This window comes from Nitrospirillum iridis (assembly GCF_014205765.1).
GTDB lineage: Bacteria > Pseudomonadota > Alphaproteobacteria > Azospirillales > Azospirillaceae > Nitrospirillum > Nitrospirillum iridis.
Genome location: NZ_JACIIZ010000002.1, coordinates 458,598 through 564,691, shown reverse-complemented (window position 1 = coordinate 564,691; position 106,094 = coordinate 458,598). Strand labels below are relative to the sequence as shown.

Here is a 106,094-nt window from a genome sequence, read left to right as displayed (position 1 = left end):
GACCAATGACCACCTCCCGCCCGCCGCCGCCCGGGGTGGGGCATGCCCCACCCCGGGCGATCACCGATTTTCCACCACGCTCTCGGACGCTAACCGCAGGCCCGCCCGGTGCCCCGGCGTCCGTTGGCGGCGAATATCCTTTTCAAATTCTTGCCAGACGCGTTGTTGCTGCCGACACCGGTGTCGGATATCTCAGTCATGGGCAGTCAAGGGATCGGCCTCAGCGCGAAGCCGACGGAGTATTTGGGGGTGGCGAATGAATTGGTTCGGCAATAGAACAATTAACCAGAGATTATGGTTTCTCGTGGCAGTCGCCATCCTGGCAGCACTTGTCTGCATAGGTATTGGGGTTGCGCGGCAGAGGGCGCAGTTGTTTGAAAACCGTCGTGGGATGGCGCGCGATGCCGTGGGGGCCGCCCAGAGCATTGCCGAAACTTATATCCAGCGGGAAAAGCAGGGCGCCTTGTCCAGGGCGGAGGCGCAGGCGGCGGTGTTGGCCGCCCTTAAGGGCGTGCGCTTCGCCGGCGAGTATGTCTTCGTCACCGACGTCCACGGGGTCCTGGTCATGCACCCCGCCCAACCCGAATTGGATGGCAAGGACATGCGGGATTTCAAGGATCCCGCCGGGACGTACATGTTCCGCGACTTCGTCGCCATGGCGGCGGGGCCGCAGGGGCATGGCTTCGTGCCGTACAAATGGCCCCGGCCGCAGCAGACGGAGCCGGTGGACAAGCTGTCGTATGTTGCGCTGGTTCCGGCCTGGGGATGGGTATTGGGGTCCGGTGTGTACCTTGACGATGTGCAGGCGCAGGGGCGCGCCCTGATCGTGGGCGGCGTGATTGAGGCGTTGGTGGCCCTGGCCCTGGTGGGGTCGCTGTCCGTCCTCATCGCCCGCAGCTTGTCACGGGCGCTGGGTGGGTTGACCGGGATCATGGGGCGCATGGCCCACGGCGACCTGGCGGTGACCATCGATGGCACGGAGGCGCCCAATGAGGTGGGGGACATGGCCCGCGCGCTGGCGGTCTTCCGGGAGAACGCCCTGACCGCCCGCCGCCTGGAAGAGGAGCGGGCGGCCGCGCAGGAGATGCGCCAGCGCCGGCAGGAGGCGATGGAGGTGCTGGTGCGGGACTTCAAGGCCATGGTGGCTGGCAAGCTGCGCGCCGTGGCCGCCGCCGCGACGGAGCTGGAGGCGACCTCGGGCGGACTGCGGGAGAAGGCCGAACTCACCAGCGGCCTCGCGGTCACCGTGGCCAGCGGCGCCACCGCCGCCAACCAGAATGCCCAGACCGTGGCCGCCGCCACGGAGGAGTTGACGGTTTCCAGCGCCGAGATCGGCAGACAGGTGGAACTCACGACCGTCACCACCGCCCGGGCGGTGGACGAGGCGCGCAAGGCCAGCGCCGTCATGGCGGAGTTGTCCGATGTGGCCGCCGGCGTGCAGACGGTGGTGCAGTTGATCAACGACATCGCCGGGCAGACCAACCTGCTGGCGCTGAACGCCACCATCGAGGCGGCGCGGGCGGGTGAGGCTGGCAAGGGCTTCGCCGTCGTGGCGACGGAGGTCAAATCCCTGGCCGGGCAGACCGCCAAGGCCACCGAGGACATCGCCAACCGGGCCATGGCGGTGCAGACGGCCGCCGCCGACGCCGTTTCCATCATCGCCTACATCACCGAGGTGATCGAGCAGATGGGGGGCAATTCCGCCACAATCGCGTCCGCCGTCACCCAGCAGGGGGCGGCCACCGATGAGATCAGCCGTAATGTGCAGGAAGCGGCAGCCCGTACCGCGGAAGTGGCGGGCAACATGATCTCGGTGGAGGAAAGCGCCGTTTTCACGCTCAGCGCGTCCAGCCAGTTGCATGCCGCCGCCGGCGATTTGTCGGTGCAGGCGGAGCAGCTGCAGCAGGAGGTGGCGGACTTCCTGGTCGCCATGGAGCAGGCCGGCAGCCGCCCGCAGGGCGTGGGTAGTCCGGCCGCCCATCCGGCGGCGGAGTGACGCCGCATCGGGCATGACGTTTTGATGGTGGGGCGGCGGACAATAACGCATGGCTGAGGGGACGAGGTGTCCTTGGCCATGCGCGGTCGCCGGTTGCACTATCGGGCGTTTTTGACTATGTGCCCGGCCAACCCGTCTAGCCTTGCGAAGGAGTATCCATCCCATGTCCACCGCCTTGCGCGTCGCCATCCTCGGTGCCTCCGGCTACACCGGCGCCGAACTGGTCCGCCTGCTGGTCCGTCATCCCGACGTCCGCCTGGTGGCCCTGACGGCGGAGCGACAGGCTGGCAAGCCCCTGGGCGAGGTCTTCCCCCACCTCGGCGGCTATGACCTGCCGGACTTGGTGAAGATCGATCAGGTGGACTGGGACGGCGTGGATTTCGTTTTCTGCGCCCTGCCGCATGGCACCACGCAGGAGGTCATCGCCAGCCTGCCCGCACGGCTGAAGGTGGTGGACCTGTCCGCCGACTTCCGCCTGCATGACATCGAGACCTACGCCACGTGGTACGGCCATGCCCACAAGGCGCCGGAGCTGCAGACCGAGGCGGTGTACGGCCTGGTGGAAGCCAACCGTGAGGCCGTCAAGGGCGCCCGCCTCGTGGCCAACCCGGGCTGCTATCCCACCGCCTCGCAGCTGCCGCTGCTGCCCCTGCTGCGGCAGGGCCTGATCCTGGCCGACGATATCATCATCGACGCCAAGTCGGGCGTGTCCGGCGCCGGCCGCGATGCCAAGCAGGGTAATCTGTACGGGGAGGTGGCGGAGGGCATCCACGCCTATGGTGTCGCCAGCCACCGTCATGCCCCCGAGATCGAGCAAGGGGTGAGCGAGGCCGCCGGCAAGCCGGTGGTGCTGAACTTCACGCCGCATCTCATGCCCATGAGCCGCGGCATCCTGTCCAGCATCTATGTGAAGCTGGCGCCGGGGATCTCCGCCGACGACCTGCGCGCAGCCCTGGTCGCCGCTTATAAGGGGGAGACCTTCGTGCGCGTTCTGCCCGCCGGGCAGGCGCCGCAAACCCGCCATGTGAAGGGCAGCAACCATTGCCTGATCGGCGTCTTCGCCGATCGCGTGCCGGGCCGCGCGATCCTGCTGTCGGTTATCGACAATCTGGTCAAGGGCGCCTCCGGTCAGGCCATCCAGAACATGAACCTGATGATGGGCTTCCCCGAACAGCGCGGGCTGGAACAGGCGCCGATGTTCCCGTAATCAATACGGGACCCCGATGTTGAAAAGCCCGGGCCTCACCGCCCGGGCTTTTTTGCGAGTGATGAGGTTCAAGATGACCAACGTGACCCAGGCCCTGACCACCGTTCGGCCCACGGTGCTGCCCTACAAGGGCGTGCTGCCCCGCATCCACGCCAGCGCCTTCCTGGCCAACGCCGTGGTCATCGGCGATGTGGAGATCGGCGACGAGGCCAGCTTGTGGTACAACGTCGTCGTCCGTGGCGACGTGAACCAGATTCGCATCGGCAAGCGCACCAACATCCAGGACGGCACCACCGTTCACTGCACCCACCAGCGTTTCGCCACCGTCATCGGCGATGATGTGACCGTGGGGCACATGGCGTTGCTGCACGGTTGCGTCATCGAGGACGGCGCCTTCATTGGCATGAAGGCCTGCGTCATGGACGGCGCCGTCGTGGAGGGCGGGGCCATGGTGGCCGCCGGCGCCCTGGTGACGCCGGGCAAGCGGGTCAAGGCGGGGGAGCTGTGGGGCGGGAGCCCGGCCCGCCTGCTGCGCCCGCTGACGGACCAGGACAAGGCCACGCTGCCCCTGACGGTGCCGCACTATGTCCGTCTCTCCCGGCAGTACCTCGACGAGATAGGGTGAGCTGCGGCGGGTTGTCCGGACGCTTGAGGTGAACCCGCGCTCGGTTGTTCGCACCCAGCGGGACTGTCAAAACAAGGGAAGCATCTCCACTTGCCGCCAACCCATTTGGCTGCACCGCGATGCCCCTCCTCGCCAAGAGGAAAGTGTAAGATGACAGGCGATCATTGGGTGTATTGAGAAATCATATCGAATTTTGAGTAGCCAATTGTCGCACGTTATCTCGTTTTCTATTTATTTGGCGCCCGAATTCAATGCACGGCTTCTCCACATAGCGAAGCAGTACGTCAGAAATAAAAAGTCCAGTGACTAGAATCAGAAAAACATTCCAAAAGCCTTCTTTCTGCCAAGGGGCAAAGCCGGATACGGCATGCTGAGCCAGTGGTTGAATTAAGTAGAGTGAGTAAGATCTGCGGCCTACAAAAACAAACGGGGCGCTTGAAAGAATCCGGCCAGGCAGTCCCGGTCCGAGTATTGCTGGGATTAGTAAGATTACGACGATGGAGTACATGTTATCTAGTCGCGCATTGTAGGCATATCCCCAAATTCGCCCGGTCTGCGTTTGAAAAACTGCAAAAAAAACGAATACGGCGATAGAAACCCGCGGCCGCATTAAAAAAGAAATAATCTTAAACCCGGTTCTGTCGTGCATTATTATTGCCAACAGAGAGCCGTAAACGAGAACAGAATATTCTCGAATAGGAACTGGCGATCCCCAAGCGGCGAACGAAAGTAAAATCAGAAAAGCCGCCGCAATCAGGCGAGACCTAGTGCTGCGGGCTATGAAAAATGCCGCCAATGGCCAGCATAGATAGTATTTCCATTCGATGCCAAGCGACCAGGTCACTTTCCAGAGGGCGTTCCCTGTAAAGAATTCGTTACAAAATAGAAAATAATATGGAAGCGCATCTTTCAAGGATGTCCATCTGTCATCTGCAAGATTAAATGTTTGCCATATAACAAATATGAGGACGGTGTAATAGATCGGCATTATCCGAAAGGCACGGCTTATGTAGAATTTCCTGAGGTTTACGCTACCAGTTTCATCTTTTTCTCTAAGTAATAATGTCGTTATTAGAAATCCGCTGAGCACAAAGAAAATTTCCACGCCAAGTCGGCCGGTTATGCTGAGGCCGATATCGCCACCAAAATGAATAAAGAGAACGAGTGTCACTGCAATCGCTCTCAATCCGTCTAGTGCCGGAAAAAATGAAGTCTCTCTATAGTCTTCGTACGTCAATGGTGCTTTTTCGGACATTATTTCTCTCTTCCTGTTTTTGCTGCTTAGCGGTATTTATACAAATATACGAGGTCGCTAATTGGGGTTAGTTAGCCAATTTGAAGGACGTGGATTGGCCTCCTTACTGACACTACGCTGGCCAATGAAGGGTCAGAACCATATTAAGCCCACCTATACCAAGTTCCTCTGACTGTTACCAAGTATCTCTATATTTGATTGGAGTTCTTGCTATGTTCTGGGTTGGGCCGGGAAGCGGGAGGCAACGCTGCCCCTGACGGTGCCGCACTATGTCCGTCTCTCCCGGCAGTACCTCGACGAGATAGGGTGAGCTGCGGCGGGTTGTCCGGACGCTTGATTTGCGTCATGGTCACAGGGGCCGTGTGCTGGATAATGAAAAGCGCGCCGCCCTTTCGGTGTCGCGAAGCGGCTGTTCCGGCCTTTGGGCGGCCGCCCCGCGCGATTTTGTGACCTGGTGGAGGATAATACTCCATGGCCAAGCCGTCACCGCGACCCAACCGCCGCTATCATGCCACCGCCGCCCGTCTCGGCCGCCTGTCGCCCAAGCTGCGGCGGGATCTTACCGCGATGGAGGTTAGCGAACAGGCCTTCCGCAAGGCGGGCGCGCTGGCCCTCGCCGAGGCCGTGTTCGGCGACCGGGCCAAGGCTTTGGCCTGGCTGCGCGCCGCCGACGCCTGAGGGGACCGATCAGCCCAGATTGAAGTGGGTGATGGCCGAGGCGATGTCGTCGCCGAAACTGGGGCCCAGGCGCACCATGGCCACCCCCGGCGGCACGCCCTTCAGACTGGACGCGTCAAGGCTGGTCAGCAGCGCCATGGGCACCGTCTCGGTCAGGGAGATGGCCCGTAGAGCCCGGATAAGGTCGACGCCGCCCAGGCCGTCCATGACGGCGGACGCGATGATCATGTCCGGCGGGAGGCGTACGGCGACGGACAGGGCTTCGATGGGGTCCACCAGGGTGTTGACCTTGAAGCCGCAGGCCGCCAGTTCGGTCGCAACCCGGCGGGCGACGATCTTGTTGGGGCTGACCAGCATGATGTCGACATCGTGGATTTCCACGTCCGCGATGTCGAACTCGTAGCGGGAGGGCAGGGCGCGGATGAAGGCGTTGGTGGTCGCCAGGTCCGGCGTGTCCTCGCGATCGGCCGCCTCGGCGATGCGGTCGGCGAAGGTATGGAGATCGACGATTTGGCTTTCCGTCAGGTCCTTCAGACCATTGAGATAAGCCTCGAGCCGTTGGCCGATCAGGCTCACCAGGGGAAAACCGAACGAGGTGCCGGAACCGCGCAGGCTGTGCGCGTCGCGCCGGATGGCGAGCAGGCCGTCTGTCGTCGCCATGCGGCCCAGGGACACCGCCTTCAGCGTCTCATACAGAGCGCCCAGCCGATCATGAACATCGTCGCGGAATTCGACCTTGAGCTGTTCCACAAGATCGTCGAAATCAGTCTGCTCAACCATGGCGTCCCTCAAGCTCCACGGGGAGATCTAGCCCGGGGGCAGGCCGGAACGCAAGACGGGGACCGTTTTGACGCCCGGTGCATTGGTATCGGTTGAATGGAAAAGGCCGCCCAGATGGGCGGCCTTTTGTCCGGATTGGCCTCATGCGGCCTTGCGTAGCTCCAGCCGGCTCCACACGTCCAGCAGCGCGTCCACCAAGCGGGCCATATGGTCGTCGCCGTGGAAGGGCGTGGGCGTGATGCGCAGCCGCTCCGTGCCACGCGGCACGGTGGGATAGTTGATGGGCTGAACGTAGATGTCGTGCTTGGTCAACAGGTCGTCGCTGGCCTGCTTGCACAGGCGGGGATCGCCCACCAACACCGGGACGATGTGGCTGACCGACGGCATGACCGGCAGGCCCGCCTGCGACAGCAGGCGCTTCAGCGTGGCGGCCCGTTCCTGGTGCAGCGTCCGTAGCTCGTCATGTTCTTTCAGATAACGGACGGAGGCGGCGGCGCCGGCGGCGATAACCGGGGCGATGGAGGTGGTGAAGATGAAGCTGGAGGCGAAGCTGCGCACGCAGTCGACCAGGGCCGCCGAGCCGGTGATGTAGCCGCCCATCAGGCCGAAGGCCTTGCCCAGAGTGCCCTCGATCACGGTCAGCCGGTCCAGCACGCCGTCACGCTCGGCCACCCCGGCGCCGCGCGGCCCGTACATGCCCACCGCGTGGACCTCATCCAGATAGGTCATGGCGCCGTGCTTGTCGGCGACGTCACAAATCTCCGCGATCGGGGCGATGTCGCCGTCCATGGAATAGACGCTTTCGAACGCCACCAGCTTGGGACGGTCGGCCGGGTAGCGGCTCAGCATCTGGTCCAGATGCTCGGGATCATTGTGGCGGAAGATGTGCTTTTCCGCCCCGCTATGCCGAATGCCCTCGATCATCGAGGCATGGTTCAGCGCGTCGGAGAAGACGACGCAGTTGGGCAGCAGCTTGGGCAGGGTGGAGAGCGACGCCTCGTTGGAGATGTAGCCCGACGTGAACAACAGCGCCGCTTCCTTGCGGTGCAGGTCCGCCAGCTCCCGCTCCAGCAGGACGTGATAGTGGTTGGTGCCGGAGATGTTCCGGGTGCCGCCGGCGCCAGCACCGGACTTGGCCAAGGCCTCGCGCATGGCCTCCAGCACCACCGGGTTCTGACCCTGGCCCAGATAATCGTTGCTGCACCACACGGTCACGTCGCGCGGCGGCTCATCCGGGGAAGGGTAATAGGACGCGGTCGGAAACTCGCCCACGCGGCGTTCCAGATCGGCGAAAATGCGGTAGCGGCCTTCGCGACGAAGGCCATCGATCTGGGAGCGGAAAAAGGCTTCGTAATCCATCTGTCCGATGGCTCCTTCGTGGAGCGGTCCTCTCGTCAAAGAAGACCAGCGGCAAGCTACCGGTCGACACACAACCACCACCGACCCTGGGCTCGACTGTCATAGTGGGCAGTCAAACCCCCTCTGGCAAGTGCCGGAAGGCCGCGACCGAGCAGATGTACCATGCCAGTGGACCGGGGCCATCAGCTTTGATGTTGATCAATTCGGCGGGCAAATGGACCTTAACCCCGAAATCCCCGGCTGGAAAGCCCGGATGCGCAGGACAAATTGCCCAAGCCGCCCTTCTTTGGTCGCAAGAAGGACGCGCGCGGGCGCAGTCTGGCGCAACAATATTTCGCGGATGCCGGGATGATGCGGTGATATCAATGGGCGCAGGCGGCGCCGCCGACATGCGCGTCCAGCGTCTCCGCCAGCCGCTGCGCCGCCTTCAGGATCAGGGGCGGGGCAAAGGCGGCGTAGCCCAGCACCAGGCCCTGGGTGCCGGCCCGGCTGCCTCCGGCGCTCGCATGGAAGCTGCTGAGCGGTGTCACGTCGATGGACCTGGCGCGGGCCACCTGGCGCAGGATCATGTCGGGCGACAGGCGCGGATCCGTCCCCGGGGCGGCCCTCCACGCCAGGCCGTCGGTCAGGCGGGCGGCCATCTGCAGGCCGGCGGCAGCCGGCGTCAACGTCAGCGCCCCGGCCCACAGGCGCCGGGCGGCGTCGATCAGCGTCTCGCGCCGCTCCTGATAAGTCAGGCGGGCCCGCCGCAGGTGGGAGGCGAGGTGTCCCTCATCGATGAATTCCGCCAGGGCGCTCTGCTCCACCACCGGGGCGTGCAGCTCGAACAGGGCCCGCATGTCCAGCGCCCGGTCCAGCAGGTGGTCCGGCACCACCAGATAGGCGATGCGCAGGCCGGGATAGAGGATGCGCTCGAATCCGCCGACATGCAGGACGCGGTTGCCGCGCCCCGGTCCCGCGCCGCGGTCCAGGCTCATCAACGTGGCCGGTGGCCGTGCCTCGAAGGTGAAGCCGCCGTCGCCGTCGTCCTCAATGACATGCGCGTCGGCGCGAACGGTCCAGTCCAGCAGGGCCTGACGGCGCTCCAGGCTCATGACCGTGCCCAGCGGCATCTGGCAGTTGGCGGTAACCACGGCCAGCCGGGCGTCGGGCGCCAGTGCCTCGCCCTTGGCCGGGTCCAGGCCATCGGCGTCGGCATGCACCGGTACCGGGATCATCCCCAGGCGCCGGACCAGGGCCTGTGTCAGGGGGCAGCCGGGGTCTTCGGTCCACACCCGGTCGCCCGGGGATGCCGCCAGGCCCACGGCCAGGTCCAGCGCCGCGGCGCGGCCGGGCAGGATCAGGATCTGGTCGGGGTGGCAGCGCAGGCCGCGGCTTGCCTCCAGGAAGCTGGCCAGCGCGACGCGCAAGGGGCGCCAGCCGGGGGCGCTGTCGCGCTCCAGGGCGCGTGCCGACAGGCTGCGCCATGAGCGGCTCAGCACCCGGCGCCAAGCCTCGATATCCAGCTGGTCGCCGGCAGCGATGCCGGGACGGAAGGGCAGGGTGGGTGATGGCAGGGTGTTTTCGGCGGTTCCCGTGCCCTGGGGTCGGGGCGCCGGGGCGCGGATTTCGGCCGGCGCGTAATCGGGGGGCAGGTTCTCCACCACGAAGGTGCCGGAGCCGACCCGGGATTCCAGATAGCCCTCCGCCGTCAGGCGCTCGATGGCGGCCACCGCGGTGTTGCGCGACAGCCCCATGTCGCGGGCCAGGGTGCGGGTGGAGGGCAGGCGCTCGCCCGGGGCCACCACGCCGGTGGCAATGGCATGGCGCAGGCGGTCGAACAAGCGCTGTTGCAGGGAGCCCCCTTCACCGCCGTCCGTCAGCGTGAGCAAGGGCCCGCGTCGGCTTTTCATGGGGTGACTCCGTGAAGTGAAAGGACAACGGCTGGGCGGCCGTGATGGCGCTTGGGGAGGAGGACCGGCGGACGGCGCTACGCGCGCGCCGTCCGCCGGGTGCGATCAGGGATGGCCACACGACCATCAGGCCATCCCGTTTCGAACCGGCGGCGGGGAAGGGGCGCCACCACCACCGGTCTCGCGGGTGGGCGGGGGGCCGTCAGGCGCCCCGCGATAGGGATGGCTTTAGCGGTCCAGGACCTTGCCGCTGGTGGCGTCCACCCGGAACGACTTCACCGGAATGCCTTCGGCGGTGACGACCGGGACGTTGTAGTACTCATCCTTGCGGGTGGCGCTGCCGACGCGCAGGTTGCCCTTGTCGTGTTCCTGCAGGTAGCTCTGGACGGCCTTGCGGGCGTCTGAGCTGCTGACCATGGCCTCATCGGCGAAGGCGGGGGCGGCGGCGGCGACCAGCAGGGCGGTGGCGGTCATCAAGGCTGCGAAACGGTTCATGGTGGTTCTCCTCTGGGATGGGGTGGCTTGGCCTGGGGCGGGGTGTCGGCCGGGTGGCGCTGACCTTTGGTCCCGGGTTCCAGGCCTTCCTGTTGTTCGTTGACGGTCCCATCCCACCATGGGCCTGTTTCGCCGTGATTTCCGGCGAACGGGTCGAATGAAACAGTGCGTAACCGCCCTTGCGGGCATTTACAGTGTCGTTACAACATCTCCGTCGGACGTGGCGGGGATTGCCGGTACAGTTGTCCCTGCCTGGACACAGTCTTTTGGGACATGCTTTTTGGGAAAGCGCCTTCCGGGACATTCCCTTCCGGCGCCGCTGTCAAGGACGGGTCCAGGGCCCGCATATGGGACGTGAGATGTCTGAGAACATTCATTTGCTGGTGGTCGACGACGACCGGGAAATCCGCGATCTGCTGACCCGCTACCTGACGCGCCATGGCTACCGCGTCACGGCCGCCCGTGACGGGCAGGAGATGCGCAAGTTCCTGGCTGATCGGAACATCGACCTGATCGTGCTGGACCTGATGCTGCCGGGCGAGGACGGCTTGGCCCTTTGCCGCGCCGTCCGTGCCGAATCCGGTCCGCCCGTGGTCATGCTCTCAGCCATGGGGGAGGATGCGGACCGCATCCTCGGGCTTGAAATCGGCGCCGACGACTATCTGCCCAAGCCTTTCAACCCCCGCGAACTGGTGGCGCGCATCAAGGCGGTGCTCCGCCGGTCCCAGGCGGCCACCCCGGGAGGCGGTCCGGCGGCCGGCGCCTTCTTCAGCTTCGCCGGTTACATGCTGGATCCGGCGCAGCGTCGCCTCAGCGCCGCCTCGGGGGAGGAGATCGCGTTGACCGCCGGTGAATACGAACTGCTGCTGGCCCTGGTGCAGCGGCCGCGCCGCGTGCTGTCGCGCGACGACTTGCTGGAAATCACCCGCGGCCGCGCCGCCGGCCCCTTCGACCGGTCCATCGACGTGCAGATCAGCCGCCTGCGCCGCAAGATCGAGAGCGATCCGGCCGATCCCGCCATCATCAAGACCGTCCGATCAGGCGGCTACATCTTTTCCGCCGAGGTGGGAACGCCATGAGGGCCGTCACCGACCGCATGTCCTATTCCATCTTCGCCGTGCTGGTCGGCGGTATCCTGCTGAGCCAGGCCATCGCCCTGGGGCTGTACCGAACGGACCGTGCGGAAGCCGTGGCTGCGGCGCAGAGCGGGCAGCTGGCCGGGTGTCTGGCCAGCATCGCCGGCGTGGTGGACCACCAGCCGGCCGACATCCGCGACAAGATGCTGGCCGGCCTGCGCGACGGCAACTTCAAGGTTGATGTCGCCGGCAGCACCCAGGAGGTGTCGCTGGACGTTTATGAGAAGCCCAATGTCAACCCACCGGGGCCGCATCATACCGACATGATCGCCCTGCCGCCCTTCGGCACCATCACCACCCCGCCGCCGGAGCCCAAATACGTGATGGCCAGCCACCAGTTGGCCGACGGCAGCTGGCTGAACGTGCACATCCCCATGGCCGGCACCGACGCCCTGTCCGAACCGGGCTTCCTGGCCTCGCTGGCCGGCAGCGCCGCCGTGGCCATCCTGCTGTCCGCCTGGGTACTGGGCTTCACCACCCGGCCGCTACGCCGCTTCGCTGCGGCCGCCGACCGGCTGGGCATAGACATGAACGCCCCGTCGCTGGACGAGTCGGGCCCGCGCGAGGTGCGGCTGGCCGCCGCCGCCTTCAACAAGATGCAGCGCCGCCTGCGCGCCTTCGTGGAGGACCGCACCCGCATGCTGGCCGCGGTGTCGCACGATTTGCGCACGCCGCTGACGCGCATGCGCCTGCGGGCCGAGTTCGTCGACGACGACGGCGTGCGGGAGAAGATGCTGGAAGATTTGGGCGAGATGGAATCGATGATCGGCGCCACCCTGGCGTTCGCCCGGGACGAGGCGGCGCAGGAAACGCTGGAACCGCTGGATCTGAACCTGCTGCTGTCCCGGGCGGCGGAGGATTATCGCGATGCCGGCAAGCCGGTGGGCTTCAGTCCGGCGCCGGGCCCGGTGCGCATCGTCGGGCGCCGGACGGCGTTGAAGCGCGCTTTCACCAATGTGGTGGAGAACGCCCTGAAATACGGTCTCAGCGCCGATGTGGCGGTGGATGTCCAGGGCGAAACCGTGGCGGTGTCCGTCACCGACCAAGGGCCCGGCATCCCGGAGGGGGAGTGGGAGAACGTCTTCCGTCCCTTCTATCGGCTGGAAGCTTCCCGGTCCCGGGACACGGGCGGGACCGGCCTGGGCTTGTCGGTCGCCAATGACGTCGTGCGAGCCCATGGCGGCGAAATCCACCTGGAGAACCGGGTGGAGGGCGGACTGAGGGTGGTCATGCATCTGCCGCTGGAAACCGCGCGATAGGATCAGGCCGCCCTTGCCGGCCATCGTCCAAGGCCATGCATGCCGCCCGTGGGGGTAATCCCTCAGGGGTAGAACCCGGGGCAGATCGGGGAAATCATATGGGGAATTGGGCGTGGGCGAACCGGTGAACGTGCTGGCGGTTCGCCCCCGGGCCTGGTTATGATGTGTTTATCCAATCCGTGTGGCAGGCGCCCCCCCGGTGGGGCGCGCTTTTTCCCCGTTCCCCGCGTTGTGTTTCGCGTTTCCCTGAGATTCCGGTATGGCCATTCAGAACCGCATCGCCGATTTCCACGCCGACATGACGGCCTGGCGGCATCACATTCACGAAACCCCCGAGGTGGCGTTCGAAGAGACGCAAACCGCCGACTTCGTGGCCGGGAAGCTGACCGAGTTTGGCATCGCGGTGCACCGTGGCTTGGCCGGCACCGGCGTTGTCGGCGTCCTGCAGGGGGAGGGTAAGGCCACCGGCAAGAGCATCGGTCTGCGGGCGGACATGGACGCCCTGCCCATGCAGGAGGAAAACACCTTCGCCCATGCCTCCAAGATCGCGGGCAAGATGCATGCTTGCGGCCATGACGGGCATACCACCATGCTGCTGGGGGCCGCCCGCTACCTGGCGGAAACCCGCAACTTTTCCGGCACCGTGAACTTCATCTTCCAGCCGGCGGAGGAAGGTGCCGGTGGCGGCAAGCGGATGGTGGAGGAGGGACTGTTCGATCAGTTCCCCTGCGACATGGTCTTCGGCATGCACAACTGGCCCGAATTGCCCCCGGGGCAGATGGGTGTGCGTCCCGGTCCGGTCATGGCCGGCGCCGACCGGTTCGAGATCACCATCCAGGGCCGGGGGGGCCACGCCGCCCTGCCGCACCTGTCGGTCGACCCGGTGGTGGTCGCCTCGCAGCTGGTGCTGGCGGTGCAGACCCTGGTCAGCCGCAACATCTCCCCCGTGGAATGCGGGGTGGTCAGCATCACCCGCATCCACGCCGGCACGGCCTACAACATCATCCCCAACGAGGTGAAGCTGGCTGGCACCGTCCGCGCGCTGACGGCGGAAATCCGCCAGCAGCTGGAAGACGGCTTGCGCCACTTGGTCAAGACCCTGCCACCGGCGTTCGGCGCCACGGGGGGACTGATCTACCATCTGGGCTATCCCCCCACCATCAATCATGACGCGCCCTCGGTGATCGCGGCGGAGGTGGCCGCCAAGGTGGTTGGGGCGGCCAACATTCGCGACAATCTCGGGCCCAGCATGGGGGCGGAGGACTTCTCCTACATGTTGAACGCCCGCCCCGGGTCCTATGTCTGGCTGGGCCAGGGGGGCAGCGCCCTTGGCTGCGCGCTGCACAACCCGCGTTACGACTTCAATGACGACGTTTTGCCGGTGGGCGCCAGTTACTGGGCGACACTGGTGGAAACCGTCCTGCCCCGGGTGGCATGATCCCGCCCCGCACCCCCCGCCGGGAGGGTTCCCGGATTAAGGCGTCCGCTCCGCATGCCCACTGGGCGGCGGTGGGCGGGTGGCGTCGGTGCGCGGCCCCGGCGCTTTTGCTGACCGTCACCGCGGGCTTGGCGGGATGTTCCGGTGGACTGGCCTGGCTGGGGGGCGAGCCGCCACCGGACGACAACGCCCTGCCTGCCGCCATTTCGCCCAGTCTGGTGGGGCGGGGTGAGTGGCACGGCGCCATCAGCCGTGCGCAAAGCACGACCTATCTGGTGGCGCGCAACGCCGCGGAATGGCAGTCCTTATGGGACCTGGTGGGGATGCGCGTGCCGGGCGCGCTGCCGGAACGCCTGATGGCACTGGGCGTCTTCCTGGGGTCGCGCAATTCGGTCGGTGCCGGCGTGGAGGTGGTGAACACCCGCGTCGAACACCGTGAAGGGGTGCGCGACCGCCTGGTGGTGGAGTACCACGAATTCGACCAGTCCCCCCGCAATGCCACGACGGGCAGCCTGACCAGCCCCTATGCCATCATCCTGGTGGATTGGTCGGACGCCCCTGTCCGTTTCGCCCGCGTGCCCTGACACGGCTCCGCCTTTTCGCGATCTGCGTCCAAGATAAAGGCCCGGGACCTGCGTGGTTCCGGGCCTTTATCTTGAAAATCGTAGCGCTTGCGATCCGGCTCACGCCTGGTTGGGGAGGGGGCCTTCCGCCGTGGGCGGAACCAGGGGAACGGGGTCAAGCTGACGGTAGTCGGGCACGATGTGATGCAGCAGGGCCTGCAGACGCTCGGCGTCGCCCGTGGCGCAGGCCGCGTCCAGTTCATCCAGGGAGCGGCGCAGGATGGCCAGATCCACCGCGCGGGGGGAGGCGACCAGCACGCCCTCGGCCGAGGTCTGTTCCGGCGGTTCGGCGGCGGCGAACATCTCCTCGTACAGCTTCTCGCCGGGGCGCAAGCCGGTGAAGGTCACCTTGATGTCCTTGTCCGGACGCAATCCCGCCAAGCGTATCATCTGGCGGGCCAGATCGACGATCTTCACCGGCTGGCCCATGTCCAGCACGAAGATGCGGCCACGGTCGTCCCGGCCGGCGTTCATGCCATAGGCGGATGCCTGCAGCACCAGTTCCACCGCCTCGCGCACCGTCATGAAATAGCGGCACACTTCCGGGTGGGTCACGGTCAACGGGCCGCCGGCGCGCAACTGGCGGCTGAACAGCGGGACCACGGAACCTGTGGACCCCAGGACGTTGCCGAAGCGCACGGTCATGAAGCGGGTTTGCCAGCCCTTGTTGCCGCTGGACGCGACGATGTCCAGCGCTTGGCAATAACACTCGGCGATGCGTTTGGTGGCGCCCATCACGTTGGTCGACCGCACCGCCTTGTCGGTGGAGATCAGCACCATGGCCGCGGCCCCGGCGGCGATGGCGGCATCGGCGACGTTGCGGGTGCCCAGAACGTTGGTCAGAACGCCTTCGACGGGGTTCAACTCCACCATGGGCACGTGCTTCAGCGCCGCAGCGTGGAACACCAGTTCCGGCTTCTCGTCGCGGAACACTTCCAGCATGCGGCTGCGGTCACGGACGTTGGCCAGCACGGCGCGGCAGTCCAGGTCCGGGCAGTTCTCCCGCATCTCCATCTCGATGGAGTAGAGATTGAACTCCCCATGATCCAGCAGGATCAGGCGGCGGGGCTTCAACTGGGCGATCTGACGGGTCAGTTCCGAGCCGATGGTGCCGCCGGCACCCGTCACCAGCACGGTGCGTCCGGCCACCAGGCCGTCGATGGCGCCCTTGTCCAGGGCGACCTGCGGGCGGCCGAGAAGGTCTTCGATGACGATGGGGCGCACCGTCATGGGGCCTTCGGCGACCGCGTCGCGGAAGTCGGTCAGGTCGGGCAGGCGGGCCAGCACCAGGTTCAAGGCCTCGCACTTTTCCACCAGGGCGCCCAATCGGCTGCCCGACAGGCGGGCGCGGGGACGGGTCAGGATCAGGCGGCGCGGGCATTGCCCGCCGGCGGCCAGATCACCAACGACGGATGACAGTTCGGCGAGACGGCCCAGGACTTTAACGCCATGAATCTCGCGACCGATGCGACCGCCCTTGTCGTCCAGGATGCCCACCACGCGATAGGCGGCATCCCGGTCGGTGGCCATGGCCCGGATGAAAATCTCCGCCTCGTCGCCGGCGCCGACCAGCAGCACGGGGATGCGGTCGCGGGCGTTGCTTTCCAGGATGCCGGCCAGCCGGCGATCCTTGGCCAGGCGGTACAACAGCCGTGGGCCGCCCAGCAACACCACCAGCACAAACCAGTTGATGAGCGGGACGGAGCGGGGCAAGGCCTCCAGCCGCGTCACGAGGAACATCAGCAGCAGGAACACCAGGATGGTCGAGGTGACGGCCCGGGCGATGGCCATCAGATCGCGCAACGATGCGTAGCGCCAGACGCCGGAGTTCATGCCGAATAGGCGATAGGCGGCGGCGGCGATGATGGTGAAGAGGGCGACGCCCGGAACCAGGGCTTGGGTATAATGAGTGATCCCATCCCCAACCCGCAGGTAAAGCGAGACAATAAACGAAACCCCGGCAACCAAAATGTCATGAAAATACGCCAGGAAGCGCCGATCAAAAATAAGCGGCAACCGGAGAGTTTCTTTTAATTTGCGCATGGCTCCAGCCTGCGTTGATTGTTTATCAGCGATTAACAGCAAAGCGAAGCGGCACTGAAATCGCGTGCCAGGACAAGGTATTTCTAAACACCTGACGCGATCCTGACACCAACCGATACTCTGCTGCAAGTGCGAAAAAGGATTGGCAGGGCATACTCCTACTCTCGTAGGCCGCCGCCATTTCAAGGGGTGGAAATGGCATGGTCCCGCGAAGTCGATGCCAAGGACCCGGTCTTTCTAGCGCTACTCTCTCAAGACGCGGGGAGGAAGTAGCCAAAAGCATGAATCCATTGGCAATCTAGATACAGGCAGCCCGGCAAAATAGGTCTTTCCGGCTATAAGGGAAGCGATAAGCCGCCGGTGGCGAGGCGTGTCGGTCATGATCTCAGCCAGGCGAAAAAGCCCTTGCTCTTGGGTTTCGCCGCCAGAGCCGCTTTCCCGACGGGACGCTTCGCCGCAGCAGGCGCCCCAAGCGTTTTGAGTCCGGCAAAGTCGCGCTTGAACCGTTCCAAATCTTCCTTCAGGCCGAAGCGGAACGAGACGTGCAAGACCTGGCTACGTCGGTTCAGGCCGGGATCCAACTTCTCTTCCATGCCGAGGAACTCGACCGCCCAACGTCCCCGAATATTGGCCCGGATCCAATCTTCGGCTTTGTCCATGTCGCCAGCGGAATTCAATTGCAATGTTGTTGTGAAGTCTTGCTGCGCTGCCACGATGGCCTCTCAGGTCATTCTCCGGTTGCACCGATCAGGCGCGGGCTTTTTGCCGTTTCACTCAAACACCGCGAACCGTCGCCCGATCGCCGCCCCGCAACCATGTCATCCCGAGTCGCGTAGCCAGTTCGGGTTACGGGGCAGACCTTAGTCGACGCCTTTGGCGGAGGACTACGCATCTCCCGGACAGCCCGGGGGCGAGGGCGGTATAACCAATAGAGATAGAAGCGTACGGATGTATCCGTGGCGTGGATTTCAGGGCGGCGGTGTCGGGTTGCCCGCAGCCGCAGGGGTGGGCGGCATTCGATCCCGTTTCGCGGGAGGCCCTCGATCGGGTAGGGTCCTGGCCTTCGGCCGCACCGGTCCCGGTGCCGGCCCGGGACTATTGCCAGCGGATCTTCGCCCCCATGTTTCCGACACTGCTTGAGCGCGGCTTCCAGGTCGAGTTCCATTCACACGCCCGCGCCATCCTGGGCGTCGATTTCCCCAACGCCATGGCCGAGCTGGACGCCGTCATCGGCGCGCTGTCGATTCCGATCACCGAAATCGTCGGTTCCGGTGGCGGCGAGGCCAAGATAACCCAGAGGCTGCGCCGGTCGCTGGCGGATCATGGGTGGGGCAAGGCGCATTTCACCATCGAGAAGCGGGTGAACGGCAAGCGGCGCGAGTCCATCAGCCATGAGGTCGACCATGTGCGCGACGTGCCCGGCGTGGGCGTCATCGCGCTGGAGATCGAGTGGAACAATAAGGATCCCTTCTTCGACCGGGATCTGGAGAACTTCAAGCGCCTGCATGCGGAGGGTGTCATCTCCGTCGGCGTGATCGTCACCCGCGGCCGCAGCCTGCAGGATGACATGGTGCCCATGGTGCGCCGCTTCGCCCGCAGTCGCGCCCTGGCGTCGGACGCCGACGTGCTGGCGCTGGGCCTGCGCCCCACCACCCGCCAGCAGGAGGATGTGGCCCGCCGCATGGCGGGCGGCGCCCCGTCCTTCGCCGAGGCCTGGGCCGCCTCCTTCTGCCAGGACAAGTATGGGGCGGCCACCACCCATTGGCGCAAGCTGGAGGACCGGGTGCACCGGGGTGTGGGCAACCCGTGCCCGCTGCTGCTGATCGGCATTCCGGCGGAGGTCGTCACCTTCGACATCCCCTTGTCGGACATGCCCAAGGCCCCGGTTCAGGAACCGGCCGAGGCGGAACTGCCGTTTTTCTAGAGTGTGACCGGCCCAGGTGGCACCCCCAGAGCCGTGGACCACGCGCCGCGCCGGAAGCGTAGCGTGTTTCCGACGTTTCCGATCAAGTCGGAAACCCATTAATTCCCTCGGGTGCCAGGCGCCACCATCCGGCGGCCTCGACATACTCGCGTTTCAGTCCGCTTCGACCTCCACTTCTTGTCAGAGCAGGTCGCGCAGCCGGTACCACAGGCTGCCCAGTGCCAGCAGGGGCACCCGCCAGGGCGGGCCGATGAAGGACTGGTGCGGCAGGCGGGCGAAGACGTCGAAGCGTTCCGCCTGGCCGGATAGGGCCTCCGCCAGCAATTGGCCGCAGATGCCGCTGAGCGCCACCCCGTGGCCGCTGTAGCCGTGGGCGAAGTAGGTCGTGGGTGACAGACGGCCCAGCTGGGGCAGACGGTTCACCGTCATGCCCACGCTGCCGTGCCAGAAATGACTGACGGCCACGCCGGCCAGCTGGGGGAAGCAATGGCGCAGCGCCCGTGTCAGCCGGGCCTGGGCCCCCGCCGCCGCGCGGTTGGCGAAATTGACGCCGCCGCCGAACAGCAGGCGGTGGTCGGCGGTGCGGCGGAAATAGTGCAGGCCGACATTGGTGTCGGATACGGCATGGTCGCCGGGCAGGAGGGCCACGGCCCGCTCCGCCCCCAGGGGCTCCGTCGCCAGCATATAGGTGGCGATGGGCACCAGGGTGCGGGTGAGCGGCCGCGCCAGGTCGCCGAGATAGGCGTTGCCGGCCAGCACGAGGAAGCGGGCCCGCACCCGGCCAAGCGGTGTCGTCACCTTGGGGGCGGCCCCGGCATCGATCGCCACCGCTGGCGTTTTCTCATGAAGGCGGACGCCCGCCGCCCGCGCTGCGCGCGCCAGCCCCTGGGCGTAGGCCAGGGGGTGCAGATGGCCGCTGCCGCTGTCTTCCAGGCCGCTGTGATAGCGCGGGCTCGCCACCAGGGCGCGAAGGCGTTCCCCTTCCACCAGGCGCAGCTGGTCATAGCCCAGGGCCTGGGCGTCCACCAGCTGGGTCAGCAAGCCGGTGCGGTGACGGGGCTTGGCGGCGGCGTTAATGTAGCCCCAGCGCAGGGCGCAGTCGATGGCGTGCCGTTCCACCCGCCCTACCAGCAGGGCTTTGGCCTCCTCCGCCAGCGCCCACAGGCGGCGGGCGTCGTCGGGACCGCTCAGCCGGGCGATGGCGCTGACCGATTTGTTGTAGCCGCTGATCAACTGCCCGCCGTTGCGGCCGGATGCCCCCCAACCGACCCGCTCCGCCTCCACCACGACGACGTCGTAGCCGCGCTCCGCCAGGGTCAATGCGGCCGACAGCCCGGTATAACCGGCGCCGACGACACAGACGTCGCCGGCGGTGTCGCCCACCAGTGACGGCGCGGCCGGGCCGGGCGGGGCGGAATGGACGTACCAACTGTCCGGCCAACTGTCCGGCCCGCGGGTGGCGGAAGGAGGGGCTGCCATGGCGTGGCTCAGCCCGGCAGCCAGCGGCACCACAGCGCCAAGGTGGCCTTGCGTCCGTAGAAGGCGGCGTGCAGCAGGGCGCTGGTCAGCACGGCCAGCAGGCCGGCGTACATCACGTCGCTGAAGAAATGCCCGCCCATGCCGATGCGCAATAGGCCGACGCCGGCACCGACGCCCAAGCCACCCCAGAGCCACAGGCGCTGCCGGCGGCGGGCGGTGTAGGCGAAGCTGTGCAGGAAGAAGGCCAGGACGGCGTCCCCCGACACGAAGGAGCAGTTGCGGCCGCAATTGGCCTTGGGCGCCGGCAGGACGGGCGGGGTGTAGGGTGCGGCGCCGCCGAACTCCATCACCTGCACCGGCCGGGCGCGATGCCAATGGTCCTTCAGCACGGCATTGCCGATGAGGCCGGGCCCGATGGCCAGCGACAGCAGCAGGAAGGCCCAGGCCCGCAGATCCGCCCCCCACAGCGGCCGGCGGCGCCAGGCGGTCCAGGCCGTGCCCAGCACAAGCACCCCGGCCAGCACCCGCGCACCCACCTGCACCGCCTCATGCAGCGCGTTGGCCACCGGGTCCGCCCGCCAGTCGAATCCGCCCACCGGGTTCCAGAACCAGCCGGCGATGGCGAGGTCCAGGCGGGGGGAGACCGTCGCGTACACCAGCACCGCCAGGAGGCTGGTGAGCGCCAGATAGGTCAGCGCCCGGAAGGCTGTGGGCTTGGTCATGGCGGCGGCGGTCCGGCGGGGGCGGGGAGGGGTGCGGATCCGCACATAGCACCCGGCGGTGGCGCTGTCACCCGGCGGCACGCCGGCCGCCCGTCGCCTTTCGCTGGCCGCCATCGTGCCGCAATACCGCCCCGATATGATGGGACGGTCCCTGCCGATTTCGTCCGGTTCGCGGGCGTCGCCCAGTGGCGACGCCCGCGCCCGCGTCAATGTTCGCCGGCACCGATGTTCCCGGCGCCAATGCCCAAGGTGCAAGACCCATGGCTGTCCTGGAAGAGTTCATCCGCAGCAACCGCATCACCGAGGTTGAGTGCCTGGTCCCCGACCTGTCGGGCATCGCCAGGGGCAAGATCGTCCCGGCGGAAAAATTCCTGCGCATCCTGCGGGACCGGGGGCTGCGCCTGCCCGAAAGCGTTTTCATCCAAACGGTGACGGGCGACACGCCGCCCAACAGCATCACCAATCCGGAGAACTCGGACGTCTACATGCTGCCCGATCCGGCCAGCGTCCGCTTCGTCCCCTGGTACGACGCGCCCACCGCCGCCGTCATCTGCGACTGCGTCTATGCCGATGGCTCGGCTGTGGACATCAGCCCGCGCTGGGTGCTGAGGCGGGTGCTTGAACTCTATGCCGAGCGCGGCTGGAAGCCCCTGGTGGCGCCGGAGCTGGAGTTCTTCCTGGTGGCCTTGAACAAGGACCCCGACTATCCCCTGACCCCGCCGGTGGGCCGGTCCGGCCGGCAGGAAAGCGGCCGCCAGGCCTTCGGCATCGATGCGGTGAACGAGTTCGACCCCATCTTCGAGGCGGTCTACGACTACTGCGAGAAGCAGGACATCGACGTCGACACCATGAGCCATGAGGCCGGCGCCGCCCAGATCGAGATCAACTTCAACCATGGCGACGCGCTGAGCCTGGCCGACCAGGTCTTCCTGTTCAAGCGCACGGTGCGCGAGGCCGCCATCCGCCACGGCATCTACGCCACCTTCATGGCCAAGCCCATGCAGAACGAGCCGGGCAGCGCCATGCACATCCATCAGTCGCTGGTGGACGCGACCACTGGGCGCAACCTGTTCGGCCAGGAGGGTGGCGGCGACACCTCCCTGTTCCTGAGCCACATCGCCGGCCTGCAGAAGTACCTGCCCAGCGCCATGCCGCTGCTGGCGCCCAACGTGAACAGCTATCGCCGGCTGGTGCAGGGGTCGGACGCGCCCATCAACGTCCACTGGGGTCGGGACAACCGCACCACGGGCCTGCGCGTTCCCTTGAGCCCGCCGGAGGCCCGACGGGTGGAAAACCGCGTGGCTGGTGCCGACGCCAATCCCTACCTGGCCATCGCCGCCAGCCTGGCCTGCGGTTATCTGGGCATGCGGCAGGAATTGGAACCGACCGAGCCGGTGAAAGGCACGGCCCACCGCCTGGCCTTCACCCTGCCACGCCACCAGGGCGACGCCCTGGCCAAGCTGAACGCCTGCCGTCCCCTGAAGGAACTGCTGGGCGAGCGCTTCGTGGCCAGCGTCACGGCGGTCAAGCAGGCGGAGGACGCGGCCTATCAGCAGGTCATCTCCAGCTGGGAGCGGGAGAACCTGCTGCTGAATGTTTGAGTCCTGAGTTTCCCCCTACGGCGGCTCGCCTCGCTCCCGCGTTCCAGTCCGTCAACGCTTGCGGGAACGCCGCTTAACGGATGTTCGCCAGGAAGCCGTGGACCTGGCCGCGCAGCCGCTCCGCCTCCTGCGACAGCTCGCCCGCCGCCGCGCGTACGGTCGCGGCCACGGCGCCGGTCTCGGCCACGGCCTGGCGGGCGGCGGCGACGTTGCCGGACACCTGCTGTGTGCCGGTGGCGGCCTGCTGGACGTTGCCGGCGATCTCCGCCGTGGCGGCACCCTGCTGCTCCACCGCCGCGGCCACGGCGGACGTGATCTCGTTCATGCGGTTCACGGTCTGGCCGATGCCGGCGATGGCGGTGACGGCCGTGCCGGTCATGGCCTGGATCTCCGCCACCTTGGCCTGGATCTCCTCCGTCGCTTTGCCGGTCTGCGTCGCCAGGTTCTTCACCTCGGACGCCACGACGGCGAAGCCCTTGCCGGCCTCACCGGCGCGGGCGGCCTCGATGGTGGCGTTCAGGGCCAGCAGGTTGGTTTGACCGGCGATGCCGGTGATCAGCGCCACGATGTCGCCCACCCGGGCGGCGGAGGCTGCCAGTTCGCCCATGGCGGTGCTGGTGCGGCCAACCTCTTCCACCGCGCCGGCCGCGATTTGTGAGGACTGGGTGATTTGGCGGCCGATCTCGGTGATGGAGGCGGTCAGCTCATCGGTGGCGGCGGCCACGGTGGCGACGTTGGCGCTGGTCTGTTCCGCGGCGGCGGCGGCCGAGGTGGTCTGGTCCTCGGCTTGCGCGGCGGCGGTGGAGGCGGTGTCGGCCGAGGCCGCCATTTCCGTGGTGGCGGTGGCGATACCGTCGACCACCAGCTTCACGCTGCCCTCGAACTCGTCGGCCAGGCGGGCCAGGGCGGTCTGGCGTTCCCGCTCCGCCTCCGCCTTCAACCCTTCCTGCCGTTGACGCAGATGCACGGCTTCGGCCGAGCGGTCGCGCAGGACGTTCACGGCCTGGGCCAGGGTGCCGATCTCATCCGTGCGGTCGGTTCCCGGGACGGTGACCTCCAGGTCGCCGTCGGCCAGCCGGTTGGTGATTCCGGTCAAGCGCAGCAGGGGACTGGTGATGCCGCGGCCGAGCCACAGGGCCAGACCCAGGGTCAGCAGCGCCAGCACGGCGACGGTGCCGCTGGTACGCAAGGCGCTGGCGCGGGCCGCCGCGTCGACATCGTCCAGATAGATGCCGGACGACACGACCCATTGCCAGCCCTCGGTCATCTTGTTGTAGGTCGCCTTTGGCGCCGGCGGCGCACCGGTCTTGGGCGGCCAGACGTAATAGCTGAAGCCGCCGCCTTCCTTGGCGCGCTGCTGCTGCTCCTGGGCATAGTGGACACCGTTCGCGTCGGTGCTGTCCAGGTTGCGCTTGCCCTCCAGCGCGCGGTTCTGGCCGCTGGCCAGAGTCAGACCGGTGAGGTCGTGGATGATCAGATAGTGGTCGCCGTCGTACCGGAAGGCGCGGGACAGATCCAAGGCCAGTTCCTTGGCCTTGTCCTCCGGTATCTCGCCCGTCTTGGCCTTGGCTTCCAGCGTCTGGATCTGCGAGATCGCCGCCTCCACCGCCACGCGGGCGCGGGCGTGGCGCTCCTCCAGAATGGTGCGGTTGGACGTCACCACCGTAGAGGCGCCCAAGGCGGCCAGGGCGACGACCGCCAGCAGGGGGATGAGCAGGATGCGGCCGCTGATGCCGCGCAGTGATTTCAGGAAGGACATGAGGGGACCACCAGCCGGTACGGGTGCGACAGGATGTCGCTGTTCTCGCGGCTGGCTATACCCCGACTGCGGGCAAGGTGTGGCCTGCTATATCGGCATCGCCGACATTACCTTGGCAGGAACAGCTTACAGCGATTTTCCCATGTAGACGGCGTCGGCGCCATAACTCGACACGTCCAGGGATGCGATATGTATGGCAGTAAAACCTTTCCGTGACCAAAAGGCCATGGTGTTGTTCACCGATAGCAGCCGCATTTCGGTAAAGCCGGCGTCGCGCGCGTGTCCGGCGAGCATGGCGACCACGGCTTCCGCCTGGCCTTGGCCACGGGCGGCGGGGGCGATGGCGACATCGTGGATATAGTAGATGTCCGCATCGGCCGGCAGACCGCCCAGCAGGTGGTTCAGCTTGGGCACCCGGCCCTTCCCATACGGATGGCTGATGGCATAGCCGTTGACGCCGCCGTCCGTCCCGTCCAGCACGAGGCAGCCGGCCGGGTAGGCGGCCAGCTTGTCAGCCATCACCTCCAGCGCCTCGAAGTGGTCGACGTGGATGGCGCAGGCCAGGGTGAAGACGGCGGGCAGGTCGATCGCCGCCATGGGACGCCAGGGCATGGGGTCGCTTCGCTCAAGGGATGGGCGGCGCCATCTGCCGCCAGCGCCACCGCACCGTCAAGGGCCTTCCTGACGGTGCGCGGCATGCGGGTTCAAACCCGTGTCCCACACAATTATGCATGGACAGACCTGTTTCAGTTGTAATGGTGCGAGGGGGGCGAACGGCTCACCCTGCGTGGCGCGGGGATGCCCCGTCGAACACGGGCCATGACGAGTGCCGTTAGACTTGCGGGCGACCCCGGTTGCCAACCTTCGGGATCCAAATCCATGAAACGCAGTCACCACATCACGTTGGCGGTCTTGGCCGCCGCGACGACGCTGTCGCTGGGCGGGTGTGATTCCAAGCATGATCAGGATTGCAAGGCGAACCAGAACCAGCAGGCCGACTGCCGCTCCGGCGGTGGCACCCATGTCGGCGTCTATTCCTCCGGCTCCAAGTCGGGTGGCGTGGAGACGGGCGGCTTTGGCGAAAGTGCCGCCGCTCACGGCGGCGGCGGTGAGGGCGGCGGACACGGTGGCGGCGGCGGCGAGTAGCGGGGGGCGTGGCCATGGAACGCATTTCCTTCGCACCCCGGCCCGACTGGGTTGCCCGCATTGAGTCGCAAGGTCTGACCTATCACGCGCTGGGTCTGCCGCCCGGCGGCCAGGCGGAGGGCCTGTGGTGGGACGAGAGCGCCGCCTATGCCTTCAGCGCGGAAGAGATCGACACGCTGGAGGCGGCGGCCAACACCCTCCACCAGCTGTGCCTACAGGCGGTGGACGCGGTGGTGGGCAGCCCGACGCTGATGGACCGTTTCGGCCTCGATCCGGCCTACCGCGCGTATGTCATCCGGAGTTGGCGCCGCGGCGATCCCGCCCTGTACGGCCGGTTCGACCTGGCGTTCAATCCGGCGCGGGAGGGGCTGAATGAACCCAAGATGCTGGAGTACAACGCCGATACTCCTACGACATTGATTGAATCGGCGGTGGTGCAATGGTTTTGGCTGCGCGATGTGCTGCCTGACGCAGACCAGTTCAATTCCATTCATGAGCGGCTGATCGAACGCTGGCGGCGGATCGGCCGCCAGGTACCGGCGGGCGCCCCCGTCCACCTTTCCTCCTACGCCGAGTATGAGGAGGAATTGCGCACGGTCGAATATCTGGTTGATACGGCGCGGCAAGCGGGGCTGAACGCTGTCCACCTGCCCATTACCCAGGTCGGCTGGGATACGGCCAAGCGCCGTTTCGTCGATGAGCGGCGCCGGCCGCTGTCGGTGTGGTTCAAGCTCTATCCCTGGGAATGGCTGGCGGCGGAACCTTTCGGCGCGCACCTCCCGGACGCCGGCCTCACGGTGGTGGAACCACCCTGGAAGATGTTGCTGTCGCACAAGGCCATCCTGACCGTGCTGTGGGACCTGTTCCCCGGCCATCCCAACCTGCTGCCCGCCGCCTTCACGCCGGACGCGATGGGGGCGGACTGGGTCGCCAAGCCGGCGCAGGCGCGGGAGGGAGCCAACATCCGCCTGGTTCGCGATGGGCGGGAGGTGTTGCGCACCCCGGGCGGCTACGGCCAGGGGCCGATGGTCTACCAGCGGGCGGTGGATCTGGCCCGCGACGATGGCCGGCACGTGGTGCTGGGCGCCTGGGTGGTGGGGGACGAGGCCGCCGGCCTGTGCGTGCGCGAGGATGCGGGCCCCATCATCACCGGCACGTCGCGCTTCCTGCCCCATTACTTCCGCTGACCGACTTTTGTTGACGGATGCTGGGACCGCCTCCGGGACCGCCTGCGGGACATGGGGGCGGCCGCCCGGCTTGCCCCGGCCGTTGCATCCTTGTTAGGGTCCGGACGATCCGGGCCCCAAGCCATTCAGGCGGCGGTCCTTTCGCGGCAAGGTTTTGGGGGTATCCCGCGTGACCGAGACGTCCGGCGTCGACCTGATGCAGATCGTGGCCGTGCTGGGTGCTGGCGTGGTGGCGGCACCATTGTTCAAGCGCCTGGGCTTCGGCTCCATCCTTGGCTATCTGGCGGCGGGCCTGGCCATTGGCCCCTACGGTTTCCGCGTCCTGGCCGATCCGGCGGCCGTGCTGCACTTCGCCGAACTGGGCGTGGTCATGTTCCTGTTCCTCATCGGGCTGGAGATGCGGCCGGCCAAGCTGTGGACCCTGCGCCGTCAGATTTTCGGCTTGGGCGTGGCGCAGGCCGCCGTCTGCGGCGCCGTGATGACCATCGCCGGGGTGCTGGCGGGCTTCCCACCCGCCGTGGCCTTCGTCGCCGCCATGGGATTCGCCCAGTCCTCCACCGCCGCCATCATCCAGACCCTGGATGAGAAGGGCGAGATGTCGACCCCCTTCGGCCAGCGCGCGATGTCCATCCTGCTGCTGGAGGATCTGTCGGTCGTGCCGCTGCTGGCCGTCGTCGCCCTGCTGGCGCCGGAAGCCAGCCACGATTTGCGCGGCAGCTGGGTGGGGGTGGCGGTGGCCGCCGCCGCCGTGGCCCTGGTCGTCGTGGCCGGTCGCTGGGTGATGAACCCGCTGTTCGGGCTGCTGGCGGCGTCCCGGGTGCGGGAAGCGATGACGGCGGCGGCCCTGGCGGTGGTGCTGGGCACGGCGCTGCTGATGGAAAGCAGCGGTTTGTCCATGGCCATGGGCGCCTTCCTGGCCGGCGTGCTGCTGTCCGGTTCCGGCTTCCGCCACCAGTTGGAGGCGGATATCGAGCCCTTCCGTGGCCTGCTGCTGGGTCTGTTCTTCATGGCCGTGGGCATGTCGCTGGACCTGGCCGTGGTGGCGGCGGAGTGGCGGATGGTGCTGCTGGTGCTGGCGGGGTGCGTGGTCACCAAGGCGGCGGGCATCTATGCCGTTGCCCGCGTCTCCGGCGCCGATTGCCGGGAGGCCATCCAGCGCACCACCCTGTTCGCCCAGGGGGGAGAGTTCGCCTTCGTCCTCTATGGCGCCGGTGCCGCTGTCGGCGTGCTGGACGGGCAGGTGAACGCCATCATGACCGCCACCGTCATCCTGTCCATGGTGCTGACGCCCATGACCGTGCGCCTGGTGTGGTCGCTGCTGCCGGCGCCGGCCCCGGATACCGAGGGGCTGGCCCGGCCGGATGGGCTGGAGGGCGCGGTGCTGGTCATCGGTTTCGGCCGCTTCGGCCAGGTGGTCAGCCAGACCCTGCTGGCCCGGGGGCTGGACGTCACCATCATCGACACGGATGTGGAGATGATCCAGGCGGCGACCAATTTCGGCTTCCAGATCTATTATGGCGACGGCACCAACCTGGACGTGCTGCACGCCTCGGGTGCCGGGCGGGCCCGGGCGGTGGCGGTGTGCGTGGACGACAAGGACACCGCCAACAAGATCGTGGAACTGGTCAAGGCCAGCTTCCCCCACGCCGGCCTGCTGGTGCGCGCCTATGACCGCCGCCACACCCTGCACCTGATCGCCGCCGGCGTGGACCTGCAGGTGCGCGAGACCTGGGAATCGGCGCTGGCCTTTGGCCAGGGCGCGCTGGAGTTCCTGGGCCTGTCGGAGGAGGAGGCGCGGGAGACGGCGGAGGAGGTGCGCCGCCGCGACCAGGAGCGCCTGGCGCTGGAGCAGGCCAGCGGCCGCCTCATCGGCCTGAAGCAGTTCCTTCCCCTGGAGCCCAAGCCCACGCCGCTGTTCCAGGCGGCCAAGGAGGCCCGGCCCCTGACCCAGGAAACGCGCGAGATCGCGGAGCGTGTCACGCCGGTCTAGGCGGTGCCCAGGCAACCCAAGGTGCCTGGGTTTTCCATGGCTTGTCGCAAACAGCGCGGGCCTGCGCGCAGGATGTAGTCCAAATAGGCGACAGGGGCCCCCCACGGCTTGACAGGGCTGGCGCCATGGGGTGCAAATGCCCACCGACTGGCGGCCTCATCGAGGCCCCGCCGATTTCCAAGAACGGGGAAATGGATGAAAAAGAAGCTGGTGCCGCTGCTGGCGGGATTGGTGGCGGTGGTCGCCGGGGCCGCCTGGGCGCAGAGCAAGACGGTCCACGTCTACAACTGGACCGACTATATCGGCGAGACCACCCTGGCCGATTTCACCAAGTCCACCGGCATCCAGACCAAGTACGACGTCTACACCGACCTGGAGACGCTGGAAGCCAAGCTGCTGACGGGCAACTCCGGCTACGACGTCATCGTCCCCACGGCCCAGCCCACGCTCCGCAAGTTCATCCAGGCCCAGGCGGTGCAGAAGCTGGACAAGTCAAAGATCCCCAACCTGAAGAACCTGGACCCCGTCCTCATGGCCCGCCTGGCGGAGGTCGACCCCGGCAATGAATACGCCGCCATCTACCAGTGGGGCACCGTCGGCATCGGCTACAACCCGGACAAGGTGAAGGCGGCGCTGGGCACGGCCACCATCGACAGCTGGAAGCAGGTGTTCGATCCGGAAAGCGCCAAGAAGCTGGCCAGCTGCGGCATCGTCATCCTGGACAGCCCGGCCGACATCCTGCCCTCCGTCCTCAACTATCTGGGGCTGCCGCCCAGCAGCGAGAAGTCGGAGGACGTGAAGAAGGCGGGCGAGTTGATGGCCGCCATCCGCCCCTACATCAAGACCTTCGTCCCCTCCGTCATCGATCCGCTTGCCAGCGGTGACGCCTGCGTCGCCATCGGCTACTCCGGCGACGTGCTGCAGGCCCAGGCCCGTTCCGGCGGCAAGATCAAGATCGACTACGCCATCCCCAAGGAAGGCGCCCAGCTGTGGTTCGACACCCTGGCCATCCCGGCCGGGGCGCCGAACGTGGCCGAGGCCCACGCCTACATCAACTACATGCTGGATCCCAAGGTGATGGCCGGCATCAGCAACGCCGTGTCCTACGCCAACGCCGTGCCGGCCTCGCTGCCGCTGCTGAAGACGGAGATCAAGGACAACCCGCGCATCTACCCGCCCAAGGAGGTGGTCGAAAAGCTGTTCACCATCAAGCAGCTGGCCCAGCGGGCGGAGCAGGAGCGCAACCGCACCTGGACGCGCATCAAGACCGGCCGCTGAGGCCGCTGTCCAAGGCGGAACAAGAGGGGGCGCCGCCGCTTGGGGGCGCCCCTTTTCCTTGGGCGCCAACGGCTTTCCGCAGGCGGGTATTCGCGCAAATTCGCGCCTGCGGAAAAAACGCGCGGCCAGGGGCCGCAGACCCCATAGTTCCGGTGGACAGCGGGGGCGCACCCTGGCATTCAGCAGGTTCGGAACGCTTTTCCGGGCAAGCGATTCCCAATCCAGGAAGCGCCCATCGGACGTCCCCATCAGGCCCACTTCCAGCATTGTGATCAGCCGCCTCATGTCCGACGCCCCCGACCTCCGTCCCCGGCCGGCCCCGAAGAACCCGATTGGCAAGAGCCAAGCCGCCCCGCTTGAGCCCTGGCGTGATCCGAACGCCAAGCCTTATGTCCAGATCGAGAAGGTGGTTAAGCGGTTCGGCGACTTCACGGCCGTGGACAATGTCAGCCTGTCGATCTATCGCGGGGAGTTCTTCTCGCTGCTGGGCGGCTCCGGGTCGGGAAAGACGACGCTGCTGCGCATGCTGGCCGGGTTCGAGACGCCGACCGAGGGCCGCATCTTCATCGACGGTGTCGACATGGCCGGCATCCCGCCCTACGACCGCCCGGTCAACATGATGTTCCAGTCCTACGCCCTGTTCCCCCACATGACGGTGGAGAACAACGTGGCCTTCGGCCTGCGCCAGGATGGCGTGCCCAAGGATGAGATCCGCGCCCGTGTGGCGGAGATGCTGGAGATGGTGAAGCTGACCCCCTTCGCCAAGCGCAAGCCGCACCAGCTGTCGGGTGGCCAGCGCCAGCGCGTGGCCCTGGCCCGCTCCCTGGTGAAGAAGCCCAAGCTGCTGCTGCTGGACGAGCCGCTGGGGGCCTTGGACAAGCGCCTGCGCGAACAGACGCAGTTCGAGCTGGTGAACATCCAGGAGAAGCTGGGCGTCACCTTCGTGGTCGTGACCCACGACCAGGAAGAGGCCATGACCATGTCCAGCCGCATCGCGGTGATGGACCACGGCCATATCGCCCAGGTGGGCACGCCGACCGAGATTTACGAATACCCCAACAGCCGCTTCACGGCGGAGTTCATCGGGTCGGTGAACATGTTCGAGGGCCACGTCGTGGAGTCCGAGGCCGACCATTCCCTGATCCGTTCGGCCGAGGCCGGCTGCGACCTCTACGTCACCCATGCCGCCCATCTGCCGGAGGGCAGCCGCTGCTGGGTCGCCATACGGCCGGAGAAGGTCAGCATCACCAAGGACAAGCCGGCGGAGCTGGTCGAGGGCCGCAACGTCACCCGGGGCGTGGTGCGCGAGATCGCCTATCTGGGCGACGTCTCCATCTATCAGATCGACCTGCCCAGCGGTAAGCGCGTGCGGGCGACGGCGCCCAACGTGACCCGCCGCACCGAACTGCCCATCACCTGGGATGACGAGGTCTGGCTGTGCTGGCGCCCGTTCGCCGGCGTCGTGCTGACGGACTGAGGGGAGGGGACCCGCTTTGGCCGCACACCTTCCCGTCCGCCCGCCATCCCTGAAGCAGCGCGCGCTGGCCGTCACCCGCCGCCTGGGCCTCACCGGCCGTGGTGGCGTCATCCTGGGCCCCTATGCCTGGCTGGTGCTGTTCTTCCTCGTCCCCTTCCTGATCGTGCTGAAGATCAGCGTGGCGGAGCCGGCGGTGGGCATCCCGCCCTTCACCAAGCTGATCGAATGGGTGGATGGCGGCCTGGACCTGAAGATCCGCTTCAGCGGCTTCCAGGCGCTGTTCGAGGACGACCTGTACATCCTGGCCTATCTGAACTCGCTGAAGATCGCCTTCGTCTCGACCCTTTGCTGCCTGCTGATCGGCTATCCCATGGCCTACGCCATCGCCACGGCGCCGGAAAAGCGGCGCGGGCCGCTGCTGATGCTGATCATCCTGCCGTTCTGGACCAGCTTCCTCATCCGCGTCTACGCGTGGATGAGCATCCTGAAGGATGAGGGGCTGTTGAATAACCTGCTGCTCAGCCTCGGCATCATCCACGAGCCGCTGAAGATCCTGTACACCGATTGGGCGGTCTATATCGGCATCACCTATTCCTACCTGCCCTTCATGATCCTGCCGCTCTACGCCACGCTGGAGAAGCTGGACCATACGCTGCTGGAGGCGGCGGCGGATCTGGGTGCCAGGCCGTGGAAGGCGTTCCTGACCATCACCCTGCCGCTGTCGCTGCCGGGCATCATCGCCGGATCGCTGCTGGTGTTCATCCCGGCGGTGGGTGAGTTCGTCATCCCCTCGCTGCTGGGCGGGTCCGATACGCTGATGATCGGGCGCGAGCTGTGGAACCTGTTCTTCAACAGCCGCGACTGGCCGTCCGCCTCCGCCGTGGCCATCGCCCTGCTGGCCTTCCTGGTGGGCCCCATCATGATCTTCCAGCATTTCCAGGGCCGCGATCAGGACAAGGGGGCCGCCTGATGAGGAAATCCCGCCTGCCGATGATCCTGCTGGGCGCGGGCCTGGCCTTCCTCTACCTGCCCATCGTCCTGCTGGTGGTCTATTCCTTCAACGACAACCGCTCGCTGACGGTGTGGACCGGCTTTTCCCTGCGCTGGTACCACGAGCTGATCGAGGACGGGCAGATGCTGGAGGCGGCCTGGCTGTCGCTGCGCATCGCCTTCGCCACCGCCTGCGGCGCGGTGGTGCTGGGCACGCTGGCGGGCATGATGCTGGCCCGCTTCGGCGCCTTCCGCGGCCGGGCGCTGTTCGCCGGCATGATCTCCGCGCCCCTGGTGATGCCCGAAGTCATCATGGGCCTGGCCCTGTTGCTGCTGTTCGTTAGCCTGGAACAGCTGATCGGCTGGCCGGCGGGGCGCGGTGTGCTGACCATCGTGCTGGCCCACATCACCTTCACCATGTCCTTCGTCGCCGTGGTCATCCAGTCGCGCCTGGTCAGCATGGACGTGTCGTTGGAAGAGGCGGCGATGGACCTGGGGGCCCGGCCGGCCAAGGTGTTCTTCGTCATCACCCTGCCCATCATCGCACCCGCCATCGTGTCCGGCTGGCTGCTGGCCTTCACCCTGTCGCTGGACGATCTGGTCATCACCAGCTTCGTCTCCGGCCCCGGCTCCACCACCCTGCCGATGATCGTCTTCTCCTCCATCCGCTTGGGGCTGAAGCCGGAGATCAACGCGCTGGCCACCATCGTGGTGGCCGTCGTCGCCACCGGCATCGGCCTCGCCGGCTTCCTGGAAGCCCGCCGCGCCCGCATCCGTGAGCGTGAGGAAAGCCAGGCCGGCCGGGTCTGAGGACGACCTGGCCGAACTGCCGATTGCCAGCCTGCGGCCCGGGCTGGAATAGTACCTTTACAGCCGCCCCGCCCGGGGCGGTGGCGGAGAGCGGCGAAGCCCATGACCTTCACCCCCGGTTCCCCCGCTGCGGCGGGCTTTATCATGCCCGGCGAATGGCATCCGCACGACCGCTGCTGGATGGCCTGGCCCAACCGGGCGGAGACCTTCCCCAACGGGCTGGACGCCGCCCGCCGGGCCTATGCCGGCGTGGCCAAGGCCATCGCCCAGTTCGAGCCCGTGACCATCGTGGCCCCGCCGGGCGAGGTGGCGGAGGCCTCCGTTTTCTGTTCGGGATCGCCGGTCAGCGTCATCCCCGTGCCCCTGTCCGACAGCTGGATCCGTGACAACGGCCCCAGCTTCGTCATCGATGGCAAGGGCGGCATTGGTGGCGTGGATTGGGGCTTCAACGCCTGGGGCCGCAACTACGATGATTTCGACGCCGACACCCACGTGGCGGCCGAGGTGTTGAAGAGTTTGGGCCTTCCCCGTTTCCAGGCGCCGCTGATCATGGAGGGTGGGTCCTTCCATGTGGATGGCGAGGGCACGCTGATCACCACCGAGGAATGCCTGCTGAACCCCAACCGCAACCCCGGCCTGACCCGGGGGGAGATCGAGGGGCACTTGCGCGACTTCCTGGGCGTGCGCGGCGTCATCTGGCTGGGCCGGGGGTATGAGCAGGACGAGACCGACGGCCATATCGATGAGATCGCCTGCTTCATCCGCCCCGGCCTGGTGCTGGCCATGACCACGGACGACCCCGACGATCCCAACTTCGCCACCTTCCAGGACAATATCGAGCGGCTGTCCATGGCCACCGACGCCCAGGGCCGCGAACTGGAGATCGTCACCCTGCGCACGCCCGCGCGCCAGGAACAGGCCGGCGTGCGCCTGACCCTGTCCTACACCAACTTCTACCTCGCCAACGGCGGCGTGGTCCTGCCCGCCTTCGAGGACCCCATGGACGCGGAGGCGGCCAAGCTGTTCTCCCGCCTCTACCCCGATCGCCAGATCGTGCAGGTGCCGGCGCTGGACATCGTGCGCGGCGGCGGCGGCATCCACTGCATCACCCAACAGCAGCCCAAGCCCTGACGGGCTGGTCGCCGCCGGCCGTCGGTGGTCTTGCCCATGGAAGCCCCATCATGATCGTCCGGGACCGGCCTGGCCTGCTGCGGCTGTTCTTCATCCTGCGCGGTTCCATCGTCCTGCGCATCCTGCCGCAGGTGCTGGTGATCTTCGCCCTGTCGGCTGGCGTGGTGTGGGGGCGTGGCGCCCATCCCGGCTGGACGCCCGCCTTCAACGGCGCGCCCTTCGCCCTGCTGGGCATCGCCCTGTCGGTGTTCCTGGGCTTCCGCAACAACGCCTGTTACGACCGCTGGTGGGAGGCGCGCAAGGACTGGGGCCAACTGGTCCAGGCCGCGCGCGACCTGGCGCGGCAGACACTGATCATCGAGCGGGAGGGGGAGCCGAAGGCCGCCCGGCGGCAGCTGTTGCGCCTGACCATGGCCTTCGCCCATGCCTGCGTCTGCCATCTGCGTCCGGGGGTGGATGCCACCAAGGCGCGCAAGCCCCTGTCGTCCAGCCAGTTGGCGGGGTTCGAGGCCTCACGCAACCGGCCCGATTTCCTGCTGCGCCAGATGGGCCAGGTGCTGGCCGACCTGCTGGCCGGCCGCCACATCAGCGACATGCAGTATGCCGTGCTGGATGGCACGGTGGAGCGGATGTCGGCCGTGCTGGCGGCGTGTGAGCGCATCCGCAACACGCCGGTGCCCTTCGGCTACACCCTGCTGCTGCACCGCACGGCCTATCTGTTCTGTTTCCTGCTGCCCTTCGGCTTCGCCGACGTGCTGCACTGGGGCACGCCCTTCATCACGGCGCTGGTGGCCTACACCTTCTTCGGTCTGGACGCCTTGGGTGATGAGTTGGAGGAACCGTTCGGCACGCGGGCCAACGCCCTGCCCATCGAGGCGCTGGCCGACACCATCGAAATCAACCTGCGCGAGGCGCTGGGGGAGACGGACCTGCCGCCCTTGCCGCAGGCCAAGGGCCATCTTTTGATGTGAGCCGGCCGCCGCACCCCACGCCCGGGAGCGGGGAAGGGGCGCGGGGCCGAAGCGGGGTCAGTTGGGCGACAACTGGGCCTGCGCCAAGGCGCCGTCCAGGTTGGCGACGCAGCGGCTGTAGCCGGTGGTGCCGGGCATCAGGCCGACCTCGGCGCAGGCGGCGTTGTCGCTGGGCACGCCGCGGCGTTCGTGCGGCATGGCGGTGGCCAGCGCCTGGCTCAGCGTGCTGACGCAGGCGGCGTAGTCCGTGTCGTTGATCGTCAGGCCCAACGTCTGTTGGCAAGTGTGCTGGATGGTCATGGTGTCGCTGGCGGTGACCGGCATGGCGAAGGCGGCCGGGGTGGCAAAGGTCGCGGCGATCATCAGGGCGGCGGCAATGCTCTTGGTCGCGGCAGACAGAGTCCGGGTATTCATGGCCTAAGCTCCTTTACTTGGCATCGGGGGGGAGGGATTTGTGTTTCCCGCGCTGGGGATGCCAATAAGACGCCGGCCGCGTCGCTTTATTCCCGTCCTGCAAAGTTTTAGTTTTTTGCTTGGACAAGTCCGCTCAATGGCGGGATCGCATTTCGGCGCGGCGCTGCTGGCGTCAAATCTTGGCCTTCAGCTGCCGCCGCGCCTCATCCGCCAGGGGGTGCAGGGACTGGGGTGAGGCGTCGGCCACCAGGCTGTAGCCCAGGCCGCGATTGCACCAGGTGACGCCGCCCACCGTGTCCTTCTGGTGTTCGGTCATGGGGGCATCGCCATCCTGCTTCATGGGGCGCACCATCATGGCGATGCGGTTGCCGCTGTCGTCGTCATAGAAGAACAGGGCGCCGGGGCCATGGGCTGTTGCCACCAGCCGGCCGCCCATGAAGCGATAACCGGAGGCCGACAGGTCCGGAACCGCCACCGGGCGCTCCAGGCGCTTCGATATCCAGCGCAACAGCTGTTCCTGCTCGCCCGCCCGCATTTCCACCGGCCGAACGGTGTCGGCGGCGTAGACGCGATAGTTGTCCATGGCCTCCTGCGTCAGCATGTTGACCGGGGTCATGGCCCCTTTGGCGGCCATGCCGTGCATGGACCATCCCCCGGCCCCGCCGACCAGCAGCAGCGCCAGGGCGGCGGCGATGGTCCGCCAGGGGTCGATCCCGGAAGCGGCGCCGGCGCCAGAAAGCCAGGCGCGGGCGTGGCGATGCCGCCGCGCTTCGATCAATCGGGCCAGGTTCAGTCGGTCGGGCACCGGCTCCTCCACGACGGGGGCCAGGGTGGCGCGCAGGGCCGCGCGCTGGGCGGTATAGGCCGCCACGCGTTCCGCGGCGTCGGCATGGGTGGCCAGGTACTCCTCCACCTCCGCCTGACGCTTGGCGTCCAGGGCGCGGTCGACATAGGCCTGCAAGTCTTCCTCGGTGATGGGGCGACCCGCGCTCATTTCACTCTCCTGAAAAGCGACGCACCGAAAACCGGGCGGTGGACGGTGGCGCCGTCCTTGACACTCATCGGGGCGGAGGCACCCTCCATCTTCCGCGACAACTTCTCCCGCGCCCGGGCCAGGCGGGACATGACGGTGCCGATGGGAATGTCCAGCACCCGCGCCGCCTCGGCGTAACTCAGGTCTTCCACCGACACCAGCAGCAGGACGCTGCGCTGGTCTTCCGGCAGGGTGTGCAGCGCCTGCATCACATCGGTGTGGTGCAGCGCGTCCTCCTGTGTCGGCGGCCGGGCGATCATGGACTCGTCGACCACGTCGTCCAGGGCCACGTGGCCGCCGCGCCGCCGGTTCTGGCGCATGTGGCTGACGGCCAGGTTGTGCAGGATGGTGAACAGCCAAGTACGGGCATCGCCGTCCGCCCGCCGCTGGTGCCAGCGGGTGATGGCCCGCTCCAGGCAGTCCTGCACCAGATCGTCCGCCGTGGCGTGATCCTTGACCAGCGCCCGGGCATAGCGCCGGAGCGGGGGGATCAGCGGTTCCACCAGCCGCATCATATCCTGCATGGGCCACCTCCCAGGGCGCGCGTCCGCCGTCAGCGGCGGGTACGCCAGGCCGCCATGCTCTGGAACACGCCGTCCCTGAAAAGGAAGGCATGCATCAGCGCGGCGGACAAGTGGGCGATGACGGTGAGGAACAGGGCGTACGCAAGGTAGGTGTGCAGGTGGCGCAAGGTCGCGTACAGCCCGCGGTCTGGCGCCATCAGGGGCGGCAGATGTGCCGCACCCCAGACGGTGATGGGATAGCCCCCGGCCGACAGCATGGACCAACCCACCAGCGGCAAGGCGATCATCAGGGCGTACAGCACGATGTGCGACAGGTGGGCGATGGCCTTCTGGGGTGCCGGCATGTCCGCCGGCAGCGGCGGGGGGCGATGGGTGGCGCGCACCGCCAGCCGGATCAGCACCAGGACCAGCAGAGTGGCACCGACCGACTTGTGCAGCGGCACCAGCCAGGTGTGGCTGTTCCCCACGGTGGAGACCATGCCCACGCCGATGAACAGCATGCCGATGATCAGGACGGCCATCAGCCAGTGCAGCAGGCGGGCGGCGCCGCTGAAGGTATGGGGGCTCATTGCGCGGGCTCCATGGTGGCGGGCTGCCGGCCGGCGGTCGCCGGAAAGGCTGTGTCGTGGGCGAGCGCGCTGGGCGCGGCCGGCTCGCCGGTGCGGCGGGTATAGCCCACGGCGTAGACGGAGGAACGGGCGGCCAGCAGCGGGTCGTCCGATGGCGCCACGCCGGCCGGCAGGATGGTGGGGTCGAAGTTCACGTCGCGACAGGGGCCGTCATCCTCCGTCACCGCGCGGTCGATGGTCAGGGTGCCCACCTCCACGCGGCGGCGGTCCTCCGGCCAGGGCTTGGTGGCGTCGTCGGTGGGGTCGCCGACGTCGGGCAGGATGATGGACATGTGCCAGACCAGGGGGCCCTGGGCCAGGCGGCCGGCCACCTCGTCAAACAGGAAATCGCGCGGCTGGGCCGCCAGGGTGGCCTTGTCCAGTTCCTGGAACGGCGCCTCGGGCGTGAAGATCCAGCGCGCCAGCCGCGTCTGGCCCTGACCGTTGGTGAAGCGGAAGGCGTTGACGCTGTTGTAGCTGGCGTTGGCGAAGCTGCTGGGCAGGGGGGCTTTGGCCATGTAGTCGGCGAAGGCCTTGGTCTCCGGATGCCGGGCCATGTAGGCCTGGACTTTGGCCGGGTCGGGCTTGCCGGTGGCGGGATCGGGCGTGGTCGCCACCTGGAAATCCAGGAAGGCCTGCGGTGTGGCCACCGGGAAGACGGGCACGTGGTTCATGGCCATGCGCCACTGTTCCCCCGCCGGCAGCTGGAACTTCAGCGCCAGGCTGTGGAAGGTGACGCGGCCGTCGCCGGCATCGGGCACGCCGCCGGCCAGCGAGAAGCGGCCGATGACCGGTGTGGTCGCTTGGCGGAACAGGCTGGCCTTGCTCAGCGTCAGGCCTTGGCCGGTGCCGTCGAAATGGCCCACCACGCACAGGCCCTTGGCATGGGCGCGGCGGAAGCCTTCATGGCGGCCGTCGTGTCCCTCCAGGGCGTTGACGATGGGCGCGGGCTGCAGCCGGCTGGGCGCCAGCCATCCCCCGGCATAGGCGAACGCGGCGGTGGCCCCGCCGGCGACGGCGCCGATGGCCAGCAGCGACGTCAGGCCGCGGCGGTTGAGGATATCCTGTAATCGGTATGCACCGGGCATGGGCGGGGTCCCTTTCGGCCTCAACGGCCCCCCTTGCCGGGGGCCGCTACCAAGGTTGACGCCGCCGGTGCCGGATTATTCCGGACAATCCAAATTTATTTTCTGGCCAAATTTATTTTATGGCGCGTTCCCAGCGCCGCTGGCCCTCAATGGGCGAAGCTGGCGCAGTCGTCGTCTTCCAGGCCGTCCGCCTGGGGGCTGCCCTTGTCGGTGGCGGCGGCGATAGCGGTCAGGGTCAGGGCGCAGACGGCCAGGCCCGCGCCCAGCCAGGGCAGGTGACCGTAGGCGACGCCATGGTCGATGGCGATGCCGCCGAACCAGGCGCCCAGGGCGTTGCCCATGTTGAAGGCGCCCTGGTTCAGGGTGGAGGCGAGATTGGGCGCGCCGCGCGCCTGGTCCACCACCCGCATCTGCAGGGGGGAACCCACGCTGAAGGCGGCGATGCCCCACAGCACCAGGGTGGGGACGACGCCCATGGGGGTGGCGCTGGTCCACACCAGGGCCACCAGGATCAGGGTGATGATGCCGAAGGTGGTCATGACCACCGGCATCATCTTCCAGTCGGCCAGCCGCCCGCCCACCAGGTTGCCCACCGTCAGGCCCACGCCGAACAGCAGCAGGACGTAGGTCACCTGGTCGGGCGTGAAGCCCGTGACATGCTCCAGCAGCGGGGTGATGTAGGTCAGCACGCTGAACAGGCTGGCGGAGGAGATGATGCTGATCATCATGGCCATGGCGACCTGGGGGCGGCCCAGCACGCGGAACTCGCCCAGCAGGCTGCCGCCGCTGCTGCCGGGCAGGCCGCGGGGCAGCCACAGCGCCAGGGCGCCGGCGGCGATGAGGCCGATGACGACCACCGCCCAGAAGGTGGCGCGCCAGCCCAGCTCATGCCCCAGCGCGGTGCCCAAGGGCACGCCCAGGACGTTGGCCAGCGTCAGGCCGGAGAACATGAGGGCGATGGCCTGGCCCCGCTTGTGCCTGGGCACCAGGCCGGCGGCCACCACGGCGCCGACGCCGAAGAAGGTGCCGTGCGACAGCGCGGTGACGATGCGCGCCGCCATCAGCAGGCCATAGCTGGGGGCCAGGGCGCAGAACAGGTTGCCGACGATGAAGATGCCCATCAGGCCGATCAGCGCGCTCTTGCGCGGCAGGCGGGCGGTGGCGACCGCCAGGATGGGGGCGCCCACCACCACGCTCAACGCGTAGGCCGTGACCAGCATGCCGGCCTCGGGGATGCTGACGCGGAGATCCTGCGCCAGGTCCGGCAGCATGCCCATGATCACGAACTCGGTCGTGCCGATGCCGAAGGAGGCGATGGCGAGGGCAAGCAGGGGCAAGGGCACTGGAAACACTCCGGAATCGGCGGGCGCTGAACGATGTGCCCCCAGCATCGCTGAAAATGGGTAAGCGTTGTCATGCCGCGTTGCAGCATGAGCCATGCGGGTGGACGATGCCGGGAAGCCTGGGGACTGGCGGCGGGCGTCCGATGCCGGTGCCCGCCGCCCAGGGGTGGTCAATCAGAGGCGGTTAATAGGTGTACGTCGCGTTGATCATATAGCTGCGGCCCGGTTCCACGATTTCCGGGATGGCGTCGGCGTTGCGGCCGATGGTGCGATAGTAGCTGTAGTCGTCCAGCAGGTTCTGCACGGCGAGGCCCACTTGCAGGCCGCTGGCGAAGGTGTAACCGGCCGACAGGTCCAGCCGCTGGGTGGCGCGCAGCCATTCGTTCAGGGCATTGCCGCCGAAGGTGCCGAAGCGATAGCGCACCAGGCTGTCACCGCTGTAGCGGTACGACAGCGTGGTGTCGAAGCCATCCCGGTCATAGGAGAGGGAGGCGTTGAACAGCACGTTGGGCGTGCCCTGCATGGGCGAGGTATCCTCAATGCCGCTGCTGTTCAAATGGACTGCGGCACGCTGCAGCGTCAGGTTGCCGGCCAGGCTGAACCCGTCCAGCACGCCGGGCGCCAGGGGGCGCAGCTCCTGGTTCGCCGCCAGTTCCACGCCGTAGACGTGGCCGCTGCCGCCGTTCACCGGTTGCGAAATGCTGGACACCCCCGTCTGCGCCACGGCCGAGGCATGGTAGTCGGTGCCGCGATCATAGAGGTAATGCGACAGCGCCTTGTAGAAGGTGCCCGCCATGACATGGGTGCCGGTGTCCAGGGCCCATTCCCCGGACAGGTCGTAGTTAACGGACTCCGTGGGCTTCAGGTTGGGGTTGCCCTGGGTGATGCTGATGCTGCCATCGGAATTGAGCGTGGTTTGGGAGCCGCCGCCCAATTGATACAGGGCCGGCCGCATGTAGCTGGTCCAGACGGCAGCGCGATAGACGCCCCCGGCTTCCGGACGGAAGTTCACATGCAGGCTGGGCAGGGCCTCATTATAGAGGGTGCTGTTGGACTGCCACGATGACACCTGGCCGTCACCCGATGCCGTGTTCCAGTAGGTGTTGGCGATGCGGGTGTGCTCGAAGCGCAGGCCGGGAATGAACTCCCAATCGCCCCGCTTGATGCCGGCCATGACGTAGGCCGCGTATACCGCCTCGGACCCCCGCAGGGTGTTGCCGTTGTAGTCGTCGGCCGACAGCGTCCGCTGATAGGCCAGCTTCTTCAGCGCCGCCGCCAGCGCGTCGCCATCGCCCAAAGGCACGGTGTAGTCGTAGACGCCGGGGATGATGGAGGAAAGCTGGCCGTCCTGGATGTAGGGGTTGCTGGCCAGGCTGGAACCCGCGGGATAGGGTTGCAGGTCGCTGTAATCGCGGGAATAGGCGAAGCGGTGGCTCGTCACCATCTTCGCGCCCGCCTTGAGGTAATCCAGCAGCCCGTCGCCCATCTGGTAGGTCGCGTCGATATGGGCGCCCAGCTTGCGTTGCTCGCTGTAGGATTCGGTGAACTCGCCGCTGCCGTCGATGGCGGTGTAGTTGGCGGTGTTGTTGAAATACGCCCGCTGGGCGGCTGTCAGCACGGGAATGGGGTATCCCGCGCGGTTGTAGGTCAGCAGGAAGGGGCCGCCCAGGCCAGCCGTCTCATAGGCGATCTCGGCATGGTCGGGGGCCGAATTCTGGCCCCAGCTGTAGAACAGGTCGTAGTCCAGCGTCAGGCGGTCCAGGTGGGTGGTGCCGCCCAATTGGCTGGTCATCAACTCCGAGACCTCGGGGGACGTTTCAAACCAGTAGTGTTCGTCGGCGTCGTCCTCCGCGTTCAGGTAAGTGCCGTCGGCCTGCTGCACGGCCGCCGAATGGCCATCGGCCTGTAGGGCCTTCTGGTAGACTTCCTGGCGGATGTCGGACTTGGCGTAGGTGGTTCGCAGGTGCAGGCTGGTGGCGTCGCCCTGCCAGTCCAGCGACAGGTTGCCGCCATAGCGTTCCTGGGTGCCGCGCGTGAACTGGGCGTTCACGCTGGTCAGCAACAGATTGCCCGCCTTGTCCAGGCCGGGAACGCTGGCGCCCTGCTCCGAGGTGGTGCGCAGGAACTCCCACTGCCCCACCTGATAGTCCTGCATGCTGCTGACGAAATTGCGCTTGCCGTAATAGCCGGTGATATAGGCGCCGAAACGCTTGTCGGGCCCGAAGCGATCCGCCACTTCCACCTGGCCGATGCCGCCGCCGGCGTCGAGGCCGTAGTCCATCGCCCGGCCACTAAGGGTCCCTTGGGCGGAGATCCGCAGCAGCGGCTCGTCGAAATCGAAGGCGGAGTGGGTGCGGAAATCGAAGGTGCCGCCGACCGCGTCACCATCCATGTCGGGCGTGGATGTCTTGGAAACGACCACCTTGTCCATGCCGAACGGGGGCAGCAGGCTCAGTTCCACCTGCCGGCCATAGGGCATGCCCTCGGCGGCATTGGCCCCATTGATTAGGTTGACGTTGTATTCCGGATCCATGCCGCGCAGCGACACGAATTCGCCCTGACCGCGGCCTGCGGCGTCAACGCCGTTGTGGTTGCCCTGGCTGGGCGAGCCTGACGTGGCGTTGGGTGCGACCGCGACCCCGGGCAGGCGGGCCAGCGCCTCGGCCACGTTGTTGTCGGGGTTGCGCTTCATGGCTTCCGCCGTCAGGACGCTGGTGGTCCCGGTGGCGGCCAATTGATCCTCGATGGCGCGGTCGCGGGCGCGTTGGCCGGAAATCACCACCTCCCGCGCCGGACCGGTTGCCGGCAGCGTCACCGACAGATCGCCGCGGACGTCGCCCTGGGCCGGCACGTCGATGCTGCGGCGCGCCGGGCCGCCATCGCCCACCCGGGCCGTCAACTCATACCGGCCCGCCGGCAGGTCGGGGAAGGTGTAGCGGCCATCAGGCCCGCTGACCACCGTGTGTCCCCCGAGCGAGAGGATGGCGCCGCTAACGGTCTGGCCCGACGTGGCGTCGGTGACCGTGCCGTTCGCCACGCCCGCTTGCGCCCGCTCAGGGGAGGAAAGGGCCGCGACCAATAGGACGGGGAGGAGCAAGGAGGCGCCACTTAAGGTGGAGCCGGTCAGCAAGAGCCTTCTGGCCTTCTTGTACATGCGCGAGGATCCCAATTGCCATGGTGATTTGCCGCGCCCGGTTTCCAGGCCCCGGTTTCCAGGCGCGGAGCGCTTAAGGCGCTTTGTATTAATGAAAATTAAAATAACTTATCTGTATGACGAATTGGTTGCATGCAGGTGAAATAAAGGTAACTTCCTTCGGGAGTTATTGGCGATAAATGCGCGACAATTTCAATGAAGGGAGGTTCACATATATTTAAGAATCATTTTTCCTGAAGATCTTATCGGACAATTTTGGGGATATGATCCTGGTCCGCCCAGGGCTGCCTGATTGCAGCGAGACGGCATGCGTCATCGCGGCGGCCGGGCCCCCGTGGTCGATGGCCGTGATGCCATCGTCGACGTGGGCGCGAGCGTGCCGTTATCCGCCTTGGCGACGGTCCGCAATGGGCTTCAAAAAGGGGGGCGATCCGGCGGATAAAGCCAGTGGGCCGCGGCCGCGGCCGCTTTGGCGGCGTAGTCCGGCTCCCCCGGTCCCAGCAGGGGCAGGCCCCACTCCTCAACCACCCGGGCGATGCCGTCCGCATCCACGGGCAAGCCCAGTTCCTTGAGCCGCCAGGCCATGTTCATCTCTTGGCCCCAGAAGTAGACGGCTTTGGCGCCGGTATTGGCCACCATGCCGCGCACTTCCTTTTCGCGGCCCTGCTTGTGCAGGCCCAACCAGATGTCGGCCAACAGCGTGTCAACCGGCCGGCCGTCGTCGGGCCGCCAGTGGTAGGCGTCGCCTTGCCGGACGGTGATCTTGGCGGCCGCCTCGGCGGGCAGTTGCGCGAAGATGTCGGATTGCTCGATCACCGCCAGCACCTCGGGATCGAACTCCACCACCGTCACGGCGGTCACGGCGGGATTGAGGGCGGCGATGCAGGTGGCCCAACCCATGCCCATGCCCATCACCACGGTGTGACCCAGCGCCAGCAAGCAGCCGATCTCCTGGCTCTCCAGTTCCATGGGGGTCATGGACATCCAGCTTTTGAGGCCATCCCCCTCCTGGCGCATCAGCACCGCCATGTCCTGGATCATGCGGGCGGGGGACCAGTATCCGGCGCAGATCTGCAAGGGCACGAGGCGCAGGGTCCAGCGCTGGCCCTGGAAAGGACGGTAGACCGGCATGAACAGGTGAGTCGCCGGCTCGATGGGCAGGGGCGGCGGGTTGGAGGTCATGGGTAGGCTCCAGGACGCTAAGAAAAAAGCCGCCCGCGTCTGGTGCGCGAGCGGCTTTGATCGGTCAGTGGCTCAAGGCGCTGGACCTATTTCAGCTGGTCGGCCTTGCTGATGATGTGGGTGACGATGCCATAGTCCTTGGCCTCTTCCGCCGACATCCAGAAGTTACGGTCCGTATCCAGCTCGATCTTCTCCAGCGGCTGGCCCGTCTCCCGCGCCATGATGGTGTTGAGACGCTTGCGCATCTTCACGATCTCGCGGGCCTCGATGGCGATGTCGGTGGCCTGGCCACCGGTGCCGCCCATGGGCTGGTGGATCAGGAAGCGGGTGTTGGGCAGGCAGAAGCGGTTTTCCTTGGCGGCGCCCAGGAAGATATGGGCGCCGGCGCTGGCCACCCAGCCCGTGCCCAGGACCAGGACACGCGGGCGGATGAACTGCAGGATGTCGTGGATGCTGTCGCCGCTTTCCACATGGCCGCCTTGGGAGTTGATCACCAGGCGGATGGGGTCGTCGCCTTCAGCCGCCAGCGCCAGCAACTGGGCGATGGTGCTTTCCGCGATCTTCTGGTTGATCTCACCGAAGATCAGGACGGTGCGGCTCTTGAACAGGCTCTGGGCCACGGGGGAGAAGGGCGCGCCCTTCGACTTTTCCTCCTTGCCGCCCTCCGGAGCGGACTCGGGGGCGTCGTCGGGTTCTTCGTCATCGAAGCGGATCGGCAGGGTCACCAGGATCTCCATGGGAACGAACAAGACGGAGGGGCCGAACCGGCGGCCCATCCGGCCACCCCTATCAGGTAGCGGGATTCGCCGCCTCGTTCAACCCGCGCGTCGCACGTGGCTTTCACCATGATCGGCTACCCCGTCCTGTCTAGCAAGAGCGCCGTCGGGGGGCGCCGTCCGGGGCGCCGCCCGGGGCGCCGTTGAGGGGGGGTGGCGTCGGGGGCGGGCCCCGGGTAAAGGTAAACCCCGATAAGGGTCGAGACGGAGATGGCCGATGGGGCAGGGGGCGGCACCCTTCCTGGAATTGCAGGGCGTCACCAAGCGCTATCCCAACGGGACGCTGGCGTTGAGCGACATTTCGCTGGCGGTGGCGGAGGGGGAGTTCGTGGCCATCGTCGGCGCCAGCGGCTGTGGCAAGAGCACCATCCTGCGCCATGTCGCCGGTTTGATCGCGCCGTCGGCCGGCCGTATCCGTTGGTCGGCGCCGCCGGCTGCAGGCGGGATCGGCATGGTCTTCCAGGAGCCGACGCTGATGCCCTGGGCCCGCATCCAGGACAATGTCCGTCTGCCGCTGGACCTGGCCAAGGTGCCGCGGGCCGAGGCCGACGCCCGGGTGTCGGCGCTGCTGGCCCAGGTCGGGCTGGCCGATTTCGCCCAGGCTTATCCCCGCGAACTGTCGGGCGGCATGAAGATGCGCGCCTCGATCGCCCGCGCCCTGGTCACCCGGCCGCGCCTGCTGCTGATGGATGAGCCGTTCGCGGCATTGGACGAGATCACGCGGCAGAAGCTGAACGACGATTTGCTGGCCCTGTGGCGGGACCAGCGCTTCACCGCCATGTTCGTGACCCACAGCGTGTATGAGGGCGTTTATCTGGCGGGGCGGGCCATCGTCATGGCGCCCCGGCCGGGCCGCATCCATGCCGATCTGGCGCTGGACCTCCCCTATCCCCGGGATGAGGCTTTGCGCACCGACGCGCGCTATGCCACAGCCTGCCGCCAGGTGTCGCACGCGCTGGCGGAGGCCATGCGGGCGGAAGGGGCGGCGGCATGACCGCGCTGCGCCGCTTGGCCCCGCTGATCCTGGGTGTGATTTTCCTGCTGGGGTGGGAAGGGACGGTACGCCTGCTGGCCATCCCGGCCTTCGTTCTGCCGCCGCCCAGTGCCGTTGTGGTGGCGCTGCTGGCCGATCCCCAGACGCTGGGCCTGTCGCTGTGGTTCACGCTGACCGTGACCCTGCAGGCCTTCGCCCTGGCGGTAGCGGGGGGCGTGGCGCTGGCCATCCTGTTCACCCGATCCCCCCTGCTGGCCTCGGCGCTCTATCCCTACGCCGTCATCCTGCAGGTGACGCCGGTGATGGCCATCGCGCCCATCGTGCTGGTCTGGGTGGGGTATGAGCGGGTGGACTTGGCCCAGCTTATCCTGGCCTGGATCGTCGCCTTCTTCCCCATCCTGGGCAACACGACCTTGGGCCTGCGCTCGGCCGATGCGGGCTTGCGCGACTTGTTCCGCCTCTATGGCGCCAGCAAGTGGCAGGTGCTGTGGCGGCTGGAGTTGCCGTCGGCCTTACCCTACCTGCTGGCGGGCATGAAGATCTCGGGCGGCTTGGCGCTGATCGGCACGGTGGTGGCGGAGTTCGTGGCGGGATCCGGCACCGGCCAAGGCCTGGCCTGGCGCATCGTCGACGCCAGCAACCGCCTTAACACCCCGCGCATGTTCGCGGCCCTGTCCCTGCTGTCCCTGCTGGGCATCGCGATCTTCGCCCTGCTGTCGCTGATCCAGCGCCTGGCGTTGCGGCGCTGGCACGACAGCGAGGCGGGGCGCCCCTGACGCTGGATGCCGGCACCCAGCGCAGGAGGGGCTCCTGGACTACTTGTCGTAGTTCAGGAGAGAAAGAACAGGCACGTCCAGCTTCTTGCGGCCTTCCAGGAAGTCCAGCTCGATCAGGAAGCCGGCGGCGCGCACCTCGGCGCCCACGTCGCGCAGCAGCTTGATGGCGGCGTTCATGGTGCCGCCGGTGGCCAGCAGGTCGTCCACCACCACCACGCGCTGGCCCGGCTTCACCAGGTCCGCCTGAATCTCGACGGTGTCGGTGCCGTATTCCAGATCGTAGGAATGGCGGACCACGTCGCCGGGCAACTTGCCCTTCTTGCGCACCATGGCGAAGCCCAGGCCCAGCTTCAGGGCCAGGGGCGCGGCCATCAGGAAGCCGCGGGACTCGATGCCGACCAGGAAGTCGGCGCCCGTTTCCTGGATCAGGCGGGCCATGCGACCCATGGCGACGGCCCAGGCGTCGGCGTGCGCCAGCAGCGGCGAGATGTCGTAGAACAGGATGCCGGGCTTGGGATAGTCCGGGACGCCGCGGATGTGGCTTTTCAGATCCATGAGGAAGGGCCTCGGGGGAAACGGGAACGCCCCGGTCCGGGGCGCGAAATCATAGGGGACGCCCCCCGGGCTGACCAGCGCCAAGGGGGGTGCCGGTACCCGGATGGGCATGTCGCGGCCGCTGCTGTTGACCCGTGGCGGGCCTTTCTGTCAAGTGAAGGACGAGCAAGGCCGCCCGGCGCCCCCGTCGGGATGGGGGCGGGGACCGGCAGAGGGGCCGGCAGAGGGAAAGATGGCGGCGGGCATCGGCGTGATCAAAACGGCGTGGGAGGGCGACCACTGGCTGCTCGCGGCTATCGGCCGATGGGATCTGGCCGGGGCGGAGCAGTTGGACGAGCGCCTGATCCGCCTGAAGCCGGAAAAGAAGCCGGGCCAGGTCCTGCTGGATCTGTCGGGGCTGTCCGGTATGGATACGGCCGGCGCCCTGGTGCTGGACCGCCTGATCGAACGCCTGCGGGCGGAGGGCGAGACGGTGGCCGTCGTCGGCGCGACCCCGGCGCAGTGCACGCTGCTGCGCGACGTGCGGCGCGCCGTGGTCCGCCATCCGGAGGTCACCGCCCCCTACCACCCCTTCCACGACCTGCTGGAGCGGGTGGGCAAGGGCGCCTTCAGCCTGGCCCAGGACGCCTATCAGTTGTTGAGCTTCTTCGGGTTGGTGTTCATCACCATCGCCCGCGTCATCCGGGACCCCCGGCGCTTCCGCTGGACGGCGTTCTTTTTCCACCTGGAGCAGGTGGGCCTGAACGCCCTGCCCATCATCGGCCTGCTGACCTTCCTGATCGGCGTGGTGCTGGCCTACCAGAGCGCCGACCAGCTGCGCCGATTCGGTGCGGAAATCTTTGTCGTCAACCTGCTGGGCATCGGCATCATGCGCGAACTGGGGGTCTTGATCACCTCCATCATCGTCGCCGGCCGCTCCGGCTCCGCCTTCACGGCGCAGATCGGCACCATGAAGGTGAACCAGGAGGTGGACGCCATGCAGGTGCTGGGACTCGATCCCATCGAAATGCTGGTGTTGCCCCGCCTGGCCGCCCTGGTCGTGGCCTTGCCCCTGGTCAGCTTCTTCGCCGACGTGGTGGGATTGCTGGGCGGTGCTGTCATGTCCTATGCCACACTGGACATCACGCTGGGACAGTTCCTGCGGCAGTTGCAAGTGGCGGTCAGCCCGACCACCATGATCGTGGGCCTGATCAAGGCGCCGGTCTTCGCCATGGTCATTTCCCTGGTGGGCTGTTTCGAAGGCCTGAACGTGACCGGCAGTGCCGAGAGCGTGGGCAAGCTGACCACCCGGTCGGTGGTGGAATCCATTTTCCTGGTGATCGTGCTCGATGCCCTCTTCTCCATCCTCTTCTCCTACCTCAAAATCTGAGGCGCCGCCGCCCGCTGCGGCCGGCACCGCCGACCTGGTCATCCGGGTGCGGGGGCTGGTCACCCGCTTCGGCCGCCAGACGGTGCACGACGGGGTGGACCTGGACGTGCGCCGGGGGGAGGTGATGGGCATCGTCGGCGGCTCGGGCACCGGCAAGTCGGTGCTGCTCAAGGAGATCATCGGCCTGATGCGGGCCACCGCCGGACGGGTGGAGGTTCTGGGCGTCGACATGCTGGCCGCTGACAGCGCCACCCGCCGCGCCGTCCAGGGCCGCTGGGGCGTGCTGTTCCAGGATGGCGCGCTGTTCAGCTCCATGACCGTGGCCGAGAACGTCATGGTGGCGTTGAAGGAGCATACGCGCCTGGACCCCTGCCTGATCCAGGAACTGGCCCGCATCAAGATATCCATGGTGGGCCTGCCGCCGGACAGCTGCGCCAAATACCCGTCGCAATTGTCGGGCGGCATGCGCAAGCGGGCCGGCTTGGCCCGCGCCCTGGCCCTGGATCCGGAAATCCTGTTCCTGGATGAGCCGACGGCGGGCCTGGACCCCATCGGTGCGGCCGCCTTCGATGAGCTGATCGGCACGTTGCAGCGCAGCCTGGGGCTGACCGTCGTCATGGTAACCCATGATTTGGACAGCCTTTATGCCATTTGCGATCGCATTGCGGTGCTGGTCGACCGTAAGATCAAGGTGGGAACCATTGACATGTTGCTGGCGGACCCGCATCCCTGGATCCATGACTACTTCCATGGGCCCCGCGGACGCGCGGCGGCCGTGAAGCGATGAGCAGTTAGGGGCTGAATTCTCATGGAAACGCGCGCCAGCTATGCGCTCGTCGGCGGCTTCATCCTGGCACTGACGGCGGCCCTGTTCATCGCCATCGTCTGGTTGGCCAAGGTCCAGTTCGACAAGGCGTCGACGCCGTACCGCATCTATTTCTCGGGCTCGGTCACCGGTCTGGTGGCGGGCAGCCCGGTGCGCTATCGCGGCGTGGCGGTGGGGCGCGTCACCGATATCCGCATCGATCCCGGCAACGTGGAACGCATCGAGGTGAAGGTGGAGGTGCCGAAGGACACCCCCATCAAGTCCGACGCCGTCGCCTCGCTGGAGCCGGTGGGCGTCACCGGCGGCGTCTATGTGGAAATCGCCGGCGGCAGCCAGGAGGCGCCGCTGCTGCGTGAAACCCAGGCTGACGTGGATGTGCCGGTCATACCGTCGCGTCCCAGCAACATCGCCTCGCTGCTGCAGGAGGCGCCGCACCTGCTGGAAAACCTGATCAAGCTGTCGGACAGCCTGGCGGGCTTCATGACGCCGGACAACCAGAAGGCCTTTGCCTCCATGCTGGCCAATCTGGCCTCCACCGCCGGCGCCGCCAACGGCACGGTGCAGGACGCCGGCCATTTGGTGAATGAGCTGCGCGGCAATGTGCGGGAGATCAGCAAGCAGACCGAGGCGCTGCTGGTCGACACCCGCGCCACCGTCAACACGGTGGGCAGCGACGCCAAGCGTATCAGCGGCAACCTGAACCAGTCGGCCGAGGACGTGAAGGTCCTGACCCGCAACCTGAACCAGACGGTGGAGCAGTTGCGCGGCATGGTGGAGGAGAATCGCGGGCCCATCCGCGACTTCACCTCCAGCGGCCTTTACGATCTGAGCCAGCTGATCGGCGATCTGCGCACGCTCAGCAACAACCTGTCGCGGGTGACCAACCGTATTGAAAACGATCCGTCCGGCTTCCTCTTCGGTGGCCGGCAGCGTGGCGTGGAGGTGAAATGAGGGGGGCGCTGAACCGCCGCCGCCTGCTGGCGCGCGGAATGGGAGTGATGGGCGGCGGCTTGGCCCTGGGCGCGCTGCCGGCCTGCTCCATTTTCGAGAGCCCGCCGCATGTGGTGCGGCTGACCGCGGCGCGGGAATTCGCGCCGGCGCAGCCTGTGGGCTGGCAATTGCTGGTGGGCGTGCCCACCACGACCTCCGTGCTGAACACCACCCGCGTGCCGCTGCGTCGGTTGGAGGGGGACTTCGGTTATTTCGACGCGGAATGGCAGGACGCCCTGCCGGAAATGCTGCAGGGGCTGCTGATCGAGTCCTTCGAATATTCCGGCCGCATTTCCGGCGTTGGGCGTGAGGGCTCGGGTTTGCGCGCCGATTACGTCCTCCTGACCGACATCCGCGATTTTCAGGCGGAATACCCTCACGCGACGGTGGAGGACGTGCCCACCGTCCACGTCCGCGTCCAATGCAAGTTGGTGACGTTGCCCCGGCGCACGATCCTGGAAAGCCAGGGCTTCGAGATCCGGGTGGCGGCCAAGTCCACCGGTTTCCCCGCGGTGCTGGCGGCCTATGACGAGGCCTTCCACACGCTGGCCCGGCAGGTGGCCGAATGGACCCTGCAGCCCGGCCGGCGCGCCGGCGGCGGTGTTTGAAGGTAAGGCTGGCCCCCATGCCCCTTCTTCATGGCTCAGCGCGCGGCGCGACAGTGGTCGACAGCCTGTCGGACGAGACGCTGGTGAGGCAGCGCGAGGCGGCCCGGGAGGTTGCCCGCTGCACCCGCGCGCTGGCCAAGACCGGCGACACCGTGCTGGGAGAGGTTCTTCGCGATGCCGTCCAGCCTTTGGAGCCGTGGCGCCATCATCCGCCGGCCGATGTGTATGACAGTGAATACCACGCCCAATTCTACTTCCACGCCCATCCGGAGTCGGAACTGGTGGGGGAGGAGGTGGGCCACTTTCACACCTTCATGCGGCCCCTGGGCATGCCGGACGGTGTGGCGCCGGCCCCGTTGCCCGACCTCCAACCCGACCCGGACGGCAATTCGGCGCTGAGCCATCTGATCGGCATTTCCGTTGACCGCATGGGCTGTGTGACACGCTTGTTCACCACCAACCGGTGGGTGACGGGTGAAACCTGGTATCCTGCGGCCGATGTCGTCCGCATGCTGGAAGGCTTCCAGATCGACCACGCCCGCCCCTCCTGGCCGCTGAATCGTTGGATCACGGCGCTGGTTCGCCTCTATCACGATGAAATCCTTGAGCTTCTGCACGAGAGAGATGCGGTGGTCGCCCGCTGGCAGGCTGAACATCCTGGGTCTTACGTCTATGACGACCGCGCGCTCGAAGTGACGTCTGAACGCCTGGTGGATGTCGACGGCCGCATCCAGGAAATTGAGCGCGCCGTGCGGCGGCGCGCCCGTCAACAGTCCGCGGTGGTCCCTCCCGCTTAGCTGCCCGTGGGGGGAATGCGGGGCATATGACCCAAATGGCGTTGGCCAAGACGGGGAAGGCTGTATTATTAATGGGCAATGGTCATCCGGTGGAACGCCGGGGATCGCATGGTGGCGAGATCTGGCGCCCCCTGACCTTGATGTCATGACGACGGCGGGGAGGGGGAGAAAAGCCAGGCGGCCGGTCGGTAGCGAAGGGAGCGGGTTGCCCTGCCAATGTCCGAAACCTTGACGCATCAGGACGTGCAACGGCTATTGGCCGATCCGTCCGCCACGACCCGCGCCGAAATGGCCACCAAGATCGCGGCCCAGTTCGGCGCCGATCAACTGACCCCCTCCGAGCGGGCGCTGGCTGAGGATATCGTCCGCTTGATGGCCCGGGACGCCGCCGTCCGCGTCCGCTCCGCCCTGTCGGAAAGCCTGAGGAACTATCCCGCGATTCCCCGCGACGTCGCCCTGCAATTGGCGCGCGACGTGGAGGAGGTGTCGCTGCCCTTCATCGAGTTGTCGTCGGTGCTGACCGATGCCGACCTGATCGAGCTGATCAAGACCGGTTCGGAAGCGAAACAATCGGCCGTGGCCAAGCGGCCCGAGGTGTCCGAAGGTGTCGCTGACGTGCTGGTCGACGCGGGCGCGGAAGCCGCCGTCGCCACCCTGATGGCCAATGAGGCCGCCAAGGTGACCGAGGCGGCGCTGACGCGGGTGCTGAACCGCTTCCCCAAGAGTGACGCCGTCCACGCCCCCTTGATCGAGCGGGGCAGCCTGCCGGTCAATATCGCCGAACGGCTGGTCACCATGGTGTCGGAACAGCTGCGCGAGCGGCTGGTGGAGCGGCACGAGTTGCCGGCCGATGTGGCCAGCGACATCGTTCTGCAGGGCCGGGAAAAGGCGACCTATGAGTTGGTGGGTGTCGCCAGCGACGCCCAGCTGGAAACCCTGGTTGAACAGCTGTACCGCAACGGGCGCCTGTCGCCGTCGCTGCTGCTGCGGTCCCTGTGCATGGGCGACGTCGCCTTTTTCGAGGTGGCCTTGGCCCAGCTGGCCCGCATTCCCACGCCCAACGCCCGCATGCTGATCCACGACGCCGGCAAGCTGGGCATGAAGGCGCTGTTTGACCGCACCAGCATGCCGCAGTCGATCTACCCGGCCATCAAGGTGGCGCTGGATGTCGCCAACGAGACCGAGTTCGATGGTGGTGAGCATGATTTGGAACGCCATCGCCGCAAGATGCTGGAACGTATCCTCACCCAGTTCGAGGAGATGGCCAGCGACGACCTGGATTATCTGCTGAGCAAGCTGACGGACCTGACCGCCAAGGTCTGACGGCGGGGCCACGCTTCCACCACAATTGTCGCGCATCCCTGCCGCGGGCCAAAATGGCTGGCCTGAACGGATGGGGATCCTTCACCAATGTTGACCTCGACGCTGCGGGCGGCCTGTGCCGCCGCCATGAGCCTTGCTGTCGCCGCGCCTGCGGCCTTGGCGGGTACCCTGGACATGACGGCGCTGCAAACCCGTCTGGATCGCCTGGCGCGGGATTTTCCCGGCCGGGCCGGCGTGGCGGTCCGTGATGGCGCCAGCGGGGCCGTGGTGGGTGTGAAGGGGGACGAACGCTTTCCCGAGCAGAGTGTGTTCAAGCTGACGGTCGCCGTCGCGCTGCTGGACCTGGTGGACAAGGGGGCCATGGACCTCAAGCAAAAGGTCACGCTCTATCCCACGGACCGCTCCGTGTATTGGCAGCCCCTGGCCAAGAACATCACCCCGGCCGGTTGGACCACCACGCTGGACGACCTGATGGCCCGCATGGTGGCGGACAGCGACAACATCGCCGCTGACACCGTGCTGCGTCTGATCGGCGGCCCGGCGGTGGTGCAGGCCGCCCTGACGGCCAGGGGCCTGGAAGGCATCCGCGTGGATCGGGATGAGCGCCACCTGCAAAGCGACATCCTGGGCCTGACCTGGACGGACGCCTATGTCGAGCCGGCGGCGTTCGAGGCCGCCGCCGCGGCCGTGCCGGCCGCCACCCGTCTCGTCAAGCGCGAAGCCTATCTCAGCGACCCACGTGACACCGCCGAACCCTCCGCCATGGCCCTGCTGTTGGATCGGCTGGACAAGGGGGACCTGCTGAGCCCCGCCAGCACCCGCCGCCTGATGGATATTCTGAACCACACTACCACCCAGCCCCATCGCCTGAAGGCGGGCCTGGGCGCCGGCTGGACGGTGGCGCACAAGCCGGGGGCGGGCCCCTCGGTCGAGGGCGTGACCCTGGCCAACAACGATGTCGGCCTGATGACGGCGCCGGATGGCGGCCGCTATGCCGTGGCGGTCTATGTCGCCAGCCTGCAGGGTCCTCGTGAGAAGGCGGACGCGTTCATCGCCAGCGTGGCCCGCGCGGTCGTCGAAGCCTGGCGGCCTTAGAGTGCGATCGGTTCAGATTGAAGCATCTGAACCGTGAATCGCACGACGGAACAGAAGCTTAGAGTCTTTCCGGCGATTCAACGAAAGCCGGAAGGACTCTAAGTTCCACGCCGCTTCGCCCGCGCCGTCGGCTCCGCCTCCAGCGGGTTGTCCGGCCAGTAGTGGCGGGGGTAGCGTCCCGCCAGGTCCTTCTTCACGTCGCGATAGGTGTTGGCCCAGAACGATGCCAGGTCGCGTGTGACCTGGATGGGCCGGTGGGCGGGCGACAGCAGGTGCAGCAGCACAGGCACGCCGGCCACCGTGGGTGTCTGGGCCAGGCCGAACAGTTCCTGCAGGCGCACGGCCAGCGTCGGGATTTCCCCGGAATAGTCGATGGGCAGGCGGGAGCCGCTGGGCACGTCGATATGCGTGGGCGCCTGCCGTTCCAACGCCTGGCTGAGGGGCCAGTCCAACAGGCCGGTCAGCGCGCCGTGCAGGTCCAGGCGCTGAAGATGGCCGGCGCGGCTGATGCCCGGCAGGTAGGGTGCCAGCCAGTCTTCCAAGCTGGCCAGCAGGCCTTCGTCCGACAGGTCCGGCCAGGTTTCAGCGGTGCCGGAGCGGTGCAGGAAGCGCACGCGCTCGCGCCAGGCCTCCAGCGCCTTGGTCCAGGGCAGGGCCGTGACGCCCAGTTCCCGGATGCCCGTCATCATGGCGGCGGCCACGGCTTCGGCCGGTGGCTGGGTCAGGACCTCATCCTTCAGCACCAGGCCGAACAGGCGGCGGCGGCGGCGGGCCAGCACGGCCTGTTCCCGCACATCCCAAGTCACCACCTCTTCGGTCACGATGCGGTCGGCGTAGACCTCCTCGATCTCCTCCCGCGTGATCGGGGCGGCCAGATAGATGCGGGCCTCGCGGGTGTCCCCGTCCAAATCGCCCACGGCCAGCCAATCGTGGCGCGACAGGGCGTCGGCGGTGTCCAGCACGGCGCCCTTGCCGTTGGCCAGGCGATATTGGCCCTGGCTTCCCGGGCGCTTTTGCGCCAGGCGGTCGGGGTAGGCCAGCGCCAGCAGGCGGCCGGCATCCTCGCCTGTGAACGACCGGTCGGTGATGCGCAACTGGCGCATGGTCTGGCGGGCGCTTTCCCGTATTTGGCGCAGGGCGCTGCGGTCGGCGGCACCGCCGTCCTGGCCGGACAGCAGGTCCAGCCGGCGGCGCAGATCGGTATCGCGGGCGATGCCGCGCAGCGGGTCGCGCTCCTCCAGCAGGGCCGCGAGGTGGACCGCGGCCGCACCCAAGCCCATGTCCATGCCCACCAGCACCATGTGCGCCAGGCGGGGATGCATGCCCAGCGTGGCCATGCGCCGGCCGTGAGGGGTGATCTTCAGATCGTCCGTCAGCGCCCCCAACTGGGCCAGCAAGGTGCGGGCCTGGGCCAGGGGGGCGGCGGGTGGCAGGTCCAGCCAGGGCAGGTCGGCCACGTCGTCCACCCCCCAGGCCGCCAGCTCCAGCGCCAGGGGGGCCAGGTCGGCGCGCAGGATTTCCGGTGGGGCGTAGGGGGTGAGCGCGCGGTCCGCCTGCTCACTCCACAGGCGATAGCAGAGTCCGGGCTCCAGGCGGCCGGCGCGGCCGCGGCGCTGGTCGGCCGACGCCCGGGAGACCCGGGCCGTTTCCAGGCGGTTCATGCCGCTGCCGGGGTCGAAGCGGCCCAGACGGGCCTGGCCGGCGTCCACCACGATGCGGATGCCGTCGATGGTCAGGCTGGTCTCGGCGATGGCCGTGGCCAGGACCACCTTGCGCTGGCCGCCGGCTGCCGGGCGGATGGCCGCTTCCTGCTGGTCCAGCGCTAGATCGCCATAGAGGGGCGCCACGACGACGTCGCGCGGCAGGCCCAAATCCGCCAGCGCCTTTTCCGCGCGGCGGATCTCTCCTGTTCCAGGCAGGAAGACCAGGGCGCTTCCCGTCTCCTCCATCATCGCGCGCTTGACCACCCGGGCCACGGCCATTTCCAGCCGGTCGGTGGCGGCCGGCTCCACCCAACGCGTTTCCACGGGGAAGGCGCGGCCTTCGCTGCTGACGATGGGGGCATCGCCCAGGAGGGCGGCCACGCTGCCACCGTCCAGCGTCGCGGACATGACCAGCAGGCGCAGTTCCTCGCGCAGCAGGCCCTGGGCCTGTAGGCAGAAGGCCAGCGCCAGGTCGCCATCCAGGCTGCGTTCATGGAATTCGTCGAACAGGACGGCGCCGACGCGCTCCAAGGAGGGGTCGCCCTGCAACTGGCGCAGGAATAGGCCCTCCGTCACCACTTCGATGCGTGTCCGGGGGCCGACGCGGGTGTCCAGCCGGACACGGTAGCCCACCGTTTCCCCGACCGCCTCACCCAGGGTGTCCGCCATCCGTTTGGCGGCGGCGCGGGCGGCCAGGCGCCGGGGCTCCAGCATGATGACACGTTGGCCGTCCAGCCAGGGCTGGTCCAGCAGCGCCAACGGCACGCGGGTGGTCTTGCCGGCGCCGGGGGCGGCCTGCAGCACGGCGTTGGGACTGTCCGCCAGGACCCGCAGCAGTTCCGGCAGGACGGCGTCGATGGGCAGGGATGTCTGGTCGATGGGCGGCATGGCGCCGTCATACCGCGCGCCGCGCGTTGCCGCCAGCGCCCTTGTGCGGGGCGGGAAACCCGCCTCGCGGGCGGTATCTGGCCCCTGCGCCCGTCAGTCGGCCGCGAAAAGGTGATCAGGCCAGGCTGAGTCGCTCCAGGCTGCGCTGGAAGTCCTCCGGGCGGTAGGGCTTGGTGATGAAGCCGAGCGATACGCTGGGTGCGCGGCGCCGTAGCGTGCCGGCGTCGACGGCGCTGGTGAACAGGCTGCGGACCCCGAACCGCGTCCAGATGCGCTCCGCCGCGTCCACGCCATCATCGCCCCCGCGCAGCATGACGTCCATCAGCACCAGGTCCGGCCGGTGACGATCCACGGCCGCCACCGCCTCATCGACGCAGGCGGCCACGGCGCAGACCTCATGGCCCTGTTGCAGCAGGATCTGCTCAAGACCAAGGGCTATCAGCGCCTCATCCTCGACGATGACGATGCGGTAGCGGGGATGACGGGCGGTGGAGGTCCGCTGGGTCAGATCCCGATCGACTGTCTGTTCGGCACGCACGGCGCGATAACCTGTCAACGTCATTGGAACACCAGGGGCGCGCCGTTGCCAGGGGGCGACCCGGATTGACTGCATTTTTCCTTAAAGCGAGTTGAAAGGGTATCCGTCCTTGCGTGAGGGGGCGGTAGGCAACCTGTCGTAGTTCACAAGGGGGGACGGCCGCCCCCGGCGCCGGGCGGGGGTAGGGCGAAAAATCGCCTTGAACAGCGCGGACCGGGTGCCGTTAGCCCGAACGATATGGAATGGCACTTAAAATCCGCGGCGGCCCTGTCTACACTGCGCCATCTTCTCACCCCCCTTGGGCCCGCCCTCGGGCCTGCCTGTGGAAAATGCAAATGTCCGCTCTCAGCACCGTCATCGTGCCGATCAACCGCGCCGGTTGGCCCTTCATCCTGGCCTTCGCCGTGGTCACGCTCATCCTGTTCTGGCTCTCCACCTTCCTGGGCTGGATCGGGGTGATCCTGACGGCGTGGTGCGCCTATTTCTTTCGGGATCCCGATCGCGTGGTGCCCTCGCGTCCCGGCTTGATGGTCAGCCCGGCCGATGGCCTGGTGCAGATGATCACCAAGGCCGTGCCGCCGCCGGAGCTGGGCATGGGGCCGGAGCCGCTGACCCGCATCAGCATTTTCCTGAACGTGTTCAACGTGCACATCAACCGCACCCCCATCGAGGGCACGGTGACCCGCGCGGAATATCACCCGGGCAAGTTCCTGAACGCCTCCTTCGACAAGGCCAGCGACCTGAACGAGCGCATGAGCATCCGCTTGGCCATGCCCGATGGGCGCGAGATCGCCTTCGTGCAGATCGCGGGCTTGGTGGCCCGCCGCATCCTCTGCACCCTGAAGCCGGGACAGAGCGTGGCGACCGGTGAGCGCTACGGCCTGATCCGCTTCGGCAGCCGCACCGACATCTATCTGCCGGACGGCGTGCAGCCCCTCGTCATCGTCGGGCAGAAGGCCCTGGGCGGCGAAACCATCCTGGCTGACCTCACCAGCGCGGAGCCGCAACGCCAGGGCGTGGTGCGCTGATGGCGCAGCGTCCCCCTGGGGCGGGGGGGCCGTTGGGGCGGCGGCGCCGGGCCATCCGGCCGCCCCGCCTGGGTGGCCTCACCGTCAACAAGCTTCTGCCCAACATGCTGACGGTGCTGGCCCTGTCGGCCGGCATGACGGGCATCCGCTTCGCCACCGAACAGCGCTGGGAACACGCCGTCATCGCCATCGTGGTGGCCGCCGTGCTGGATGCGCTGGACGGGCGCATCGCCCGTCTTCTGAACGCGCAAAGCAAGTTTGGCGCGGAACTTGACAGCCTGTCCGACGTGGTCAGTTTCGGCGTGGCGCCCGCCATGATCCTGTACATGTGGGGCCTGAACGAGGCGCGCAGCTTTGGCTGGATCGCCTGCCTGCTGTTTGGCGCGTGCGCCGCCTTGCGCCTGGCACGCTTCAATACCGCGCTGGGGTCCGCCGCGCAAAAGCCGGTGTGGGCCTACAACTACTTCACCGGCGTGCCGGCGCCGGCCGGCGCCGGCCTGGCCCTGCTGCCCATCGTCGGCAGTTTCGAGATGGGGCGTGAGGTGGTGGGCCATCCCGCCTTCGTGGTGGTGTGGACCGTGGGCATGGCCGCGTTGATGATCAGCGCCATCCCCACCTTCTCGCTGAAGGGCCTGCGCATCCATCCGCGGTATGTCGTGTTCGTCTTCCTGGGCCTGGTGCTGCTGGCGGCCGGCGCGGTCAGCGCGCCCTGGACCACCCTGTTGATCCTGGGCGTGGGTTATCTCGTCACCCTGCCGTTCAGCGTGCGTCAGTACAAACGCCTGAGGACCCAGGCGGAAAACCTGGTGGCCGCCGAGCCCGGGTCCGAAGAGCCCGGGGATGCGTCCGTCACCTCGAACGATGGGTCGCCGCGGCCCTGATCAATCCTTACGCGCGACCACCAGCCGGGCGTGGAGATGGACGGGCACCCGCCCGTCCATCCCGGTCTCCGCCGCGACGGCGGCGGTGATGCGGTGCTCAAGCAACGCGCGCTCCTCCCTGGACAATCCGGCCAGCGCGGGGGCGAAGGCCATGTCCAGGGTCGGGCGCCAGAAGGGTTTGGCGCCCTCGGCCAGGGCCGACTGCCTCAGGGACGACTCGGTCACGGTGCCGAAGCCGGCGTCCCGGAGCAGCCCCGACAGGCTCCCCGTCTGGGCGAAGCGGAACAGCACGGCAAGGTCGGGCACGCCGCCGAGCACGGTATCGAGCAACCGGAACAGGGTATTGTCGGCTTGCGGGCCCCAGCACAACAGGGCGGCGATACCGCCCGGGCGCAGGACCCGGTACGCCTCCCTTGCCGCCGCCGCCGCGTCGGGCACGAACATCAGGCCGAACCGGCAGCTGATCCGGTCGACGCTGGCCGGGGCCAGGGGTAGGGCCGTCATGTCGGCGGCAATAAAGGACAGGGCGTCGATGCCGCCCCCGCGACGGCGCGCGCCGGCCAGCATGGCGGGCACCAGGTCGCTGGCCAGTACGCGGCCGGTTGACCCCATGCCCTGGGCGGCGGTCAGCGCCGGCTCTCCGGCGCCGCTGGCCAGATCAAGAAGGATGTGATGGGGGGCCAGGTCGAGGGCCGCCAGCAGGGGCTGGTTCAGTCGGGCCGCCGGGTCGGCCATGCTGTCGGCCCAGCGGTCCCAGGCCGCGCCGCTGTTCTGCCAGCGGCGCATCTCCCGGTCCCGGCTTGGGCCCGGGCCCGCGACGGAAGGGGCGGCCTTGGGGCCGCCGCCGCTCAATGCAGGACCCGCGGAGCGTTGTCCTGCGGTTCATAGCCGCCATCGGCGAGACGGTGGCGCAGGAGGTCCACCTCCTCCGCGAGGCGCTGGTTGAACTCGCCCAGGCGTTCCACCTGGCCGGCCAGGTCGGTCAGGTCGCGCTGCAGCCGGGTCAGGTGGTCGGAGGCGGTGCGGGCGAGGTTGGACTGGCGCGCGGCCAGGCGGCCCAGGCGGCGCCAAACATAGCCGACGGTCAGACCGGCCGCAGCCAGCACCGCGATGCAGGCGAAGGCCAGGAACAGGGTGGGGTGGGCGTTGTCCAGCTGCGAGAGCATGTTCGATCAACCATGGAGGCCGCGTTGCCGGGCGGCGGTCGAAGGGAAGCGGTGACCTGTTCTACAAATAAGCGGGACACCGTCGCGTGAAAAGGCCGCGATGGCGGCCCCAGATCACGAGAGGCTGCTTGTCGGCTCGGTCACCGTCTCCGGCGTCAGGGCGGCCAGCTTGTCGCCAAAGGCGCGCAACACCGGTAGAAAGCGGTCGATCTGGTCGCGGGTGACGTGCGCGTCGGTGCGCAGGATGATGTCGGGGGCGGCCTGCAGCAACTGAGTCATGCGGAAAGGGCCGATCTGGTCATCCAGGAACATGGACATGCCCATGAGCATGCCCAGCGTCACGTCCTCCGGCGCGCTGGGGGTGTTCAGGACATCGTGCAACTGTTCCATCAGCGTGTAGGTTAGGACGGAGGTCCGCTCGATCAGGTTGTTGTGCGGGATAGGCCGGGACATTGGACTGGCGCTCCTTTTAACACCTCCCCCGCCGGGGATGGCTAAACACCTCCCCTGCTGGGGATAGCCGAACCATACGGCGCCGCTTGTCACCAAACCGTTAACTGCGCGCGAACGCTGATGCCCGCCTGCGGGGGGAGCAGGTGCAAGGGTATAGTTCTGGATATGGGGCCGTCAGGGACGGGCGCTGGCCCGCATTAACCCGCGCACGGCTTGGCGGAAGAAGCTACACTGCTGGCAAAATCAAGTCCGGCTGGCTTTTTAGGGCGTTATGGCATCGGGAAAGTCCGGAAAATACTACCGCCTGGATGGCTTGAGCGTCCTGGTGGCCGACGACAACCGCTTCGTGCGCACCATCCTGATCACGGTGCTGCGAGGCTTGGGGATCGGCCGCGTGCTGCAGGCGGAAAGCGGGGAAGAGGCGATGGCCATCCTCGACGTCTCCACCCAGATCCAGGGCGCCAGCGACATTGACATCGTGTTCGCCGACCATCTGATGGCACCCGTCGATGGGCTGGGATTGCTGAAATGGGTACGCCACCACGACCATGAAAAGCTGAAATTCATCCCCTATGTGATGATGAGCGGCGAGGCGGACGAGAATGCCGTCCGTCTGGCGCGCGATGGTGGAGTCACCGAATACCTGGCCAAGCCCATGTCGGTGGCCAATGTGGCGTCCAGACTGTTGGCCATCGTCGACAAACCCCGGCCCTTCATTCGCGCGCCGGGCTATATCGGGCCGGATCGGCGTCGGCAGACCCTGCCCTATGGCGGGGATGACCGCCGCGTCATCACCGGCCACCGCGTCCTTTTGGAGGAGGCGTCGGCCGAGGCGCTGCCACCGGTGGGGCAAGCGGTGCCGGAAGTGGCGAGTGGTTCCGATGGGGACGCGGGCGCGGAGTCCATTCCCGTCGCCCCGGAAACTGTGGAGTAATCCGATTGGCTGGACATGCCGGCGAGCTTCCGGGACGATGCCACCCCGTGAGAAAGGGACAGGAATGACGGACAAATCGCCAAAATCCCCGGGGACCCCGCCTGAGAAGCCGGCGGGCGGCAAGGGCGCCCGGGTGGTGGAGATCATCGAGCTGCCCAACAAGCTGCGCGCGAAGGTGGGGGGCACGGCGGACGGCAAGCCCGGACAGATCGACCCCGCCCATATCGACCGCGCCACCCGTCATGTGGCGCGTATGGCCGAGGCGCATCGCGGCCAGACGCGCATCGACCTGACCTCCCTGCAGGCGGCGTTCGCGCAGGCCCAGCGCGATACCGAGAACCGGGCCCAGCACCTGCGCAAAATCTATAAGATTTCCGACGGCATCATGACGCTGGGCCGCACCTTCGGCTACAATCTGTTGTCGGATTTCGCCAATTCCATGAACCAGTTCCTGGTGGATCCGGAAAACACGTCCGATGCGCTGATGACGGTGCTGGGCTTGCACATCGACGCCATGCACGTCGTGGTGCGCGATGACATCAAGGGCGACGGCGGGGAACTGGGGCAGGCCCTGACCAAATCCTTGGCCCTGGCCCGCGCCAAGCTGATTCACCGGCGCTGACGCGCCGATTTATGCCGCCCCTCCGAAACCTTCACCCTTATACCAGCGGCACGAGATTCCGACTCGTGCCGCTGTAGCCCGCGACTGCGGGCGCCGGAGCTTACCGGGGAGCGTAGCGGACGGGAAAACGAGGAAGCCAAGCGACCGGATGGTCGCGCCCGGCGATTGAGGAACGGCATTTGATCGGTCACGATCAAATGCCGTTGGCATTACTTGTCCTTGCGGGCGCGGGCGAAGGCATCGGCCAGCGCGCCGCCGAAGGCGTTGCCAAAACTGCCGCCACGCGGTTCAGGTGCCGCCTTGTTCCCGCCGCCCTGGCCGGGGCGGGGGCCGCCCGGCTTGCGATCGCCCCGGGGACGTTCGCCCCCCGGACCGCGGTTCTGGCCCCGGTTCTCGGCCCGGGCGTCATCCTGCCGAGGGCCGGTGGGCCGGCCGGCGGCGGGCGCCTGTTCCTCCAGGCGCATGGTCAGCGCCACGCGGCGGCGTTTCAGGTCCACCTCCAGCACCTTGACCTTGACGATGTCGCCGGCGGTGACGACGGCGTGCGGGTCCTTCACGAATTTGCCGGCCAGCTGAGAAATGTGCACCAGGCCGTCCTGGTGCACGCCGACGTCGACGAAGGCGCCGAAGGCGGTGACGTTGGTGACGACACCTTCCAGCACCATGCCGGGCTGCAGGTCCTTCAACTCCTCCACGCCGTCCTTGAAGGCGGCGGTCTTGAACTCAGGACGCGGGTCGCGGCCCGGCTTCTCCAATTCCTTAAGGATGTCCTCGACCGTTGGGATACCGAAACGATCGTCGGCATAGTCGGCGGGGTCCAGGGAACGCAGGAAAGGCACGTCGCCGATCAGCGTCGCCAGGGTGCGGCCGGTCTTGGCCAGGATGCGTTCCACCACGGTGTAGGATTCCGGATGGACGGCGGAACCGTCCAACGCCGTGTCGCCGTCACGGATGCGCAGGAAGCCCGCCGCCTGCTCGAACGCCTTGGGGCCCAGGCGCGACACCTCCAGCAGCTGGCGGCGGTTGCGGAAGGCGCCGTTGGTGTCGCGGAATTCCACGATGTTGCGGGCGATGCTGTCGCTGAGGCCCGACACCCGGGCCAGCAGGGGGACGGACGCGGTGTTGAGGTCCACGCCCACGCCGTTCACGCAATCCTCGACCACGGCGTCCAGGGTACGGGCCAGCTTGGTGGGGCTGACGTCATGCTGGTACTGGCCGACACCGATGGACTTGGGATCGATCTTCACCAGTTCGGCCAGCGGGTCCTGCAGGCGCCGCGCGATGGACACGGCGCCGCGCAGGCTGACGTCCAGGTTGGGGAACTCCTTGGCCGCGACCTCGGACGCCGAATAGACCGAGGCGCCAGCCTCCGACACCATGACCTTGGTCAGCTTCAGCTGCGGGAACTGGGCCATGAGGTCGGCGGCCAGCTTGTCCGTCTCGCGCGAGGCGGTGCCGTTGCCGATGGCGATCAGGCCGACATTGTGCCGTGCGGCCAGCGCCGCCAGCGTGGCGATGGAACCGGCCCAGTCGCGCCGCGGCTCATGCGGGAAAACCGTGGCGGTCTCCAGCATCTTGCCGGTGGCGTCGACCACCGCCACCTTCACGCCGGTGCGGATGCCCGGATCAAGTCCCAGGGTGGCGCGCTGACCGGCCGGCGGGGCCAGCAGCAGGCCCTTCAGGTTGCGGCCGAAGACGGCGATGGCCTCATCCTCGGCCCGGTCACGCACCGTGCCCATCAGGTCCAGTTCCAGGTGCAGGGCGATCTTGGTGCGCCAGGCCCAGCGGCAGGTGTCCAGCAGCCAGCGATCGGCGGGCCGGCCCTTGTCCTGGATGGCGAATCGGTTGGCGATCGCCACCTCGCAGGGGTGCGGCTGACCCGGGGCCGGGTCTTCCCCCACCTTCACCGCCAAATCCAGGATGCCGCCGGCCCGGCCGCGGAACAGGGCCAGCGCGCGGTGCGACGGCAGGCCCGACAGCGGCTCCGCCTTGTCGAAATAGTCGGAGAACTTGGCGCCCTCCTCGGCCTTGCCCTCCACCACGGTGGAGACGACGCGGCCGTGTTCCTGGCAGTAGCCACGCAGGAAACCCAGCAGCTCGGCGTTTTCCCCCATGCGCTCCACCAGGATGGCGCGGGCGCCCTCCAGAGCGGCCTTGGCGTCGGCCACGCCCTTTTCGGCGTCGACGTATGCGGCGGCGCTGGCTTCCGGGTCGTGCGTCGGCTCGGTCAGCAGCAGGTCGGCCAGGGGCTCCAGCCCCGCCTCCCGCGCGATCATCGCCTTGGTCCGGCGCTTGGGCTTGTAGGGCAGGTACAGATCTTCCAGCCGGGTCTTGGTGTCGGCCGTGGCGATCTGGGTTTGCAACTCGGGTGTCAGCTTGCCCTGTTCCTCGATGGATTTGAGGATGGTGGCCCGCCGCTCCTCCATCTCACGCAGATAGCGCAGACGTTCATCCAGGGTGCGCAGCTGGGTGTCGTCCAGGCCGCCGGTCGCTTCCTTACGGTAGCGGGCGATGAAGGGCACGGTCGAGCCTTCGTCCAGCAAGGCGACCGCCGCGGCGACCTGTTCAGGGCGGGCGGCGAGTTCAGTGGCGATGAGGCCGACGATGCGGCGCGCGGTATCGGTCATGGCGGCTTGGGGACCAGACGTGGTGGCAAGGATAAGGACGCCCCTCGGGGCCCAGGCTCATTACCGCGACGCGGCGGGGATCGCCAGTCTTTGTCGCACCTACCCCCTTGGAAGGGGATTATCCACCTTTCGGGCAGGAGAATCGGGGCGTGGCGGGCGGCACAATTCCTGGACCTTCCGCCGTGGGCCGCTCTATTCCTGGGGGTGGGCGGGCGCGGGCCTTTCTCTTTCGGGCAGGGGGACGGGCTCTTTTCCGGCCGTGCTCCACAGACTTATCCACAGATGCCGATTATTTCGCACGGCAAAATCAGGCGACCGATAGGAAACGCCCTCTCCGGCCGTGCCAAGGTCGACTGATTTAATCTATGCTGCCCGCCCCGGCCAAAAGGGCGGGGGCTTGGCGCCAATCAGGCCGCCCATTGCGGGGGTGGGCGGGCAGGGGGATGGGGGACATTCGACCCGGACTTTCCTTGACCGTCACGCGCCCCTCTGGTATCGGCGCGGATTGCTGTTATGGTGCCGGCCTCGGTGTCGAAGAGTGAGCTGATGAGCGATATTTTTCGCGAGGTCGATGACGACCTTCGCCGTGAACGACTGGAAAAACTGTGGCGCCAGGTGGGCCCCTACCTCCTCGCGGGGGCGGTGGCCGTGCTGGCCGGCACGGCGGCGTACGTTGCCTGGGACCAGTACCGCAACCGGCAGGCCATCGAGCGCACCAGCGCCCTGATCGCCGCGACGGAAAAGGTGTCCCCCGCGATCGAGGGGGGCGACCCCAAGGAGGCCTTGGCCGCCCTGGCGGCGGTGACGCCCAAGCTGGGCGGTGCGCCCGCCACCTTGGCCCGTCTGCAGGAAGCCGGGCTGAAGGCCGCCAGCGGTGACGCCGCCGGCGCCATCGCCATCTATGACCAGATCGCCGGCAGCGCCGACAACGATCCCCTGTTCCGCGACCTGGCCCAGATCCTGGCCGTGATGCAGCAGGTGGATACCGGCAACCCGGCGCAGCTGCAGTCCCGCATCTCGGGGCTGAGCAAGGGCCCCTGGCGTTACAGCGCCCAGGAACTGTCCGGCCTGCTGTACTTGCGTGCCAACGACCTGGCCAAGGCCAGGGAGATCTTCCAGTCCTTGTCCGTCGATCCGGCGGCACCCCAGGGCATTCGCGCCCGCGCCGCCGATCTCGCCGCCCTCTACGCCGAGCAGAAATGACCAACAAGAACGCCGTCACTGGCTTGCCTTCCTCCGAGGCTTCGTCCCGTGCCCCCGCCACCGGTTCCCCGTCGTCCGGCCGGCCCATGCGCATCCGGCGCGCCGTCGGCCTCAGCAGCGCGCTGGTGGCGTGCATGGTCCTGACCGGCTGCGGCATGTTCGATTGGCTGGGCCTGGGCGATGACGACAAGCCCAAGGAAAAGCTGGCGGGCAACCGTATCTCGGTGCTGCAGCTGGATCAGCAGATCGAGCCTGACAGCCAGGCCCAGGCCAAGCAGGTGACCCTGCCTGACGCGGTGACCAATGCCGACTGGGCCCAGCCCGGCGGCAACGCGGCCCACAATCCGGGCCATGTAAGCCTGCCCAAGACGTTGAAGCAGGCGTGGAAGGTCAGCATCGAGGGCTCCTCCAGCGACAACCGTCTGCTGGACGGCCCGGTGGTGGCCGGTGGCAAGGTCTATCTGCTGGATACCGAGTTCATCCTGCACGCCTTTGACGAGGCCACGGGCAAGAAGCTGTGGGACAGCGAGATGAAGCGGCCGGACCAGGAAGGGTCGGCCATGGGGGGCGGTGTCGCCGTCGGTGACGGCGCGGTGTTCGTCACCACCGGTTTTGGCGAGGCCATCAAGGTCGATCCCAAGGACGGCAAGATCGCCTGGCGGCAGCGCATCGCCGCCCCCATCCGGTCCGGCCCCACGGTCGCCGGCGGTCGCGTCTTCGTGGTGACCATCGACAACCAGTGCATCGTGCTGGCCTCGGACAACCGGGTGCTGCAGTGGACGCACGCTGGCTTCCCCGAGCCGGCGGCCCTGCTGGGCGGCGCCAGCGCCGCGGTCGACAACGACATCACCATCATCCCCTATTCGTCGGGCGAGCTGTATGCCCTGCGCGTGGACAATGGCCACCCGGCCTGGAGTGACAACCTGGCCTCATCGCGCCGCGGCGCCAACCTGGCCAACCTGGCGGACATCAAGGGCCTGCCTGTCGTCGATCACAACCAAGTGTTCGCCATCAGCTACTCGGGCCGCATGGTCGCCATCGACCAGCGCACGGGTCAGCACATTTGGGAACAGGATGTGGGGGGCCAGAACCAGCCGGCGGTCGTCGGCGACTGGGTCTTCGTGGTGAATAATGAGGCCCAGCTGGTGGCGCTGACCCGCGACACCGGCCGCGTCCGCTGGATCAAGCAGCTGGAACGCTGGGAGAATCCGGAGAAGCGCAAGGATCCGATTAGCTGGGTTGGTCCTATTGCAGCCGGTGGACGCTTGATTATGGCCAACAGTCTGGGGCAGGTTGTGGAAGCGTCGCCCACCAACGGCGACATCCTCAACAAGACTGAGTTTGACGACCCGATCAGCGTTGCCCCCATTGCGGTCAACAACACCCTGTTTGTGCTGACGGACGACGGCGATCTCTTCGCGTATCGATAAGGCAAATGAGTTATGGCGAGTCCCCGCCGCTTGACGGTCGCTATCATCGGCCGGCCCAATGTCGGCAAGTCGACTCTGTTCAATCGACTTGCCGGTAAGAAGCTGGCCCTGGTCGACGATACCCCGGGTGTCACCCGGGATTGGCGTTCCGCTGACGGCTATCTGGCCGGCATCGAGCTGACGGTGGTGGACACCGCCGGCCTGGAAGAGGCGTTCGACGACAGTCTGGAGGCGCGCATGCGCCGCCAGACGGAAAAGGCCATCGACCGGGCCGATGTCGGCCTGTTCATGGTGGACGCCCGCGCCGGCATCACGCCGCTGGACCGTCATTTCGCCGCCTTCCTGCGCAAGGGCAAGACGCCCATCATCCTGGTGGCCAACAAGTGCGAGGGCAACGCCGGCAAGCCCGGGCTCATGGAATGCTTCGAGCTGGGGCTGGGCGATCCGGTGCCCTTGTCGGCCGAACATGGCGAGGGCATGGCCGACTTGGTGGAGGCCTTGACCCCTTATCTGCCGGCCTATGAGCCGGAAGATGAGGAGGCCGAGGAGGAGGGGCCGCTGGATGAAGAGGCGGCCGAGGCCCGGGACAACGCCAAGCCCTTGCAGTTGGCCATCGTCGGCCGGCCCAACGTCGGCAAGTCCACCCTGCTGAACAGCCTGCTGGGTGAGGAGCGGGTGCTGACCGGCCCCGAGGCCGGCATGACCCGCGACGCCATCGCGGCGGAGTGGATTTGGCGCGACCGGCCGGTGAAGCTGGTGGACACCGCCGGCTTGCGCCGTCGCGCCCGGGTGGATGACAAGCTGGAAAAGCTGGCGGTGGCGGATACGCTGCGGGTTATCCGCATGGCCCACGTGGTGGTGCTGGTGCTGGACGCCGACGCCATCTTGGATAAGCAGGACCTGACCATCGCCCGCCAGGTGATCGAGGAAGGCCGCGGCCTGGTCATCGCCGTCAACAAGTGGGACGCGGTGGCCAACCGGGCGGAAGCCCTGCAACAGCTGAGCGATCGGCTGGAAACCTCGCTGCCCCAGGCGCGGGGCATTCCCACCATCACCATCTCCGCGCTGAAGCAGCACAAGCTGGATGTCCTGCTGGACGCGGCGTTCGAGGTTTACCGCCTGTGGAACCGCCGCATCCCCACCGCGCAGCTGAACCGCTGGCTGAGTGGCATGCTGGAGGCACACCCGCCGCCCCTGGTGGACGGCCGCCGCCTGAAGATACGCTACATGACCCAGGTGAAGGCGCGTCCGCCGACCTTCGCCCTGTTCAGCAGCCGTCCCGTCGAAATTCCCGAGCACTACACCCGTTATTTGATTAACGGCCTGCGTGAGTCGTTCAAGATGCCGGCGGTGCCCCTGCGTTTCCTGTTGCGCAAGGGCAGCGACAATCCTTTCGATTAATCCTGCGGGCTCGATGTTCATCGTCAAAAAGGGAAGCGGGAAACCGCTTCCCTTTTTTCTTGGCCGGCGCCGGTAGGAGCCGGCTTTTCTATTTTCTTCGTGGGATGCGGGGGATCGCCTATAGTGTGGCGGGGAGCTGATTCCGGACTGCCGGGTCGCAAGGCGGGGTTGCGCACATGGGCATAAAATTCCGCAGCTGCAAGTTCGAGCTGCTGGGCCTGGACGACGGGCGCTGGACCATTCTTTTCATCGGCGACACGGAAGAGACCGCCGTTGCCGAAGCCAACCGCCGCTTGGCCTCGGGGAAGTGGAAGGCCGTGCGGGTCATGGCCGTGCGCACCGTCCTGAACGCCTTTCCCACCGGTACCCTGGTTTTCGAGAAGGTCGCGCCGCCGGTGGTCAAGCCGGACGTGCTGCGCGAGGCGCCGGACGGCACGCCCCTCTGCGCCTCGCCCGCCGACCTGTATGGCCGCCAGGCCCGCCGGGCCATCAGCCTGATCCTGCGCGACTATTTGACGAGACAGCAGATCAGCCCCCTGGAACTGCTGCATGGGGCCACCCACCTGCGGCGGCTGCAGGACACCGGCGCCATGGTCCAGGCGGCCTTGCACAAGGTGGCCACGGCGCAGGGCAAGCTGACCGGCCAGAACACCCGCGCCCGCATCACCGAGTTGGACGGCTATGTCGACGCGGTGGCCCTCAAGGCCCGCAATTTCCAGGCGGCCAGCCGCAAATGGACGGTGCCACTGAATGGCGCCGCCGCCGAGATCAGCACCGCGGTGGAACGGCTGGTGGGGCTGGAGGAGCATGACCACGCCTTCTATAGCCTGATCACCGTCCGGCTGGCCGGTATCCGTACCTTGGGCGGCAAGCTGGAAGAAGTGCTGGCGCTGATGACGCCCGAGACGCCATGGCGCCTACAGGAGATGCTGGGCGGCATCGCCGCCGATCTGCTGCGTTTCCCCGACGTTATCCAAGATCTGTTTGGCAACCAGCGCTGCCTCGCCGATTTCCTGGTGGCTCTGATCGACCTGCTGCGCGATCCGGCCGCCGTCGCCGCCAGGGTGGCGGCGGAGTCCAAGGTTCCCACCGCCATGGGCCTGCTCGCCCGGCTGTTGGCCGATGACCGGCTGCCGGAAGGGCGGGAGGCCCTGCTGGAGTGGCTGAGCACGGAACTGGCCAGCGAGCATCCGCTCAACCGGCACGATCCCAAGGGGGAAGCGAATGAGCTGTCCCGCATCGCCGCGGCGCTGACGGTCGACGGCGCCCTGATCGGGGGGGAGGTCGTGGAACAGGCCTTGGCCGCCCGCCGACTGGTGCTGCGCCGGCACACCCTGCGCGCCGAAGGGCTGCACATCGTGGCCGACAGCCTGAAGCCCGGGGCGCCGTAAGGGCGGCCCCGGTGCCGAATGCTCAGCCGATGGCGGGCTGGGGTGGGTCCTGCTCGTCGGCGTGTGGGCTGCGGCGATAGTCCTGCAGGCGGGTCGTGCGCAACGCCCGGGGGCCGTGGGCATCGATCAGGCGCTGCCAGGACAGGAACTCCTCCTCGGACAAGGTGTAGCGCGCGCAGGCCTCCTGCATTGTCAGAAGGCCGCTGCGCACCCCGTCCACCACCTGCGCCTTGCGCCGCATGACCCACCGCTTGGTATCGGCCGGCGGAAGGTCGTCCAGGGTCAGCGCCTTGTGTCCCCCGTTGATCAGCGCGCGGGGGCCGCGTCCGGCGTCCTGTGCCGACATGCCTTACCTCATCAGTGCCTGCAAACCCCGGCTTCCACCGAGGGCCTGCGTCACCATAGGGGCAGGTGCGTTAAAAAGAACTGAACGGCCTATCACTTTTAGGCAGGTTCGGTGGTTACCCTTACGAGGAAGACAGCACCGTGGTGACGTCGCTCATGTTTACCGTCATGTCGCCCATCTGAAGGGTCGGGGTGGTGCCGGACATATCGACGCCGGTGACCTTGCCCGCCACCTTCACCGTGGTGCCGACAGCTTTGCCGTTGGCGTCGGTGGCGGTCACCTTCACGCTGTAGACGCCATCGGCCAAGGTTTTGCCGGAGCTGTCCTTGCCATCCCAGGAATAGTTGTGGGTGCCCGCGGCGCCCGACACGTCGGTGGTGCTGACCAGCGCGCCGCTGCCGTCATAGACCGACATGGTGGCGCTGGTCGCCTTGCTGGCATAGGTGACGGAGACGTTGGCCGTGCTGCCCTGCAGAGGGAACTGGTCACCCTGCATCTCCACATACTTGCCCAGGTAGTTCAGCGCCTGGCTGGTCTGGCCGGAGGCCAGGGTGGATTGGATGGCCTTCAGCTGGGTGTTGGCTTCGATCTGCTGTTCGACCGAGCTCATCTGCACCAGCTGCTGGGTCATCTGGTTGGTGTCCATGGGCGACGTCGGATCCTGGTTCTTCAGCTGCGTGGTCAGCAGCGTCAGGAAGGTCGTGTAGTTGTTCGTCAGGTCGCTCAGCGGGTTGCTCGTCTTGGAGCTGCTGGTGGTTGACGTCGTGTTGGTGGTGGTGTTTGAACCGCTGACGGCATCGGTCATGATGGCTACTCCCTAAAATCTATCGTCAGATCCGCACGTCGACACGGCCGAGCGAGGGAATGATGGTGTCGGGGGACGCGGCTTCCTCGGCGGCGGCCGTGTCGTCCATGGAGAATTGGGCACCGGACTGGCCGCTGCGGCGTTCCTGCTGCTGCGGGGCCTGGCCATCGTCCTTGAGGTTGAAGGACAGGCTGTCGTTGTCGGTCTGCAGGCCGGCATCCTGCAGGGCCTTCTGCAGGTCGTCGGAATTGCGTTGCAGCAGATCCAGCGTCCTGGCGTTGTCCGCCGTCACGCTGGCGCGGACCTTGCCATCCTTGTGGAAGTCCAGCTTCACATCGATGCTGCCCATGTCATCCGGGGTCAGCTGGATGGTGACGCTGTCCATCCCGTTGCTGGCCGCCTTCTGAAAGCCCATGGACACCTGCTGCAGCACTGGCGGGTACTGCGCTTGGCGCGCCTGGCTGGTGCTGGCCATCTGGGTGGCGGCGAAGCCGGTTGGGAAGGTGTGCTGGCCGTCCACCAGTCCCATGAAGCCGCTGGCGTTCAGCGCCGCGTCGCTGGTCGACGTGCTGCTGACGCTTTCCGTACCACTGGCGGGCAGCAGGCCGTTTTCCGTCGTCGCCAACAGGCCGTTGCTGGCCGTCGTGGCGCGGCCGTTGCCTACCTGTTGCTGCAGCAGCACTTGCAAGGTGGCCTGGGTGCTGGCGGCGGTGCCCGTGGCGCTGTTGGCGGTGGCATTGGCCAGTGTCATCGCGGCCGGCGTGGCGGTGCTGGTGGTGTCGCCAACCTTGGCCAGGGGGGCTGCTGCGGCGGCGGCGTGGGCATCGGCGTAGGTCATGCCGCCAGAGGCCGCCGGGGCCGCCATGAGGCCGTTGCTGCCGCTGTCGTCGGTGGCGCTATCGGCCGTCTGCTGCCGCGTCTGGTCGGCCGTCGCCGCGACCTGGGCCTTGTCCTGACCGGCGGCGGTCGTCACGCTGACGGGAGTGGCCGAGAGCTTCGCCGCGTCGCTCTTGGCCGAAGCCTTGGCGGTGCCCGTCTTCAGGCCGGATCCGGAACTTCCGTCCGCCTTGGCGGCCTTGGCCGCGCCATCGGCCGCGACCGTGGCGCTGGCGGCCAGGGTGGCGGCGTCCGCCGCCGTTCCGCTCTGGGCTGCGATGGCATCCGCCTGGGCGGCCGGGACGGTGGTCTTGGTGGTGCCGGTGGCGATCTGCGCGCCAGGGGCGGGCGTCCGTGGGCTGGCCGCGGTGGCGCCGGTGGCCAGGGCCGCCGCCTTCTGGTCGGCGACCGCCAGGCTGGCGGCGGCTGCGGCGGCGGCACTGCCCTTGGCGGGGGCGTCCTGGGGCGCCCCGGTGGTGGTTCCGTCTCCTTTGGCGGCCTGCATGGCCTGGACCGCCTGAGCCGCCAGGGCGGCATCGGCGGCGGTCTGTTCATTGACGGGCGTCATGCCGGCCAGGGACAGCGACGACGAGCCTGCACCCGGAACGGTGTTGCCTACGGCTTGGGTGGCCCCGGCCTGAATGCCCGCGATCTGACCGGACGGCGCGGGGCCGGTGGCCGTCTGGCCAGCGGCTGTCTGGGTGGCTGCTGTCTGGTCAGCGCCCGCCTGAGCCGTCGCAGCCTGAGCCGCCGCCTGGGTCACGCCCGCCTGGGCCGTGGCGAACTGGGCCGTGGCGTCCTGGCTGACGGTGGGAACGGGCGGGGTTGGCTGCGGCTGGGCACCCATGGCGGCCAGCGCCGCCAGCGTGGTGTCGGCCACGGTGCTGTCTTGGGTGCTGGTGCCGGCCGTCTCGCTCGCGTTGGCATCCGTCGCGTCCGTTGGGGCGGTATCGGCCGACCAATGTGTTTGCGTCCAGCTGGAGGCCGGCAGCAGGGAGGAGGGGGTGTTGGTGGCCACGCCGGTCATCAGCGCCGCCACGGCTGTGCCGGTGGTGGCGCTGTTCTTCCAAGTCCCTGACGTGCCGGTGGCGCCCAGCGTCTTGCCGACGGATGAGGAACCGGCTGCGAATGGAATGGTGGAGGGTGTGAACGGCGAAGCGGTGCCGCCATTGGCGCCGCTGGTGCCTTGGCCGGCGTTCAGGAAGGCGCCCGTTTGGCCCGTCGCCTGGCTCTCCGTGGCGGTGGCGTCCACCATGCCGCTCAGCAGCTGGGTGAACAGATCCGCGGCGCCGTCGCTGCCCGCCCCCGTGCCGCCCAGGATTCCGGACGTGGTGCCCCCCTGACTGGGGAACAAGGACTGGACGGGCTGGAAACCGGTCATATATCGCTTCCTCGGGACCAGGGCCTGGCCTCCGCCTCGCGGCGGGGGACAAGGGCGGGCAAAGGCGCCCACCGCCTGTGAAGCAATCGACGTGCCAGCCCGGCGGCGTCGCCAACTCAATGTTTCCGGGGGCTTCGTGGGGGCCCATCCCCGCGTTGGGGGGCAGGGGCGGTTCGAGGGGTGGGAGCTTATTGCCGCAGGGGGCAGAATCTGCCGGTCCCCGCCCCGGGGGGCAACGCCAACACCCGCCGCTGGGGTCATGCCAGGGCGGGCGAAGCGGCGGGTAAGGATGGTGCTAGGCCGGCGGGGTCATAGGCACTGGTTCACGGCCATGGGGGGGATGCCCCCCCGGCGATAGCCCGCGGGGCGGGCGGCGCCGTGCTTGGAGATATAGCCATTCTCCTGGTTGCGCTGCTTGTTGATGGCGTTGACCATGATGTTGACCACCGATTGCGCCACGGCGGCGGCGGCGCGGAGCGCCGTCGCGTTCTCCATGGATTCGCGGTGGAACACGTCGGCCACGTCTTTCAGCCTGTCCTTCAGCGCCGGATCCAGGCTGCGCAAACCGGGCATATCCAGGCTGATGATGCGCACGGCGTCGTCATAGCTTTTGGTCAGCAGGTGCTTGCGCTCCACCAGGGCCAACATCGCCTTGATGTCCCGCTTCTTCAGCAGGGCGGTTTCTTCCTTGTACAGAGCCATCAGCCGTTCCATGGCGCTGATCAGCGACAGGGCGCGCGCTTCGGCGGCATTGGTGCCGGCGGGCGGGGAGGCCGCGGGTGGGATCGACGGGAAGGTCGGGTTCGGGGTCATGGCGTCTCATCCGATGCGGCGTCGGTGGCGGTACCGGGCGTGGCGGCGGGCGTTTCGGTGGCGCCATCCAGCGGCATGTGCTGGGCCAGCGTCGCCTGCGCCTGGGCATAAGCGTTCTTGGAGCGGCGCAGTGGATCGGCGCCGCCCGCCTTCTCCTGCATGCGCACCATTTCCTTTTTGATCTCGTCGGCGATGCCCAGGCCGCCCCCCTTGGTGATGGCCTTGGCCTGTTCTTCGATCATCATGCCGCGGAACATTTCCTCCGCGTGGCCGCCGCCGAAGTTCTCGTCGACTTTGACGCCTTCCCACATGTGCTGCAGCATTTGGCTGATGAAGACGGACTCGAACTCCTTGGCGGCCTTCTCGATGGCCGCGTCGTCCTTCATGCCGCCACCCGGGCCGTTTTGCAGCTTGGGCGTGCCCTTGGAATCCGCCAGGGCCTTGGCATCGTAGCCCGGGGGCGACAGCTTCATCTCGTCGCTCATCACATCACCTTCAGCTCGGCCTGCAGGGCGCCGGCGGCCTTGATCGATTGCAGGATGGAGATCATGTCGCGGGGACTGACACCCAGGGCGTTCAGGCTTTGCACCAGGTCCTGCAGGGACACGCCGGAGGGCAGGATGGCCAGCTTCTTCCCTTGGCCATCATCCACCTGGATGTTGGTCCGGGGTACGGTGGTGGTGGTGCCGTTGCTCAGCGGACCCGGCTGGGACACTTGCGGCGTCTCCGTGATCTTGATGGTCAGGTTGCCCTGGGCGATGGCGACGGTGTTGATGCGCACGTTCTCGCCCATGACGATCACCCCCGACGCCTCGTCGATGACCACGGTGGCCGGGCTGTCCGGGGCGACGCGCAACTGTTCGATGTCACGCATGAAGCCCACCAAGTCCGCCTTGCGGCCGGCCGGCACGCTGACCGCGATGTTGGACGGGTCCATGGCCATGGCCGTGCCGGTGCCGATGGCGGCGTTGATGGCGTCGGCGACCCGCTTGGCGGTGGTGAAGTCCGGGTTGTGCAGCGCCAGGTGCAAGGACTGCATGTCCGACATCCGGAAGTCCACCGTGCGCTCCACCAACGCGCCGGCGGCGATGCGGCCGGCGGTGGGAACGCCGCGGGTGACGCTGGCCGAGGCGCCCTGCGCCGTGAAGCCGGAGATGGCGACGGGGCCCTGGGCCACGGCATAGACGTCGCCATCGGGTGCCAGCAGGGGTGTGCCCACCAGGATGCCGCCCTGCAGGCTCTTGGCGTCCCCCAGCGTGCCCACCTGCACGTCGATGCGGGTGCCCTGGGCCGCGAACGGCGGCAGGGTGGCGGTCACCATCACCGCCGCCACGTTCTTGGTGGTCAGGGTGGTGCCGCGGATGTTGACGCCCAGTCGTTCCAGCATGCCGTACAGGCTCTGCTGCGTGAACGGGGCGTTGTTGATGGTGTCGCCCGTGCCGTTCAGGCCGACCACCAGGCCATAGCCCACCAGCACGTTGTCGCGCACGCCCTCCACGTCCACGATGTCCTTCAGGCGCGACTGCGCGCCTGCGGGCTGAACCGCGCCCAGGGCCAAAGCCAGCACCGTGACCATCAGCGCAACGCCTTTCTTCAGGGCGCGGACCGGGCCTTGCAGGGCGGCTGCGGTGGGACGATGGGTGGGGGCGTTCGTGAACAAGGGGGATACTCCCTAAAACAGATGCCAGTCCCCTAGCGAACTTCATGCCAACTTCAGCATGCGCCCAAATTCGGCGGAATCCCAGCCGCCGCCTGCGGAACCGGGACGGCAAGCCGGGGATTGGCGGCCGGCCGCCAGCCCCGGCCGCGTTGGGCGGCGGAATATCCCCGGCAAAATTTGCCCTATGCGCTGCTTGACCGCGGGTGGTAACAATAGGGCTGGCCGCAGGCCCGCCAGACCGGCGGAGTTGCCTTCCTTTTCGGGACCTGTCGGGACCGGATCGAGGGTGATGGTCCCGGGTTTTTCCGGGCGGCCAGCCCAGATTGCGGTGGCGGCACGACATGAAGATCGAAGGTCCTGGTTCCTCCCTTCCCTCCAGCCAGACGCGCAAAACGCAACGGGCCGGTGGCGACAGCTTCCGCACCCATGTGTCGGACGGCGATAGCGATGAGGGTGCGAAGTCGGTCACCGGCGCGCAGACCGCTATGGCCATCACGCCGCTCCTGGCCCTGCAGGAGGTGGACGACGCCCTGAACTCCAAGCGCAAGGCCCGCCAGCGGGCGGAGACGCTGCTGGACAAGCTGGAGGAGCTGCGGCTGGGCCTGCTGGCGGGCACTTACCCGCGTGAGCGGCTGCAGGAACTGGTGCGCATGGTGCAGAGCCGGCGGGACACGGTGACCGATCCACGCATGCAGGAAGTGCTGGATGAGATCGACCTGCGGGCGCAGGTGGAGTTGGCCAAATTCGAATCGGCCTCCCGGTAAGGCGGCATAGCGCTCCCCATGGGGGCGGACGGCCCGATGGTGGCGTCCCATCGCCGAGTTCCATGCGAACCGCAGGCGAGACTTCCTGTTTCCATCCGCTTGTCGCTGCCGCTTGAATGGCGGGGGCGGCTTGGGTTTTGGGCGGACATACCCACAATTGTGATCGGATTCAGGGACTTAAACGTTGCGTCCCGAACCTGTGCTCGGTATTGCGGGTTGCGTGCGCTCTCCCTATACTCCGCGCCGTCTCGACCACACTGGACTCGGACCAAAACATATGTCGTCTCCGATACTTCCCCCGGACTACCGTCCGTCCGAGGATGAGCCGTACATGAGCCCCGTGATGACGGAGTACTTCCGTCAGAAGCTGCTGCAGTGGCGTTCGGAACTTCTGAGGGAGTCCACCGAAACGCTGGTCAACCTGCAGGACGGTGGCATCCAGGAACCGGACATCGCCGACCGCGCCTCGGCGGAAACCGATCGCTCCCTGGAACTGCGCACCCGGGACCGTGAGCGCAAGCTGATCAGCAAGATCGATGAGGCCATCGAACGAATCGAATTGAACGAATACGGCTATTGCGAGGAAACGGGTGAGCCGATCGGCGTTCGCCGGCTGGAGGCTCGTCCCATCGCCACCCTGTCGGTCGAGGCGCAGGAACGTCACGAGCGCATGGAACGCACCCAGCGCGACGACTGACCTGGCTGCCGGAGGCCGGAAGGGTACGGATAAAAGAAGGGCCGGTGTATGCGACACCGGCCCTTTCAGTTTGTTCGAGGTCAACAAAGGTCCACAGAAAGCCCCGTGGACGTGGGGGCGACTAACCGGGGGGCGACTAACAACCGGGCGAAAATGGATAGGGCGGTCCCAGCGGCGGGGGCACCGCCGGGATATCCGTCATCAGAACGGCAGCAGTACATCCAACAGCTGCTGGCCATAGCGTTCCTGCTGCACGTCGGTGATCTGGCCGCGTCCGCCGTAGGAGATGCGGGCTTCGGCGATCTTCTCGTAGGAGATGGCGTTGGTGTTGTCGATGTCCTCGGGGCGGATGATGCCCTGGATGGTCAACTCGCGAAGTTCGTAGTTCACCCGCACTTCCTGCTTGCCCTGGATGACCAGGTTGCCGTTGGGCAGCACCTGGGTGATGAGGGCGGCGATCTTCAGGTCAATCTTTTCCGCGCGAGCGACAGTGCCCTTGCCATCGGACGACTTGGCGCTGGTCGTGGACACGAGGCTGGAGGCCGAGGTGGCGGAGTTCAGGACCTTCGGAATCTGGGCTTCCAGGCCGAAGAAGTTGGGCACACCCATGCTGTCTGAGTTGGAGCGCGACCGTTTGGTCTCGTTGGAGACGTCGGCACTGTCGTTGATGGAGATGGAGATGGTGAGGATGTCGCCGGTCTGGCTGGCGCGCTGGTCCTTGAAGAAGGCCCGCGCCCCTGGGCGCCACAGCGAGTTGGCCTGGCGCTCCAGCACCGGCGGTGTCGGCATGGGCATGCGCACCGGCTGGTAGCCCTTCTGCGTTGTCGGGTCGGCCAGGCCGCTCATGTTGGGGGCCTTGCCGATGTTCTCGATCCGGTCGACGGCGCCGCAGCCGCTGAGCGCCACGGCGGCGGCGGTGGCGATGAGGAGAGCGCGGAGGGTGGAAGGCAAAGGCATGATGTCTCTCCTCAATTCAGGGCGGTACGGGTGGCGCGGGCGGTGGCCTGGCCCATGGGGGCCTGGGCCGTCGGCTGCACCATGACCAGATCGGGGCCGGCGACGCGGGCGTCGATGGTCCGGTTGCTGGCGGTATTGGTGACGCGGATGGTTTCGTTCAGGCCGCCTTCGGTCTGGGCGCGGCCCTGGACCGTCAGCGTCATGTTGCCGGCCTGCAGCATCATGGTGACCAGGGCGCCGCGGGTGACCACCACCGGCGCCCGCACCTCATCGGTGCGCACCGGCTGATAGGGGCTGGCGCCGTGGCGCACGGTCAGGCCGATCAGGTCGCGGGCTTCGGTCACCACGTCGCCGCTGATGCGGGTGCGCGGCACCTTGGTCCATTCCACGTCGCTGGCGGCGATGGTTTCGCCCGGGGCCACGCGGCGGTTCAGCACCGGCAAGGTGACCATGACGGCGACGCGGGCGCCGAAGCTCTGGCGGATGACAGGCTCGCCATGGGCGGGGATCACCAGGTCGCCCGTGGCGCGACCGCGGCTGGCGTCATAATTGACGTTGGTGAAGGCGATGCTGCTGTCACTGTTGGCCGGCAGGCGCAGGACGGTGCCGGGATTGTCCAGCTGCACTTCCATGCCCGCCGGGGCGCCGGCCTCGGCCAGGGCCTTGGTGAAGGCGGCCTGGATCTGGTCGGCGGTGACGTCCACCGATGGGCGGCTGACAACCACGCGCTCACCCCCGGCCGGTTTCCAGTCCACGCCGTTGGCGGCGGCGATCCGCTCCAAGATGGAGGCGTCGTAGGTGATGCGATGGCCGGGGGCCGGCGCCTGGCCGATGACGATGCTGGCCTGGTTGGGGGCCAGCGCGTCGAACAGGTCGCCCAGGTGGATGGTCTCGGCGTTGACGTCCACGTCTCCATGCAGGTCGGCGGCCATGGCGGCGCCGGTGCCGAAGAGGATGCTGGTGCCCAAGAGGATGGCGGCCAAGGTTTTCATGACTGATCTCCGGTATCCCGCGCTCATCACTTCATGTTCGTGATGGACTGCAGCATCTGGTCCGTCGTGGTGACGACGCGCGAGTTCATCTCGTAGGCGCGCTGCGCCTGGATGAGGTTGGTGATCTCGGTCACGACGTTGACGTTGGAGGTTTCCAGGGCGTTCTGGGTCAGGCGGCCGAAACCGGTGGAACCGGGGACGGCGGTGACCGGCTGGCCCGAGGCCGGGGTTTCCAGCATCAGGTTGTCGCCGACCGCTTCCAGGCCTGCCGGGTTGGGGAAGTTCGCCAGGTTGATCTGGCCCACCGTGGCGGGGGTGACCTGGCCGTCGATCTTGGCCTGCACCTGGCCCGAGGCGTCGACCGTGATGTCCACCGCGTTGGCGGGGATGGTGAGGCCGGGGTTCAGCAGATAGCCGTCGGAGGTGACGATCTGGCTGTTGGCGTTCAGCTGGAAGGAGCCGGCGCGGGTGTAGGCGATCTGGCCGCTGGGCAGCGTCACCTGGAAGAAGCCGTTGCCGTTGATCGCCAGGTCCAGGCTGTTGCCGGTGGTGGAGATGTTGCCCTGCTCATTGATGCGGTACACGGCCGCCGTCTTGACGCCGGCGCCGATCTGGATGCCGGTGGGGACGATGGTGCCGGCGTCCGACGAGTTGGAGCCGACGCGGCGCATGTTCTGGTACAGCAGGTCCTGGAATTCGGCGCGCTGGCGCTTGAAACCGGTCGTCGTCATGTTCGCGATGTTGTTCGAAATGACTTCGACGTTGGTCTGCTGGGCCTGCATGCCCGTGGCGGCGATGGAGAGGCTGCGCATGATCTGTTGCTCCTGCTACTTCGTCGTCACTGGGCTTTGGCGAGGTGGGTGATCGCGTTGCGGATGCGATCGTGTTCCTCGTCCACCAGCTTCTGGGTGATCTGGTATTGGCGCAGCACCTCGATCATCGCGGTGGATTCGACGATGGCTTGCACGTTGGAGGCTTCGACCGCACCCTGGGTCACCTGCGGGTTGGCCGAGGGTTGCGGTGCCTGGGTGGTGGTCATCAGGCCGCCGCCCAGGGTCTGCATCTGCTGCTGGTCGGCGAAGGTGACGATCTTCAGCTTGGCCACCTGGGCGCGGTCGGCCATGACGGTGCCATCACCCTGGACCTTCAGGTCGGTGGTGCCATCGGGGATGGTGATGCGGTTGTCATTGCTGTCCAGCACCGGCAGGCCGTTCTGGTCCACCAGCTCGCGGCGGTCGTTCAGCTGGAAATTGCCGGCACGGGTGTAGCGGGGACCGGAGAGCGTCTCCACCGTGAAGTAGCCTTCGCCCTTCAGCGCCAGGTCCAGCGTGTTGTTGGTCACCTGCAGCGCGCCGGCGCGGACGTCGCGCATCAGCCCGTAATCCTGGACGAAGGAAACCCGTTCGCCGCGGGCCGGCTTCTCCAGGTATTCCTGGAACAGCATGCGCTGCTGCTTGTACCCGGTGGTGTTCATGTTGGCGATGTTGTTCGCCACCACGTCCAGCTGCCGGGAAAGCGCTTCCTGGCGGGACAGCGCGACGTAAATCGGGTTTTCCATTTTCGCCTCGAACTCGTGCCACCGGTCGATGCCGGGTGCTTGTTAGTCGCCTCCCTATATGCAGGGGGTGTGCCAACATTCGATTCGATGGAAAATCAATAACTTATAGGGAAGTGGGTGGGGCAGGGGCGGCAGGGTAGGCCGCTGACGGCAGTTTCTGCCGGACCGGGTCTTCCCAACCTGGCGAAGGGGGCGCGTTTTTGCCCCCCGGAACGCGCGTCCCCCAAAAACGGACCGCCCGCCCCCTTAAGGGGGCGGGCGGTCGATGCCGGATGGGCGTCCCGCCCATCCGAAAGCCTGAATCTTGGGGTCAGGCGGCGTCGGCGGCCACCTGCATCTTCACGATGCGGTCGGGATCGGTGACGCTGCCATTGTCGCGGCGGCTGCCCTTCTTCAGGGCGTCGACATGCTCCATGCCCTCGGTGACGGTGCCCCAGACGGTGTACTGGCGGTCCAGGAAGGTGGCGTCGTCGAAGCAGATGAAGAACTGGCTGTCAGCGCTGTCCGGGTTCATGGCGCGGGCCATGGAGCAGACGCCACGCACGTGCGGCTCGGCGGAGAACTCCGCCTTCAGCTTCTTGCCGGAACCGCCGGTGCCGTCACCGGTGGGGCAGCCACCCTGGGCCATGAAGCCCTCGATGACGCGATGGAAGCAGAGGCCGTCGTAGAAACCGTCGCGGGCCAGTTCCTTGATGCGGGCGACATGGTTGGGGGCCAGGTCGGGGCGCAGGGCGATGACGACGCGGCCGGCCGGCAGGTCGAGATACAGGGTGTTCTCAAGATCCATTTTGGGAAGCTCGTTTTTGATGGTGGGCGCGTCCGTGTCCGGCTTTGCCGGTCGGCGGACCATAGCGCCCCCGCTGGCTGATTTGAACCGCCCTTCTGGCGGGCCGGCCCCCCGCCAGCGGCAAAATTGCCGATGGGGCGGGTTGGAAACGGCAAGCGGCTTGCATGACGGTGGGGTCGCGGTTCCGGACCGGAACGATATTGCCGTGCGCAGGGGGCTGCGCCGCGGCTTGTCGTCTGGCGCCGGTATTGTCACTCTCCACACGGGTGCCGGTTGCCACATCGGGGCCGGGGAAGGAATCGGTTCGTCTTCATGTCCATGCCGCCGTTGAGACCGCCGCCCGGTATGCGGCCCCCTGATTTGAAGGCAGCCAAGGCTGGCGCGCGCAAAGGCTCCAGCGCGTGGCGGCGGCTTTTTTTGCCTGGCGCCTGGCGCCGCGCCGGACAGGTCTGGTCCTTGCCGCCGTGGGGACGGCGCTGGTTGTGGGTGCTGGTGCCGGTGATCATCTTCATTGCCGGGGGTGTCCTGTCCGCCCGGCTGTTCCTGCCGGAAACGGCGGAGCGCCGGTTGGCCTACGTCTTGGCGGCGGCGGGCTTCCCCCAAGCCCAGGTGACGGTGCGGCACGCCGGATGGGGATGGCTGGAGGCGGGGGTGCGGCTGGCGCCGGGGGTGGAGGCCGATACCGTCCTGATCAATTTTGCCGGCCTGGTGCCCTGGGGCCCGCCGGCCAGCGTGGCTTTGACCGGTGTCAGCCTGGATGCCGACCGCGGTGGTGGGCAGATCCTGGCCCGGTTGATGGCCTTGCCCATCGGCCATCTGGAAATCGGGACGGCGCGGCTGACCCGTGGTTCCTGGTCCGTGCCGCTGGAACTACACGCCGCCCTGGATCGGCAGGGCGAGGGCTGGCGGGGCCAGGCGGTGGTGGTTCCGGGGGAGGGCTGGCCGGCGATGGCGTTGACCGTGGGGCTGACCAAAACGTCGGCCGGCGTGGCGCTCAGCCTGGAAACGGCGGCCAACGCCGTGCCCGCGATCAGGGGCACGCTGGTCGGTGGCGACGGCACCGCGACCGCCGACGTGACCGTCAAGGGCCTGCGGGTGCGTGACTGGCCCGGCCCCATGGCGGGTCATCTGGTGGCGCACGGCGGCGGCGATCGCTGGACCGTGGACGCCACGGCCGATACGCCCAACCTGCATCTGGTCCTCGGCGGGGCCCGGCCTTGGGCCGGCTCGCAGGCGACCCCCTGGGGCTTCACCCTCACCGCCCGTGGGGCGGGAGACTGGGCGGGCACGGCAACGTTGACGATGGCCGCCACCGACGATGGCGCCCTTGCGGTGAGCGTATCGGCGGCCGACATGACGGCGCCGGACCTGCCGTTGATGGCGGGCTTTCTCAGCGGTGGCGGCACCCTGCGACCCCAGGGGGACGGCGCCTGGCGCCTGGACCTTGGCGGGCCGGCGCAAGCGGGCGGGCGGCTCCGGGACGGGCAGGGCACGCCGCTCAGCCTGGGCTGGGATCCCGGCGCCGATGGTCATCTGGTCCTGGACTGGCGCGGCGGCTGGGGATCGGAACGGCGGGGCCATGCCGATGCTCAGGGCGCCCTGGTGGGGCGGCTGGGGCCGGCGGCGGCCCCGCTGTTGGCTGGCGGCACCACGGGTCTGCGCGGCGGCGCCGACTGGGATGCCCAGGGACTCAGCCGGCTGGAAGCCAGCGCCGCCGTGCTGGAGGCGCCCGTGCTGCTGGGCGGCCGGCTGGAAGGCGCGCGTCTGGCCGCCGGCTTCGACCGGACCAACCGGGCCGCCCCCTGGCAAGCGACGCTGGCCGGCGGGCGCGTGCTGGGCGGCTGGCTGCCCCCCTTGGCGCTGGGTATCACGCTGTCCGGTGATCCAACGAAGATCCTGACCCTGGCAGGGCAGGCGAATGGCGTGGGCACGCCCGTGGTGTTGGGCCTGACGGGGCAATGGACCGGAGCGGAGAAGAGGGGGGAAGTCGCCGTCGTGCTGGAGCCGCTGGCACTGGCCGGCTTGCAGGACCTGACCCGCCTGCTACCCACCGCGGGCCTGACCGGGCCGGTGCGGGGCGAGGGAACGGTGGCGGGCGGCCTGCGCTTGAGCTGGGACCAGGGGAGCCTGACCGGGACGGGCGAGGTGCGGGCCGATGGCGTCGGCCTGGCCAGCCCGTCGCTGATCGTCGACGGGTTGGGGGGCAAGGTCGTTCTGGACGGTCTGTTCCCGCTGCACAGTCCGCCGGCCCAGCATGTCGCGGCCAAGACCGTGCGCGCCGCGCTGGCGGTGGGTGATGTCGGCCTGGATTTCCAGCTGGCCGACGGCCGGGTCCTGTTGCAGGGCGGCGATTTGGCTTGGGCCGGCGGCCATGTGCACCTGGCACCGGAAGAGGGGGGCGGTTTCAGCGCCACCGTGGCGGGCGTCGACCTGGCCCAGGCGCTCCCGGCCTGGACGGCCGCCGGCTACGACCTGCAAGGCAGCTTGGGCGGACGTCTGCTGGGGCGCTTCGACGGTCTGGTGCCCGTGCTGGTCTTCGGCGGTCTGCAGGCGGATGCGCCCGGGCACATCGGCTATGCCGACACCAGCGGCGCCGGCGTGCCGGTGGTCCTGAACCCCGATCGCAACGGCAAGGTCGCGCTGGTGACCCGGGCGCTCGCCAATTACGATTATCAGGCCCTGACGTTGGAGCCCAAGGGGGCGATCCTGACCGATCCCCGGGCGCGGCTGCTGATGCGCGGCGTCAACGCGGAGTTCTACGGCGGCTATCCCGTCGACCTGGATCTGGACCTGGATGGCGGCGACCTGTCCACCGGTGGCCTGTCGGAAAGGCGATAGTCCCTTACGGGAACGGGCAGTGATCGCCCACCACGTCGACGAAGGAGCGCGAGCCGGGGCTGATCTTGAAGCGGTATTCGGTGTCGTCGATGATGACCGAATGCTGCAACGGGAGCATGCCCGTGGTTTGGGTTTCCTTGCCGCTCTTGTCGGTGAACTTCAATGTCACCGGCTTCGCCGGGTCGAACCAGGATTGCGGCGCGCCGTCGGGGCTGCGGGAGGTGGCGCCCTCGCCAGAGACGGTGACGGCGCCATCGGCGAAGCCGGCAGAGGTGTTGGGGCCCTTGTACAGCGCGGTGGACAGGACGAAGCGCTTGGTTTCCGCCTTGCCGCAGGACCGGGGCGTGCCCGTCTGCTCGATGATCAGGGCCAGGCGACCGGCGTCCACACCTTCCACCATCTTCTTGGCCAGCAGATCCTTCAGCCGACCCAAATCACCGGCGGGCACATCGCGGTCATAGCGCACCTGCAACTCGCTGACACGCACCTCGGCCGTCTGCAGGGCAGTCTGCAGCTGGGCGACCTTGCGTTCGGTCTCCTCCTTCGCGGTCTGGGCCTGGGTCAGCTGGACCTGCAGGTTCTGTTCGCGACGGATCAACTGTTCCTGCCCCACCTCGTAGCTGAAGGCGCAGGCGACGCCGACGAGGCCGGCCAGCACCAGGAACTTGCCCAAACGCCCCCAGAAACGGCGGCGGGCACGGCGGCTGTGATCGTAGAGGCCATAACTCATCGCGGCGCCAACACCCAGCTGAAGAAGGTAAGGGAGAACAAGGAATTAGAAAGCCCGGGAGAGCGTCTCTCCCGGGCCTGACCCTAACGGGACCGTTCCCCAAACTCAAGCGGCTGTCGACCTGTTCATCGTCCGGAACGTGGTTCCCGCCCGCCGCACTATCCGGCGGTTCAGCTGCTGTGGGGAAGGGCGGCGTCGATCGCGGCCTTCAGTTCCGGCGATTCCGGCTCCACCTTGCTGGGGAAGGCGGCGATCAGCGCGCCTTCCGGGCTGATCAGGTACTTGTGGAAGTTCCACTTCGGCGCACCCTTGGCGGCGCTGACCCATTTGTAGAAGGGGTGGGCCTTGTCGCCGGTCACCGTTTCCTTTTCCGTCATCGGAAAATCGACGGCGAAATTGGCGTCGCAGAAATGTTTGATCTCTTTGTTGCTGCCCGGCTCCTGGTCATGGAAATCGTTGGCCGGGACGCCCAGCACCACCAGGCCCTTGTCCTTGTACGCGGTGTACAGGGCTTCCAGGCCCTTGTATTGCGGGGTGAAGCCGCACAGCGACGCGGTGTTCACCACCAGGATGGTCTTGCCCTTGAACTGGCTCAGCGGCAGCGGGTCACCATCGATGGAGGTGAATTTGTAATCATAGGCCGAGCCCGCGGCGGAACTGGGCAGGCTGGCGGCGGCGTCGCCACGGTGGGCGGCCATCGTCACGCCGGCGACGGCGAGGGCGGCCAGCGCCAGGCCCTGGAACAGGGCGCGGCGGTTAGGCGGGGAAGCGGGCATCGGTTCTCTCCCTTGGGGCATCGGCCGCGGCAGCCCTCTGCCTGGGGGCCGCGCCGGATGGCGATATCCGACTATACCCCCGGGACCGGCGTTCCCCGCAGGGTTAATGCGAGGTGCCGGTGAAGGCGGGGCTGACGAACATGCCAAGCTTGTTGAAGATCATGCGGAAGTAAATGCGGTTACCTGACGCAAGGCCCACGCGCTGCGCATAATCGCGTTCCATGATCAGCGAGAAGGTGTAGCAGTCGTCCTGATAGGTGGTGGTCAGGCTGGTCGAGACCGGGCCGCCACCCTCCGCCAGATTGTACCGCGTGGAAAGGCCCACGGTGTAATACTTCAGGAAGGACGAGGTGACCCCGCCGCTCACTTCCTGCAGGTTGGTGCTGGTGTCGGCCACGGTGCCGTTCTGCAGTTCCAGCTTGTTGATATAGAGATAGCTGCCGGACACGCGGAAGATGGACGGACCGAAGGAACCGGTGAAGTCATGCATGCGCTGGGCGCCGCTGGTCGGATCCAGGCGGAAGCCGTAGCTGACGTCCATCCACGGGCTGGGCGTCAGTTCCAGCCGGCCGACATAGTCGGACTGGCGGCTGTAGAGACCGGAGTTCGTCGCGAAATCGGTGTTGTGCTGCAAGCGGTAGCTCTGACCGAAGAACAGGGTGCTGCTGCCGCCGCCGTTGCCGTAGACGCCGGCGCGGATGCCGTAAGTCACGCGCTGGCCGCCGTCCAGGATGTCCACGCCCGGATAGCGGCTGAGCCGGAACAGATTGGTGGAATCGAATTCGATGTCCTGGCTGTCCTCGTTCGGCAGGTCGCTGCTGTTGTGGTAGTTGGGGGCGGCGGTGAAGGCCACGATCGGTTCGATCAGCTCCGACACCGAGCCGTCCTCGCGCACGAAGGGCAGGCGGGTCATGATCTGGCCCTGGGGGAAGATGCGGACACGGTTGAAGCTCTCGCGGTCCCCCGTGGTGGAGTTTTCCAGGTTGCTGATGGAATAGGCGTCGGTGCGCAGCAGGGCGTTCACCGTCGTGACCATGCCCAGGCTGTTGGTGTAGTCGCCCTGCCAGCCGGCCACCTGCGAGGCCCGGCGCGAGCGCGTGCCCTGCTCGCGCCACAGGTCCAGCATCTGGGCGTCGTAGGACCACCGGCCGCCCAGGGTCTCACCCGGCTCGCCCAAGGCGCTGTACGTGACCAGCGGCAGCGCCACCGGCTCTTCCAAGGTGTTGGAGGGCCGCAGGTCCTGGAAGCCGTAGATGCCGACGTTGAAGTAGTCGCGGCCGGCGAACCGTTCGGTATAGAGGCGGCTGGTCAGCAGCTGTTGCGAGCTATAGCTGTAGCGCAGCAGGAAATTGTCGTCGGTGACACGGTTGAGGTCGAAGCCCCAGCGCCAGGCGTCGTTGATGTCGAAACGGCCAATGCCTTGCGCCCAGCCGCGCAGTTCATGCGGACTGATGGTGCTGGTGCCCGAGGTCTGGGTGTTCTGGGCGTACGTCGCCGCGCCCTGCAGTTCCAGATAGCCGTTGGTGAAGCGCTCGCGATACTTCGTCCCCAACAGCAGCCCGTCATTGGCGCTGGGCGTTATATCGAACAGCAGGTCCTTGTCGGGCGACACGTCATAGTAGTATTTCAATCGGCCAAACATGCCAAGGTTGCTGTTGTAGCCGATCGTGGGTGTCAGGAAGCCGCTGCGCCGGTCGACCGAGGGGTCGGGCATGGAAAAGGCGGGCAGATAGGTGATGGGCACGCCCGCCACCTCGATGGTGGCGTCGCGGAAATAGATGTCGTGCGATACGCTGTCGTGCGTCACCTGCTTGGCGCGAATCTGCCAGGTGGGCGGCGCGCTCGGATCATCCTCGCACAATTTGCACGGGCTGTAGGTGCCCCGGGTGACGCGGGTGTAGCGGCCGTCGATGCGTTCGGCCTGATAGCCGGCCAGACGGCTGTTGTCCTGCAGCAGCATGCGCGACTGGTCGACGAAGGCCTGCTTCTGGTCTTCGGTCAGTTCCGCGTAGTCGCCGAACATCACCTCGCCGTCCGGCTGGATCATGACGACATGACCGCTGGCGGTGATGACGTTGGTGCGTTCGCTGTAGCTGATGGTGTCGGCCAGGACGACATGGCCGCCCTGGGACAGCTGGACATTGCCGGTGGCCGTGGTGATGCTCAGCTCGTTATCAGTGTCGACCTGGTCGGCCTCCAGCAGCACGGGCGGCTGGTCTTTCTTGGCCGGGGCCGCCGCCGGCTTGGGGGCGGGTTGCTGCTGCTGCGCCAGCGCCGTGGTCGACATCAGGCCCATCATCAAGGCCGCGGCGATCGCCCGGCGCTTCAGGGCCACGGGGGACAAGGTCCAGGTGCGCGTGCTCAACGGGTCACACTCCCCAGACGTTCGCACAGTCGCTCACAGGGGGAGGGGGTGCCGCCGCTTTGGGCCATTTGGCCGATGTCCTTGCTCCGCTTCATGGATCACCTTCTTGCCCATGCCGTGGGCCAAGTCAACACGGCTGGCCCGTTCCACGGGTGCCATCCGCCGTTATCGTCGGGGACGGCGCCGTCAATCCGGCCCGCCAGGTGCCGGCGGATGGTCAGGTGAACGCCTTGAAGGTGATGATGGTGAAGGTGTCCTTGACACCCGGCAGGGTCTGCAGGCGCTGGGTGACGAAATGGCCGATATCGGCCTCATCGCCGAGGTAGCACTTCATCATCAGGTCGTACTGACCGGAGATGGAGTGCACCTCGGACACCTCTTCCAGGGTCTCGACCGCCGAATCGGCCACGTCGTAGGCCTTGCCCAGCTCGCACTTGATCTGCACGAAGATGGTCTGCATGGGGACGCTTATGCCTCCGGCGTTATGTCCGGTCACGCTTCGGGCGTGTCGGTTCCATCGAAAGCGCCGGGCGCGCGGGCGGCGGCCACCGGCCGGGCCACCCGCAACATGAAGGCCGGCACGTCGTCGCCGAAACCGACCACCGACGGACCGTCATCCTCTTCCCGCCAGCGGCGGCGCGGCTCGCTCCGGTCATTCCGGTCGTTCCGCTCCTCCTGACGCGGCGGACGGGCCTCGCGCGGCGCTTCGGTACGCGTGCTGTCGCGGCCGCGCTCATTCCGGCCGCCACGGTCGCGGGGCGCCCGCTCCGGCCGCTCGGCGCGCTCCGGCCGTTCCTGGCGCTCGGGCCGCCGGGCCTCGACCACTTCCTGGACTTCGGGCGCCTTCTCCGGCGCGACCGGGACGTCGCGGGGGGCTTCGGCGGAGGCACCGCCGCGACGGCGGCTGGGGCTCTTGGGCGCGTCGCCCCGGGGGCTGCCGCCACGGGCGCCGCGACGACGACGGCCGCCATCACCTTCCCCTTCCGACATGTCGGGGGCTTCAAGCCCGTCGATCATGATGCGGGGGATTTCGCGGCCGATCAGCTTCTCGATGGCGCCCAGCGTACGGCTGTCGTCCGGCGTCGCCAGCATGAAGGCGCGGCCGGTCTTGCCGGCGCGGCCGGTGCGGCCGATGCGGTGGACGTAGTCGTCGGCGTGGTGGGGCACGTCGAAATTGAACACGTGGCTGACGCCGGCGATGTCGATGCCGCGGGCGGCCACGTCGCTGCAGCACAGCAGCGATATCTCACCCTGGCGGAACTGCTCCAGCGTCTCGGTGCGTTTGGATTGCGCCAGGTCGCCGTGCAGGGCACCGGCGTTGAAGCCGTGCTTGGTCAGCGACTGGTGCAGGACGGCGACGTCCCGCTTGCGGTTGCAGAAGATGAAGGCGTTCTTCACCTCTTCCGTCCGCAGCAGGTGGCGCAGGGCCTCGCGCTTGTCCTCGTTGCGCACCATGGTCACGGCCTGGGTGACGGTGGCGGCGGGCGAGGCCGGCGGGGCCACGGTGATCTCGCGGGGGTTCATCAGGAAGGCATCGGCCAGGCGGCGGATTTCCGGCGGCATCGTGGCCGAGAAGAACAGCGTCTGGCGGATCTTGGGCAGCAGGCCGACGATGCGCTCGATATCCGGGATGAAGCCCATGTCCAGCATGCGGTCGGCTTCGTCGATCACCAGGATCTTGATATCCGACAGCAGGATGTTGCCCCGGTCGAACAGGTCCATCATGCGGCCGGGCGTGGCGATCAGGACGTCAACCCCGCGCTCCAGCTTCTTGATCTGGTCGCCGAAGGATTCGCCGCCGATCAGCAGCGCCATGTTCAGCTTGTTGTACTTGCCGTAGACCTCGAAGTTTTCGGCCACCTGGGCCGCCAACTCGCGCGTCGGTTCCAGGATCAGGGAACGGGGCATGCGGGCGCGGGCGCGGCCGGACGCCAGGATGTCGATCATCGGCAGGGTGAACGACGCCGTCTTGCCCGTGCCGGTCTGGGCGCAGCCCAGCACGTCGCGCCCCTGCAGCACCCAGGGGATCGCCTTTTCCTGGATCGGGGTGGGCTGGCTATAGCCCGCGTCTTCAACCGCGCGAAGGACTTCCGGGCCTAGCCCAATTTCCGAGAAAAGCATGCGACCTATATCTGTATGGTGTGCATCTGTAACAGGGCCATGGCGGATGCCACGGTCCCCTCAAGTGTGGGGCGCCGGGCCGGCGGGGCCGCCATCCCGTGCCAAGCCCGACCTTTCAGCGGAACCGGAAGCGACGCCCGGCCCAGCCCCGATGGGTGGTCCGGTATCGCCCACGCTGGAGCCACGCACGGCTTGGCGGAAGCCGGGACATGGTCTAGGGTCGCGCGTTCGATATCAATTCCCGTCCGCAAGGGCAAGGATTTCCTTCAATGTCAACTGTTGTGTCGCCTTCCGGGGTGCGGTTCGCCCCGGAAAGGAAGCCGGTTGTGATCCTATTGCCCGGTTTGCTGTGCGACGCGGCCCTGTGGCGCCACCAGGTACGCGATCTCGCCGACCTGGCGGACGTGCGGGTTGCGGATTTGACGGGTGCCGAGTCGATGGCGGATCTGGCGGCCGGGGTGCTGGCCTCTGCGCCGGCGCGTTTCAGCTTGGCGGCGCTGTCCATGGGTGGCTATGTGGCGCAGGAGATCATGCGCCAGGCTGGCGACCGTGTGGAGCGGCTGGCGCTGATGGACACCTCCGCCCGGCCCGACAGCCCGGAACAGCGCCGGCGGCGCCAGGGGCTGCTGGCGCTGGCCCGGACAGGCAAGTTCCGGGGCGTGACGCCCCGCCTGCTGCCGCAGTTGCTCCACCCCGACCACCAGGCCGATCCCGCCATCGCTGGCGAGGTCATGGCCATGGCCGACCGTGTGGGGCGTGACGCCTTCATCCGCCAGCAAGGCGCCATCCTGGGCCGCCCGGATGGCCGCCCCGATCTGGCCGCCATCCGCTGTCCCACCCTGGTGGTGGTGGGTGGGCAGGACCAGGTGACCCCTGTGGCCTGGGCGGAGGAGATGGCGTCCGGCATCGCGGGCGCCCGCCTGGCGGTGGTGGATCGCTGCGGCCATCTGCCGCCGCTGGAACAGCCGGGGGAGACGACCCGCCTTATGCGCGAATGGCTGCGGCCCGAATAGGCCCGTGCCCGGGCGGGGTGACGGGCGCACGACGGCCGGGGGCTTGCCTGGCGCGGAGTGCCGCCCCATCGCGCCCCCCCCATCAGGATAGATGACACGACTTTGTCACCTGGGCGGTTGCGCATCCCGCGAAAACTGGTCTAGGCTTCCCTTGTTGGCTCAACCGCCATCTCGATTGTGAAGGATGACACCCATGGTCACCATTGGCATCGCTGCTTTCCTCGGCCTCAGCCTGCTCGCCGCGCTGTCCATCGCCGCCGTGAAGCCGGCCGAGGCCAGCAGCCATCATGGCCATGGCGGCCATGATCATGGGCACGGCGGTCACGGCCACTGAGCCGTCATATCCCGCGTGCGGTAAGGTTAGACGGGTGAGGGCACTGGCTTGCCAGCGCCTTTGCCGCGTCCAGGTGAAAAGGTCGCAGAAATGCGACCTTTTTTATTGGGCGTATGTCTGGTCCCGTGGCGTCAAATCAGCGCCCGTCGATACGTGGCATGTCATTCGCCGGGATGGAATGGTGTCACGCATAATACTCGCAAAAATCATTTGCTGATATGCGTGCGACCCGCTTAGATGGCGCCGGCCATCAGGGTGTGTCGGAAAGCGCTAAGCCTTGTCGTTGCCGCCTGCTTGGCGGCGCCCCTACACCCGTAGGCTCGAGGGACGATGTTTCCGGCTGCACACGGATAGGCTGACGCCGCGTCGTGGAGCAGGAGCGTTTTCGTGTTGGCAGCCGGCACCGTCACCCTTCATTCGACCAGTGCCGAGGCCTTGCGCCAAGCCACGGCGCTGCACGACCAGGGCAAGTATGCCGAGGCGGAGGCGCTGCTCGCCGACGCTCTGGGCCGCGATCCTGGCCATGCCGACCTGCTGAACGCCCGCGGCGTCATGTTCGCCCAGATGGAGCGGCACCTGGACGCCCTGTGGTGCTATCGCGACGCGGTGGCGGCCAACCCGCGCGGGTCGGGCATCTGGACCAATCTGGGCAACGCCCTGACCAAGCTGAAATACCTGGAAAGTGCCGTGAACGCCCATCGCCGCGCCATCGAGTTGGCGCCGCGCGACGTGCTGCTGCACCACAACCTCGGCGCCTCGCTGGCCGAGGCCGGGAACCATGGCGAGGCGGCGCTGGCCTTCAGCCGGGCGCTGGAACTGGACCCCAACTTCCACAAGGCGCGCTGGGACCGGGGGCGCAGCTATCTCTACTTCGGCAACTATCGCCAGGCGTGGCCGGATTATGAGGTGCGGTTGATCAGCGGCCAGGTGCCCGCCCGCGATATCGCCGGCGTCAACGGGCCCAGCACCAAATGGGATGGCCGCCCCTATGGCGGGCAGCGCCTGCTGCTGTTGTGTGAGCAGGGCTTCGGCGACACCCTGTGGGCGGCGCGCTATCTCTCCCGGGTGAAGGCCCTGGGCGGCGAATTGGTCGTCGAGTGCCAGCGCGAGCTGATTCCCCTGCTGGCGGAACTGCGGGTGGCCGACCGTCTGATCCCCCGGGGCGAGCCCTTGCCCGAGACCGACTTCCACGCCCATCTGTGCAGCCTGCCCGGCCTGTTCACCCCGGACATGGCCAGCATCCCGGCGCAGCCCTATCTGCGGGTGCCGCCGGACCGGCGCGCCAAGGCCGCCCAGATCCTGGGGCCGCGCGACGGCCGCCTGAGGGTGGGCGTCGTCTGGTCGGGCAACACCGGCTTCAAGCGCAACCATGAACGGGCCCAGCCCCTGATGCGCTTCTTCCAGGCCTTCGCCCTGCCGGGCGTGCAGCTTTACAGCCTGCAGAAGGGGGCGCCGGAGAAGGCGCTGGGCGAACTGCCCCGGGGCGGTCCCATCATCGACCTGGCCCCGCACCTCGGCGACTTCGCCGACACCGCCGCGCTGGTGGAGCAAATGGACCTGGTCATCATGACCGACAGCGCCGTCGCCCACCTGACCGGCGCCCTGGGCAAGGATGTGTGGGTGCTGCTGGGCGACGTCGCCCACTGGCTGTGGCTGCTCGATCGCACCGACTGCCCCTGGTACCCGACCATGCGCCTGTTCCGCCCTCGCGCCGAAGGCGACTGGGACCACGTCTTCGACCGCGCCTCAAAGGAGCTGACGCTCAGGACGCGGATTTTGAGTTTGTAAGACCGAGCTTCTCGGAATTCAAATTAGTGACGGAGATCAGAATATGACAACGACCATATCCGCAAGCTCTTTGACGACAACGGTCAGTGGCGACACCAGCTTTGTTATAACTGGATCCTCTGACACAATCACTGGGGGCGTTGCCACTTATACGGTTAATGGCTCATCGAACACGGTAAATAGCAGTGGCAGCAATTTGACGATCAATGGAGCATATGGTGTTGTAAATGGTAATCACGACACTATATTTCAAAGGGCGACATCGTTGACGGTAAACGGCAGCGAGAATGTGATATCATTATCGTCTTCCGGACTAACGTTGAGAATTTCTGGAAGTAATACCGTAAATATTGATAAAGGATATTCTGATATCATAAACGTCGATGCGGGGTCGTCGGCAAGGGTTGTTAGCTCAGATGCGAGTAGAACAACAATCAATGCGAACACGACGGTGGCGGGCCTAAGGTCGACGCTGTATCTGAATAGCAAGGGTTTGGTTGTCAATGCGAACTCAAGCGATATATATGTTAATGATGTTAGCGAAACAATTTCCGGATCAAATAATAATATAGTTGTTGAGAATGGTGATGTGGCCACCTTAACCGGCGGCTCCAACAACGCGGTGACCGTTGCCAGCAACGCGGTGGTGACGGTTACAGCTACTGGCGGTTCTGGAAATACGCTGGCTGCTAGCGGTAGTGGTGCTACGCTTATATCCTCGGCCGGAACTTCTGTGCTTATCGGGAATGGTCAGGGCAACAAACTCCAGGATACTCTTAAGAACGGTACCGCGCGGTATGTCGCGGACGATGTTTCCATAACGTTGAACGCCAGCGCATCGTTGGGGCCTAACGGTTCAGCGGGTGTCGCCGGGACAACGATTGCGGACACACTGATCGGAATTGGGACACTGCAGGCGTTTGGCAATAGCGCGAATATAAAGAGCACGGTGGGTGGACTATATGTGTCGCTTGGTGGCGACGGGGATGTTGTTAGTCTGAGCGGTAGTGGCAACACAGTGTCGATGTCCGCTGGCGCGGAGAATGCCAACATTACGATAAACACCACCACCCTTACCACGGCGACCGAAACGTTAACGACCAACAACAGCAATATAACTTTCACTGGCGCCTCCCTTAGCCCGATGGGAGGCACCATCTTCCTCGCGGGAGCTGGGAACACATTGACCAGCACCAATGCTCTGACCGTTACAATCAACACTGCAGGGGCCAGTGAAACGCTGAACATAACCGGCAGCACCATCCGGGTGACGGGGGCTAGCGACGTCATCACCATCGGTGGCAACCAGAATAATGTTATCGCATCTGGGCTTAACGATACTCTGATCGCCACCAACGGCACGTCCACGCTCACAAGCGCGGGGGGGACCACCACCCTGGTGGGCACTGGCCAGGGCAGCAAACTACAATCGACCGGTGGAGATGCGACCGCCAGCTACTTCTCGGATAATATGACTATAGACTTGGTGGTCGGCACCTCGAAGTTGGCTGGGGCCAGTGTGTCGGACAAGCTGATTGGTATCAGCAAGCTGGTTACGACAGGTAATACCGAAGCCGTGACGGCAGGCGGCAGTGCGATATTGTCACTGAATGGCACCGGTAATCTCGTTACCTTAACTGGTTCCGGGAACGCGGTAAGTGGCACCGGGACGGCGGCGATATCGATCACCACAAGCGCCATCGCGACTGAAGCGATCAATATTAGTAGCAGTTCGGTGTCCGTGGCCGGTTATGGGCAGACAACGGTTTCAATTGCCGGATCGAATGACAGCATAACCCTGAATAGCGCCAACGATGTTGCCATCTCGACCGGTACCAACAATACCCTGATCGCGACCAATGGCACCGCCACCCTCAAGAGCACGGCGGGTAGCGCGACATTGGTGGGGACCGGTGCCGGCAGCTTGCTCTGGGCTGCGGGTGGGGTCGCCACGGCGAGCTACAGCGCCAACGGCATGAGCATCAATCTTGCCGCAGGCAGTGCGAAGGTAACGGGCAGCAGTATGTCTGATACGCTCACCGGTATCAGCACGTTGATTGCCGCTGGTAATTCCGATGTGGTGACGCTGGGGGCTAATCAAACGGCGACCCTAACGGGGAGCCAGGATACGGTGAGCCTGACGGGCAATAACGCCAATGTCACCGTCTCCAACGCGGCGGTTAGCGTGGCGGCCAGTGCCACCGTCTCCATCACCGGTGGCGGCGATGTTATTAGCGCGCTCGACCATGCCTCGGTGACGATCGGTGGGAATGGCGAGTTTGGAACCTCCGACACCCTCACCCTGTCCAACGGGACGGTGTCCCTGAAGGCCGATTCCCACCTGGATGTTCACGGTAGCGGAAATACAATTCAGGTTGCGGATCACGCGGTGATTGGTGCCAGCGGCGGGTCGAACAGTATCGCCGTGACGGGCAGCGGCGGTTACGTTTGGCTGGTGAACACCAACAACGTCGTCACCGCCAGCAGCAATACGATTGTTGTGGAAGACAACGCCCAGGTGTTCCTGAGTGGGTCCAACGACAGTGTGCAATTGTGGCAAAGCGCGACCGCGACCATCTCCGGTCTGCACAACACGGTGACCCTTACAGGGGGCAACGTCATCCATGCGGATAGTGGGGAAGACATCACTATCGGCGGCAATGGTCAGTACGGTACGGACAGCACGCTCTACATCTCCTCGGGTAACGTGTCGGTGACATCCGGGTCCCGCCTGGAAATTTCCGGCACCGGCAATACCGTGCAAGTGGGCGACAATGACACGGTGGGGATTCTCGGGAATTCCAATATTGTTTCGGTGACGGGTACGGGGGGGTCGGTTTGGTTGAACGGAACCGGCAACACGGTGACCGCCAGCAGCAATACGATAATTGTGGAGGACAATGCCCAGGTGTCCCTGAGTGGGGCGAGCGACACAGTTCAACTGTGGGCAAGCGCGACCGCGACCATCTCCGGTCTGCACAACACTTTGACCCTCACGGGTGGCAATATCGTCCATGCGGATAGTGGGGAGGACATCACCATCGGCGGCAATGGTCAGTACGGCACGGACAGTACGCTCTACATTTCCTCGGGTACGGTGTCGGTGACAACCGGGTCCCATCTGGAAATTTCCGGTACCGGTAATACGGTGCAGGTGGGCAGCAATGACACGGTGGGGATTCTCGGGAATTCCAATACGGTTTCGGTGACGGGTACGGGTGGGTCCGTTTGGTTGAACGGAACCGGCAACGCAGTGACCGCCAGCAGCAACACTATCATCGTCGAGAATAGCGCTCAGGCATCTATATTTGGATCGAACGATACCATTAGTCTTTGGGCAGGGGCTTCGGCTTCCGTGACTGGCGCAGGCAATGCGATCACGGCTGCGAGCGGTGACAGCGTCACCGTTGGCGGGAACGGCGAATATGGTGTCAGCAATACTCTCAATATATCGAATGGCACCGTTGTGCTGACAGCTGATTCCCATAACAACATTTATGGCACGGGCAATTACATAACTGCCGGCGCGAATGTGGTTGTTGGCGCCAACGGTGGTAACAATACGGTGGTCGTCACAGGTTCAGGCGGCTCGGTCTGGTTGGTCGGGACGAACAACGCCGTTACCGCCAGCAGTGAAGTGATCATCGTGGAGGACAATGCCCAGGTGTCCCTGAGTGGGGCGAGCGACACAGTTCAACTGTGGGCAAACGCGACCGCGACCATCTCCGGTCTGCACAACACTTTGACCCTCACGGGTGGCAATGTCATCCATGCGGATAGTGGGGAAGACATCACTATCGGCGGCAATGGTCAGTACGGTACGGACAGCACGCTCTACATCTCCTCGGGTAACGTGTCGGTGACATCCGGTTCCCGCCTGGAAATTTCCGGCACCGGCAATACCGTGCAAGTGGGTGACAATGACACGGTGGGGATTCTCGGGAATTCCAATATTGTTTCGGTGACGGGCAGCGGTGGGGCGGTTTGGTTAAACGGGACCGGCAATACGGTGACCGCCAGCAGCAACGCTCTCGTCGTGGAGGACAACGGACAGGTCTCCCTCACCGGCGCGAACGATAGCGTCCAGCTATGGGCCGGGGCGGCCGCGAAGGTTACAGGAACTGGTAATACCGTGACGGTCACCGGCGCCAATACCACGCTGAGCCTTTCCACCAACGGCGTCGGCCCCAGCGGGGAACTGGATTTGTTCGTCGCGCACGATCAAATTTGGCTACAGCAGTCGGGCAATGACCTGATCATTGACCAACTGGGTGTTGCCCAGGATGTGAAGCTGACGGGCTGGTTCGCCAGTTCCAGCAACGATGTCGCCACCATCAAGGCCAGCGACGGCTACGTCCTGTCGCAGGCCGACGTCACCAATCTGCTGGGGACGATGAACACGTTCACCTCATCGCATTCCGGCTTCAATCCGCTGACGACGACGGCGACCAGCACCAGCAACAGCTTTTACAATGGGGCCGTGAGCGGCTCCTGGCACACCTGAACCCAGCGGCGGCTTTCGGGAGGATGCGTCCCGGAAGCCGCCTTTCCCTTCATGCCCAAAAGCGAAACGCCTGGACGGGTCTCCCTGTCCAGGCGTTTTCGGCTTCCGGCGCGGTGCTGGAACGGCTCAGACGTCCAGGTCCTGCGCGAACTTGGCGTTTTCCTGGATGAATTTGAAGCGCAGCTCCGGCTTGCGGCCCATCAGGCTTTCCACCAGGCTGGCCGTGTTCTCCGCGTCGTCCTTCTGTTCCGGGTCGCGCAGGTCCGGCACGGTCACGCGCAGCAGGGTGCGGCGCGTGGGGTCCATGGTGGTCTCCTTCAGCTGGCTGGGCTGCATTTCGCCCAGGCCCTTGAAGCGGCTGATCTCCACCTTCTGGTTGGCCTTGAACACGCTGGCCAGCAGCTCATCCTTGTGGGCGTCATCGCGGGCGTAGCGCACGGTGGAGCCTTGCGACAGGCGATAGAGCGGGGGCAGGGCCAAATACAGGTGGCCCTGTTCGATCAGCGCCGGCATCTCGCGATAGAAGAAGGTCATCAGCAGCGAGGCGATGTGGGCGCCGTCGACGTCGGCGTCCGTCATGATGACGATGCGCTCGTACCGCAGGCGGTCGACGGCGAAATCCTTGCCGGCGCCGCAGCCCATGGCCTGCACCAGGTCGCTCAGTTCCTGGTTGCCGCGCAGCTTGTCGATGCTGGCCGAGGCCACGTTCAGGATCTTGCCGCGCAGGGGCAGGATGGCCTGGGTCTCACGGTTGCGCGCCTGTTTGGCGGAGCCGCCGGCGCTGTCGCCCTCGACGATGAAAATCTCGGTGCCTTCGGAACTTTGGCGCGAGCAGTCGGCCAGCTTGCCGGGCAGGCGCAAGCGCCGGGTGGGCGTCTTGCGCGCCATGTCCTTGGCGGCCCGGCGGCGGGCCCGCTCCTCCGCCTTGTCCACCAGGCGGTCCAGCAGCACCTTGGCGGCGTCGGGGGATGCCGAGAGCCAGTGGTCGAAATGGTCCTTGATGGCCACTTCGGTGAGGCGCACGGCCTCGGCACTCACCAGCTTTTCCTTGGTCTGGCCCTGGAACTGCGGGTCGCGGATGAAGACGGACAGCAGGATGGTGGCGCCGTCCACCACGTCCTCGGCGGTCAGCGACGGGCCCTTGCGGTTGCCCACCAGTTCCCCATAGGCCTTCATGCCCCGGGTCAGCGCCTGGCGCAGGCCCTGGTCGTGGGTGCCGCCTTGGGGCGTGGGGATGGTGTTGCAGTAGGTGTGGCTGAAACCCTCGTCATCCTCGGGCCAGGCGACGGCCCATTCCACCCGGCCGGCCTGGTTGGGGAAGTCGGCCTGGCCGGCGAAGGCGGTGGGGGTGACGGTGCGCCGGTCCTTCAGCGCCGAGACCAGATAGTCCAGCAGGCCGTTGGGGAAGTGCAGCGTCTCCGCCGCCGGGATCGCGCTGTCGTCGGCCAGCAGCGTGGGGTCGCAGCTCCAACGGATTTCCACACCCCGGAACAGATAGGCCTTGGACCGCGCCATGCGGTACAGCCGCTCCGCCTTGAAGTGGGCGCCCTCGCCGAAGATCTGGGCGTCGGGGTGGAAGCGCACCAGGGTGCCGCGGCGGTTGTTCACCGGGCCGGCGTTCACCAGTGGGGAAAGGGGCACGCCCCGGCTGTAGCTTTGCGTGTAGAGGGTCCGGTCGCGCGCCACCTCCACCGTCAGCTGGTCGGTCAGGGCGGTGACGACGGACAGGCCGACGCCGTGCAGGCCGCCGGAGGTCGCATAGACCTTGCCGCTGAACTTGCCGCCGGAATGCAGGGTGGTCAGGATGACCTCCAGCGCCGACTTGCCGGGGTATTTGGGGTGGTCGTCCACCGGGATGCCGCGGCCGTTGTCGCGCACGGTCACGGTGCCGTCGGCCGCCAGTTCCAGGTCGATGCGGGTGGCGTGGCCGGCCACCGCCTCATCCATGGCGTTGTCCAGCACCTCGGCCACCAGATGGTGCAGGGCGCGTTCGTCCGTGCCACCGATGTACATGCCAGGACGGCGGCGGACAGGCTCCAGCCCCTCCAGGACCTCGATGTCCTGGGCGGAATAGCTGTCTTGCTTGCGGGCGGTATTCTGAAACAGGTCGCTCATACCCCATTATAGGAGTGGGCGTCGCTGCAGTTCAAGGACTAGGGGCGGCGGATCAGACCCGACAACCACCACATTTTGTAAGGATGGACGCGGCCCCCTCCCACATCGGGGGTGGCCGGCCAGGAGCGCTGACGATGAACGACCAACCGCCCACCCCCGATTTTTCCGCAGCCCCGGCGCTGCGCACCTTCGCCATGCCGGCCGACACCAACGCCAACGGCGACATCTTCGGCGGCTGGGTGCTGTCGCAGATGGATCTGGCCGGGGCGGCCAAGGCCGTGCGCCGCGCCCGGGGCAAGGTGGCGACCGTGGGAATCGAGGCCATGAAGTTCTATCGCCCGGTGGCGGTGGGCGATGAACTGAACTGCTACACCGAGATTATCGCCGTCGGGCGCACCTCCATCCGCGTGCGCATCGACACCTGGGTGCGGCGTGGCGCCACCGGCGAGGCGGTCTATGTGACCGAGGGCGTCTTCACCTACGTCGCCATCGGCGAAGATGGCCGCCCCCGCCCCATCGGGCCGGAATGATTTCTCCTTGCGTCCGGCCGTGCCCATAGGGCCGTGCACCGCAAGGCGGGCAGTGCGGATGAGCCAAGGGCGGATGCCCCGCCGGCGTCTGGGGCCTACGAACAACGAAAACGGGCCCGTTCCGGTGAGGAACGGGCCCGCAGACGTTAGTTAGGCCAAAGCCCCGACGAAGCGCTTAGTTGCCCTTCGGGGGTTCGGTGGTCGAGGGCTCCGGCGTGGCCGGGGCCGGGGTGGTGCTGTCAGACGGAGCCGGCGCCGGGGTGGCGGTGCTGTCAGACGGGGCCGGGGTGGCGGGCGCTTCGGCGGCGGGTGCCGCAGGGGCGGCCGCCGGGGCTTCGGTCTTCGGCGCAGGCGTGTCGTGCTTGTCGCAAGCGGCCAAGCCGAGCAGCAGAACCGGGGCGAGCATCAGGGCTTTAAAGCGCATATTCCTCTCCTTCTATGCGTCTTTACGCACGGATTGGGTTCCGCACGTCTTTGACGTCGTGACCCAAGGCTGGCTGGATCACAACAATGATTTTGCAGCATCTTCCGGCGGAATTAAGGCAAAGCGACCGGCGGATGCGTCAAATTTCCCAGCGCGTTAACCAAGGTGGAAGCGCTATCCCCCTGATAACACGCCAGACCGGACATCATTCCAACAAACAATTCGTCCTAGGCCTTTTTGGGCCCGCCGCGCCCGGCGCTCAACGGGGATTTCGCCTTAGTCCTTGGGTGCGGCAAGCCGCCGCAACGCCAGGTCCAGGGCCGATTTCAGCTGTCCGGCGGAATAGGGCTTTTGCACGAAGCCTAAAGGATAGGTCAGGCTGGCCCGCGCCATGGTCTGCTCGTCCGTGTAGGCGGAGAGGAAGACCGATCGCAGGCTGAACTCGTTCCGGAGTCGGCGGGCGGTGTCGATGCCGTCGACCGCGCCCTTCAGCCGGATGTCCATGAGGGCCAGGTGGGGATGGCTGCTGGCGGCCAGCGCGATGGCCTCGGGCTCGGACGCCGCGATGCCGCAGACGTAATAGCCCAGATCCTCCACCGTCAGACGGATTCCCAAGGCCACCAAGGCGTCGTCCTCGACAATCATGAGCCGGATCGCGGCGTCCACCCCGCCGTCGATTTCCCGGTTGATCTCAATCTGGCTCATGGCTCTCCTGACTTTTGGCGACATCCCCAGCGCGATGTCTCGCAGGAAGCCGGTCCCGGCCACCGCCCCAAGCATACAGTGTCCCTTCAGTAGGTACAGCAAGCCGTGGCTCTTAACAATTCGGCCAGTTGACCGAAACTTTCGGGGGTAAACTTTTGGGATTATTGCCTTAGCGCCGATGAGGGCTTTTGCGAGGGGGGTGTTTGGGCCAGGGGCCCCCCATGCTGGGCCGCGCACAGCCGGATGCGTTCCACCGCCTGGTCCACCGTCCGCCCGCCGCCCTCCAGATCCCCCGCCATGGGCCGGAAGAAGGCTTCGACCTGGGCGGCCGCCTGGTTGCTGCACAAGCCCTCCAGGGGCAGGGGCAGGGCGCCCAGCGTGGTGGTCGATCCCCGGGCGCGCAGATGCGCGATGTTGTCCTGGACCCAGGCCCAATAGGCCGGCAGGTGGCTGGCTTCGCGTCCCTGGCCGCGAATCAGCATGTTGACTTCGTTCAGTTTCAGATAGGGCGCGAAGCTGAGATCGCGTATCTCCGCCGCCAGGACGGGATCGGTCACCCGGTTCAGGGTGTCCACCACCATTTCCCGTTCCTGGGCGTCGGTGGAGGTCTTGAGCCGATCGATCAGGCCGCTGACGTAGGGGCGGCCCAGTTCCTGGGCCATGACCGCCATGCCCGTCGCCTCCACCTCCGCCGGGGGGCGTTTGTCGGCGTGGCGCATCAAGTCCATCAGGGCGGCGCGCAGGCCGGGCTCGCGCAGGTCCAGCGCCAGGAACGCCACCAGCCGTTCGCGCAGCAAGGCGGTGTTTTCCGGCGCCACCCGGTCCAGCCGACCCGGCGACAGCCCCACCCGCGTCAGCACGGGCTTCCACGCCTGCAGCAGGAACAGGCGCAGGGCCGCCCGCTCCTCCTCCGTTTCCGCCTGCTCCAGCAGCTGCTTCAGGCGGGGGAAGGGGGCTGCGGCGACGTCCCAGGCGGGCACGTTGGCCACGCCGACGGCGGCGGTCAGATACAGCGATTGCGGCTGATGACCGGCCCTGACCTCGCCCCACAGGCTTTCCAGCAGGGACAGCTGTTCCGCCGCCGGCAGGCGCGGCAGCACGCCCAGCAACCGGTGCCAATGTTCCGTCGTCAGCGACAGGTGGAAATAGCCGCTGCCGGCGGCGTTGGGAATCAACACCGAGGGGCATGAGGACTGGTGCAGGGCGAAGGTTTGGCGCGGCGCCGTCACCATCATGCAGGACGGCGCGCTGGAGGCATGGGGGCGCACGCACAGGGGAATGGTCCAGCGCTGCGCGGTATCCGCCACCGACCCCAGCGGACGGTATCGGCGCTGCGCGGTCTGCACCTGCAGCCCGTCGCGCGGGCAGGTCCAGCCCATGGACAGGCGCGGCAGTCCGGGCAGATTGATGTAGGAACGCAGGGCGTCCACCAGCACCGGGTCATGCACCGTGTCGGCCAGCGCGCCGAAGAAGTCATGGGCCGTGGCGATACCGTCGATGTGGCGGCGCAGGTGGGTGGTCACCGCCTTGCGGAAGGCGGCGGTGCCGATATACCCCTCCACCATCGCCAGGACCCCGGCACCCTTGCGGTAGGTGATGTTGTCGAAGGCGTTTTCGATGTCGCTGATGGTGGCGATAGGCTGGTGGATGGCGCGGGTGGAGGCCAGCGCGTCCAGGTCCATGGCCTCCAGCGCCTCCTGCTCCACCACCCGGGCGGTCAGCATGCGGGGTTGCCAGGCATCCACCGCCTTGGGCGCCAGCCAACTGGCGAAGGCCTCGTTCAGCCAGATGTCGTCCCAGCCGGCCGGGGTCACCAGGTTGCCGAACCACTGGTGCGCCAGTTCATGGGCGTGCAGCACCAGGAAGCGTCGTCGGGCGTCGACCGCGTCGTCGGGCGCCACCAGCAAGCGCTGCTCGCTGTACAGGATGGTGCCGGCGTTCTCCATGCCCACGGCATCGAAGTCGGGGGCGGCGATCAGGTCCAGCTTGCCGTAGGCGTAGGGGATGTCGAAATAGCGTTCCAGCGTCAGGAACAGCCCGGGGGTGACGGACAGGGCGTAGGCTAGGCGCGGCCCCTTGCCGTGCAGGGCGACGCCGCGCAGCGGGATGGGTTTGCGCCGGGCGCCCTGGGGCGGGATGGTCGGGCCCCGCACGATGTCCAAGGGGCCCACGGCGAAGGCCAGCAGATATGTCGGCAATGGCCGGGTGGCGCCGAAGGTCAGGCGGCGGTGGCCATTGGGCAGGGTCTCCTCGCGGACGGGCAGGGTGTTGGTCACCGCCACGTCCCCGGCCTTGACCGTCAGGGTGATGTCATAGGGGGTCTTGAAGCGCGGCTCGTCGAAGCAGGGCCAGGCCTGGCGGGCGCTGATGGCCTCGAACTGGCTGAAGGCGTAGTTGCGACCGCTTTCGCTGATGCGGTAGAGGCCGTCCAGCGACCCATCGAACGGGGCGGTGTAGCTGATCCGCAGGGTCAGGGTCTGCGGGGCCAGCGGCCGGGGGAAGTCCACGCGGGCGGCGCCGTCGGACGTCACCTGGTCCCAGGTGGCCGGCACATGCTCGCCCTTCGCCGTCACCACCTCCGCCGTGGACACGTCCAGGCCGCGGCCGTTCAGCCAGATGTGGTCGGCCGTCTTCAGCAGGGCGATCTTGATTTCCACCTGGCCGGAGAACTCGTTCTCATCCGGGTCGATGGCCAGGTTCAGGCGGTAGCGCAGCGGCCTCGCCGTGTCGGGCAGGCGCACCGTGGGGGGGGCTTCCGGTCCCGCTGCTGTCTCCGGAGCCCTGTCCCTGTCCATTGCCGCCGCCGGGCCGCTGGCCAGGGCGGCCACGGTCACCGCCAGCAACAGGGCCAGGATGAGGGACGTGAGACGGGACATGAAGGGCAAAGCGGCAGGCGTCCCTGGCAGCGGCAAACAATGATGCGGGCGCACTATGGCCGCGAGATTCCGTCTCGCGCAATGGCCTGATGCGTCTTCGGCGCCGGTGTCCTGGGACACGTCTTCGGCGCCATGGCCCCCAGACGCGCCTTCGGCGCTGTGGATGCGTGCTGCCGTCATGCAAGCTACGCCTTTCCCATATATGGTGTCGTCGCTTTAACGAAGGAAAGGCGTGGAAATATGCGGCGGCGGATGGCGTGGGCAACCGTGGGGGCGGTTCTGGTGGCCGTAGGGGGAATGGTCCCCGGTATGGCGGGGGCGGCGGAGCCCAAGCCCCTGGTCTACACGCAGCCGCTGCAGGACAAGCT

91 protein-coding genes and 1 pseudogene (1 of these 92 only partly in view) are annotated in these 106,094 nt (G+C 66.9%); 45 read left to right on the top strand and 47 right to left on the bottom strand.

The annotated features are described in order from the left end of the window. Positions 1 to 256 precede the first annotated feature (256 nt). The 3 genes from FHS74_RS05490 to FHS74_RS05480 all read left to right on the top strand — a co-directional run bounded on the left by FHS74_RS05490 (position 257) and on the right by FHS74_RS05480 (position 3,828). Positions 257 to 1,996 carry a methyl-accepting chemotaxis protein gene (locus tag FHS74_RS05490; RefSeq protein WP_281384607.1) on the top strand — a complete coding sequence of 580 codons (1,740 nt, stop codon included), beginning with the start codon at positions 257 to 259 and terminating at the stop codon, positions 1,994 to 1,996. Positions 1,997 to 2,159: 163 nt separating this feature from the next. Continuing rightward, complete coding sequence (argC, locus tag FHS74_RS05485; RefSeq protein WP_184798209.1) at positions 2,160 to 3,203, top strand: N-acetyl-gamma-glutamyl-phosphate reductase; 1,044 nt, start codon at positions 2,160 to 2,162, stop codon at positions 3,201 to 3,203. A 73-nt stretch (positions 3,204 to 3,276) separates the two neighbouring features. Further along, positions 3,277 to 3,828, top strand: a complete 552-nt coding sequence (locus FHS74_RS05480; RefSeq protein ID WP_184798207.1) for a gamma carbonic anhydrase family protein — start codon at positions 3,277 to 3,279, stop codon at positions 3,826 to 3,828. A gap of 181 nt (positions 3,829 to 4,009) precedes the next feature. Here FHS74_RS05480 and FHS74_RS05475 read toward each other — a convergent pair whose 3' ends face one another. Continuing rightward, the gene (locus FHS74_RS05475; protein ID WP_184798205.1) at positions 4,010 to 5,083 is read right to left on the bottom strand and encodes an acyltransferase family protein; all 1,074 of its coding nucleotides are present in this window, start codon (positions 5,081 to 5,083) and stop codon (positions 4,010 to 4,012) included. Between the two features lie 471 nt (positions 5,084 to 5,554). On the opposite strand from FHS74_RS05475, the gene FHS74_RS05470 reads away from it, so the two are divergent. Beyond that, positions 5,555 to 5,761: a hypothetical protein gene (locus FHS74_RS05470; protein WP_184798203.1), complete on the top strand. Its 207-nt coding sequence runs from the start codon at positions 5,555 to 5,557 to the stop codon at positions 5,759 to 5,761. 9 nt (positions 5,762 to 5,770) lie between these two features. Here the strand turns inward: FHS74_RS05470 and FHS74_RS05465 are convergent, their stop codons facing one another. From FHS74_RS05465 to FHS74_RS05450, 4 genes are all read right to left on the bottom strand, one after another. Then, a complete protein-coding gene (locus FHS74_RS05465) occupies positions 5,771 to 6,541 on the bottom strand; it encodes an Hpt domain-containing protein (RefSeq protein WP_184798201.1) in 771 nt (256 codons plus the stop codon). A 141-nt stretch (positions 6,542 to 6,682) separates the two neighbouring features. Next, a complete protein-coding gene (hemA, locus tag FHS74_RS05460; protein ID WP_184798199.1) occupies positions 6,683 to 7,900 on the bottom strand; it encodes a 5-aminolevulinate synthase in 1,218 nt (405 codons plus the stop codon). A gap of 362 nt (positions 7,901 to 8,262) precedes the next feature. Continuing rightward, positions 8,263 to 9,792 carry an aminotransferase-like domain-containing protein gene (locus tag FHS74_RS05455; protein ID WP_184798197.1) on the bottom strand — a complete coding sequence of 510 codons (1,530 nt, stop codon included), beginning with the start codon at positions 9,790 to 9,792 and terminating at the stop codon, positions 8,263 to 8,265. Positions 9,793 to 10,020: 228 nt separating this feature from the next. Next, entirely contained in the window at positions 10,021 to 10,287 is a 267-nt protein-coding gene (locus tag FHS74_RS05450; RefSeq protein WP_184798195.1) for a hypothetical protein, read from the bottom strand. A gap of 359 nt (positions 10,288 to 10,646) precedes the next feature. Here FHS74_RS05450 and FHS74_RS05445 point away from each other — a divergent pair, with 359 nt between their 5' ends. The 4 genes from FHS74_RS05445 to FHS74_RS05430 all read left to right on the top strand — a co-directional run bounded on the left by FHS74_RS05445 (position 10,647) and on the right by FHS74_RS05430 (position 14,704). Then, entirely contained in the window at positions 10,647 to 11,366 is a 720-nt protein-coding gene (locus FHS74_RS05445) for a response regulator (RefSeq protein ID WP_184798194.1), read from the top strand. Next, positions 11,363 to 12,682 (top strand): ATP-binding protein, encoded by a 1,320-nt coding sequence (locus tag FHS74_RS05440; protein WP_184798192.1) that lies wholly within the window; start codon positions 11,363 to 11,365, stop codon positions 12,680 to 12,682. Before FHS74_RS05445 ends, FHS74_RS05440 begins: the two co-directional genes overlap by 4 nt. Positions 12,683 to 12,941: 259 nt before the next feature. Beyond that, entirely contained in the window at positions 12,942 to 14,120 is a 1,179-nt protein-coding gene (locus FHS74_RS05435) for a M20 aminoacylase family protein (protein WP_184798190.1), read from the top strand. A 107-nt stretch (positions 14,121 to 14,227) separates the two neighbouring features. Then, positions 14,228 to 14,704: a hypothetical protein gene (locus tag FHS74_RS05430; protein WP_184798188.1), complete on the top strand. Its 477-nt coding sequence runs from the start codon at positions 14,228 to 14,230 to the stop codon at positions 14,702 to 14,704. A 99-nt stretch (positions 14,705 to 14,803) separates the two neighbouring features. Here the strand turns inward: FHS74_RS05430 and FHS74_RS05425 are convergent, their stop codons facing one another. Both FHS74_RS05425 and FHS74_RS05420 read right to left on the bottom strand, forming a co-directional pair. Then, positions 14,804 to 16,786, bottom strand: coding sequence for a polysaccharide biosynthesis protein (locus tag FHS74_RS05425; protein ID WP_184798186.1), 1,983 nt, complete (start codon positions 16,784 to 16,786; stop codon positions 14,804 to 14,806). A 377-nt stretch (positions 16,787 to 17,163) separates the two neighbouring features. After that, on the bottom strand, positions 17,164 to 17,499 hold the full coding sequence (locus FHS74_RS05420; protein ID WP_184798184.1) for a hypothetical protein: 336 nt from the start codon (positions 17,497 to 17,499) through the stop codon (positions 17,164 to 17,166). Positions 17,500 to 17,906: 407 nt separating this feature from the next. Between FHS74_RS05420 and FHS74_RS05415 the strand changes: the two genes are divergently transcribed. Beyond that, positions 17,907 to 18,710, top strand: coding sequence for a BglII/BstYI family type II restriction endonuclease (locus FHS74_RS05415; RefSeq protein ID WP_184798182.1), 804 nt, complete (start codon positions 17,907 to 17,909; stop codon positions 18,708 to 18,710). A 180-nt stretch (positions 18,711 to 18,890) separates the two neighbouring features. On the opposite strand, the gene FHS74_RS05410 is transcribed toward FHS74_RS05415, so the two are convergent. After that, positions 18,891 to 20,189 carry an NAD(P)/FAD-dependent oxidoreductase gene (locus FHS74_RS05410; RefSeq protein ID WP_184798180.1) on the bottom strand — a complete coding sequence of 433 codons (1,299 nt, stop codon included), beginning with the start codon at positions 20,187 to 20,189 and terminating at the stop codon, positions 18,891 to 18,893. An 8-nt stretch (positions 20,190 to 20,197) separates the two neighbouring features. Then, entirely contained in the window at positions 20,198 to 21,025 is an 828-nt protein-coding gene (locus tag FHS74_RS30885) for a phosphatase PAP2 family protein (protein ID WP_184798178.1), read from the bottom strand. Positions 21,026 to 21,171: 146 nt separating this feature from the next. Between FHS74_RS30885 and FHS74_RS05400 the strand changes: the two genes are divergently transcribed. Next, positions 21,172 to 22,512 carry a glutamine synthetase family protein gene (locus tag FHS74_RS05400; protein ID WP_184798176.1) on the top strand — a complete coding sequence of 447 codons (1,341 nt, stop codon included), beginning with the start codon at positions 21,172 to 21,174 and terminating at the stop codon, positions 22,510 to 22,512. A 73-nt stretch (positions 22,513 to 22,585) separates the two neighbouring features. Here the strand turns inward: FHS74_RS05400 and FHS74_RS05395 are convergent. Further along, positions 22,586 to 24,154: pseudogene (locus FHS74_RS05395) on the bottom strand (methyl-accepting chemotaxis protein); the annotation flags it as partial. 243 nt (positions 24,155 to 24,397) lie between these two features. Then, positions 24,398 to 24,883, bottom strand: coding sequence for a GNAT family N-acetyltransferase (locus FHS74_RS05390; protein ID WP_184798172.1), 486 nt, complete (start codon positions 24,881 to 24,883; stop codon positions 24,398 to 24,400). Between the two features lie 267 nt (positions 24,884 to 25,150). Here FHS74_RS05390 and FHS74_RS05385 point away from each other — a divergent pair, with 267 nt between their 5' ends. The 9 genes from FHS74_RS05385 to FHS74_RS05345 all read left to right on the top strand — a co-directional run bounded on the left by FHS74_RS05385 (position 25,151) and on the right by FHS74_RS05345 (position 35,251). Beyond that, positions 25,151 to 25,417, top strand: a complete 267-nt coding sequence (locus tag FHS74_RS05385) for a hypothetical protein (protein ID WP_184798170.1) — start codon at positions 25,151 to 25,153, stop codon at positions 25,415 to 25,417. 14 nt (positions 25,418 to 25,431) lie between these two features. Then, positions 25,432 to 26,604: a glutathionylspermidine synthase family protein gene (locus FHS74_RS05380; protein WP_184798168.1), complete on the top strand. Its 1,173-nt coding sequence runs from the start codon at positions 25,432 to 25,434 to the stop codon at positions 26,602 to 26,604. Between the two features lie 169 nt (positions 26,605 to 26,773). Next, entirely contained in the window at positions 26,774 to 28,594 is a 1,821-nt protein-coding gene (locus FHS74_RS05375) for a monovalent cation:proton antiporter-2 (CPA2) family protein (RefSeq protein WP_184798166.1), read from the top strand. A gap of 195 nt (positions 28,595 to 28,789) precedes the next feature. Continuing rightward, positions 28,790 to 29,872 carry a polyamine ABC transporter substrate-binding protein gene (locus FHS74_RS05370; RefSeq protein ID WP_184798165.1) on the top strand — a complete coding sequence of 361 codons (1,083 nt, stop codon included), beginning with the start codon at positions 28,790 to 28,792 and terminating at the stop codon, positions 29,870 to 29,872. A gap of 283 nt (positions 29,873 to 30,155) precedes the next feature. Next, positions 30,156 to 31,349, top strand: a complete 1,194-nt coding sequence (locus tag FHS74_RS05365) for an ABC transporter ATP-binding protein (RefSeq protein ID WP_211106116.1) — start codon at positions 30,156 to 30,158, stop codon at positions 31,347 to 31,349. Between the two features lie 64 nt (positions 31,350 to 31,413). Continuing rightward, the gene (locus tag FHS74_RS05360; protein ID WP_184798304.1) at positions 31,414 to 32,319 is read left to right on the top strand and encodes an ABC transporter permease subunit; all 906 of its coding nucleotides are present in this window, start codon (positions 31,414 to 31,416) and stop codon (positions 32,317 to 32,319) included. After that, positions 32,319 to 33,149 carry an ABC transporter permease subunit gene (locus FHS74_RS05355; RefSeq protein ID WP_184798163.1) on the top strand — a complete coding sequence of 277 codons (831 nt, stop codon included), beginning with the start codon at positions 32,319 to 32,321 and terminating at the stop codon, positions 33,147 to 33,149. The genes FHS74_RS05360 and FHS74_RS05355 overlap by 1 nt, the downstream gene beginning before the upstream one ends. A gap of 102 nt (positions 33,150 to 33,251) precedes the next feature. Then, on the top strand, positions 33,252 to 34,280 hold the full coding sequence (locus tag FHS74_RS05350) for an agmatine deiminase family protein (protein WP_184798161.1): 1,029 nt from the start codon (positions 33,252 to 33,254) through the stop codon (positions 34,278 to 34,280). A 50-nt stretch (positions 34,281 to 34,330) separates the two neighbouring features. Beyond that, positions 34,331 to 35,251 (top strand): bestrophin family protein, encoded by a 921-nt coding sequence (locus FHS74_RS05345; RefSeq protein ID WP_184798159.1) that lies wholly within the window; start codon positions 34,331 to 34,333, stop codon positions 35,249 to 35,251. Positions 35,252 to 35,308: 57 nt separating this feature from the next. Here FHS74_RS05345 and FHS74_RS05340 read toward each other — a convergent pair whose 3' ends face one another. The 9 genes from FHS74_RS05340 to FHS74_RS05300 all read right to left on the bottom strand — a co-directional run bounded on the left by FHS74_RS05340 (position 35,309) and on the right by FHS74_RS05300 (position 45,373). Continuing rightward, positions 35,309 to 35,665 (bottom strand): hypothetical protein, encoded by a 357-nt coding sequence (locus FHS74_RS05340; protein ID WP_184798157.1) that lies wholly within the window; start codon positions 35,663 to 35,665, stop codon positions 35,309 to 35,311. Between the two features lie 172 nt (positions 35,666 to 35,837). After that, positions 35,838 to 36,659 carry an anti-sigma factor family protein gene (locus tag FHS74_RS05335; protein ID WP_184798154.1) on the bottom strand — a complete coding sequence of 274 codons (822 nt, stop codon included), beginning with the start codon at positions 36,657 to 36,659 and terminating at the stop codon, positions 35,838 to 35,840. After that, the gene (locus FHS74_RS05330; protein WP_184798152.1) at positions 36,656 to 37,222 is read right to left on the bottom strand and encodes a sigma-70 family RNA polymerase sigma factor; all 567 of its coding nucleotides are present in this window, start codon (positions 37,220 to 37,222) and stop codon (positions 36,656 to 36,658) included. The genes FHS74_RS05335 and FHS74_RS05330 overlap by 4 nt, the downstream gene beginning before the upstream one ends. A gap of 29 nt (positions 37,223 to 37,251) precedes the next feature. Then, positions 37,252 to 37,791, bottom strand: a complete 540-nt coding sequence (locus tag FHS74_RS05325) for a cytochrome b (RefSeq protein ID WP_184798150.1) — start codon at positions 37,789 to 37,791, stop codon at positions 37,252 to 37,254. After that, positions 37,788 to 38,918, bottom strand: coding sequence for a catalase family peroxidase (locus FHS74_RS05320; protein ID WP_184798148.1), 1,131 nt, complete (start codon positions 38,916 to 38,918; stop codon positions 37,788 to 37,790). The genes FHS74_RS05325 and FHS74_RS05320 overlap by 4 nt, the downstream gene beginning before the upstream one ends. A gap of 146 nt (positions 38,919 to 39,064) precedes the next feature. Then, on the bottom strand, positions 39,065 to 40,261 hold the full coding sequence (locus FHS74_RS05315) for an MFS transporter (protein ID WP_184798146.1): 1,197 nt from the start codon (positions 40,259 to 40,261) through the stop codon (positions 39,065 to 39,067). 184 nt (positions 40,262 to 40,445) lie between these two features. After that, positions 40,446 to 43,358: a TonB-dependent receptor gene (locus FHS74_RS05310; protein WP_184798144.1), complete on the bottom strand. Its 2,913-nt coding sequence runs from the start codon at positions 43,356 to 43,358 to the stop codon at positions 40,446 to 40,448. Positions 43,359 to 43,829: 471 nt separating this feature from the next. Then, positions 43,830 to 44,597, bottom strand: a complete 768-nt coding sequence (locus FHS74_RS05305; RefSeq protein WP_184798142.1) for a class I SAM-dependent methyltransferase — start codon at positions 44,595 to 44,597, stop codon at positions 43,830 to 43,832. 86 nt (positions 44,598 to 44,683) lie between these two features. Then, positions 44,684 to 45,373, bottom strand: coding sequence for an ATP-dependent Clp protease proteolytic subunit (locus tag FHS74_RS05300; RefSeq protein WP_425491258.1), 690 nt, complete (start codon positions 45,371 to 45,373; stop codon positions 44,684 to 44,686). 217 nt (positions 45,374 to 45,590) lie between these two features. Between FHS74_RS05300 and FHS74_RS05295 the strand changes: the two genes are divergently transcribed. Continuing rightward, a complete protein-coding gene (locus FHS74_RS05295; RefSeq protein ID WP_184798140.1) occupies positions 45,591 to 46,367 on the top strand; it encodes an ABC transporter ATP-binding protein in 777 nt (258 codons plus the stop codon). Then, on the top strand, positions 46,364 to 47,143 hold the full coding sequence (locus tag FHS74_RS05290; RefSeq protein ID WP_184798138.1) for an ABC transporter permease: 780 nt from the start codon (positions 46,364 to 46,366) through the stop codon (positions 47,141 to 47,143). The genes FHS74_RS05295 and FHS74_RS05290 overlap by 4 nt, the downstream gene beginning before the upstream one ends. 39 nt (positions 47,144 to 47,182) lie before the next feature. On the opposite strand, the gene FHS74_RS05285 is transcribed toward FHS74_RS05290, so the two are convergent. Further along, entirely contained in the window at positions 47,183 to 47,698 is a 516-nt protein-coding gene (locus FHS74_RS05285) for an adenine phosphoribosyltransferase (protein WP_184798136.1), read from the bottom strand. A 232-nt stretch (positions 47,699 to 47,930) separates the two neighbouring features. On the opposite strand from FHS74_RS05285, the gene FHS74_RS05280 reads away from it, so the two are divergent. From FHS74_RS05280 to bla, 7 genes are all read left to right on the top strand, one after another. Continuing rightward, complete coding sequence (locus FHS74_RS05280; protein ID WP_184798134.1) at positions 47,931 to 49,067, top strand: MlaE family lipid ABC transporter permease subunit; 1,137 nt, start codon at positions 47,931 to 47,933, stop codon at positions 49,065 to 49,067. Continuing rightward, the gene (locus tag FHS74_RS05275) at positions 49,027 to 49,854 is read left to right on the top strand and encodes an ABC transporter ATP-binding protein (protein ID WP_246462920.1); all 828 of its coding nucleotides are present in this window, start codon (positions 49,027 to 49,029) and stop codon (positions 49,852 to 49,854) included. Before FHS74_RS05280 ends, FHS74_RS05275 begins: the two co-directional genes overlap by 41 nt. A gap of 21 nt (positions 49,855 to 49,875) precedes the next feature. Continuing rightward, a complete protein-coding gene (locus tag FHS74_RS05270; RefSeq protein WP_184798132.1) occupies positions 49,876 to 50,844 on the top strand; it encodes an MlaD family protein in 969 nt (322 codons plus the stop codon). Continuing rightward, complete coding sequence (locus tag FHS74_RS05265; protein ID WP_184798131.1) at positions 50,841 to 51,491, top strand: ABC-type transport auxiliary lipoprotein family protein; 651 nt, start codon at positions 50,841 to 50,843, stop codon at positions 51,489 to 51,491. Before FHS74_RS05270 ends, FHS74_RS05265 begins: the two co-directional genes overlap by 4 nt. A gap of 17 nt (positions 51,492 to 51,508) precedes the next feature. Then, a complete protein-coding gene (locus FHS74_RS05260) occupies positions 51,509 to 52,288 on the top strand; it encodes a DUF6969 family protein (RefSeq protein WP_184798129.1) in 780 nt (259 codons plus the stop codon). Positions 52,289 to 52,504: 216 nt separating this feature from the next. After that, the gene (spbR, locus tag FHS74_RS05255) at positions 52,505 to 53,611 is read left to right on the top strand and encodes a SpbR family protein (RefSeq protein ID WP_184798127.1); all 1,107 of its coding nucleotides are present in this window, start codon (positions 52,505 to 52,507) and stop codon (positions 53,609 to 53,611) included. An 87-nt stretch (positions 53,612 to 53,698) separates the two neighbouring features. Beyond that, entirely contained in the window at positions 53,699 to 54,706 is a 1,008-nt protein-coding gene (gene bla / locus FHS74_RS05250; RefSeq protein WP_184798125.1) for a class A beta-lactamase, read from the top strand. A gap of 98 nt (positions 54,707 to 54,804) precedes the next feature. Here bla and hrpB read toward each other — a convergent pair whose 3' ends face one another. Then, positions 54,805 to 57,297 (bottom strand): ATP-dependent helicase HrpB, encoded by a 2,493-nt coding sequence (hrpB, locus tag FHS74_RS05245; RefSeq protein ID WP_184798123.1) that lies wholly within the window; start codon positions 57,295 to 57,297, stop codon positions 54,805 to 54,807. A 115-nt stretch (positions 57,298 to 57,412) separates the two neighbouring features. Then, a complete protein-coding gene (locus FHS74_RS05240; protein WP_184798121.1) occupies positions 57,413 to 57,859 on the bottom strand; it encodes a response regulator in 447 nt (148 codons plus the stop codon). A gap of 311 nt (positions 57,860 to 58,170) precedes the next feature. Here FHS74_RS05240 and FHS74_RS05235 point away from each other — a divergent pair, with 311 nt between their 5' ends. Together FHS74_RS05235 and pssA are read left to right on the top strand one after the other, a co-directional pair. Next, a complete protein-coding gene (locus FHS74_RS05235) occupies positions 58,171 to 58,863 on the top strand; it encodes a phosphatidylserine decarboxylase (protein ID WP_211106114.1) in 693 nt (230 codons plus the stop codon). After that, on the top strand, positions 58,863 to 59,744 hold the full coding sequence (gene pssA / locus FHS74_RS05230) for a CDP-diacylglycerol--serine O-phosphatidyltransferase (RefSeq protein WP_184798117.1): 882 nt from the start codon (positions 58,863 to 58,865) through the stop codon (positions 59,742 to 59,744). The genes FHS74_RS05235 and pssA overlap by 1 nt, the downstream gene beginning before the upstream one ends. Here the strand turns inward: pssA and FHS74_RS05225 are convergent, their stop codons facing one another. The 3 genes from FHS74_RS05225 to FHS74_RS05215 form a co-directional block, all read right to left on the bottom strand. Continuing rightward, positions 59,745 to 60,530: a class I SAM-dependent methyltransferase gene (locus tag FHS74_RS05225; protein WP_246462919.1), complete on the bottom strand. Its 786-nt coding sequence runs from the start codon at positions 60,528 to 60,530 to the stop codon at positions 59,745 to 59,747. A gap of 62 nt (positions 60,531 to 60,592) precedes the next feature. Next, the gene (locus FHS74_RS05220) at positions 60,593 to 60,910 is read right to left on the bottom strand and encodes a hypothetical protein (RefSeq protein WP_184798115.1); all 318 of its coding nucleotides are present in this window, start codon (positions 60,908 to 60,910) and stop codon (positions 60,593 to 60,595) included. 114 nt (positions 60,911 to 61,024) lie between these two features. Next, a complete protein-coding gene (locus tag FHS74_RS05215) occupies positions 61,025 to 61,363 on the bottom strand; it encodes a hypothetical protein (RefSeq protein WP_184798113.1) in 339 nt (112 codons plus the stop codon). A gap of 271 nt (positions 61,364 to 61,634) precedes the next feature. On the opposite strand from FHS74_RS05215, the gene FHS74_RS05210 reads away from it, so the two are divergent. After that, positions 61,635 to 62,297, top strand: a complete 663-nt coding sequence (locus tag FHS74_RS05210; protein ID WP_184798111.1) for a response regulator — start codon at positions 61,635 to 61,637, stop codon at positions 62,295 to 62,297. 64 nt (positions 62,298 to 62,361) lie between these two features. Continuing rightward, the gene (locus FHS74_RS05205) at positions 62,362 to 62,919 is read left to right on the top strand and encodes a hypothetical protein (protein WP_184798109.1); all 558 of its coding nucleotides are present in this window, start codon (positions 62,362 to 62,364) and stop codon (positions 62,917 to 62,919) included. Positions 62,920 to 63,128: 209 nt separating this feature from the next. On the opposite strand, the gene FHS74_RS05200 is transcribed toward FHS74_RS05205, so the two are convergent. After that, on the bottom strand, positions 63,129 to 65,546 hold the full coding sequence (locus FHS74_RS05200; protein WP_184798108.1) for a Tex family protein: 2,418 nt from the start codon (positions 65,544 to 65,546) through the stop codon (positions 63,129 to 63,131). Positions 65,547 to 66,092: 546 nt separating this feature from the next. Between FHS74_RS05200 and FHS74_RS05195 the strand changes: the two genes are divergently transcribed. From FHS74_RS05195 to FHS74_RS05180, 4 genes are all read left to right on the top strand, one after another. After that, positions 66,093 to 66,749: a tetratricopeptide repeat protein gene (locus FHS74_RS05195; protein ID WP_184798106.1), complete on the top strand. Its 657-nt coding sequence runs from the start codon at positions 66,093 to 66,095 to the stop codon at positions 66,747 to 66,749. Next, positions 66,746 to 68,179, top strand: a complete 1,434-nt coding sequence (locus FHS74_RS05190) for an outer membrane protein assembly factor BamB family protein (protein ID WP_246462918.1) — start codon at positions 66,746 to 66,748, stop codon at positions 68,177 to 68,179. Before FHS74_RS05195 ends, FHS74_RS05190 begins: the two co-directional genes overlap by 4 nt. A gap of 12 nt (positions 68,180 to 68,191) precedes the next feature. Beyond that, positions 68,192 to 69,580, top strand: coding sequence for a ribosome biogenesis GTPase Der (der, locus tag FHS74_RS05185; protein WP_184798104.1), 1,389 nt, complete (start codon positions 68,192 to 68,194; stop codon positions 69,578 to 69,580). A gap of 176 nt (positions 69,581 to 69,756) precedes the next feature. Beyond that, positions 69,757 to 70,971 (top strand): hypothetical protein, encoded by a 1,215-nt coding sequence (locus FHS74_RS05180; RefSeq protein WP_184798102.1) that lies wholly within the window; start codon positions 69,757 to 69,759, stop codon positions 70,969 to 70,971. A 22-nt stretch (positions 70,972 to 70,993) separates the two neighbouring features. Here FHS74_RS05180 and sciP read toward each other — a convergent pair whose 3' ends face one another. The 6 genes from sciP to FHS74_RS05150 all read right to left on the bottom strand — a co-directional run bounded on the left by sciP (position 70,994) and on the right by FHS74_RS05150 (position 76,768). Next, a complete protein-coding gene (gene sciP, locus FHS74_RS05175; protein WP_184798099.1) occupies positions 70,994 to 71,317 on the bottom strand; it encodes a CtrA inhibitor SciP in 324 nt (107 codons plus the stop codon). 121 nt (positions 71,318 to 71,438) lie between these two features. Further along, complete coding sequence (locus FHS74_RS05170; RefSeq protein WP_184798097.1) at positions 71,439 to 72,122, bottom strand: flagellar hook assembly protein FlgD; 684 nt, start codon at positions 72,120 to 72,122, stop codon at positions 71,439 to 71,441. Between the two features lie 25 nt (positions 72,123 to 72,147). Further along, positions 72,148 to 74,379 carry a flagellar hook-length control protein FliK gene (locus FHS74_RS05165; protein WP_184798095.1) on the bottom strand — a complete coding sequence of 744 codons (2,232 nt, stop codon included), beginning with the start codon at positions 74,377 to 74,379 and terminating at the stop codon, positions 72,148 to 72,150. 309 nt (positions 74,380 to 74,688) lie between these two features. Beyond that, positions 74,689 to 75,192, bottom strand: coding sequence for a hypothetical protein (locus FHS74_RS05160; RefSeq protein WP_184798093.1), 504 nt, complete (start codon positions 75,190 to 75,192; stop codon positions 74,689 to 74,691). Beyond that, on the bottom strand, positions 75,189 to 75,677 hold the full coding sequence (locus FHS74_RS05155) for a rod-binding protein (RefSeq protein WP_184798091.1): 489 nt from the start codon (positions 75,675 to 75,677) through the stop codon (positions 75,189 to 75,191). Before FHS74_RS05155 ends, FHS74_RS05160 begins: the two co-directional genes overlap by 4 nt. After that, on the bottom strand, positions 75,677 to 76,768 hold the full coding sequence (locus tag FHS74_RS05150; RefSeq protein WP_184798295.1) for a flagellar basal body P-ring protein FlgI: 1,092 nt from the start codon (positions 76,766 to 76,768) through the stop codon (positions 75,677 to 75,679). The genes FHS74_RS05155 and FHS74_RS05150 overlap by 1 nt, the downstream gene beginning before the upstream one ends. Positions 76,769 to 77,193: 425 nt before the next feature. Between FHS74_RS05150 and FHS74_RS05145 the strand changes: the two genes are divergently transcribed. Together FHS74_RS05145 and dksA are read left to right on the top strand one after the other, a co-directional pair. Next, positions 77,194 to 77,616 (top strand): flagellar assembly protein FliX, encoded by a 423-nt coding sequence (locus FHS74_RS05145; RefSeq protein ID WP_184798089.1) that lies wholly within the window; start codon positions 77,194 to 77,196, stop codon positions 77,614 to 77,616. Between the two features lie 277 nt (positions 77,617 to 77,893). Then, positions 77,894 to 78,313, top strand: a complete 420-nt coding sequence (gene dksA / locus FHS74_RS05140; RefSeq protein ID WP_184798087.1) for an RNA polymerase-binding protein DksA — start codon at positions 77,894 to 77,896, stop codon at positions 78,311 to 78,313. Between the two features lie 201 nt (positions 78,314 to 78,514). On the opposite strand, the gene flgH is transcribed toward dksA, so the two are convergent. The 5 genes from flgH to FHS74_RS05115 form a co-directional block, all read right to left on the bottom strand. Next, positions 78,515 to 79,270 carry a flagellar basal body L-ring protein FlgH gene (gene flgH / locus FHS74_RS05135; RefSeq protein WP_184798085.1) on the bottom strand — a complete coding sequence of 252 codons (756 nt, stop codon included), beginning with the start codon at positions 79,268 to 79,270 and terminating at the stop codon, positions 78,515 to 78,517. A gap of 11 nt (positions 79,271 to 79,281) precedes the next feature. After that, positions 79,282 to 80,262, bottom strand: a complete 981-nt coding sequence (gene flgA, locus FHS74_RS05130) for a flagellar basal body P-ring formation chaperone FlgA (RefSeq protein ID WP_184798083.1) — start codon at positions 80,260 to 80,262, stop codon at positions 79,282 to 79,284. A 26-nt stretch (positions 80,263 to 80,288) separates the two neighbouring features. Beyond that, positions 80,289 to 81,074, bottom strand: a complete 786-nt coding sequence (gene flgG, locus FHS74_RS05125; protein WP_184798082.1) for a flagellar basal-body rod protein FlgG — start codon at positions 81,072 to 81,074, stop codon at positions 80,289 to 80,291. A gap of 26 nt (positions 81,075 to 81,100) precedes the next feature. Next, positions 81,101 to 81,820 (bottom strand): flagellar basal-body rod protein FlgF, encoded by a 720-nt coding sequence (gene flgF, locus FHS74_RS05120; RefSeq protein WP_184798080.1) that lies wholly within the window; start codon positions 81,818 to 81,820, stop codon positions 81,101 to 81,103. Between the two features lie 310 nt (positions 81,821 to 82,130). Then, positions 82,131 to 82,607: a peptidylprolyl isomerase gene (locus FHS74_RS05115; RefSeq protein ID WP_184798078.1), complete on the bottom strand. Its 477-nt coding sequence runs from the start codon at positions 82,605 to 82,607 to the stop codon at positions 82,131 to 82,133. Positions 82,608 to 83,063: 456 nt separating this feature from the next. Between FHS74_RS05115 and FHS74_RS05110 the strand changes: the two genes are divergently transcribed. Next, complete coding sequence (locus FHS74_RS05110; protein ID WP_184798076.1) at positions 83,064 to 85,445, top strand: intermembrane phospholipid transport protein YdbH family protein; 2,382 nt, start codon at positions 83,064 to 83,066, stop codon at positions 85,443 to 85,445. A gap of 4 nt (positions 85,446 to 85,449) precedes the next feature. Here the strand turns inward: FHS74_RS05110 and FHS74_RS05105 are convergent, their stop codons facing one another. The 5 genes from FHS74_RS05105 to FHS74_RS05085 form a co-directional block, all read right to left on the bottom strand. Then, entirely contained in the window at positions 85,450 to 86,175 is a 726-nt protein-coding gene (locus FHS74_RS05105) for a hypothetical protein (RefSeq protein WP_184798074.1), read from the bottom strand. A gap of 170 nt (positions 86,176 to 86,345) precedes the next feature. After that, on the bottom strand, positions 86,346 to 86,951 hold the full coding sequence (locus tag FHS74_RS05100) for a glutathione peroxidase (protein ID WP_184798072.1): 606 nt from the start codon (positions 86,949 to 86,951) through the stop codon (positions 86,346 to 86,348). 103 nt (positions 86,952 to 87,054) lie between these two features. After that, positions 87,055 to 89,316 (bottom strand): LPS-assembly protein LptD, encoded by a 2,262-nt coding sequence (locus tag FHS74_RS05095; RefSeq protein WP_246462917.1) that lies wholly within the window; start codon positions 89,314 to 89,316, stop codon positions 87,055 to 87,057. Positions 89,317 to 89,533: 217 nt separating this feature from the next. Further along, positions 89,534 to 89,776, bottom strand: a complete 243-nt coding sequence (locus FHS74_RS05090) for an Lrp/AsnC ligand binding domain-containing protein (RefSeq protein WP_004273252.1) — start codon at positions 89,774 to 89,776, stop codon at positions 89,534 to 89,536. Positions 89,777 to 89,808: 32 nt separating this feature from the next. Beyond that, positions 89,809 to 91,437, bottom strand: a complete 1,629-nt coding sequence (locus tag FHS74_RS05085; protein WP_184798070.1) for a DEAD/DEAH box helicase — start codon at positions 91,435 to 91,437, stop codon at positions 89,809 to 89,811. A 326-nt stretch (positions 91,438 to 91,763) separates the two neighbouring features. Between FHS74_RS05085 and FHS74_RS05080 the strand changes: the two genes are divergently transcribed. The 4 genes from FHS74_RS05080 to FHS74_RS05065 all read left to right on the top strand — a co-directional run bounded on the left by FHS74_RS05080 (position 91,764) and on the right by FHS74_RS05065 (position 99,076). Continuing rightward, positions 91,764 to 92,450 (top strand): alpha/beta fold hydrolase, encoded by a 687-nt coding sequence (locus FHS74_RS05080; protein ID WP_343066857.1) that lies wholly within the window; start codon positions 91,764 to 91,766, stop codon positions 92,448 to 92,450. A 193-nt stretch (positions 92,451 to 92,643) separates the two neighbouring features. After that, positions 92,644 to 92,784, top strand: coding sequence for a hypothetical protein (locus FHS74_RS05075; RefSeq protein WP_184798066.1), 141 nt, complete (start codon positions 92,644 to 92,646; stop codon positions 92,782 to 92,784). A gap of 387 nt (positions 92,785 to 93,171) precedes the next feature. Continuing rightward, on the top strand, positions 93,172 to 94,572 hold the full coding sequence (locus FHS74_RS05070; protein WP_343066856.1) for a tetratricopeptide repeat protein: 1,401 nt from the start codon (positions 93,172 to 93,174) through the stop codon (positions 94,570 to 94,572). Between the two features lie 43 nt (positions 94,573 to 94,615). Beyond that, the gene (locus FHS74_RS05065) at positions 94,616 to 99,076 is read left to right on the top strand and encodes a beta strand repeat-containing protein (protein ID WP_184798064.1); all 4,461 of its coding nucleotides are present in this window, start codon (positions 94,616 to 94,618) and stop codon (positions 99,074 to 99,076) included. 126 nt (positions 99,077 to 99,202) lie between these two features. Here the strand turns inward: FHS74_RS05065 and parE are convergent, their stop codons facing one another. Further along, a complete protein-coding gene (gene parE / locus FHS74_RS05060; protein WP_184798062.1) occupies positions 99,203 to 101,191 on the bottom strand; it encodes a DNA topoisomerase IV subunit B in 1,989 nt (662 codons plus the stop codon). Between the two features lie 134 nt (positions 101,192 to 101,325). On the opposite strand from parE, the gene FHS74_RS05055 reads away from it, so the two are divergent. Next, a complete protein-coding gene (locus FHS74_RS05055) occupies positions 101,326 to 101,721 on the top strand; it encodes an acyl-CoA thioesterase (RefSeq protein ID WP_184798060.1) in 396 nt (131 codons plus the stop codon). Between the two features lie 175 nt (positions 101,722 to 101,896). On the opposite strand, the gene FHS74_RS05050 is transcribed toward FHS74_RS05055, so the two are convergent. From FHS74_RS05050 to FHS74_RS05040, 3 genes are all read right to left on the bottom strand, one after another. After that, entirely contained in the window at positions 101,897 to 102,145 is a 249-nt protein-coding gene (locus FHS74_RS05050; RefSeq protein ID WP_184798058.1) for a hypothetical protein, read from the bottom strand. A gap of 276 nt (positions 102,146 to 102,421) precedes the next feature. Beyond that, a complete protein-coding gene (locus FHS74_RS05045; RefSeq protein WP_184798055.1) occupies positions 102,422 to 102,850 on the bottom strand; it encodes a response regulator in 429 nt (142 codons plus the stop codon). Between the two features lie 161 nt (positions 102,851 to 103,011). Beyond that, positions 103,012 to 105,726: a M1 family metallopeptidase gene (locus FHS74_RS05040; protein ID WP_184798054.1), complete on the bottom strand. Its 2,715-nt coding sequence runs from the start codon at positions 105,724 to 105,726 to the stop codon at positions 103,012 to 103,014. Positions 105,727 to 105,978: 252 nt separating this feature from the next. Between FHS74_RS05040 and FHS74_RS05035 the strand changes: the two genes are divergently transcribed. Beyond that, positions 105,979 to 106,094: the 5' portion of a YdcF family protein gene (locus FHS74_RS05035; RefSeq protein WP_184798052.1), read on the top strand. It continues 1,159 nt past the right edge of the window; only the first 116 of its 1,275 coding nucleotides appear in the window; its start codon is at positions 105,979 to 105,981; its stop codon lies off the right edge, out of view.

What these genes read in the sequence shown, in the direction of transcription:
- FHS74_RS05490 (WP_281384607.1), top strand. Translation starts at nt 257, where the DNA reads ATGAATTGGTTCGGCAATAGAACAATTAACCAGAGATTATGGTTTCTC.
- argC (WP_184798209.1), top strand. Translation starts at nt 2,160, where the DNA reads ATGTCCACCGCCTTGCGCGTCGCCATCCTCGGTGCCTCCGGCTACACC.
- FHS74_RS05480 (WP_184798207.1), top strand. Translation starts at nt 3,277, where the DNA reads ATGACCAACGTGACCCAGGCCCTGACCACCGTTCGGCCCACGGTGCTG.
- FHS74_RS05475 (WP_184798205.1), bottom strand. Translation starts at nt 5,083, where the DNA reads ATGTCCGAAAAAGCACCATTGACGTACGAAGACTATAGAGAGACTTCA.
- FHS74_RS05470 (WP_184798203.1), top strand. Translation starts at nt 5,555, where the DNA reads ATGGCCAAGCCGTCACCGCGACCCAACCGCCGCTATCATGCCACCGCC.
- FHS74_RS05465 (WP_184798201.1), bottom strand. Translation starts at nt 6,541, where the DNA reads ATGGTTGAGCAGACTGATTTCGACGATCTTGTGGAACAGCTCAAGGTC.
- hemA (WP_184798199.1), bottom strand. Translation starts at nt 7,900, where the DNA reads ATGGATTACGAAGCCTTTTTCCGCTCCCAGATCGATGGCCTTCGTCGC.
- FHS74_RS05455 (WP_184798197.1), bottom strand. Translation starts at nt 9,792, where the DNA reads ATGAAAAGCCGACGCGGGCCCTTGCTCACGCTGACGGACGGCGGTGAA.
- FHS74_RS05450 (WP_184798195.1), bottom strand. Translation starts at nt 10,287, where the DNA reads ATGAACCGTTTCGCAGCCTTGATGACCGCCACCGCCCTGCTGGTCGCC.
- FHS74_RS05445 (WP_184798194.1), top strand. Translation starts at nt 10,647, where the DNA reads ATGTCTGAGAACATTCATTTGCTGGTGGTCGACGACGACCGGGAAATC.
- FHS74_RS05440 (WP_184798192.1), top strand. Translation starts at nt 11,363, where the DNA reads ATGAGGGCCGTCACCGACCGCATGTCCTATTCCATCTTCGCCGTGCTG.
- FHS74_RS05435 (WP_184798190.1), top strand. Translation starts at nt 12,942, where the DNA reads ATGGCCATTCAGAACCGCATCGCCGATTTCCACGCCGACATGACGGCC.
- FHS74_RS05425 (WP_184798186.1), bottom strand. Translation starts at nt 16,786, where the DNA reads ATGCGCAAATTAAAAGAAACTCTCCGGTTGCCGCTTATTTTTGATCGG.
- FHS74_RS05415 (WP_184798182.1), top strand. Translation starts at nt 17,907, where the DNA reads ATGTTTCCGACACTGCTTGAGCGCGGCTTCCAGGTCGAGTTCCATTCA.
- FHS74_RS05410 (WP_184798180.1), bottom strand. Translation starts at nt 20,189, where the DNA reads ATGGCAGCCCCTCCTTCCGCCACCCGCGGGCCGGACAGTTGGCCGGAC.
- FHS74_RS30885 (WP_184798178.1), bottom strand. Translation starts at nt 21,025, where the DNA reads ATGGCGGCCAGCGAAAGGCGACGGGCGGCCGGCGTGCCGCCGGGTGAC.
- FHS74_RS05400 (WP_184798176.1), top strand. Translation starts at nt 21,172, where the DNA reads ATGGCTGTCCTGGAAGAGTTCATCCGCAGCAACCGCATCACCGAGGTT.
- FHS74_RS05390 (WP_184798172.1), bottom strand. Translation starts at nt 24,883, where the DNA reads ATGCCCTGGCGTCCCATGGCGGCGATCGACCTGCCCGCCGTCTTCACC.
- FHS74_RS05385 (WP_184798170.1), top strand. Translation starts at nt 25,151, where the DNA reads ATGAAACGCAGTCACCACATCACGTTGGCGGTCTTGGCCGCCGCGACG.
- FHS74_RS05380 (WP_184798168.1), top strand. Translation starts at nt 25,432, where the DNA reads ATGGAACGCATTTCCTTCGCACCCCGGCCCGACTGGGTTGCCCGCATT.
- FHS74_RS05370 (WP_184798165.1), top strand. Translation starts at nt 28,790, where the DNA reads ATGAAAAAGAAGCTGGTGCCGCTGCTGGCGGGATTGGTGGCGGTGGTC.
- FHS74_RS05365 (WP_211106116.1), top strand. Translation starts at nt 30,156, where the DNA reads ATGTCCGACGCCCCCGACCTCCGTCCCCGGCCGGCCCCGAAGAACCCG.
- FHS74_RS05355 (WP_184798163.1), top strand. Translation starts at nt 32,319, where the DNA reads ATGAGGAAATCCCGCCTGCCGATGATCCTGCTGGGCGCGGGCCTGGCC.
- FHS74_RS05350 (WP_184798161.1), top strand. Translation starts at nt 33,252, where the DNA reads ATGACCTTCACCCCCGGTTCCCCCGCTGCGGCGGGCTTTATCATGCCC.
- FHS74_RS05345 (WP_184798159.1), top strand. Translation starts at nt 34,331, where the DNA reads ATGATCGTCCGGGACCGGCCTGGCCTGCTGCGGCTGTTCTTCATCCTG.
- FHS74_RS05340 (WP_184798157.1), bottom strand. Translation starts at nt 35,665, where the DNA reads ATGAATACCCGGACTCTGTCTGCCGCGACCAAGAGCATTGCCGCCGCC.
- FHS74_RS05335 (WP_184798154.1), bottom strand. Translation starts at nt 36,659, where the DNA reads ATGAGCGCGGGTCGCCCCATCACCGAGGAAGACTTGCAGGCCTATGTC.
- FHS74_RS05330 (WP_184798152.1), bottom strand. Translation starts at nt 37,222, where the DNA reads ATGCAGGATATGATGCGGCTGGTGGAACCGCTGATCCCCCCGCTCCGG.
- FHS74_RS05325 (WP_184798150.1), bottom strand. Translation starts at nt 37,791, where the DNA reads ATGAGCCCCCATACCTTCAGCGGCGCCGCCCGCCTGCTGCACTGGCTG.
- FHS74_RS05320 (WP_184798148.1), bottom strand. Translation starts at nt 38,918, where the DNA reads ATGCCCGGTGCATACCGATTACAGGATATCCTCAACCGCCGCGGCCTG.
- FHS74_RS05305 (WP_184798142.1), bottom strand. Translation starts at nt 44,597, where the DNA reads ATGACCTCCAACCCGCCGCCCCTGCCCATCGAGCCGGCGACTCACCTG.
- FHS74_RS05300 (WP_425491258.1), bottom strand. Translation starts at nt 45,373, where the DNA reads ATGGGCCGCCGGTTCGGCCCCTCCGTCTTGTTCGTTCCCATGGAGATC.
- FHS74_RS05295 (WP_184798140.1), top strand. Translation starts at nt 45,591, where the DNA reads ATGGGGCAGGGGGCGGCACCCTTCCTGGAATTGCAGGGCGTCACCAAG.
- FHS74_RS05290 (WP_184798138.1), top strand. Translation starts at nt 46,364, where the DNA reads ATGACCGCGCTGCGCCGCTTGGCCCCGCTGATCCTGGGTGTGATTTTC.
- FHS74_RS05285 (WP_184798136.1), bottom strand. Translation starts at nt 47,698, where the DNA reads ATGGATCTGAAAAGCCACATCCGCGGCGTCCCGGACTATCCCAAGCCC.
- FHS74_RS05280 (WP_184798134.1), top strand. Translation starts at nt 47,931, where the DNA reads ATGGCGGCGGGCATCGGCGTGATCAAAACGGCGTGGGAGGGCGACCAC.
- FHS74_RS05275 (WP_246462920.1), top strand. Translation starts at nt 49,027, where the DNA reads ATGCCCTCTTCTCCATCCTCTTCTCCTACCTCAAAATCTGAGGCGCCG.
- FHS74_RS05270 (WP_184798132.1), top strand. Translation starts at nt 49,876, where the DNA reads ATGGAAACGCGCGCCAGCTATGCGCTCGTCGGCGGCTTCATCCTGGCA.
- FHS74_RS05265 (WP_184798131.1), top strand. Translation starts at nt 50,841, where the DNA reads ATGAGGGGGGCGCTGAACCGCCGCCGCCTGCTGGCGCGCGGAATGGGA.
- FHS74_RS05260 (WP_184798129.1), top strand. Translation starts at nt 51,509, where the DNA reads ATGCCCCTTCTTCATGGCTCAGCGCGCGGCGCGACAGTGGTCGACAGC.
- spbR (WP_184798127.1), top strand. Translation starts at nt 52,505, where the DNA reads ATGTCCGAAACCTTGACGCATCAGGACGTGCAACGGCTATTGGCCGAT.
- bla (WP_184798125.1), top strand. Translation starts at nt 53,699, where the DNA reads ATGTTGACCTCGACGCTGCGGGCGGCCTGTGCCGCCGCCATGAGCCTT.
- hrpB (WP_184798123.1), bottom strand. Translation starts at nt 57,297, where the DNA reads ATGCCGCCCATCGACCAGACATCCCTGCCCATCGACGCCGTCCTGCCG.
- FHS74_RS05240 (WP_184798121.1), bottom strand. Translation starts at nt 57,859, where the DNA reads ATGACGTTGACAGGTTATCGCGCCGTGCGTGCCGAACAGACAGTCGAT.
- FHS74_RS05235 (WP_211106114.1), top strand. Translation starts at nt 58,171, where the DNA reads ATGTCCGCTCTCAGCACCGTCATCGTGCCGATCAACCGCGCCGGTTGG.
- pssA (WP_184798117.1), top strand. Translation starts at nt 58,863, where the DNA reads ATGGCGCAGCGTCCCCCTGGGGCGGGGGGGCCGTTGGGGCGGCGGCGC.
- FHS74_RS05225 (WP_246462919.1), bottom strand. Translation starts at nt 60,530, where the DNA reads ATGCGCCGCTGGCAGAACAGCGGCGCGGCCTGGGACCGCTGGGCCGAC.
- FHS74_RS05220 (WP_184798115.1), bottom strand. Translation starts at nt 60,910, where the DNA reads ATGCTCTCGCAGCTGGACAACGCCCACCCCACCCTGTTCCTGGCCTTC.
- FHS74_RS05215 (WP_184798113.1), bottom strand. Translation starts at nt 61,363, where the DNA reads ATGTCCCGGCCTATCCCGCACAACAACCTGATCGAGCGGACCTCCGTC.
- FHS74_RS05210 (WP_184798111.1), top strand. Translation starts at nt 61,635, where the DNA reads ATGGCATCGGGAAAGTCCGGAAAATACTACCGCCTGGATGGCTTGAGC.
- FHS74_RS05205 (WP_184798109.1), top strand. Translation starts at nt 62,362, where the DNA reads ATGACGGACAAATCGCCAAAATCCCCGGGGACCCCGCCTGAGAAGCCG.
- FHS74_RS05200 (WP_184798108.1), bottom strand. Translation starts at nt 65,546, where the DNA reads ATGACCGATACCGCGCGCCGCATCGTCGGCCTCATCGCCACTGAACTC.
- FHS74_RS05195 (WP_184798106.1), top strand. Translation starts at nt 66,093, where the DNA reads ATGAGCGATATTTTTCGCGAGGTCGATGACGACCTTCGCCGTGAACGA.
- FHS74_RS05190 (WP_246462918.1), top strand. Translation starts at nt 66,746, where the DNA reads ATGACCAACAAGAACGCCGTCACTGGCTTGCCTTCCTCCGAGGCTTCG.
- der (WP_184798104.1), top strand. Translation starts at nt 68,192, where the DNA reads ATGGCGAGTCCCCGCCGCTTGACGGTCGCTATCATCGGCCGGCCCAAT.
- FHS74_RS05180 (WP_184798102.1), top strand. Translation starts at nt 69,757, where the DNA reads ATGGGCATAAAATTCCGCAGCTGCAAGTTCGAGCTGCTGGGCCTGGAC.
- sciP (WP_184798099.1), bottom strand. Translation starts at nt 71,317, where the DNA reads ATGTCGGCACAGGACGCCGGACGCGGCCCCCGCGCGCTGATCAACGGG.
- FHS74_RS05170 (WP_184798097.1), bottom strand. Translation starts at nt 72,122, where the DNA reads ATGACCGATGCCGTCAGCGGTTCAAACACCACCACCAACACGACGTCA.
- FHS74_RS05165 (WP_184798095.1), bottom strand. Translation starts at nt 74,379, where the DNA reads ATGACCGGTTTCCAGCCCGTCCAGTCCTTGTTCCCCAGTCAGGGGGGC.
- FHS74_RS05160 (WP_184798093.1), bottom strand. Translation starts at nt 75,192, where the DNA reads ATGACCCCGAACCCGACCTTCCCGTCGATCCCACCCGCGGCCTCCCCG.
- FHS74_RS05155 (WP_184798091.1), bottom strand. Translation starts at nt 75,677, where the DNA reads ATGAGCGACGAGATGAAGCTGTCGCCCCCGGGCTACGATGCCAAGGCC.
- FHS74_RS05150 (WP_184798295.1), bottom strand. Translation starts at nt 76,768, where the DNA reads ATGGTCACGGTGCTGGCTTTGGCCCTGGGCGCGGTTCAGCCCGCAGGC.
- FHS74_RS05145 (WP_184798089.1), top strand. Translation starts at nt 77,194, where the DNA reads ATGAAGATCGAAGGTCCTGGTTCCTCCCTTCCCTCCAGCCAGACGCGC.
- dksA (WP_184798087.1), top strand. Translation starts at nt 77,894, where the DNA reads ATGTCGTCTCCGATACTTCCCCCGGACTACCGTCCGTCCGAGGATGAG.
- flgH (WP_184798085.1), bottom strand. Translation starts at nt 79,270, where the DNA reads ATGCCTTTGCCTTCCACCCTCCGCGCTCTCCTCATCGCCACCGCCGCC.
- flgA (WP_184798083.1), bottom strand. Translation starts at nt 80,262, where the DNA reads ATGAAAACCTTGGCCGCCATCCTCTTGGGCACCAGCATCCTCTTCGGC.
- flgG (WP_184798082.1), bottom strand. Translation starts at nt 81,074, where the DNA reads ATGCGCAGCCTCTCCATCGCCGCCACGGGCATGCAGGCCCAGCAGACC.
- flgF (WP_184798080.1), bottom strand. Translation starts at nt 81,820, where the DNA reads ATGGAAAACCCGATTTACGTCGCGCTGTCCCGCCAGGAAGCGCTTTCC.
- FHS74_RS05115 (WP_184798078.1), bottom strand. Translation starts at nt 82,607, where the DNA reads ATGGATCTTGAGAACACCCTGTATCTCGACCTGCCGGCCGGCCGCGTC.
- FHS74_RS05105 (WP_184798074.1), bottom strand. Translation starts at nt 86,175, where the DNA reads ATGAGTTATGGCCTCTACGATCACAGCCGCCGTGCCCGCCGCCGTTTC.
- FHS74_RS05100 (WP_184798072.1), bottom strand. Translation starts at nt 86,951, where the DNA reads ATGCCCGCTTCCCCGCCTAACCGCCGCGCCCTGTTCCAGGGCCTGGCG.
- FHS74_RS05090 (WP_004273252.1), bottom strand. Translation starts at nt 89,776, where the DNA reads ATGCAGACCATCTTCGTGCAGATCAAGTGCGAGCTGGGCAAGGCCTAC.
- FHS74_RS05085 (WP_184798070.1), bottom strand. Translation starts at nt 91,437, where the DNA reads ATGCTTTTCTCGGAAATTGGGCTAGGCCCGGAAGTCCTTCGCGCGGTT.
- FHS74_RS05075 (WP_184798066.1), top strand. Translation starts at nt 92,644, where the DNA reads ATGGTCACCATTGGCATCGCTGCTTTCCTCGGCCTCAGCCTGCTCGCC.
- FHS74_RS05065 (WP_184798064.1), top strand. Translation starts at nt 94,616, where the DNA reads ATGACAACGACCATATCCGCAAGCTCTTTGACGACAACGGTCAGTGGC.
- parE (WP_184798062.1), bottom strand. Translation starts at nt 101,191, where the DNA reads ATGAGCGACCTGTTTCAGAATACCGCCCGCAAGCAAGACAGCTATTCC.
- FHS74_RS05055 (WP_184798060.1), top strand. Translation starts at nt 101,326, where the DNA reads ATGAACGACCAACCGCCCACCCCCGATTTTTCCGCAGCCCCGGCGCTG.
- FHS74_RS05050 (WP_184798058.1), bottom strand. Translation starts at nt 102,145, where the DNA reads ATGCGCTTTAAAGCCCTGATGCTCGCCCCGGTTCTGCTGCTCGGCTTG.
- FHS74_RS05045 (WP_184798055.1), bottom strand. Translation starts at nt 102,850, where the DNA reads ATGAGCCAGATTGAGATCAACCGGGAAATCGACGGCGGGGTGGACGCC.
- FHS74_RS05040 (WP_184798054.1), bottom strand. Translation starts at nt 105,726, where the DNA reads ATGTCCCGTCTCACGTCCCTCATCCTGGCCCTGTTGCTGGCGGTGACC.